The sequence below is a fragment of the Methylobacterium sp. R2-1 genome (assembly GCF_014191355.1).
Classification (GTDB): Bacteria; Pseudomonadota; Alphaproteobacteria; order Rhizobiales; family Beijerinckiaceae; genus Methylobacterium.
Genome location: NZ_JACHWM010000003.1, coordinates 279,661 through 394,328, shown reverse-complemented (window position 1 = coordinate 394,328; position 114,668 = coordinate 279,661). Strand labels below are relative to the sequence as shown.

The following is a 114,668-nucleotide window of genomic DNA, read 5'->3' as shown; positions in this document are numbered from 1 at the left end:
GCCGCCGACGCGGCCGACCTTCTCAAGATTGGTCATCCCGGCAATGCCGGAGACCACGGTGAGGAAGATCACCGGCGCGATGATCATCTTGACGAGCTTGATGAAGGCGTCGCCGAGCGGTTTCATGTCGGCGCCGAGCTTCGGGTAGAAATGCCCAAGGGTGATGCCGATGGCGACGGCGACCAGCACCTGGAAGTAGAGCGTGCGGTAGATGGGCTTAGGGGCTGACGGCGCGTGGGGCGCAGTCAGCGGGGACGGCACGGTGGCCATGGGCGTTTCTCCCTGTCTGAGCGGTGGACGGTTCGTCGGACCGGTTCACCGAAGACTCCCTCAGGAGGCTTCCGGCGCCGTCCGCTCTTGCTTTTGGCCTCGCGGCACACAGCTCTGCGGTTTGCTCATGGCTGCGTTTCGCATGGGGAATGGCAACCGGCATGCCAGTTCGAAAGTGCCGATAACTTTTTGTTAAAGCCTTGAAATGAATGATATTTCCATCCCGTCCCCCGATCGCCCCGTTTCGCCCGTTGCGGTGATCCGCACGCGAGGTTCCCGAACGTTCCGGAATTTCGCACAGGGCTTACCGGCGTGATCGTGCCCGCCTCGCCTGCCTCGAAAGATTATCGCCGCGCGCTCGTCGTGGTGGCGGGGCTGGTAGTGCTGGCGCTGGCGGGCTGGCTCGGCGGACGGGTGGCGGAGCGTTGGGCGCTCACCGACCTGCGGCGCTCCGCATTCTCTTCGCTCGGGCTGCAGGTCGCGGCGTTCCGGGCCGAGATGCAGACGCAGAGTTCGCTGCCGCTCGCGCTCGCCGCAGACCCCGAGATCGCCCGCGTCGTCGCACCCACGCCGGAACCCGGTCTCGTGACGGGCGTAAATGAACGCCTCGCGCAGATCGCCGAGGCGACCGGCGCGGCCGTGATTTACGTGATTCGCGCCGACGGCGTGACGGTCGCCGCCAGCAATGCAGGCGCGGAGAAAAGCTTCATCGGCCGCAATTACGGATTCCGACCCTATTTCAGAAATTCGATGGCGGCCGGTTCCGGCTCGCAATTCGCCCTGGGGACGGTCAGCGGCCGACCGGGCTACTATCTCGCCCGCCGGCTGCCCCAGGCGGCCGGGGTCGTCGTCGTCAAAATCGAGTTCGACGGGATCGAAGCGGCTTGGCGCACGAGCCGCGAGAGCGTGTTCGTCACCGATCCCCGCGGCATCGTCCTGGTGGCGAGCGAGCCGAGCTGGCGCTTCAAGGCCTTCCGCGCCGTCGATGAAGAGGAACGCAAGCGCATCCGCGAGGCACTCGAGTTCGGTGAGGCGCCGCTCTTGCCCCTGCCGGTACACGCCACGTCGGATGCCGGCGACGTCGTGCGGGTCGGAGGCGGCGCCAAACCCGCTTGGCCGGCACTGATGCTCGACGCGGCGATTCCCGGCACGGAATGGCATCTCCACACCCTGACCCCTGTCGCGGCCGCGGTTCAGCGCGAGCGGGCCCAAGGCCGGGTCATTGCCCTGCTGGCAACCGGCCTCGCCTGGGCCGGGCTCGCCACGCTGCTGGGCCGGCGGCGCCGGATGCGAACACGGCTGGCCGAGGCTGCGACCCGGCGCGAGGAGCTGGAAGCGCGCGTGGCCGAACGCACGCGCGCGCTCAGCGAAGCCAACGGGCAGCTTCTCGCCGAGATCGAGGAGCGCCGCCGGGCCGAAGCCGAGCGCGAGCGTCTGGGCCGCGAGCTGGCGCAGGCCGGGCGGCTGGCGGCTCTGGGGCAGTTCGCGGCCAGCATGGCCCACGAGATCAACCAGCCGCTCGCCGCGATCCGCTCCTACGCCGACAACACCGCGATCCTGGTGCGCCGCGGACGCGTCGACGACGCGGCGGAGAACGTCTCCGCCATCGGCCGGCTGACCGAGCGTATCGGAACCCTGACGCGCCAGCTCAAGGGTTTCGCCCGCCGCGCCTCGGGCCGGCGCGAGCCCGTTCGCCTCTCCGACATCGTGCGCGGCAGCCTCGAAGTGGTCTCCTGGCGCGCGGCACAGGCCGGGATCGCCCTCGACGTGCCGACCCCCGCCCCCGACCTGGCCGTGCTCGGCGACGGGCCGCGCCTGGAACAGGTCGTCGTCAACCTTCTGCAGAACGCCCTCGACGCGGTGACCGGCCGACCCGAGCCTCGGATCGCCCTGCGCATCGAAGAGACGGAGGAGCGGGTCGCCGTCGAGGTCGCCGATAACGGACCGGGCATTCCCGAGGCGGTCCAGGCGCAGGTCTTCGATCCGTTCTTCACCACGAAGTCCGAAGGGCTCGGGCTCGGTCTGGCGATCTGCCGCGGCATCGTCGAGGAATGCGGCGGAACGCTCGGCCTGCGCTCAGGCGTCGAGGGCACGACCTTCCGGATGGAGCTGACCCGCGCCGTCGCTCCGCCGGACGTGGTGAAGGATGGAAGCCCGGTCGGGAGCCTGGAGGCCACATGAGCAGCGAGCCGAACAGCCTGTCCGATCCCGGTTCTCACGACCCGTCCGAGCGGATCGTCTTCATCGACGACGAGGAGGACGTGCGGCGCGCCAACCGTCAAAGCCTGGAGCTCGACGGCTTCCGAGTGGAGACCTTCGCGGCGGCCGAGCCCGCCCTGGCGGCGATCCGGGCCGAGCCGCCGGGCGTCGTCGTCACCGACGTGCGCCTGCCGGGACTCGACGGGCGCGCCCTGTTCGAGCGGATCCGTGCCGTGGACCCGGATCTGCCGGTGATCCTCATCACCGGCCACGGCGACATCTCGATGGCGGTCGCGGCGATGCGCTCGGGCGCCTACGACTTCCTCGCCAAGCCCTATCCGGCGGAGGCGCTGATGGGCTCGGTGCGTCGCGCCCTCGACCATCGCCGGCTGGTTCTGGAGAACCGCCGGCTCAACGCCCGGCTCGACGCGGCGATCGAGGAGGATCCCGCCTTCCTCGGCATCTCGCCGGAGATCGTCGCGCTTCGCCGCCTCGTGCGCGACGTGGCCGGCGCCGATGTCGACGTGCTCGTGCTCGGCGAGACAGGCTCCGGCAAGGAGGTGGTGGCGAACGCCCTGCACCGCTGGAGCCGGCGCGCATCGAAGAACTTCGTCGCGATGAATTGCGGCGCGCTGCCGGATAGCGTGGTGGAAAGCGAGCTGTTCGGCCACGAGGCCGGCGCCTTCACCGGCGCGCTCAAGCGCCGGGTCGGGCGCATCGAGCACGCGCAAGGGGGCACGCTGTTCCTCGACGAGATCGAGAGCATGCCGCTGGCGCTGCAGGTGAAGCTGCTGCGGGTCCTGCAAGAACGGGTGGTCGAGCCGCTGGGCACCAACGAGCGACGGCCGGTCGACATGCGCGTCGTCTCGGCCACCAAGGTCGATCTCGGGCAGGAGGCCGCCGCCGGCACCTTCCGCGACGACCTCTACCACCGGCTCAACGTCGTTACGATCGCGATCCCGCCCCTGCGCGAGCGGCGTGAGGACATCCTGCTGTTGTTCCAGCACTTCCTGACCCGCGCCGCCGCCCGGTTCGGGCGCGAGGCGCCCCCAGTGACAGCGGCGATGCGGGATCACCTCCAGCGCCATTCCTGGCCCGGCAACGTGCGCGAACTCGACCACTTCGCGGAGCGCTGCGCGCTGGGTCTGACCGGGCAGGCCGTCCCGGAGGCGTCCCCGGCGACGGCACTCAGCCTGTCCGAGCAGGTCGAGCGGTTCGAGCGCGGCCTGATCCGCGAGGAGTTGATCATGGCCGGCGGCGATGTGCGGCTGGCCGCCGAGTCCCTGGGTGTGCCCCGCAAGACCCTCTACGACAAGATTGCCCGCTACGGCCTCGCGCCGACCGATTTCCGCTGATCGGCGCAAGCGGTCAGGCGACGGCCGCCTGCGGCGTGGGGCAGACGCGGTCGCGGCCGGTCCGCTTGGCCTCGTAGAGCGCGCGGTCCGCCCGCTCGATCACGTCGCGGGCGGTCTCGCCCGGTCGGTACTGCGCGACGCCGGCCGAGATCGTCACCTGGGCCACGACATCGCCGGAGCCGCGCTTGACCAGCCGCTGAGCGCGCAGCCGGCCACAGATCTCCTGCGCGAGGGCGACGCCGGCGCCGATGCCGGCTTCCCCCAGCACGATTGCGAATTCCTCGCCTCCGTAGCGCGCGGCGAGGTCGCGCTCGGCCGTCTTCTCGCAGAGCAACCGCCCGACCAGCCGCAGCACCTGATCACCGAAGCGGTGGCCATGCCGGTCGTTGAGATTCTTGAAGTGGTCGATATCGAGCAGAAGCAGGGAGAACGTGCTGCCGGCATCGGCCCGGGTCCGGGCCACCGAGTCGCGCAGGAACCCGTCGAAGGCCTTGCGATTCGCCAATCCCGTCAGGGCATCGGTCGCCGCTTCCCGCCGCGTTTCGATAAGGGTTCGGTGCAGCTTGGCAATGTGTCCGGCGGAGGTCGAGAGCTGCTCCTCGAGCAGCCGGTTGCGGCTCCGCGCCGCTTCGGTCTCGCTGATCATGGCAACGAGCGCCGTCATGAGTTCGTCGGTAGTCGGGCGTGCCGTCAGGCGGCCGAACCAATGGGTCAGTGCGTCGCCGTATCCGGCAAGCGCCTTCGAACTGCCCGCAACGCGCTCCGCCAGGACGCCGGCCACGTCGGCCAGTTGGCCGACTCCGTCGAGCATGCGCGCCTCCGTCGAGGTTCCGGCGATGCAGGCGTCATAGAACGTGTTCGCCTGCTCCTCCGTCAGCGTGCCGCCAGGAGCGAGACAGGGAGCGAGGCGCTCCGCGAGCGGCGGGTTGCCGCCGCTGAAGTAGGTGTGCAGCAGGTCGTAATTCCGCGGGGAGGGCGTGAGCCCATACCGGGCGAGAGCCTCCCAGGCGCATTGAGCGGAGACCCGGCCGGGGTCGCGGCTCACATCCGCCTGCTGCTGCACCTGTCCCGGCATCACCACCCATACCCGGCCAACGACGTATCGACGACTCTGATACCCGGTTACTGTTAAATTTCAGTCTTCCAACTCGAAGCCCGGATTTCTTTCCGGCCAGCACTTGCTCGGAAGTCACACTCGATTGCGGACTCCGCCTGCCCAGCATCTTCATCGGCTCAAGCGACGGCCCGTTCCGCAACGAGAGCCTTGGCCTGAAGAGCCGGCAGCGGCCTGCCGAGCAGGAACCCCTGAACCTCGGTGCAGCCCTTGCGCCGGACCCGCGCCAGTTGTTCCTCCGTCTCCACGCCCTCGGCGGTGATGGCCATCCCGAGGCGCTCGCCCAAGCCCACGACGGCCCGCACCACCGCCGCCGCCTCCGGCTCGTCGATGTCGCGGATGAAGGATCGATCGATCTTGATCTTGTCGAAGGGGAACCGGCACAGGTAGCTCAGGGACGAGTAGCCGGTGCCGAAATCGTCGAGCGCGATCCGCACGCCCATGGCGCGCAGGCGATGCAGGCAGCCGATCACGGCGTCCGAGTTCTGCATCAGCACGCTCTCGGTAATCTCCAGCTCGAGCCGCCCGGCCGGCAGACCCGAGGCGGCGAGCGCGCGCACCACGCTCTGCTCGAGTCCGGTCTTCCGGAACTGCACCGCGGACACGTTGACGGCGACCCGCAAGTCGCCCGGCCATGCAGCCGCCTCACGGCAGGCCTCGTGCAGCGCCCAGGCGCCGAGCTGCGTGATGAGGCCGGTCTCTTCCGCCAGCGGAATAAAGTCACCCGGCGAGACCGGGCCGTGCACCGGATGCTCCCAGCGCAGAAGCGCCTCGAAGCCCTTCGGCGCACCGTCCGTTAGGCCGAAGATCGGCTGGTAATGCAGCGCGAACCCGCCGGAGCGGATCGACTCGCGCATGTCGATCTCCAGCAGGTTGCGGGTCGCGACGGCGAGATCCATGCCGCTCTCGTAGAACCGGAAGGTGTTGCGCCCGGAATCCTTGGCTCGATAGAGAGCGATGTCGGCGTTCTTGAACAAGGTATCGGCGCTGTCGCCGTGCCGCGGCCAGATCGCGACGCCGATGCTGACACCGACGGTGGTGGCGCGGCCGTCGAGATCGATCGGCTGGCCGACGGTCTCGATCAGCCGCCGCGCGACGGAGGCGATCCGGCGGGGCTCACCCCGACCCGGCATGATGATGGCGAACTCGTCACCGCCGAGCCGGGCCACCACGTCGCCCTCGTGCAGGACCTCGCGCAGGCGCCTCGCGACGATGCAGAGCAGGGCGTCGCCGGCCGGATGGCCGAAGGTGTCGTTCACGGCCTTGAAGCGGTCGAGGTCGCAGCACAGCACGGCCACCCGGCCCTCGTTACGCCGCGCCGACGCGATTTCGCGGCTCAGCGTCTCCTGGAACAGACGGCGGTTGGGCAAGCCCGTGAGCGCGTCGTGGCGGGCCATGTGCTCGATCAGCGCCTGTGCGCGCTTGCGCTCTGTCGCGTCCGCGACGGTGCCCTCGAACCAGATCGGCCGGCCCTCGGCGTCACACACCACCCAGGCCGTCTCTGCGACCCAGATACGCTCGCCGCCCGCGTGACGGCGGATCTCGGACACGAAGTCCTCGACGTGGCCCTCTTGGGTGAGACATTTCAGGAAGGCGGCGTGCCGGCCCGGCTCGACATACCAGTCGTGGCTGAAATCCGAGAGCGGCAGGGGAACGGGGACATCGCCGTAGCCGTGCAGGCGGTCGAGCGCCCGGTTGGCCTGGACGATGCCACCGTCTAGCCGCGCACGGTAGACCCCGATCACCGCGTTCTGGAACAGCGACTGGTAATCGGCTTCGGCCGAGCGAAGGGCCGCCTCGCCCTTCCGGCGTTCGGTCAGGTCGGTGTAGGTGCAGACGAGGCCGCCGGAGGCCATCGGCGCGAGCCGCGTCTCGAGAATCGTGCCGTTTGGGCGCGAGCACTCGTAGCTCTGGACTTCGAGCGGGAAGTCGCCCTGCTGCATCGATTCCTGAACCTCGGTGAGCGCGCCCCGGAATGCGCTGCTCTGCGCGAGATGGCGCCGCACCGCCGCGAAGGATGCCCCCTCGTGCAGAACGTCCTCCGACAGTTCGAGCAGGTCGCGGGCGCGCTGATTGTGAACCTGAACCCGCTTGTCGGGGCCGATCATTACGAGCCCCTGGTCCATCGCCTCGAGGGTGGCACGCATCGCCTCGCCGGTCTCGCGCAGGCGCTGCTCGGAGAGGGCCAGCTCGGTCACGTCGAGGCAGACGCCGAAGATCGAGACGAGCCGGCCCGCATCGTCGTGCTCTCCGACCCCATGCACCGCCACCACCCGCACCTCGCCGTCGGGACGAACGAGGCGGGAGCGATGCTCGTAGCCGCCACCCAGGGTCTGGCTGCGGCCTGCGAAGGCGTCGTCGATGGAGGCCCGGACCCGTTCGAGGTCATCCGGGTGATAGAAGCCGACATGCGTTTCGAGCGGCAGCGGCGCGAGACCGGCGTTGCGCCCGAAGATGCGGGCAATCCCGTCCGACCACGTGATGGTGTGTGTGGCGACATCGATCCGCCAATGGCCGAAGGCAGCGATGCGCTCGGCCATGGCGTGGGCTGCCTCGATCGCTCGCAGCCGCGCCTCCCACTCCGCGAGGCGCGCGTCCGCATTCCGGCGCTCGACGACCTCAGCCTCCGCCGCGCGCCGGGCCTCCTCAAGCTGGAGATGGGCCTCGGCCACGAGCGCCAATTCGTGCAGGGAGTGCAGCCGGTCGGGAGACAGATCGCTCCGCGGCACCCGGTCCATCAGGCAGAGGGTGCCGATGACACGGCCCGAAGTCGAGCCGATCGCGATCCCTGCATAGAAGCGGGCACGAGGGTCTCCGACGACGAGCGGATTCTCGACGAAACGTTCGTCCTGGATCAGGTCGGGGACGACGAGAGACTGCCCTCGCTGCCGCCGAATCGTGTGATTGCAGAAGGCGCTCTCGCGCTCGACGCCGTCATCCTCGACGCCGTAACGAGCCCGGAAACGGAAGCGGTCCTCGTCCACGAGGGCGACCATCGCCATCGGGACCGCGAAGATTTCGACGGCGGAGCGGCACAGGTCATCGAGCTGTCCCACCGGCTCGGCCTCGGAGGGCGTGTGCCGTTCAGGTGCCACGACTCCGTAGTGGGTGGCCGACACCGGACGGGTCGCTGTCATCGCTCGACTTTCCCGCAGGCGTCCGACCGAACCGCGGCGCCGTTTCGGTCGGTGAAATGCAGTGGAGCGTCTCAGCCTGAGGTTAAGAGGGGGTCACAAATTGCACGATCAACGACGGTTCGCGCTCCGGGCAGAACGGCGAAGTGAAGTTTTCCTGAGCAACATCAATGAATTACAGCGATTTAGCACGTATTTGGAAAGGAAATTTTCCTGAACTGGTGACGGTCCAGCCGAGCGGTTCAAAAGTCCCTATGCGCGAATTACCGCGCGCCGGCGCAAAGGTCGACAGAAGACCATTTGACCGACGCGAAAGCCTTAGCTCAACTGCTGTAGCTTCTCCGAAAAGTCCGAAGACTACTCGATACCGAGTTTATCCTTGAGGAGTGCATTGACGGCGGCCGGATTGGCCTTGCCGCCGGTCGCCTTCATGGTCTGGCCGACGAACCAGCCGAGCAGGGTCGGCTTGGCCTTGGCCTGCTCGACCTTGTCGGGATTGGCCGCGATGATCGCGTCCACCGCCGCCTCGATGGCACCGGTGTCGGTCACCTGCTTCAAGCCGCGGGTCTCGACGATCTCCCGCGGGTTGCCGCCCTCGGCCCAGACGATCTCGAACAGGTCCTTGGCGATCTTGCCCGAGATCACGCCCTCGCCAATGAGGTCGACGATGGTGCCGAGTTGCTCGGCGGAGACTGGCGTATCCTCGATGGTCCGGCCCTCCTTGTTGAGGCGGCCGAACAGCTCGTTGATGACCCAGTTCGCGGCAGCCTTGCCGTCGCGCCCGCGCGCCACCGCCTCGAAGTAGTCGGCCGAGGCTCGCTCGGCGACGAGCACGCCGGCATCGTAAGCGCTGAGGCCGAAATCCTTGATGAAGCGCGCCTTCTTGGCGTCCGGCAGCTCCGGCAGACCCGAAGCCAGCGCATCGACGTAGGCCTGGTCGAATTCGAGCGGCAGCAGGTCGGGATCGGGGAAGTAGCGGTAGTCGTGCGCCTCTTCCTTCGAGCGCATCGAGCGGGTCTCGCCCTTGCCCGGATCGAACAGGCGCGTCTCCTGATCGATCTTGCCGCCATCCTCCAGAATCGCGATCTGGCGCCGCGCCTCGACCTCGATCGCCTGGCCGATGAAGCGGATCGAGTTGACGTTCTTGATCTCGCAGCGCGTGCCGAGCGGCTCACCGGGGCGGCGTACCGAGACGTTCACGTCGGCGCGGAGACTCCCTTTCTCCATGTCGCCGTCGCAGGTACCGAGATAGCGCAAGATCGTGCGCAGCTTCGTCACGTAGGCCCTGGCCTCCTCCGAAGAGCGCAGATCGGGCCGGGAGACGATCTCCATCAGCGCCACGCCGGAGCGGTTGAGATCGACGAAGCTCTTGGTCGGATCCTGGTCGTGCAGGGACTTGCCGGCATCCTGTTCGAGGTGCAGCCGCTCGATGCCCACCGTGATCGACTCGCCCTCGGGCAGATCGACCAGCACCTCGCCCTCGCCGACGATCGGGTCCTTGTACTGCGAGATCTGGTAGCCCTGCGGCAAGTCCGGATAGAAGTAGTTCTTCCGGTCGAAGACGGAGCGAAGGTTGATCCGGGCCTTGAGCCCGAGACCGGTGCGCACGGCCTGGGCGACGCATTCCTCGTTGATGACCGGCAGCATGCCGGGCATGGCCGCATCGACCAACGAGACGTGGTCGTTGGGCTCGCCGCCGAAGGCGGTCGAGGCGCCGGAGAATAGCTTGGAGCGGCTTGTGACCTGGGCGTGGATCTCCATGCCGATCACGACCTCCCAGTCGTGCAGGCCGCCCTTGATAAGCTTCTTCGGATCGACGCGCTCGGTCATTCTCTTCGACTTCGGTGCCGGCACCGTCGGATCGGCGCCTTTCGAGGTTGTGTAGGGAGCCGGCGCGGGACGGGTCAAGCGGCAGAAGCGGCAGGCGGGCGTTGGGCCGCCAGCGTCACGGCGGGTCCATTCACGAAATCCGGATCATCGGCGATGATCGTCGTCTCGGTAAGACCGTGATGGGCGAGCACCCGGATCAGGTCGGGAAGCCCGATCCAGCGGGTCTTGCCCTGGTTGCCGCCCCAGAAGGTGGCCAGCCCGCGGTCGCGGTAGGTCAGCTCGTGCAGGGTGAGGTTCAGCCCCCCGTGCTCGACCGGGCGCGGCACGTGGCGGCGCAGACGGGCCTGCGGGGCGTAGTAGTGGGTCCAGAGGAACAGCCGGTCGGAGCGGGCAGCGGCGAGCCGGATCAGTTCGAGCGGATCGAACATGTGGTAGAGAATGCCGCAGGCGAAGATCAGGTCGTAGCGCGGCCCCGACGCGGCGAGATGCCGGCTGACATCGCCGAGCAGGAAGGTCGAGCGGTTGAGGCCGGCGATGTTCTTGACGATGAGCGACTTGAGGAAGGCCTCCGAGTTCGACTCCACCGCCGTGACGCTGTTCGCGCCGAGCGCTTCGAGCTGGCAGGTATGGGCGCCTTCGAGCGGCCCGAGTTCGAGGATGTCGTAGCCGTCGAAGCGCCCGTCGCGTCCCAAAATCTCCGCCGCCTGCCGCGGGCGCGGATCGGCGCGGAAGCCTGGCAGGCCGCCGCCGACCGGCAGGTCGGGAACGAGTTCGCTGAGATCGCTCGCCCAGCGTCCCTCGAACAGATCGTAGGCATTGCGGTGGGTGGGGACGTCGATGTTGAAGGTCCGCTTGATCATGCCGTCCTGCCGCTGCGCCCCGCCGCACTGCGCGTCCCGCCTCCCGACGTCAAGTCCTTGTGTCCGGAAGGCAACAGTCAGGGGCGGTCGCGCGGGGACGGGGGTCTGCAATCGCCGTCACAAGGCAGGACCGTCTTCCAAAATTCCCGTTCCAAATGACCGCCTTAGCCGTTTGCGGGAAAGTCGGCGGCAGCCGGCTTGAATTTGTAATTACTCTAATAACATAAGATAGTAATTGTGCGAATCCTGATCATGCCGTCTCAGCGAAAGGCCTGCGCAATCCGGCGCGCAAGGACTTCGGGGAAGCCGGATCGGTCGATCTATCATGCGACATCGGGTTCCTTCATCGCGTGCGGACAGCTCCGTGCGCGCTCTTCGTGTGTTCGGTCTTGCCGGCTCCGTCATGCTCGTCGGCCTCGGCCAGGCGCAGGCGCAAGCCGCGAAACCCCGCGGCGCCTCAAACACGCCGACACCAGTCGGCGCCGCGGAAGCCTCGGTGCAGCTCGAAGAACTCTCGGTCGAGGGACAGCAGCCGACCTATGGCACGACCGGCTTCGTTGCGACGCGCTCAACCGCGGGCACGAAGGGCAACGGGTCGATCCTTGAGACGCCTGCCACGGTCAGCGTCATCACCCGCGAGGAACTCGACGTGCGCGGCGTGCAGGATCTGAACACGGCGGTGGCCTATACCTCGAACGTTCAGGCGGTCGATTATCCCGGCGGCCAGGGCGGGCCGACCTTCACCCTGCGCGGCTTCAACGCGAACAACTTCGACAACGTCTACGAGGACGGCCTTCGCTACGGCTTCAACTCGTTCGACCAGAATGTCGAACCCTATGCCTACGAGCGCATAGACGTCGTGAAGGGTCCGATCTCGGTGCTCTACGGCGCCGGCCAGCCCGGCGGCATCATCAACCTCGTCTCGAAGCGGCCTTCCTTCACGCCCTTCAACGAAGTCATTCTGCAGGGCGGCAACCGCAACCGGATTCAAGCGGGCTTCGACCTGACCGGCCCGGTCGACGGCGCGCCTCAATTCGCCTACCGCATCACCGGCCTGATCCGGAACGCCGACAGCCAGGTCCGCTACACGCCGGACGACCGGACCTTCATCGCCCCCGCCGTCACGTGGCGCCCGGATGCCGACACCTCGCTCACCGTGCTCGCCAAATACGCCGAGTTCCGCGGCAGCGGCTCCGAGCAGAGCCTGCCGGTCGTCGGCAGCATCATCCCGAGCGCCCGCGGCTTCTACCCGCGCGACGTCTTCGTGGGGCAGCCGAACTTCAACACCGGCCTCCTGGAGAACAAGGAGATCGGCTACATCCTCGACCACACCTTCGCGCCCGGCTGGCTGTTCCACTCGGCCTTCCGCGCCTACGAGACGACCTCGAAGTTCGACGGTTACGGGGCGTCCGCCGCCCAGACGCCGGCCAACTTCCTGTCGGTCTCGGTCTTCCCCTACCTTCGCAACCAGTCGAGTCAGGGACTGCTCGCAGACAACCATATCGAGGGCCGGTTCGACGCCTTCGACGTCCAGCACAACGTCGTCTTCGGCATCGACTTCCAGAACTATCTCCGCCGCGACGCGCGGACCTTCCCGCTCGGCTATCCGACCGCCGCCGCCAACCGTCTGATCGACCTCTACAATCCGGTCTACAATCTGAGCATCGCCTTCCCCCTGCGGACGAACGTCGCCACCCGCGCGACGCAGCAGCAGACCGGCCTCTACTTCCAGGACCAGATGAAGTGGAACGGCTTCATCCTCACGGGGAGCGTGCGCAACGACTGGGTCGATCAGGAAGTCCGCACGACCTTCAACTTCCCCAACCTCCCGCTCCCGACCCTGAACCGGACCACGGTCGATCAGCAGAGCTTCTCGGCGCTAAGCTACCGCGTCGCCCTGGGCTACGAGTTCGACGCCGGCGTGGTGCCCTACGTATCGTACTCGACCTCCTTCAACCCGCAGATCGCGGGCCAGCGGGCCGACGGATCGGCTCTGGAGCCGCGCGAGGCCAAGCAGATCGAGGGCGGCGTCAAGTGGCAGCCGGAGGGCAGCAACACCCTCTACACCGCCTCCTATTTCGAGATCACGCAGACCAACATCCCGCTGGCCGACCCGCTCAACCCCGGCTTCTTCATCCAGACCGGCGAAGCGGTGGCGAACGGCTTCGAACTCGAGGGCAAGGCCAGCCTGTTCGAGGGGTTCAACCTGATCTTCGGCTTCGCGCATCTCGACACGAAGGTGACGAAGAACCCGTCAAACCCGGCGCTGGTCGGGAACCGGCTTCTCAACGCGCCGGCCAACACCCTCTCGCTGTTCGCCGACTATGCCTTCCCGCTCGGCTCGCCCTTCGGCGGCTTCCGCGCGGGGGCCGGCGTGCGCTACGTCGGCGCCCGGACCGACGCGACCAATGTCGACCACATTCCGGCCTACGCCCTCGTCGACGCCTCGCTCAGCTACGACCTCGCCCGGCTGAACCCGGCCTGGAACGGGGCGATCCTCTCGGTGAACGCGACCAACCTGTTCGACCAGCGCTACTTCACCTCCGGCTTCTACATCGGCTACGTCTTCGAGGGCTTCCGGCGCAGCGTCTTCGGAACGCTGACCTATCGCTGGTAGGCAGGGCCGTGACGCATCCGGCGCGCATCGTGGCGGGGACGAGGACGCGACCGCCGCCGGGTGCGGCGGCGGTTGCACCGGTCCGCTTCACCGCGTCGCGCGGGTTTCGCGTCTCGCTGTGGCTGCACCGCTGGACCGGGCTGATCGCGGCACCGTTCTTCCTGATCCTCTGCATCACCGGGACGATCCTGATCTTCCACGAGGAGATCGACGAGGGCCTCGGTTACGCGGCGCATGCGGAAGCGGCCTCGCCGGGCACGCCCGAGCGTCCGCTCTCCGAGATCGTCGCCACCGCAGTGGCCAAGACTCCGGAGCGGCGACCGCTGGCACTGGTCTTCGATGCGGACCATCCCGAGCGGGTCACCGTCAGCCTCGTGGAGCCCGGCACCCGCTCCTTCGACGGGGCCAAGCCCGTCGTGCTCGACCGATATCGCGGCACCGCGATCGAGGCGCCCGATCCGCGCTCGACACCGACCGGGATCATCCTCACCCTGCACGCCAACTGGTTCCTCGGCCTGCCGGGCGAACTCGCGGGCGGGGTCGTCGCCCTGCTCGTGGTGATCTGCCTCGTCACGGGAGTCGTGATCTACGGCCCCTTCATCAAGGGCCTCGCCTTCGGCCTGATCCGGCGCGGCCGGGGCGAGCGCCTGCGCCAGCGCGACCTGCACAACTTCCTCGGCACGGTGACGCTCGGTTGGGCGCTCCTCGTCAGCGCGACCGGCGTCACCCTCGCGCTCGGGGACATCGCCCTGAAGGTCTGGCAGGCGACCGAGTTGCAGCGCCTGGCCGTCGCTCACGGTGGACAAGGCCACGCACTCGCTACGGGACCGGGCGCTTCCCTCGACGCGGTGCGCGCCGCGGCGGAAGCGGCCAAGCCCGGCTGGCGGACGAGCCTGATGCTCTATCCCGGCAGCGCCTTCTCCACCGACCGGCATTTTACGGTGCTGCTGGTCGGCCCCGAGGGCCTTCAGAAGCGGCTTTTCGAGATCGCCCTGGTCGATGCGGCGGATGCGCGGGTGGCCGAGATCGCGACTTTGCCCTGGTACCTCGTGGTGACGCAACTCTCGCAACCGCTGCATTTCGGCGATTACGGCGGCCTGCCGCTCAAGCTGCTCTGGACGGCCTGCGCGTGGTTCACGCTCTTCGTCACCGGCAACGGCGCGTGGCTGTGGTTCGCCCGCCGTCCGCGCCGGAAGGCGGCGGGCGAGGAGCGCGGGGCAGGGCAAACGGCATGATCTGGGCGCGCCATCCCACCGGCGTCGCGCTGGCGGTGACGACCGTCACGATCGCCGGGCTCGCCGCCATGCTGGCCGAAGGGGCGGCGTGGAAGGTCGCGGGCTTCATCCTGGCCGCAGTCCCTCCGGCGGCGGGATTGGCGGCCTACCTGAGCCATCGGCGCGGCCGGTAGAACCCGACAGGCATCGAACCGGGATCCGGACCGGTCGTGTTGTCCTCAGATCACCGGCACGCCGCGACTCTTGGCCTGATCGGCCGGCTCGACATGGATCACCACCACCGCGCCCTCGATCTCTGCCTCGATCACGCCCTCCAGCCGGTCGCAGATCGCGTGGGACTCGAACACCGTCATCTCGCCCGGCACGACGAGGTGGAAGTCGATGAAGGTGGCGCTGCCGGCATGGCGAGTGCGCACGTCGTGGGCCTCCAGCGCGCCCTCGCTGTGCGTCGAGATTAGACCGCGGATGCGGCTGACCATCTCGGGCGAGGCCGCCTGATCCATCAGGCCGTTGACCGAATCGCGCACCATGGTCCAGCCCGACCAGAGGATGTTGAGGGCGACGAGGCCCGCCACGATCGGATCGAGCACCAGGGTTCCGGTGGCGAGGACGAGCCCGAGGCCGACGAGCACGCCGCCCGAGGTCACCACGTCGGCGAGGATGTGGCGGGCATCGGCCAACAGGGCGGGCGAGCGCAGCCGTCGGCCGCGCCGGAACAGCAGCAGCGCCCAGACCGCGTTGATCACGGTGGCGACGCCATTGACCGCGAGGCCGAGCGCGGGCGCATCGAGCGGTTTCGGGTCGAGGACGCCGAAATAGGCTTCGCGCAGGATCAGCAGGGCGGCGACGATGACCAGCGCGCCCTCGATCACCGCGGAGAAGTACTCGGCCTTGTGGTGGCCGTAGGGGTGATCCTCGTCGGCCGGCTGCGCGGCGACGCGCACGGCCAGGAACGCGCAGGCCGCGGCCACGACGTTGATGATGCTCTCCAGCGCGTCGGAATAGAGCGCGAGGCTGCCGGTGAGCCAGTAGGCTGTGAATTTCAGCGCGGTGACGAGCACGCCGACGGCGGCGGACGCCAGGGCGGCCTTCTCGGTTCCTGTCATGCGACTTCAGGGGCGGGGAGGGGACGTCCCGCCCTTACGATCCGCGCTTCCGGAAGGCCACGGCAAAGGTTTTAGCTCGGGCTATCGCCCTCCGAAGCCGCCTGCGCCGTCGCGGGGAGGCGGCCTCGGGCGACCTCCTTCGCGCGGGACCGCTCGGCCTTCTCGAGAGCCCGCCGCGCTTTGCGGGCATAGAGGCGGCCGATCCAGCCGAAACTCGCCCGCGCCGACAATTCGTCGAAGCGGGCCGCCTCCCGCTCCCAGTAGCGCACGAGCTGCGCGTCGAGGGTCTCGTGCAGCGGCTTCTTGCCGGCTTCAGTCATGGCGAAGACATCCTCAGGGACCGGCTGCCCGCTTCACGTGTTCGGTGCAAGTGGCGCATCGATCCCCACCACCAAGGCCTCTGCATCGCCCCGGAAGCTGCTGCCCCCATCGCCAGTTGGATGACCCGGCGTTCCGAAAGGCTCACTCGGATAGACCTTCTCGAAGCGGCGACGGGTAGCGTCCGTGTTCTCAGCCTTGAGGGTGATCCGCAGCGTCTCGGGCAGAGGCCAGCGCGGGTCGGCGGGATCGCGCGGACGTGCGGCAAACCATATCATCGTGGGCGGCTTCCTCCGTCGGATCGAAAGCTCAACGCGCGAGGAGGCGCCTCGGCTGCACCGCTCTCAGGCTGTCCCGCATTCTTTCAGGTAGCGCGCAGCTGCATCCCAGTCGGCGGCGCCAGCCGCGAACCCGACATAGCCGTCCGGGCGCACGAGATGCAGGCGCCCCGGCTCCGGATTCTTGCGCGGGACGGGCTGAACCAGGCCGGGAAACCGGCCGCCGAGTGCCGTCCCGCTTTCGGCATCCGCGGCGTAGAGGACGAAGCGCGGGTCCGCGCCCGCACCAGGCGGAGGCCCGGCCGCATCCTCCGGCCGCCAGCGCCGGCCGGCGCCCGACCCGACGGAGAGCGGGGAGGCGGGATAGCCGATCTCGATCTCGCTCATCGTCGCCGCCATCCGCCGCCGCACCGCCGGAAGGCTGAGAAGAAGCCGCAGCGCGCGGTTGCGGACGGACTGGGCGAGAGGGTTGGCCAGCGTCGCCATGGCAGTCAGCCGCCCGGCATTGCGCAGAACCATCTCGCCGACGGCGTTGCGCTCCGGGCTGTAGCTGTCGAGGAGCCTCGGGGCCGCCGTCCCACGCAGCACCAGGGCGAGCTTCCAGGCGAGGTTCACCGCATCCTGCATGCCGGTGTTCATGCCCTGTCCGCCGGCCGGGCTGTGAATATGGGCCGCATCCCCCGCCAGGAAGACCCGATCCCTTCGGTACTCGGAGACCTTGCGCTCGTGGATGCGGAAGCGGCTGAGCCAGACCGGATCGGAAACGCGGATGCCGGGCCCGGCCCGCGCGGCGACCAGAGCCTGCACCTCGGCCAGCGTCGGATCGGGCCTTACTCGCCCATCCGCGCGCCCGACCGTCGCGACCACCCGCGCCCGTCCGCCTGGGATCGGGAAGATCACGAACGGACCGTCCTGGTGGAGATAGACCGCGATCGCGTCGCCGGGCGGCGCGCCGACGCCGTCGAGGCGGATATCGGCCAGCAGCCACTCATCGCCCTGCGCCGTGCCCTGGAAGGGCAGGCCGAGGCCGTGGCGCACGGCGCTGTGGGCGCCGTCGCAGCCGATCAGGTAGGCCGTCGTGACCTGCTCCTCACGCCCGTCGGCGTGGGCGAGCCGCGCCTCCACCCCGTCGGCCGTCTGTGAGAAGGCCGTGAGTTCGACCTCACGCTCGACCGCGACCCCGAAGCCGCGCAGATGTTCGGCGAGCAGCCGCTCGGTGTCGCTCTGCGGGATCATCAGCCCGAAGGCGTAGGGGCTGGCGATATCGGAAAAATCCGGTCCGCCGAGCACCCGGCCGCCGCCGCGCAGGATCGCACCGCGAGCACGCAGTCCCGCGGCGAGGAAGGCCTCGGTGCAGCCCATCCGGTCCATCAGTTCGAGGGTACGTGACCAGACGACGAGCGCCTTGGAGGTCCGCGTCGCTTGGCGAGCGCGGTCGATCAGCCGGACGCCGACGCGATAGCGCGCGAGTTCGCAGGCGAGCGTCAGGCCGACCGGCCCGGCACCCACGATCAGGACGTCTGCCATAGACTCTGCCTCTGCCGAACCTCCGGGCCATGCTGCCCTTGGCGGCCTCCTGGATCAATCCGCCATTTGCGTCGGGCGCCCATCCGTGCTGATGGCGCGGGATGCGCGTGGACCTGTTCGATTTCGAGTTGCCGGAGGCTGCAATCGCGCTGCGGCCGGCGAGCCCGCGCGACGCGAGCCGCCTGCTCGTGGTGCGCCCCGGCGAAAACCTGGCGGATCGCGGCGTGCGCGACCTGCCCGCCCTCCTGAGCCCCGGCGACGCCCTCGTCTTCAACGACACGCGGGTGATCCCGGCCCGCCTCTCCGGCATCCGGCACCGGGCGGGCGGCTCGGGGCAGCGCTGCGAGGCAATGCTGCACCTTCGCGAGGCACCCGACCGCTGGCGCGCCTTCGCCCGCCCGGCCAAGCGCCTCGCCCCCGGCGACCGCATCCGCTTCGGCAGCGAGGGGGCGAGTGAAGTCTGCGCCCTGTCCGGACTCGACGCCACGGTGGAGGAACGGGGGGAGGGCGGCGAGATCCTGCTGCGCTTCGACCTGTCCGGGCCAGCGCTCGACGAGGCCATCGCCGGGCTCGGGGCTCTGCCGCTGCCCCCCTACATCGCGGGCAAGCGCGCCACCGACGCGCAGGACACAACCGACTATCAGACGGTCTATGCCCGCGAACCCGGCGCGGTCGCCGCCCCCACCGCCGGGCTGCACTTTTCCGAAGCACTGCTCGCCGGGATCGATGCGGCGGGGATCGAGCGGGTCCACGTGACCCTGCATGTCGGGGCCGGCACCTTCCTGCCGGTGAAGGCGGACGACACCGACGCCCACCGGATGCACGCCGAGATCGGCATCCTCGACGCCGCCACCGCCGAGCGGCTCAACGCCGTACGGGCGCGGGGCAACCGGATCGTCGCAGTCGGCACCACCGCCCTGCGGCTCCTGGAGAGCGCGGCCGGTCCTGACGGCACGATCCGCCCGTTCTCAGGGGCCACCGACATCTTCATCACGCCGGGCTACCGCTTCCGCGCGGTCGATGCGCTGGTGACGAACTTCCACCTGCCGCGCTCGACCCTGTTCATGCTGGTCTCGGCCTTCTCCGGCCTCGACACCATGCGCGGAGCCTATGCTCACGCCATCCAATCCGGCTACCGCTTCTACTCCTACGGCGACGCCAGCCTGCTGTTCCCGGAGCCCGCTCCACGTCCGGAGGGCACCCCATGAGCAGCCGGCGCCCGCCGCTCCGGGTCGACGTCGCCCGCATTGTCGATCGCTTCCTCGGCCTTATGGCGAGCGAGGGCGGCCCGAAGCTGCGCGGACTCTACCTCGTCGGCTCGGTGGCACTCGGCGATTTCCGACCGGGCCGCAGCGACATCGATTTCGTCGCCCTCCTCGACGGACCGGCGGATGAGGCAGAGACGGAAGCGCTGGCGCGGGTCCACGCCGCCCTGGCGCGGGCCGGCGGGCCGCATTTCGACGGCCTCTACCTGCCGATCGATGCCGTGCGGCACCCGCCGGAGCCCGACGCCGTCGTGCCCTTCAGCGTGGACGGGCAACTCCGGACCGGCGAGCCCTGCCGCGAGGTGAATCCGTCAATCTGGCGCTGTCTCTCACGCACGAGCCGTCCGATTCTCGGAGCGGCGCCGGCGGCGCTGAACATCGCCGACGATGACGCACGGCTGCACGCCTACTGCCGCGCCAACCTCGAAGCGCACTGGCGCCCCTGGCTCGCGCGTCACGAGACAGCGCTCGCCGGCAAGACGCCCGACGACACCTGCGACGCTGCGGCTCTCGAATGGGGCGTTCTCGGCGTGAGCCGCATCCTCTGCACCCTCGCCACCGGGCGGATCGTCTCGAAGCGCGAGGGCGGCCGCTTCGTGCTGGATCACCTGCCGGAGGCGCATCAGCCGGCGGTTTGGGACGCGCTCGACGCCCGCGACGGCGCGCTGGAGCGTGTCTCCTCAGCGGAAATGCGCGCGGGCCTCGACACCATGCGTTTCCTGATCGACGGCGCCCCGCGCTATCAGGCCGGTGCACACGCTCCCACATCCGCGGACCGATGACAGATCCCCTCGACTTCTCCTTCACGGTCTCCGCCACCGACGGGCAGGCTCGCACCGGCCATATCGCCATGCCGCGTGGACAAATCCGCACGCCGGCCTTCATGCCGGTGGGCACGGCAGCGACCGTCAAGGCAATGTACCCGGAGCAGGTGCGCGACCTCGGTGCCGATGTGGTGCTCGGCAACACCTATCACCTGATGCTGCGCCCCGGCGCCGAGCGGATGGCGCGGCTCGGTGGGCTCCACCGCTTCATGCGCTGGGACGGGCCGATTCTCACCGATTCCGGCGGCTTCCAGGTGATGTCGCTCTCCGCGCTCCGGAAGATCGACGAGGAGGGCGTGACCTTCCGCTCCCATCTCGACGGCACTGCCCATCGGATGAGCCCGGAGCGCTCCATCGAGATCCAGGGCCTGCTCGGCTCCGACATCCAGATGCAGCTCGACGAGTGCGTGCGCCTGCCGGCCGAGCGGCCAGAGATCGAGAAGGCGATGCACCTCTCGCTGCGCTGGGCCGAACGCTGCCGCGTCGCCTTCGGCGAGCAGCCGGGCAAGGCACTCTTCGGCATCGTCCAGGGCGGCGACGTGCCGGAGCTGCGGGTCGAGAGCGCGCGGGCGCTGACTGACCTCGATCTCAAGGGCTACGCCATCGGCGGACTCGCCGTCGGCGAGCCGCAAGCGGTGATGCTGGCGATGATCGAGACCGTGGAGCCGCATCTGCCTTCCACCGAGCCGCGCTACCTCATGGGCGTCGGTACTCCCGACGACCTGATGCAGTCGGTGATGCGCGGCATCGACATGTTCGATTGCGTGATGCCGACCCGCGCCGGGCGGCATGGGCTCGCTTATACCCGGCATGGCCGGATCAACCTGCGCAACGCCCGCCACGCCGAGGACACCCGGCCCCTCGACGAGGCCTCGGACTGCCCGGCGGCACGGGACTATTCCCGCGCCTATCTCCACCACCTCGTCCGCTCCGACGAGATCCTGGGGATGATGCTGCTGACCTGGAACAACCTCGCCTACTACCAAGCCCTGATGGCCGGCATGCGTGCGGCGATTTACGCCGGGCGGCTCGCGGATTTCGTGGCCGAGACCAAGGACGGCTGGGCCCGGGCGGAGGCCGCCGCGAAAGGCTGATCGGCCCGCCTCAGCGGAGGTCGGCGCGCTTCTGGGCCTTGTTGTAGCTGGTGATCGCCGCCTGACAGTTCGGCGAGAGCTTGGCCTTGTTCTGCTTGAAGCAGGTGCGCACCTCGGCGCTGTCGGGCGCGAACTCACCGCAATAGCTCAGGTAATCCCCGGTGCAGTGCTGCCGCAGGGTGTCACGGTCGGCCACCGGTGCCGCCGCCGGGCCGGCCAGAGCGGCGCTCGTGGTGATCATCAGGGCGATGGCTGTACGTGCGATCATGGGACTCTCTGCAACTCCGATAGTACGGCTCCCGCCCGCCTGCACCTTCGAGGAAGGCGCAGCGAGAGGACGACCCGGCTTGGCCGAGCCGCGGGGTGTAGAGCCTGCCGATCGGGCGAGAGTGCGGCCGGCTCGTGGCAGGCCAAGCCACTCATCCGCCACAGAGAACCGCCCGTTCCCAGGCGCGGTTCACTGATAGTCCGGCAAACGCCGCGGCTTATTCCGGCCTACGGAGAGTGCGCCAGAACCCGATAGGTACCGTCGGGATCGTCGCGCCCGCTCGCCTGTGCCGCCTTCAGGCCGGCCACGATCCGCCCTGCGATCGGCAGGCGGTAATGCAGCGGATCCCAGTAATTCGTGTCCTGCGTCGTGATCGGCGACGGGATGCGGAAATCGACCACGGTCGCCCCATGGGCAGCGCCGATCCGCGTCACCTGCGCCTTGCAGGCGGCCTCCCGCGCCGCGGCGGGCGAACCGGGCGCGCCCTGCTGCGAGACGTGGACGGGCGGGAAGACCACGAATGTCTTGGTCTCGGGCGGGGCCTGCGCCAGGAGCGCGTCGAGCCAGCCGAGCGCCGGCATCGGCGCGTCGGCGGGCGTCGGCCTGTAGCCCGGCTCGGCCTCGGCGGCGGCCTGGATCGCCTGTGCGCTGCGGATGTGCGCCTGCGCGCGGGCCGCGTCGTAGAGCTCTTCGGGCGGGGTGAAGACCGCGTAGCCGTTCTCCGCGAGCCGCGCGCGAACGAGCCCGAGCCGGTACAGCGCCCCCTCGAAGGCGGTGCCGACGCTCTGCCAGTTCACCTGCCGCAGCACATCCCACAGGGTGAGGCGTCCGTAGAGCCAAGCGGGAAAGGCGCGGAACGTCAGGCGCCGCTCGGCCGCATCCGGCTCGCACCACGTCGGATCAATGCCGAGCAGCAGCAGCCTCGGCCGCTCGTGGCGCAGGTAGAGCCGGGCCAATTCGCTCTGCTCGTAGGGCGTCGCCGCATTCATCGACAGATTGGCGAAGCGGCCCCCGAAGGCGCGGCCGAGATCCTCCGGGTCGAGCAGGCGCAGGGTCGATGTGCCGAACACCGCCGCGTCGTAGGCGCCGCTGCGCGCCACCTGCGGGTACATGAAGCGCTGGTTGCCATCCATCAGCGGCCCCTGCGCCCGCCCCGAACCGGCTCTCAACCCGTAGGGATCGAGGGCGGCGATGAGGCCGATGCAGACGGTGCCCAGGACCGCCGCCGCACTCAGGAACATCAGGACGAAGCGCTGCCATTCCGGTGGCGTACCCGCCGGGTTCTCTCTCGTCATCGAGCTTCGTATCGACTCAGCGGTTGGCACAGTGCGGAAGCCGTGTTGACCCTCCCGGCGCGACCCCCTATTGCGAGCCCCACGCCCCGAGCGCAACCGGCCCGCCCCGCGGCGCCTGCGCGAACCGGGTGCGAGCGCGTAGCTCAGTTGGTAGAGCAACGGACTTTTAATCTGTAGGTCCTGGGTTCGAGTCCCAGCGCGCTCACCACATTATCAACGACTTAGCTGAAATTCCCGAATGGCCGCGCCTCCAGGGGTAACGCGGAGGGTAACAGCAAGCAATTCCGCGGGTGCCGGGGAATTCGAGACCGGCACGCCTCGCACCCACCGAATTCGACTTCCACCCAAATGCTCCGCGAACCCCACTGCCACCCGCTGGTTGGCCCGGCTGAGGTGCCTCATGGCTGACACGACCAATCGAACCAACGATCTTGCCTTCCAGCAACATGGCGCCACGGACCCGCGAGCCTCACGCGGAACTGGCGGCGCAACTGATGGCCGGCAATGACAATCATCCTGAGGCGCCTGATCGGCCGCGCCTGACCCCACAGGGCCACAGCTCCGGCACCGTCTCTGGCGAGGACAGCACCGATCCTCACGGCGGGGCAAAGGAAGGCCAAAGCGACGCGGCTGAGGGATAGTGGCGTCGCCTCGCGCCAGCCAGTCATGCGTCCCCGATTAGCGCTCCACGATGCGGGTGAAGATGCCTTGGGCCGTGATCACAGTGTGCTGACAGAACCCGCCCGCGGCCGGCTGCATCTCGCCCGTCACCGGGTGCGGGAAGCGAAGATCCCGCTGCGCATGCATGATGCGGCGAAGGCGAAGTGTCCATGAATACCTCTCGCAGTCGTGGCGGTGCCGAGAAACTCGAGGTCAGGCGCCAGGCAGAGCGAACAAACGCGATGCCGGTTGAGCTCAATCGTCGTTCGCTCTGTCCTCATCTCAGCTTGGCCGGATAGAGAGGTCCTTTGAGCGACATCGGCTCCTTGTCGCCCAGCAGGCGCCGGGCGGATGCGATCTTCTGGAACGTTTGCCGGCTCGCACCTGCGAAGCTTGCCTCCTCTTCAAGCCGGCGGAGATCCTCAATGATGCGGCTCACGGCGGCATCGCGTCCGTGGATTCCTTCGCCAAGGAGGAGCTGCGCGAGCAAAACGGTCTCACGATCGAGGGCATCAGCGGCTTCCATCGCTCTCTCCGGTCTTGCCGTGCGTTCGCCTTTATCTGAGAGTAAAAATCGAGACTGCATACAACGCAAGTTATCAACGAAAACAGCGTGCGGTATCCTACAGATGCCGCGGATCATCAGCGATAAAGCTAAGCCTGATACAGGTTAAATTCGATGATGACCATCGAGACTCGCCTGAGCACACAAAGCAGCACGAGCATAGAGAGCTCACCGGCGCAACCGGCATCGTTGCCGATCGTTCAATCGATAACTGATCGATAAAATAAATGATGCATCTGCCTCGCTCGATAAATTCATGAAATCGACAACCCAATCACAACATAGATCATCATCTTTCGGCAAGATTGGAACGTCGGGGTAACTGATGTTGTCGCAGGCCTGCATCCCATCCGTTAGATGAGGACGTTGCCGGACAGTTCGGCACAATTGCGACCCACTTCCGGTCGCACGGGCCAGTCGAGAGACGGAGGCTCTTTCTTAGACTCGAAGAGTGATCTTCGGACGGTCGACCTGCGGCGGGCGCCAATCTTTCCTCTGTCACGCATTCGCAGATCTTCCCGGCCTGCGCGCAGGAGGATCAAACCGTGCATCGCGAAGACGGCACTTCGCCCGACCAGCGTTCCACACGGCCGGCACCGGCTATCGACTTGGGCGAAATCGACTTGGGCGAATTGGGAACGAGGCTCGATCAGACTTGATCGATGGGAGCGGGCTTGCATGCTTACGAAGCGCAAGAACTCAGAGCACAGACCTCGTGGCCACGACGCTGCACAGGGCACGGTGATCGCACCCGAAGAAGCCCCGTCCAAGCTCAACCGCCGAAGCTTCTTGGTACAATCAGGACTCGCCGCCGGCAGTCTCGGCGGCCTCGGGAGCATCCAGCTCGGCGCGGTGCGCAAGGCCAAGGCCGCCGGCTCCTCGGCCGTCGGACCTGGCACCGTGATCCGGAAGAACATATGCACCCACTGCTCGGTGGGCTGCACGGTCACGGCCGAGGTCGTCAACGGCGTCTGGGTCGGCCAGGAGCCGTCCTGGGCGAGTCCGATCAACCGGGGCACCCACTGCGCCAAGGGGGCGGCGATCCGCGAACTCGTCTCCTCCGAGCGCCGCCTGAAATACCCGATGAAGCTCGAGGGTGGGCAGTGGAAGCGGATCTCCTGGAATCAAGCAATCGATGAGGTCGGCGATCGGCTCCTGGCGATCCGGGAGAAGCACGGCGCGGATTCGGTCTACTGGCTCGGCTCGGCCAAGTACACGAACGAGGCCGCCTACCTGCTGAGGAAGTTCGGCGCGTTCTGGGGGACCAACAACACCGACCATCAGGCACGCATCTGTCACTCGACTACGGTGGCGGGCGTGGCCAACACCTGGGGCTACGGCGCCCAGACCAACTCCTACAACGATCTGCGCAATGCCAAGACGATGATCATCATCGGCGGCAACCCGGCCGAGGCGCACCCGATTTCCATGCAGCACATCCTGTCGGGCAAGGAGATCAACCGCGCCAATCTCGTCGTCATCGATCCGCGCTTCACCCGCACGGCGGCCCATGCCACCGAGTATGTGCGCATCCGCTCCGGCACCGACATCCCGATCGCGTGGGGGATGCTGTGGCACATCTTCCAGAATGGCTGGGAGGACAAGGAGTTCATCGCCCAGCGCGTCTACGGCATGGACGAGGTGCGCAAGGAAGTCGCCAAATGGACGCCCGACGAGGTCGAGCGCGTCTCCGGTGTGCCGGGCGGCCAGTTACGGCGCGTTGCCGAGATGCTGGCGAAGGCGAAACCGGCCACCCTGATCTGGTGCATGGGCAACACCCAGCACACGGTCGGTACGGCCAACGTCCGGGCACTGTGCATCCTGTGCTTGGCCACCGGCAATGTCGGCAAGCCGGGGACGGGTGCCAACATCTTCCGCGGCCACACCAACGTGCAGGGCGCGACGGATCTCGGCCTCGATGTGACGTCGCTGCCGCTCTATTACGGCCTCGTCGAGGGCGGCTGGCGCCACTGGGCTCGCGTCTGGGAGGTTGAGTACGAGTGGCTGCAATCGCGCTTCGATGAAGTGCCGGCGGCGGCCGGCCGCAAGGCCCGTACCCGCAAGGAGAACATGGAGGCGCCCGGCATCACCTCGACCCGCTGGTTCGATGCCGTGAACCTGCCGCCGGAACAGATCGACCAGCGCAGTCCGATCCGGGCCATGATGATCTCGGGCCATGGCGGCAACACCGTCACGCGGCTGCCCGAGGCGTTGGAGGGCCTGAACAAGCTGGAGCTGATGGTCGTCGCGGACCCGCATCCGACCACCTTCGCCGCCTTGGACGGGCGCAAGGACGGGACCTATCTCCTGCCGATCTGCACCTCGCTGGAGATGGACGGCTCCCGCACGGCCTCGAACCGCTCGCTGCAATGGGGCGAGCAAATCGTGAAGCCAGCCTTCGAGTCGAAGAACGACTACGAGTTCCTCTACCTCCTGGCCAAGAAGCTCGGCTTCGCCGAGAGCCTGTTCAAGAACATCACGGTTGAGAACAACGTCCCTCTGGCCGAGGACATCCTTCGGGAGATCAACCGCGGCGGCTGGTCCACGGGCTATTGCGGCCAGTCGCCGGAGCGGCTGAAGGCGCATATGCGCAACCAGCATAAGTTCGACCTCGTGACGCTGCGCGCGCCCAAGGACGATCCGGAGGTCGGCGGCGACTATTACGGTCTGCCCTGGCCTTGCTGGGGCAAGCCGGAGCTTCGCCATCCGGGCTCGGCGCTCCTCTACAACACGGCGATACACGTGAAGGATGGCGGCGGCACCTTCCGCGCTCGGTTCGGCACCGAGCGCAACGGCGAAACCCTGCTCGCCGAGAACTCCTACACCAAGGGTTCTGACCTGACCGACGGCTACCCTGAGTTCACCATGGCAGTGTTGAAGAAACTCGGCTGGGAAAAGGACCTGACGCCGGAGGAGCGCGCCATTATCCAGACGATCGGCGGCGACAAGGTCGATACCGTGAATTGGGCGACCGACCTGTCGGGCGGCATCCAGCGCGTCTGCCTCGACCACGGCGTCATGCATTATGGCAACGCCAAGGCGCGGGCGAATGCCTGGAACCTGCCGGATCCGGTGCCGGTGCACCGTGAGCCGATCTACTCGCCGCGGCCCGAGCTCGTGGCGAAGTACCCGACGAGGCCAGACGAGAGGCAGTTCCGGATGCCGAATATCGGCTTCTCGGTGCAGCGATCCGCGGTCGAGCGGAACGTCGCGCGGGACTTTCCGATCATCCTGACCTCCGGCCGTCTCGTCGAGTACGAGGGCGGCGGCGAGGAGACCCGCTCGAACCCGTGGCTCGCCGAACTGCAGCAGGACATGTTCGTCGAGATCAACACGGGCGACGCCGCCGCACGCGGCATCGCGGACGGTCAGTGGGTCTGGGTGCTGGGGGCGGAGAACAGCTCGAAGACCAAGGTGAAGGCGCTGGTGACCGACCGCGTCGGCCGGGGCGTGGCGTTCATGCCGTTCCACTTCTCCGGCTGGTACCAGGGGAAGGACATGCGCGACTTCTACCCGCAGGGTGCCGACCCAATCGTGCTCGGCGAGAGCGTGAACACCGTGACCACCTACGGCTTCGATCCCGTCACGGGGATGCAGGAGCCGAAGGCGACGCTCTGTCAGATCCGCGCCGCCTGACGCGAAGGGGCCAGCGCGACAGGCGGTCAGAGCGTGGCGGGACGCCGCCTCAGGAGGGCGAGCTGAGCGGCGGTGCCGGCTGCCGGCCGATACCCTGCTCGCGCAGTGCTGCGACGGTGAAGCCGATCAGGCCGAGGCAGTCGCAGGTCAGGCCGCATGCGGAGCCGACCATCACGTTGTGGCTTGCCCAGCCGAGAGCCGATCCAATCAGCAAAAGCCGCATGGTCTGGGGCGAGGATTGCAGCCGCGCCGTCGTGGACACCAGCGTGGCGACACCGGCGAAGATCGACGGCAGGCCGTTCCAGGTCGTCACGGTCAGCACGACGGCCAGCAGGAAGGTAGCGGCGAAGACGAGGTCGAGCCATGCCGGGCGGCCGCGGGCCTCGACGAAACGCACGGCGAGAAGGCATTGCAGAACCCCGATCAGGTTCATCGCCATGCCGGTTGGCGAGCCGAGACGGAGGAAGTGAAGGGCGAAGCAGAGGCTGCAAGCGGCCGAACTCAGCAGGATCAGGTGCCGGCGTGGCATGAGCCCCGTGTTGAAGCCGAAGCCGAGGCCGAGCAGGCCGAACAGGTCGAGACTGGCCGCAGCCGCGCGCAGGAACGCCGGCCAGGCTTCGAGGAAGGGCATGGATCGAGAGGTCCGCGGCTGGGGTGACAGACGCAAGCCTCGTCGATCGGGGTGGCGCGAGTGGGGAGATTTGCGGGCAGGTGGCGGCGTTGCGAAGGCGCCGGGATGGCAGCGCCGCTGACGCTTCGAGGTGGAGCGGGGTGTTTGACGATAGGCATCGATCCGCGGCGCCGTGGGGAGGGGCTCCCTCCCGCCTGGAGGTGCGGCGATTGTTCCTGGCAGACAGGCCTGCCTTCAGGCCGCCAGTGGTTCGGTGAAGGCCAAGGGCACGAGCCGTTCCAACTCACGCATGTCGCCGAAGACCGCCTCCGCCCCGGCGGCCCGGAGCCGGTCGCCGAGCTCGGGCGGGCAGTGGCTGCCGCCGGTGAAGCCGAAGGTGCGAATGCCCGCGGCGCGGGCCGCCGTGACGCCCGGAACGCTGTCCTCGATGACGAGGCAGTCGGGGATGGCGGCCCGCATCCACCCGGCCGCGTATAGAAAAACGTCCGAGGCCGGCTTCCCGCGGATGACTGACGCGGCGCTTATGATGTTCTCGCCGAAATGCACCTCCAGCCCGGTCATGGCGAGCCCAAGTCGTAGTTTCGGCGGCGCGCTGCTCGACGCGACACAGAACGGCACGCGCAGGCGCCGCAGGACCTCCGCCACATTCGCGACGGCTTGCAGCTCGGTCGCGTAGCATTCCGCGGTGCGGGTCCGTGTTCGGGGCAGGAAGCTCTCAGGAAGCGGGCCACCGTAATCGCGTTCGAGCTCCGCCATCATCTCCCGCTCCGGCCGCCCGGCGAAGCGCAGGATCACGTCTTGGACGGAGAGCGGGAGGCCAAGAGCCGTGAGTTCCTCGCTAACGAGGCGGCAGACCAGAATCTCGCTGTCGATCAGCACGCCGTCGCAGTCGAAGATCAGGGTCGGGTTCGCGGACGCTTGAATATGATCAACTGACAAGAGGATCACCTGAATTGGCTGGTCTGGTTGCGGCTGGAGGCTTGCGTCAAATCGCGCTGGCGTCCGCTTAGGGGCGGAAGGTCCCGTCCCGCAGCGAATGCTCAATCTGCTCCAGGCTCCGGCCTGCTGTTTCGGGAACGAAGCGGAGCACGAAGAGGAAGGCGAGGACGTTCATGAGCCCGTAGAGCGCCATGGTAGCGCCGGTGCCGAGGCTGTGAACGAGGGTCAGGGCCGAGGCGGTTACGACGAGGTTGGAGCCCCAGACCATCGTGGCCTGCGCGCTGGTTCCGGCAGCCCGCACCGAGAGCGGATACATCTCGGAGCCTGTGAGCCAGCCGACGACCTGGATTCCGCCTGCATTGAAGAACATGTAGGCGAGCAGGCACAGGAGGACGGGCCAAGCGCGCTCGCCCCCGGCCAGTTCGAAGAAGAGCAGGCCGCCCAGGACGAACAGGCTCACCGCGGCGCCGGGGAGCATCCAAAGGGAGAGGGAGCGGCGGCCGACGCGGTCCACCACTACGAGGCCGACCGCCGTCATCACGGCGTAGACGAGGCCGAGCCAAAGCGTCGAGCGCAGCGCCGTGGCGTGATCGATGCCGACGCCCGTCAGAAGCGTTGGGGCGTAGTAGACCATCATTTCGATGCCGGTGATCTGCGTGAAGGCGGCGACGCCGAGCGCGGCCACGACCGCCGGGTGCAGCCAGGATTGCCCCAGGCCGCGCCAGCCCCGCACGGGGGCCGACCGTTCGGCCTCGACGACGCGCTCGATCTCGCCGATCTCGGCATCGATGTCGGCCCCCTCGGGCCGGACGCGGGCGAGTTGCCGCCGCGCCGCATCGGTCCGGTCGCGACCGACAAGCCAGCGCGGACTTTCCGGCAGGAAGGCCGTGGCAGCGCAGAGAAGGGTGGCCGGGAGAATGGCGGCACCGATCATCCAGCGCCATGACCACGCGTCGCGGAACTCCGAGGCGATGAGATTGGCCGAGAGGATGCCGAGCCCAATCGCCACGTTGAACATCGTCACGCAGCGTCCGCGATGCGCCGCCGGAGCCAGCTCCGCGACGTAGACGGGAACGGCCTGCGAGGAGGCCCCGACCGCGAGCCCCAGGATCACGCGGGCGCCGATGAGAAGCCACGCATTCGGGGCGAGGCTCGAGGCCAGAGCCCCGAGAACATAGACCACGGCGAGCGCCGTCACCGTCCACCGCCGGCCGATCCGCTCGGTGAGCCAGCCGCCGGCCAAGGCCCCGCCGATCGCGCCGACGAGGATCGAGGCGGCGGTCATCTCCTGCATGCGGTGGTCGAGGCCGAATTCTTCGCGGATCGACAGGAGCGCACCCGAGATGATGCCGGTGTCGTAGCCGTAGAGAAAGCCGGCGATCGCCCCCACGCCGACGACGAAGACGAGATAGGCCGTGAAGCCGCCGGCCGCGCGGCTCGGCGGCCTCGCCCGCGCTCGACCCCCCGGCACCCTGAGATCTCCGGGGTGCCGGAGTGCGTCACTGTGCGCAGGCATCGATGAAGGTTCCCGATTCCACGAGATGCAGCAGGCTCAGGAGGCCGCGGCTTATGGCGGGCGGCAGCACGCCCTTCTCTGCCTCGTAGGCGCCGAGCGGTCCGTTGATGCGGTCGGCGAAGCGGCGGCTGAACGCCTCGATGGTGCTGGCATCACCCGCGGGCGGCGCTTGGAAGCGGGCCAGAATGCGGGTGATCGGATCCTCGGTCGAGAAGAAGCGCTGGAGGATCGCCGTGGCGGCGCCCGCGAGATAGTCGTCGATCTCTACGTCGCGCACGAAGGCGGCGTAGGTGGGATCGCGTCGCAGCAGCAGGGCGACGCCCTCGCGCATCTCGTCCATCACCGCGATCGCGTGTCGGCGCTGCTCTGGCGAGGCGCCGATGAACTCGTTGAGCTTCATTCCGCGGTCGCCGCCGCTCGCCTGGAACGCCCTCAAGGCGATCAGCCAGTGCGTCCCGTTCAGAAGCCAGCCCTTGATCTGTTTCTCCACCTCAAGATGGCGGCTAAATCCGACCTCCGTGCCGGCACAGAGGTCGCGTAGGATCTCGACTTCCGGGCTCAGCGCGAGCTTGAGCGAGGCGTAGGGCTCCGTGCGCACCGTGACGGTCGGATAGGCGTCCGACCGATCCTCCTCCAGTTCGACGCACATTCGATCGACCAGGGCCGCCACCGGCGACACCTGCCTACGAGTCGCGGACGTGACGCGATCGGCGAATTCGGGAGCCTGCAGAACATGCTGGGCTGAAACGGTGTTCTCGCAAGCGATCAGGAAGATCGGGCCGACCGGATCCCCGGCCTCCCGAAGTTCGGAGAGCGCGTTCAGCGACGCGATTACGGGCGGATAGTTCTCCTGCTTAAGGACGGATGCGGTGACGACGACGCCCCGTTGCCTTGCCGCGGAACCCTCCACGATCCGCCGTGTCAGGGCCTCGACCTCGTCTTCGTCGTAGGTGTGGAATGCCGTGTACCGGATCGGCTGAGTGCCCGACGCTGTGCCATCCAGGATTTGCAGCCCGTAACGCCGCTCAGGATGGTCACGCAGGAGTTCGTTGCGCCGGCTCGCTCCGAGAGCCGGGCTGCCGGTCGCGTTCGCCGCAGGTACGGCTCGATTGAGAATGATGCTCTCGGTGCCGGATGACTGAAACAAGGGGACGACGAGACCAAGGCCGAGACGGCCGGCGCCAAAATGGATGTGGAGCATCGCAACCAATTCGATGATGGAGGAGCAATCCATCAGGGCAGGCCCGCGACGCGAGCCTGCCCTGATGGGTCGTCAGGATACTTTGGAGAGTGAACGGGCCTGCGCCGTCCCGAGCCCGTTGGCCTCTGCGACACGAAACGCCGCGGGGATGTTATAAAAGATAACGCTCATCAGGAAAGACAACCTTGCTTTATCCTGCTGCGTTGATTTAACCTGAGACATGATTTGCTGCTTCTATGCTGCGGGATCTATCGTCCTAACCTGATCCAAACATCGAAGTTTCTGTGCGATACCGAACGAATTATCGAAAATGCCCGTCCGCGGATCGGCAGCGTGTGAGAGAGCCGCTTGCACGCAAAGGCAGGTCTCTCCAACTTGGGTCCGCCGCTCGGGACTATCCGTGTTCCACGGATGACGGCGGCATTCATCTCAGTCGGTGAATGATGTTGCGGCGATCCCGGCAAACGGGCTGCGCTTCGATCGCCTCAGACCAAATCCGGCTGATCCCTTCTGGATGGCAGATTTGGGCTTCGCTCAAGCGCCGCGCGGGCTGAGCGATACGGTCCCCGCTTTGATCAAGCGGAGACCGTATCATCCGTTCGATGTCATCGGCCGCGGGAATCCGTCTTGTCATTGCTGAGGGCGAGTTCGGCGAGGCCGAGGCCGACGAGCAGAGCCCTGTCCCGCATGAGCTCACGGCGCATCAGGATGCCGGCTCCGACGAAGGTCAGGCCGCTCAGCGCGTCGAGCGCCAGGTGCGTGCGCATCGAGAGGCGGGGCACGAGACCGCCCTCGTGACGCGTCACCAAAGTGTAGGCCAAGTGCCAGGGCGGACCGACCTCCATGATCCGCCACGTACCGGGGCCGCGCCCGGGCGCTTGGCCGAGCAGAGCGATGGTGGCTAGGATCACGTAGTCGCTGAATGCGTGCAGCCGGGTGCCGATCATTCGCCTGTCTTGCTGTCGGAACCACAGGACCAGCCGCTTCGGGGACGCCCGGTCCGGGCAGCCTGAATCAGAGAACGGCACCCTTGTTCGCGATCAATGACGATCCGGCGTCGCCCCTGGATCGCTGTTCGGTAGGGTGGATCGGCGGACCTTCTCCGGTTCCCTGAGAGGTTTACGTGGAGAAGGAGCCGAAGCCCTCGAAATCCTTGGGTGGCGGAACGACTCGACCGCGCGGCAGCATCCGCTTCGTATCGGTCCGGGCCGGCGGCTCTGCCACCGGGGGCGCTCCGCGTCCATCGTCACGGGCGCAGACGGGGGCTGGCCCTGCTCGTTCTAGCACTGGCGGGCAAGCACAGCGGTCAGGATCATGTTCGTATTGCATAGGTGTGACCCGTGAATGCGCTGAATTTGTGCGGATTGACCGGAGAAGTCCGGGTGATCGCGCGAGTTCCAGCTCCCTGTTTCACGAAACGCTTTCGTGTTGTGCCAAACAGTCATCGGTTAGATAACGTCGCCGATCGCGAGCCTCCGGCAGTGCGCGAGTACGGCACAACAGAATATTGTTTGATGACGCACCGGAACCAGTGCGCTGGTGGCGTTGCTATTCCGGCATGAACGTCATCGCGTTTCGTTCATCGCACCCACGCCGGAGCCGCTCGGGCTATCTCGATCACCATAGGTGTGCGGCCGCATCGTCGAAGCTTGGCGTGATCGTGCCTCGATCTTCTAGAGCATCGTCTCTTTCCGAAAGCCGGTGGCCACCTTTCGGGACGATGCTCTAAATCGCAAACGCGCGCCAGTTTTATCTCGGGATCCTCAAGACACCACGCGCTCATTCCGTGTCGGTCAAAGGGTCCTGATCATGGAAAAGAACCCAAAATAAGCAGGAGATACAATGACACAACCGCAGCCCCCGCGCATCCGCACAAACCGCTTCGGTATGATTGGCGCCGCACTGCTGGCCTTGGCCCTGATCGGCTTTACTCTCTACTTCGTCAGCATCCCGAGCCGGACCCTTCCGGAGGAGCCGCAGAGCACGACGCGCCCATGACCGCCGGCTCGACGATATCGATCGATATCCGATTGGCCCCGTGAACAAGCGAAGATGATGATCGGACGAATTGCGGGCTGCCCTGCGCTTAGGGCTGAAGCAGCCGCCAAAGCTGCAATTGCTCGCATCAGGCCGCGTCCATCACACTCTCGTCGGACAACCCTTCTGCCTGTAGACGCCACATCTCCTCGAAGAGGCCACCCGCCTGCCGTAGCTGCCTCACCGTCCCGTCCTCGACGATGCGCCCGTCGCTGACGACGAGAATGCGGTCGAAGGCGGTGAGCGTCGACAGGCGATGCGCCACCGCGATCACCGTGCGCTCGCGCATCAGACGAACGATGGCCGCCTGGATCGCCATCTCGGTCTCGGTGTCGAGCGCCGAGGTCGCCTCGTCGAGGAGCAGGATCGGGGCCTGCTTGAGGAGCGCGCGGGCGATGCCGATCCGCTGGCGCTGGCCGCCCGAGAGCCGCGTGCCGCGCTCGCCGACGATGGTGTCGTAGCCCTCCGGCAGATGGCGCACGAAGCCGTCGCAGGCGGCGGCGCGCGCCACCGCGAACACCGTCTCGTCGTCTGCCTCGGGCCGTGCGAAGCGGATATTGTCCATCACCGAGCGGTGCAGCAGCCCGATCTCCTGCGACACCACCGCGAGCGCGTCGCGCAGCGAATCCTGGCGCACGCCGGCGATCGGCTGTCCGTCGATGCGGATCTCGCCGCGATCGACGTCGTAGAGGCGCTGGAGCAGGTGCACCAGCGTCGACTTGCCCGCGCCCGAAGGCCCGACGATGCCGACCTTCTGGCCGGCCGGGATCGACAGCGTGACGCTGTCGAGCGCCGGGTGCCCCGGCCGGTAGCCGAAGGATACATCCCGCAATTCGATCTGCCCGCCCCGCGGTACAAGGGCCGGTGCGCCGGATACGTCCCGCACGGTACAGGGCTTGGCGATCACCGAGAGCGTCTCCTCGATGAAGCCGAATTGCTGCGCGACGTCGACCAGGGAGAGCGCCATGTCCTTCGAGGAGTGGAGGATGCGCAGCGTCAGGCTCGCCACCACGACGACGCTGCCGGCACTGGCGCTGCCGCGGCCCCACAGCACCAGCGTCCAGGCGAGGATGCCTGCGGCGAGTACCCACAGCGCGATGTCATGGATAAGCCGGGCCTTCTCCAGGTAAAGCCAGCTCCGGCGCTGCGCCGCCGCCTCGATGCGGAAGCCCGCACCGAGGCGGTCACGCTCGCGGACGCGGGCGGAGAACGCCTTCACGGTCCACATGTTGGCGATGGTGTCGACGAGGTCGCCCGCAATCACCGCCGCCTGACCCGAATAGGCCCGGTGGATCGGCCGGCCGCGCACGCCGAAGCCGATCAGTCCGGCGGTGACGGTCAGGATCATGGCTACGAGCGCCAGGGTGAGGAGCCCGTCGACGCTGCCGAAGATGATCACCGCCCCGGCGACATCGACGATGGGCGGGACGATGCGCCAGACGAAGGTGTTGACGAGCGCCCCGAAATTGCCGGCGGTGGCGGTGATGCGCTGGCCGAGCGAGCCGGCGAGATTCTCGGCAAAATAGTGCATCGACTGACGTTCGAGGTGCTCGAACAGTTCGATGCGCAGATCGACGCCGACGCCGACGGTCGTGCGGCAAGCAAGCCACCCGGTGAGGCGCGCCAGGGCCGCCTCCAGGGCGATAAGGACGAGGAACAGGCCGAGGGCGAACAGGACGGCGCCATTGAGCGAGGGCGGTCCGGCGATGGCATCGACGAGGAGCTTCAGGCCGTATTGCTGGCCGACACCGCAGGCGGCCGAGGTGACGACGAGCAGGAGCAGCGCGGCGAAGTGGCCGCGCCAAGCCAGCATGTGGTGCAGGATGAAGCGTCCGCCACTGGCGAGATGCGAGGGCTCCTCCGCAGATCCCGGGGCCTCCGCACTCGGGGTCGCGTCCCGGTCAGGCTGCGCCACGGGCATCCTCCTCGTCGATGCGGGCGAACCGCGCCTGCTGCTCGCGGAGTTCGGCAGCCAGGGGCTCGTCGAGCCGGCGGGTGCCGTCCTGGTCGGGGGCGGAAAACAGGCCAACGGCGCAGGGGCGCTCGTTCTCCCAGCCCGGATAGTCGAGGATGGGATAGAGGCAGATGCCGAGGATCGGCACGCCCTGCGTCTGCGCCGCCCGCACCTCGGCGCAGACGTAGTGCAGCCACGCCGCCTTGGCGGTCCCCTCCGCGCCGGTCTCGGCCACGAGGAGCGGGCGGCCGTAGCGAGCATGGGCCTCCGCCAGCATAGAGCGGAACGGGCGGTAGGCGTGGTGGCCGAGCGGGATCGTGCCGCCGCCATGGACCCACTGGTTGTCGGGATAGAAGTTGAGGCCGATGAGATCGAGCGCCGATGGATGGCCGACGAGTTCCGCCGCCCGTCGCCCGCCAATCATGTCAAGCGCCTCGTACTGAACCTCGCGATAGGCGGCGGCCCCCTCGGGAGCGGCGCCGTCGGCGACATGGATCGCCGGCTCGGCATGGAGGAAGCGGGCCTCGGGATCGACCGCGCGGACGGCCCTGATCGCGGCGAGGGCGGCGCGCACGAGTTGGCGCTTCAGGACCGGCCCCTGCCCGCAGGCCAGGGGTCCGATTCGGCCGACCTCGCCGCCGGCCCAGGCCCAGTAAGAGATTTCGTTGACCGGGCACAGGAAGGGCGGCGCGCCAGAGACTTCGCGGATGCGCCTCGCCGCTTCCGCCGCGAAGGCGGCGAAGCGGGTGATGAAGTCCTCCGACCAGATGTCGAGATCGTCGGGCCAGCCGTAATGGCACAGGTCCCAGATCACCTGTATTCCGGCTTCCCGCGCCGCCCGCAGCATCGGCAGGGCGCTCGACCAGTCGTAGCGGCCCGGCTGCGTTTCGATCCGGTGCCAGCGCAACCCGTCGCGGGCGGCGGCGAGGCCGTGGCGACTCAAAGCGCGGTAATCGAGCAGCGCGTGGCGGTCATGGCCCGTGGCCGCGAGGACATCGAGGCGCCGCCCGTCCGAGCGGCGATGGGTGGAGCACTCGAAGCCGCCCAGGAACAGGCCTCGGATCGGAGCATCGGTCATCGGCACGGGTCTGATCATTCGGCGGCGAGCTCGGCCGGTGCGGGCGGGCGGCGCGGCGCGGTGATGAAGCGGGTGATGGCGCAATCGAGCGGCGGCATCAGGCCTCCGCGCTCGCTCGCGAGGGCGGTGTTGCGCCGATCCACCAGGCGCAGCACGGTCAGGACGGGATCGGGCAGGCCGGCCGCCGCCGCCAGCCGCCGCGCGAACTCTTCCCAGGTCACCGCCTCCGGGTGGGTGAGGTGCCAGATCCCCGTCTCGCCATCGACGAGGAGGTCGAGCGCGGCGTGGGCGAAGTCGGGCAGATAGGCAGGCGAGACGATCTCCCGGCCGACGCACAGCCGACCTCCGGCACCGTCCGGAGACGCGAGAAGCCGTCCGGCCGCGTCGTCCCCCTCGGGCAAGCCGAACACCGCGCTCGTGCGCACGATGAGGGCTAACGGGTGGGCACCGAGGATGCGGGCCTCGCGCTCGGCCTCGCTCGCACCGTAGAGGCCGCTAGGCCGGACTGGGTCGCTCTCGCAAGCAGGCCGCTCCTCACGCCCGTCGAAGACGAGATCCGAGGAGAAGGCGAGGAGCGGCAGGCCGGCCCGCGCGCAGAGCCGCGCCACCGCCTCGCCCATCCGGATGTCGGCCCGGAACGAGCCGCCGGGAAAGCGCTTGGCGGTTGCGGCCCGCGGCAGGCTCGTAGCATCGATCACTGCCCAGGGCCGCGCCTGCACCAGAGCCTCTGGAAGAGCGCTCGCCTCGATCTGGAGCGTCGCCATGCCCCGTCCCTCGCACAGGCCCGCGATCACCCCGCCGTAGGCGCCCGCTCCCTCAAGGACGATGACCGACGCATCCAGCGCAGGGCGCGGGGCGGGCTCCGTCGGCTCGGGGAGGTAGGCCCGCTCGGGGCGGCGCCACCAGCCCGGCGAGGCCAGCACCGGATGCGACATCCGCCCGGACGCCGTCAGCTCCTGCGCCGCCCGGCCGAGGGCGGTGAGGCGCGGCCGCGGCGCCCGGATGTCGTAGGCGCCAGGTTCGTAATGGCCGTCACGGCGCAGCAGCAGAGAGTTCCAATCGACCGCGCCGAACAGCGACCACAGGGTGACGGCCTGCACGGGCACACCGGCTTGGTTCAGCGCCCCAGCCGCCTCCCAGACCTCGGCGAACCAGCGCAGCTGCTCGTCGCGGGTGCAGCCGTGGTGGACCTCGGTGACGGCAAGCGGCCTTCCGTAGCGCTCCCAAACCTCCGCGAGGCGGGCCCGCGGTCCGGTCAGCCCAGTGAGATGGGGGATCCGCACGGCTTCCGCGTCCGCATAGCGCCGCCGCCCGTTCCCGCCGCGAAGCCAGGGCGGATAGGTCTTGCTCTTCTGGTCGAGGTAGCGTTCGCTCGTGAGGTAATGGTTGACGCCGATCAGGTCGGGAGCGGCCTCGTCGCGGAGCGCGTCGAGAATGCGGCTGTCGATGCCGTGTGCGAGGAGACGCACGAACCAGGGGTGGCTTCGGTCCACCCGTCCGCACAGGAGATCGAGGCTGAGCCAGCGCCGTCCGTTCTCGTACTCGGCCTGCTCGGCCAAGAGCGGCGTGCTGAAGGTTCTGCCGATATCCTCGGTCTGGATCAGGCGGGCATCCGGCCGGACGGTGCGGATCGCCCGCATCGCCTCCTGGGTCGCGCGGCACTGGTTGACCACCATGCGCAGGAAGCTCGCCTCGTCGCGATGGTGCGGAAACCAATGGCCGTAGAGGCCCGAGAAGCGCGCCGTGGTCAGCGGCTCGTTCACCGGAGTGAAATCCCGGATCTGCGGGCAGCGCTCCGCGACCCGCCGGGCATGGCGGGCAAGGAGGTCCGGATAGGCAGGATCGAGCAGGCTGGTGTAGCGCGGGCCGCTGCCGTGATGGGTCAGCCCTGCGATTGGCCGGATGCCGAGACGGTCAAGGCGCGCCAGGCGGGCGTCGTGCCAGGACCAGTCGCAGGTGTCGGGATCGTCGGGCGCGATGCTCTCCCACAGGATCGGGAAACGCAGCGTCCGGATGCCGAGACGTGCGACGGCGTCGAGATCCTCCGGCCGGTCCCGATGTCCCGTTTCCGCCACCTGATCGCGAAAGCGGTCACGGATGCGGACGACGCTGCATTCGATACCGCCCCACAATTCCAGCATTGCCTCGACTCTTCGCCCCTCACAGGCAGGTTGGTCACGTCGTAATTCCCGGCGGGCTCGCGCGTTCCCATCGCACGAGCTAACATCAAGTAATCACGATCCGATCGTATGCATATATTCATAAACCAGTAACGAACATATGTTTTGAAAATCTAAAACCTATGTATATCTTGGATGAAATTGGGAAAATTTTTTCCTCACATTTAGAACATTGCTTCTATGCTCGGGTTCTCCATCCGTCTTGATCGCATCAGGTGGAGGCCGAGGGTGGAAGAGTCGCGCATCGTCACAGGCTTCGCCAATGCGGACCGCTCGCTTCCTGACCGCGGCAGCGGAAATCTCATCGAGGCCGCTTTTACTGAGTTGAAACCCACGGACGGCCCTCGACCATTGCTGATCTGCTTCTCCCATCTGCGATGGGGCTTCGTCTGGCAGCGTCCGCAGCACCTGATGAGCCGCGCCGCACGGTATTTCGACGTAATCTTCGTGGAGGAGCCGGCCGGTGAGGTTGCCGGGACCGATCATCTGCGCCTCCAGTCGGTCGCGCCCGGCGTCACGGTCGCCGTTCCGGTTCTCGCGCAGGCGCAGTCCTACGTCGCCAACCGTGCCCAGGCCCGGTTGATCCCGGCGCTTCTTCGCGATCGCCCGAACGCGGCGCGGATCTTCTGGTACTACACGCCGGCCGCGGTCAGCCTGTCGGGAGACCTGCCGCGCGATCTGACCGTCTACGACAACATGGATGAGCTGTCGGCTTTCCGCGGCGCGTCACCGGACCTGATCGTCCAGGAGGCGGACCTGATCGGTCAGGCCGACCTTGTCTTCACCGGCGGGCGCAGCCTCTACGAGGCCAAGCGCGGGACGCACGCCAACATCCACTGCTTTCCCTCCTCGGTGGATGCCGAACATTTCCGCGCGGCTCGACTGAGCGACCGCTCCGATCCGCCGGATCAGGCGGTGATCCCGCGGCCGCGCCTCGGATTCTTCGGCGTCATCGACGAGCGTCTCGACCGCGATCTTCTGGCTGCCGTCGCCGATCTGCGGCCGGACTGGCACTTCGTGATGATCGGCCCGGTGGTGAAGATCGATCCAGCCAGCCTGCCGCAGCGGCCGAACATCCACTGGCTCGGGCCGAAGACCTACGCCGAACTGCCGGACTACCTGCGCCACTGGGATCTCGGCCTGATGCCCTTCGCCTTGAACGAGGCGACACGGTTCATCAGCCCAACCAAGACCCCCGAATTCCTGGCCGCCGGGCTGCGGGTCGTCTCCACGCCCATCGTCGACGTGCTGCGGGACTACGGAGAGGCAGGCTTGGTCGCTGTCGCCGAGACGCCGGAAGCCGTCGTCCTCTCCGCCGAGGCGCTTCTATTCCAGCCAAAGGACGCTTGGCTCGAAGCGGTCGACCAGCGCCTTGCGACTCATTCCTGGGACCGGACCTGGGCCGCGATGCAGGCGCTCATGTCGGAGGCCCAGCGCCGCAGCGGAGCCTTGGCGGCTCCCCTCCTGCAACCGGCCACCACAGCGGTCTGAGCCTCATCCCTGCAACCCCGGAGGTCGGGATCCATGTACGATTGGCTGCTCGTCGGCGCCGGATTTGCTGGCAGCGTGCTTGCGGAGCGGCTGGCGAGCCAGCGCGGTGAACGCGTCCTCGTTATCGACCGGCGCCACCATGTCGGCGGCAACGCGTACGATAGGCTCGATGAGGCGGGTATCCTCATCCATCAGTACGGGCCGCACATCTTCCACACCAACGCCGACAGTGTCGTCGACTACCTGTCGCAGTTCACGGCGTGGCGGCCCTACGAGCACCGGGTTCTGGCGATGGTGGACGGAATGCTGGTGCCGATCCCAATCAATCTCGACACGATCAACCGCCTCTACGGCCTTTCCCTTACCTCGGACGAACTCCCAGCATGGTTCGCCGCCCGCGCCAAACCGGTCGCGGAGATCCGGACCTCCGAGGACGTCGTCGTCTCAGCCATCGGCCGGGAACTCTACGAAAAGTTCTTTCGCGGCTACACGCGCAAGCAATGGGGACTCGACCCTTCCGAACTCGACCGGCAGGTAACGGCACGGGTGCCCACCCGCACGAACCGCGACGATCGCTACTTCACCGACAGGTTCCAGGCCATGCCGGCCCAGGGCTACACGCGGATGTTCGAGCGAATGCTGGCGCATCCCAACATCAGCGTGATGACCAACGCTGAATTCCGCAGCCTGCGCGAGTTCATCCCCCACCGGCGGCTGATCTATACCGGCGCCATCGACGAGTATTTCGATTTCCGCTTCGGCCGGCTGCCCTACCGCTCCTTGCGTTTCGTGCACACGACGCTCGACACTCACCAGCACCAACCGGTGGCGGTGGTGAACTATCCGCAGAGCGAGGCCTATACCCGCATCACCGAGTACAAGTACCTGACCGGCCAGGAGCACCCGCGGACTTCTTTGACCTACGAATATCCGAGCGCCGAGGGCGATCCCTACTACCCCGTGCCGAGGCCCGAGAACCAAACCCTGTTCAAACGCTACGAGCGGCTTGCCCAGGCACAGCCTGATGTCTGGTTCGTCGGCCGGCTCGCCACCTACCGTTACTACAACATGGACCAGATCGTCGGACAGGCACTTGCGACGTACCGGCGGATCGACGCCCAACTCGGCCGCCTCTCCGCCGGTCCTCAGCACGCGGTGCGCCCGCTCCACACCATGCCGCAGCCATCCGTGCCGTCATGAAGTGGACTGAGCTAGGTGACCGTCGTCCAAGGCATACAAGTTATTAAAATAAGGGGGTTCTGCTCCGTTACATTTGGAAGGGGCTGGCTTTAAATGAGTCGGCGACTTGGATCGTCTTGCATTGTGATAAGGTGGCCGCAGGGACGGCCGGATCCCCCGAAATAAGGAAGCTTTCATTCACTGGCTGCATGCGTTTTGAGTGCGCATGAGAGCTGCCGAGACTTTTTCGCGAACGCGACGGAGACGTCCCCTTCATGACCTGAAGCGGACTTTCAGATGTGTGATGCCGAAGGTCCGGAAGGGGTCAGGAGTTCGCATGCCGCTTGGTCGGCTTTGCCCGGTATATGATACGGGCGCAGATTGCAGATGATCGGACTGCACTCGAATTTTTTTTCGCTCGCCCGCGCAGAAAAGACGCCCCACGCGGTCCCCTCCAAGTTTTGCCCTCCGTTAAAGCTAGCCCCCACCCCCCATGTGAGCCAAGGGGCATAGCAACGCCTCTCTGCACACTTGATAATAACAATACTGATCCCACCAAGTCTAAAAATTATATTTTGATAGGCAATGTTTTGTTGCTCATATCCCAGACGGCGATAGGATTGTGCGCAGGAGGAGTGATGGCCAGAATTTATGTTGATCCATCTATCCGCAGTTGCGCTCAGTCCCTCCTCATGGAGGCTATCGAGGACGTGAACCGTCGGGTTTCGTGCGGGGATAGTTTCTGGATTGCCCGCACCCGCGTGCTGGAGATGCATGCCGACGAATGGGTTAGGCTTTACGGGAAGGAGGCCGCCGATCAGGCCGTGCGTGGCTTGCACATGCTGGCGCCGGGCGAGGTGCTAGACTGCGAAACTCAGCGCAAGCAGCGGGCCCGTAGCGCCGCCCTCACCGGTGCCCATCTCGCCGCCTACGACCCTGGCCGTAACACGTGGCTTAACAGAGCGTGGCTTTCGGTTTTCGGGGTGAGGCTCTATTGATCGGGTTTCGCCTTGCCGTCCTGGTGGCTCTGGCAGCCTCACCAGGGCCGCGCCGGCTTCTTCGGGCTCTGCCGCTAAGGTGGATAGCTGGCGGGCTCTGGCGCTCTGTGGTGTCTCGAAATCAGGACCGGTGCGACCGTGCCTGCTGGCCCTTCTCCGCCGCCGAGCACGGGACATGGCGCGGCTACGATCACCGGGCAGGCACGCCGCGCTCGGGGAACTTACTCGATCCTGGAAATAGCCTCGACGAAACCTAATCATTATCCTCGGAAGCGGCTGGGACGGCTTCCGAACGCCCGTAGCGCAAGCCGGGTCCGACAAGGCATCTCTCGCAGTAGGGCCATCCGTCGTCCGCCATAACGATTGCCTGCTCTTCACAGACCGAGCAGATACCTAAGCCTTCCTCTTGGTACGAAGGATCCTCCTGGGAATGATCTAGGGAAGGTATACAGGGAATCCCTGGGCCACCGCCCACCCCGGGGTTAGGCCGCCGCCCACCCCTGGGTTGGTTCGTGGCCCACCTCTGGGTTGGTCCGCCGCCCAGGTCTGGATCCGAGCAATTCGGTCTAAAACCGTTCTCCTCTCTGCGTTCGGAAAGTGCCCGCTGCCGGGCGTAGAGTTTCATGACCGCTTCATCCGGCGGCTTGTATGGAAAGCGGTAGAGCGTCGCCTTCTTGCCGCTGCCCGGCTCATAGGTAAGCCACTCATGTCTCGCGAGCGCCTTCCGGTGCGAATTGCAGACTGAGCTATCCCCGCACCTCGGTACCTCGGCACCCATGCGTTCATCGCTGACGCGTGCCGTCCAGGTTTTTTTTGTCGAGGTGTTTGAGCAGGCGCGAGAAAAACCGAAACTCGCCCGGCTTGAGGCGTTCGTCGGTGCTGGCCACCTCCAGCAATTCGAATTTCAGGTGTGTCAGCCGTGCTTCCTCCTCTGCACGCACCGTTCGCGCGCGCGGATCAGGCGGCTTGTTCATCGGTCTGGTACTCTGCCGCACCCTCACGAGGCGCGGAGCTACAGGGCGACCCGTCGTGGCGGGCGAGAGCTTCGAGGGCTGCCACGGCACCCGAAAGGTGCCGCAGTGCTTCACGGGCCTGCGGGAGGCTTAGCACCGCCTCCTGCGTCCGGCCGCGGGCGTCGTGAAGCCGGAGCTCCACAATCCTCTCGGAGTCGCGGTGGAAAGCGCCCACGGTGAGTTTCCCGCGAGCGAGCCTCGTCAGGCCGCCTTTGTAGGCCCGGCCGCGTGGGTCGTTCATGTGGTGACCTCACGCGGGGGCCCGGCGCGCCCTTTCGCGAAGCTGAGGCGGAATTCTTCCATTGCGCCAGCGATCCAGTAGCGGATCCAGGTTGGGGACGGATCGGGGGTGCCAAGATGAATTTCCCCCCACGCTTCACCGGATAGGCAATGCGGGTCGGTGAGCGCCCACGCGACGTCCCGTAGATCGTCGGGCCGGCGGGCAATCTCCTCGATGTCCAGCTCGGCCAGCGTCAAGAGAGTTGGGAAACTCGCCTCCGTAGCCCAATCGGCACCAGCGAACATGGCCTCGCACCGCATAGCTTGCCCTGGAAGCTTCCGTCGCACAGCATCTTCGCGAGATCACCGGCAAGGATGGCCGCCGCCTCGACCTCGGCGCCAGTCACATCGTCGAGCACCGGCTTGGCCAGACCGATCAAAATCCAGCCGAGATCGCTGATCATCTCTGCCGTGGTCTCTCCTGAAGGACTGCCGCACGGTTTCTCCGTCCATCCGTAAGTTCGGCAGCGCCTTAGCGTGAGCGGTGCGTGCGGCGTCGATGGATGCGGTGATGCAGGGCACGGGATAGTGCGGGGTATCGACCCAGGGGCCGCTCAGCGGATAGCGCCAGACCTTGCCGACGGTGCTCTCCCAGAGGTCCCCGTCCAGATCGCGGTTCGGCAGATCAGCCTTCCGCACCCGCTCCAGCAGCCCCTTCAGCGTCTCTACATCAGCCATCAGCTTGCCCCTCCCTTGGCGTGGCCGCACGGGCGAGCGTGGTGAGGGCGGCTCTCTTCGGTGCTGCCTTAGCCGGCGGATCCTTGATCACCTTCCAGTTCCCGCAGGCCGGCGCCGTCGCGAGATCGTCGATGCCCTTCCCGCCGGTCCAGTGCCGCTCCATCAGCCCGCACCTCCGGTAAACCTTGGCGAGCCGCATCCGCACCAAGCGGTTGCTGGTGCTGCAGGTTTCGCCCGTCGGACTGATGCCGGGCATCGCGGTGTTGCCCTTCCCCTGGGTGCCGCTACACAGCCGACAGTGCTCGCTCGGCGTCAGGACGTGTTGAAGGTTGAACAGACCCGTCCGTCATGCCGTCCCATCTCTGTCAGAGATGTCTGAGGTGTGCGGACAGAGTTCGCATTCCGTTTCTGACATGTTCGCGATGCATCCCTCATCTTTTGAAAGGGGCTCGCCTGGACTGGAACAATCTTCTCCACCTGGAAGGGCTCCGCTGAGGCGGCCAGGTCGCGCGTGGGGATTCGTACGGTATCGGGCAGGAACAGCCGCCTTCTGAAACCGATCGTTGCTGGCTGAATTAGTCCCATTGGGCAGCGGAATATTTCCAGCCGCCCGGCGGAGTACGACGCCATGACGATCCAGCCACAACAACAGACAACTGACGTGCCCGAAAAGAGCCTTCGGCCCTGGGACAATATAGACCTGTCCAGAATCGTCGGTAGAGTTCCGGTAGACCGCAGGGCTGTCGATGCTGCTCGCCTCCGCAAGGACCGGATTACGGCACAGGCCCAGAAGCTTGCCCAGCGTTAGGTCTCCCGCAAAGCAGTCGACGATGAGGGGACGCTCCCGCCTCTTCGAAGTGGGGGGTTCATGCGGCGAGTTCCGAATGCACGTGCCGCGCAACCCTGCGCTGGCGGCTGAGTTGGCCAAGCAGAGGTGACGCATGACCGACACGACCAATCGAACCGACGATCTCGCCGTGATCCAGTACGGGGCAACTGACCCACGAGCCGTTCCACTCCCGAGCGATCGGCACGCACCGGCCGTTGAGCAGGCGGCCGAGGCTCAGAAGCTCTCGGACGGAGCTCTCGAGCCGGAAAAGGACGACGCAGCCGAAGGATGATGCTCGGCCCTCCGCGAAGCGGTCGACGACGAGCCCGCTTCACGCTGCCTCTCCATTGCGGGAGGATGTGAGGGCGGCGAAAGCGCGGGCGATGAGGCCTTGGGCCGCGGGGCTCCGCGAGTCGGCCGCCGAGGCTGTGAGTGCTGGCTGGTTGCTTTTCTCGTCGGCCACGAAGCGCCGGACCTGCGCCAGTGCGTGTGCCGTCTGAGCGAGGAGCGCCGACTCCCACTCCTTCTCGCCGAGGTCTTCCTCGACAGCTGGGAAGCTGTGCGGCGCGACGCGGTGCTCGTCCGCGCCGGCCGGGGCGAACTGCTGCTGCTGCATCCGCTCGCCCTGGCGGCCGGCCAGCGCGCGGCGCGCGGAGAGCGCCAACAGCCCGGCGAGAGCTTGTCCCAATCAGTGGCGGTGAGATCAGCAGGGTTCAGCATGACGGGCGCTCTCCAGCGAACGTGCGCATGCCAACCAGCTCGCGCAGTGCTGCCTGCTCGCTCGCCTGCAGGCTGTGGAAGCCTTCGAGGAAGCGTCGTTCCTCGGCGGGCAGGTAGACCGGGCCCGGCTCGAACAGCCGCGCCGGATTGAGATCCAGCGCCTCGGCGATGCGTTCGCGCCGCGTGAACGGGATCGGGCTCGCGACCCCGCTCCATTCGCTGGGGCTCCCCGCAACCTCGCCCGGCGGCATGCGGTTGGCGTTCCGGTCTCTCAATCAGCGATGCGTCTGTGGTTGGCTGGATCACAAGGGCTGCTTGCGTGCTGTGCGGCGACCGTAAATGTCCGCAACCGGTGCGATCCTGACGTTCGTCATCCAGCTTACGGACAGCAGTTTTTCGCTCTTTGCAGACTCTTGGAAGGCCTTCTTCCCGGCAACTTGGCGGAAGAAGATCTTTGACCGGAACGGGTGGACTCGCGTCAGTCTGCTTTCGAGCGGCAGCGCAGCAAAGCGGATGTAGCCGTCAAGCCCGCTCGCGCCTCTGAAAAGCCCTTCGATATGACAAGAACGAAAGGGTGCTGACGAAAGCCGAGCGCACCTTCGATCTGAATCGTGGTTCCTTATCGATGAGCGTGCGTTCGCTCAGAGGGCGAGGGGCTGGTATGCCAGATTACGACCAGATGATGAAGCGGCAGCAGGTGCTGGCCGACTTCGGCGAGTTCACCCTGCGTAGCGAGGACCTCGACGAGGTGCTCACCGAAGCCTGCAGGCTCGTCGGAGAGGCACTCGGCACAGGCCGTGCCAAGGTCTTGGAGATCCAGGAGAACGGGCAGTCCTTGTTCGTGCGGGCGGGCGTCGGCTGGGATCCCGAGGTGGTCGGGCATCTACGCCTGCCTATGCACGAGCAATCTTCCGAGACCTTCGCGATCAACCAGGGCAAGCCTGTCGTCACGCGAGACATCAGCCAGGAGGAGCGCTTCGAGATTCCCGAGTTCATGAAGAAGGCTGGTGTAGTCGCACTGGTCAACGTGCCAGTCCGTATGCCCGGCGGTGAAGCCTACGGTCTGCTGCAGGTAGACGCGACAGAGCCACGCGACTTCGGTGACGAGGACATCACCTTCCTGCGCACCTACGCTACCATCCTGCGGCCGGTGATCGATCGCCTGCAGAAGGTGGGCACACTGCGTTCCACCGAGGAGCGCTTCCGGCTCGTGGTCGAGAATGCGCGTGACTACGCGATCCTCACCACCGATCCACAGGACCGGATTACGGACTGGTACCCTGGTGCGGAAGCTGTGTTCGGCTGGACGGTTGAGGAGGCTATCGGACAGCCCGCGGCTATCCTGTTCACGCCAGAAGACCGAGCGGCAGGCGAGGACGCAAAGGAAACCGAAGCCGCTTATCGAGAGGGCTCGGCTCCAAACGTACGCTGGCATGTGCGCAATGACGGCTCACGTGTGTTCATCGAGGGAATGACCAACGCGCTGCGCGCCGCCGACGGCTCATTACGCGGCTTCCTCAAGATCGGTCAGGACGTCACCGAGCGGCGCAAGATCGACGAGGCACTGCGCGACAGTGAGGCACGGTTTCGGGCTCTAGCCAGCCTTGTTCCGGTTCTGCTGTGGCGCTCAGATGCGACCGGGATGCACATCTCCTCGAACCAACCCTGGCTCGACTACACCGGTCAGAGCCTGGAACAGTCGCAGAGCGGCGGCTGGCTTGACGCCATCCATCCCGACGATGGGGCTATAACCCGCGAGGCTTTCCGTACGGGTCATGCCGAGGGAAGACCGGTGGACGTGCAGCACCGTATCCGTGGCAGGGACGGCTCATATCGTTGGTTCCTAGTTCGGCAGACGCCGATCACCGACTCCCAAGGCCAACTCGTCGAGTGGTTCGGTGCAGCTATGGACATCGACGACTTGCGCAGCTCGCAGGCAAGGCAGGAGGTGCTGGTCAAGGAGTTGCAACACCGCTCGCGTAATCTCCTCAGTGTGGTCACCGCCCTTGTGAACCGAACCATCGCCCGGGGTTCACCGGTCGAGAGCTTCACTACACGGCTGAAGGCGCTCAGCCGTGCCCAGGCGCTGCTGAGTCAGTCTGGCAATGACACCGTCGATGTTGGCGCCTTGGTAAGCGCTGAACTTGCCGCCTATGCGGACAGTACGACTACGCGCATCACTATCTCGGGTCCTAAGGTGCAGCTGTCCTCAGAGCAGGTGCAGAACTTCGCGCTCGCTCTGCACGAGTTGACCACGAACGCTGTCAAGTACGGCGCTTTGAAGAGCGATGCGGGGCAGCTGTCCGTCACTTGGAAGCGGCTCCAGAGCGTCGACGGTGAGAACCGGGTCGCTTTGAGCTGGATCGAGACCGGTGTGGATGTGCAGCCAGACAAGGTGACACGGCGCGGCTATGGCCGCGAGCTGATCGAACGGGCGCTCACCTACGCACTGCAGGCCCGGACCGAGTACGAGCTGGCCGCGGGTGGAGTGCGTTGCCGGATCGAGATGCCTCTCGCCTAACCTGCCACGATGTATGTGTGAGTTGGGATGGTAGGCCCGGAAGCCTTGCAGTACGGATCAAGACCACAGGGCCCAGCAGCCGATCGCGCTCGCTAACGATGGCTTCCACCCGATGTGGACGTTCATCGCAAGAGCATCTGATTCCTGCTGCCGAACCTTGTCTGACACGGGGACTTGTCCGCTTTCGGCAACCGGACTGCCGACACGCTGATTCAGTGCGAGCATGCCCGAGGGGCCAAGTTGCTCTCAGCCGCCCTCGATCCGCGCGAGATGAGCTTTGTGCTGGCCCTGAAGGTCCTCGAAGGTGTGTAGCAGTGCCTCAGCTTCTTCGGTGGGCAGTTCGGATAGCTTTAGGCGAGCAATGAGAGCCCGTTGTTTGGCGAGGTGCTCCTCGCCTTCCCGGACATGCCGATGAACCATCTCGAGGTCGGTTTCGTCGACGCTCATTTTGGAAGCATAACATAGGTTGACGGCCTACGTTAGCAGGTGTGCCAGTCATTGGAACGGGGTCGCCCACCAGTGACCCTTGCGGTGGATGCCGGGATTAGATGTTGGTCACCAAGGGCGTCCTAGGAGAGGCCGATGCCACGGTTCTTCTTCCACTTACGTAGCCACAACGGATGGGAGCAGGATGATACCGGACTTGATCTGGACGGGGTGGAAAGTGCCTACCTCGAAGCCTATGCGGCTGTTCCAGCTATAAGTGCTGATCTGCTGCGAGAGAAAGCGAACCCATACCGGCACACCTTCGAGATCATGGATGCGAGCGGCAATCTCTTGCTGGAAGTGCCATTCTCGGAGGTCCTGGAAGAGGGAAAGCAGCCATCTCCGCCGGACCAGCGTCGGCGCTGGCATAAAGCGCAGGCTGAGATGGAACGGACGGCCTGCCTGATTGCCGATGTACAGGCGGAGCAGGCCGCATTGCAGGCCACGCTTGCGGACACGAGGCGCCTCCTAGCCGAGGCGCGGAAGGCAAGCGGGCGATTCTGAAAGGACTGCCACTCGCGATCAACGTGACGACTGCTCATTACCTTTAGCGGACGCCACCTGTAGCGACGACGATCCGGTTCAGCCTACCTTGTGAGCATTCACCCGCGCTCCATCGTCATTGGATGACAAGGATCGTATTGCTGATACCGCTCGTTCGCATTTCGCTCCTCACAGGCAAACCCAAGTCGCACGTGCGAGCCATCGCGGATGGAATTCACCAAGCGCTGATGGAAACTTATGGCGTGCCGCCAGGGGACCGTTTTCAAATCATCAGTCAGCATGATCCTGACGATCTGATCTTCGATGCCGATTATCTTGGAATCCATCGAACCGAGGACATCGTTCTGATCCACATTGTCGCCGGGAACTGGCGTGATACGGCCACCAAGAAGCTGCTCTACGAAGCGATCGCCGATCGGCTCGTCGAGAAGCCCGGCCTGAGACGAGAGGATGTGCAGGTCATCCTTTCGTCGAACGAGCGGGACGAATGGTCGTTCGGTAATGGCCGCGCATCCTACGTCTAGGACGCACGAACACCATAGGATACGGCTATCGAGTCCGTGATTGGCCGTCAGGGTCGACAGCATCCGCGTGTCCGTTTCCTGCCCCAAATGGCCGTCCGCACCATGAAGCGAACTCGGCTTCGCTGCTATGCTACAATTACCAGACCTCAACACGCACTGAGACTGTTTATAGAACGGCAAGGATCTATCGCGACGTCTACTTTCGATTGGTTACGCCCAGTGTTCTTTGGGCGTCCCACGAACGAAGCGGAATAGCTCGGTGGTGACGAGTGAATGGACGTGAGGCCACCATAGGCCCTGCCGCTTCTCGCGATTGGAGAGATGCGCCCCGAGCGGATGGCCCGCTGCGGGGCAATTCATTGAGCAGCCGAAGAGGCCAAGCCCTCCCTCATCGCTGCGGCCACCGAAATCGAACTCAGCCGGACGGCGGGCTCAGGATCAACTTACCCCGAAAGACTTCCTTCTGATTGTTGATGCTGGCGCATCCGTACTCCTGCTCGCCCGCCGCCAGCGTTCTTAGCTTCAATACACCCTTGCCGTTCTGCTTGACCGTGTAGCCGTCCCCGCTGGCGGCATGTGCGAGATCGCCATCATGGTGCAGAACTTGATCGTTCTTGAACTGGTTCGGTGACGTGAGCATCACCGGCGAGTCGGACTGACTGACGATGTTGATCGTCACGTTCGAGTTCGCTGGAAGGCGGAGTTCAGTGGGAGAGCAGACGGCCTTCCCATCCTGCTTGGTGATCTTCAACTCCACAGGCGGTGTCGACGCACTATCGGGTGGGTTATCGGGCTTGCCCTGAGCAGCCGCTGCGTGGGCGAACAGGATCGTCATCAAGCCCAGTCCTAGCGGGGCATACCGCAGCATCATCGATCTCCGTGGTGAGGTTGGCAGATGCCAGAGCAAGGTGATCCTGCGCTGCTAAGTTCCCTCCAGCAGGCGAGGGATTGCCTCCCGGCGGTTGGCCGCGAGTTGGGCCAGCCATGGAGCCGCTGCCACACGGCGGCCCCTGCCTGGGGTGTAGAGTGCCGATCCGAGTTTCCAACGGACGGGGGACACCGGGAGCCCCAAAACGATACGGGCGGTCGCGGCCCCCAGCTTTCCTAGCGCAAGGGTCCGAAAATCCAGCGGCCGGGTCGCGGCCCAGCTCGGTTGGGGATAGGACTGGCCTGCCTCGCCGCTCTCTCGCTGCTTCTCGGAACCCTGGATACGCGCACGGCCCGCCCAGCACCGAAAGGTATCAAATCCCGAACTGCTCACCCCCGAGCACAAGGCATGGCGCCAAGAGGTGCTGAAGCGCGCCGGATGGAAGTTTCAGGCCCTGGGCTGCGCGGCCCATGGCAGACGCGGTAGGATCCGGCTCTACGCCGACCACATCAGCGAGCACAGGGACGGCGGCGCACCGTTAGACCCGATCAGGCAAGCCACGCCCGGCACGGGCCGGACGGGCTTGTAGCCGAAGGAAGCAGCCTCAGTTTCCGCCGCCGTTCCCGCTGCCACCACCTCCGCTACCTTGCGGTACAGCACGGGATGGCTGGTTAGCGTTTCCAGCCGCGGCAGAGTTCGACTGATAGGTGTCGGCACCCGTAGCTCCACGGGGGATGATCACATCGACGACGCCACCTGTGTTGTTCTGGCCCCCGACGAGTGCGCCAGTGGTTTCAGGATAGTCGGTAGAGATTTGGGGGGGCGAGGTAGGAAGGGCCGTTTGCGCCATGCATGGCGAGGCAAACGCCACGGCCCCGGCCAGGGCGAGGCTGAGCTTGATCATCGCAATTCCTTTTAGGGAGAGTTGCATGATCAACCATAGACAGCCGGCAAATATCCAAAAACATTCGCACATTGTGCCGCAGTGCATCATTAGACGCTTTCTTCGGCCTGGCACCGACACGTGGGTGGCCTATAGGGACGAGGAGCAGGCCCTGCTCCTGGAGCACGTGCCCCACCACTACACCAAGCGCTGCAACGACTGCGGCCGTACCGGCACCCGCCTCTACTGCGATCACATCGCGGAGCTGCAGGATGGCGGCGCTGGGCTGGACGAGAGCAACATCCGCCTCCGGTCCGGATCGTGCCACACGCGGAAGACGGCGGATGCAAGGGCAGGGCGGTTCGGTCTGCGGTGAGACGATCCCTTCAGTCAGACAGGCTGAGGCCATGCCTGCTCAGGGTGGAATGCGGAAGTCGGATTGCCACCCAGAGCCGGACGTTACACGTCACCCGTAGGCTAGCGGCGCAGCCGATTGATCGCATTGCGCAGCGTGCGCGCGAGCTGATCGACAGAGTAGGGCTTGTCCAGAAGATCGAAGCCATCGGTCCCCTTCTCCGCCAGAACGTGGCTGTAGCCGGAGGTCAGGACGACAGGTAGATCCGGATAGAGGCGCTGGATCTCACGGGCGAGATCGACGCCGTTCATCCCGGGCATCATCACGTCCGTGAACACCACGTCAAATCGACCTGCACCCGTTGTCAGCTCCGCCAGCGCTTCCTGAGCATTGGCGGCCCAGGCCGTGGCGAAGCCAAGCTCAGCCAGTGTCTGCGTCGCGAAGGTCCCGACCTCCACGTTATCCTCGACTACGAGCACGCAGGTGCCAGAGCCACTCGACGGAGGCTCCGCCTCACCACGATCCGGCATCTGCACTTCGCCCCCGACGCGAGGGAGGTAAAGCGTGAAGGTGGTGCCGTGCCCGACCTCGCTCGCCACCACAACCTCGCCGTGAGACTGCTTGGCGAAGCCGAACACTTGGCTCAAGCCCAGGCCGGTGCCTTGCCCCACGCCCTTGGTGGTGAAGAACGGCTCGAAGATCCGCTCCAACGAATCCTTCGGGATGCCGCTTCCGGTGTCGCTGATCGAGACCGCCACAAACGGCCCTCGAACCGCAGGATGCGTGCGCACAGGCGGCATCTGCTCGACCGCCTCAACGCGGATGGTGACCTGCCCCGCGCCCTCCATCGCATCGCGGGCGTTGACCGCCATGTTCACCAGCGCCGTGTCGAACTGGTTGGGATCGGCGTTCACGTAACAGGTTTTCTCCGGCAGTTCGGTCACGATCCGAACCTGTGAGCCGGTCAGGGTAGCGAGCACCTCGGAGAGCGCTCGTACGCTATCGCAGGCCGCGAACACCTTGGGCTTGAGTGCTTGCCGCCGCGCGAAGGCGAGAAGCTGGCCCGTCAGCTTGGCGGCGCGGTCCACGGTATCGGAGATCGCCTCGACGTAGCGCGCGCGGCGCTCCTCGGACAGGCCCGACCGCTTGAGGAGGTCGGTGGACGACTTGATGACGGTCAGGAGGTTGTTGAAGTCGTGCGCCACGCCGCCGGTGAGCTGACCGATCACCTCCAGCTTCTGCGACTGCCGTAGCACGTCCTGTGCATCCTGGAGTTCAGCCTCCGCCCTGAGACGCGCACTGATGTCACGAGCTTGGTGGAAGGCACCGAAGACGCGCCCCGTCACGTCGCGCAGGGGCGCGTAGGTGATCTCCCAGCACGGTTGCTGGTACTCGGCCCGGCCGAACACCGCTTCAACCGTGTACGCTTCGCCTGCCAGCGCGCGCGCCATGTTGGCACGCATCGCGGCGGCCTGCTCCGGGATGAACAGGTCGGGAAACACGTCCCCGATCTTGGTGTAGAAGCCATTGACCCGGAAGAATTCGTCGTTGTGGGCCTTGTTGAAGGCGATCAGCCGGTACTCCGTGTCGAAGACGCAGATCGGCTCCGCATCGGACTGAATGATGTTCTCGTAGAGGTCACGCTCGGCAGTGCGTGAGGCGAGGCGCTGGTTCGCGTCAAGGTGGAAGCCGATCAGGTCGGCAAACATCTTGAACATACCCACGATTGCCGGCGTGTTCAGCTTGGCGGGTTTGGGATCGATGGCGCAGAGCGTGCCGAAGAACGTGCCATCGGGCAGCACGATCGGCATCGAGATGTAGCTCTGGAAGCCGTACCGCGCCGGCGTGTGATGCGCGCAGAAGGCAGGGTCCTCGGCGACGTGGTCGATGACAACGGCGGTACTGCTTTGCCGGATCTCGTGGCAGATGGTCGTCTCGATGGGCAGTTCGCCGCCCGGCTTGAGGCCGAAGGCGATGTCGTCCTTGATGGCGCAGGCGACCCAGCGCTCCTCGGTCACACGAACGACGGCCGCAAAGCCCATGCCGGTGGTGCGGCAGACCACATCGAGGATGGTCGGCACTGCGGCGATGCTCTCGACTGCGACGATGTTGTTGAGGAACTCCTGCGGGAGCGTTGAGGCGGATCGTGGGGCGGTCATTTAGCTCAGCGACCCTGACGATGATCCAGGCCGGCGCTCTTGCGGACCGTCGACCGCGCTGGGGCAGTCAGCGCGCAGTCACGCTCGATTAGAAGGCGCAGACCCGCACACACCACCTCACTGGCATTTGAGTAGTGGCCGGAGGCCACCTGAGCGTGGATGAAAACATCCAGTTCGGCCGTAAGGGAGACGTTGCGGGTCGGCGTGTTCGACATGCAGGCGGTGTCTCACGCCCCGAAAGCACCGTCAAAGGCTGCCAACCGCGTCCGACTTCTTGAGAGCGGGTGCGGCGAACAGCCGACGAGGGTCGGATGCAGCCCCATAGCTTGGTCGCACTTCAGCCTTGGACCCGGGGGCGGTTCCAAATTCTATCGCGCCACGGGGCCGACATCGCACAGAGTCCCATTCGTAGATCTGCTGCGCGCGGCGAAAACGTGCCTTGATAAGGCAACGAGGGAGGTCGAATTGAGCGACCAAGCCGTGGACGACATGCCGTTCATCGATGAGTACCGCGGCGTCGCATCCACGATGTCCAACCGACCGAGCGGGTCGAGCATATCGTAAAGCCGGCGATCGACCCGGTGTTCGCCCTCGATGGCAGCCAGGCGCTACTAGCCTACGCCCGCGACCCGCCGCCTCGGCCGGAGGATCGGCTGCTCGCATGGAGGCCATCTGGCAATTGGCGACCGAGAGCCGCGAGGTGCGCCCCGAGGTGCATCCGGACAAGGCACTTGTCGCCACCGGCTCGCTCTACAGTCTTCATTGGGCAGATCCGGACGGCTACGGCTCATTACTGGAGCCTGGGCCGGTTCTCCTGGCGAGCACCGCCCCCGGCGCGATCCAGCCTCTCAGGCGGCCCTGGAGGAGGTGCAGACTGCGTGGCAGGCACAGGACAGGCAGCGCCGGCTAGCTGACGTGTGAGACGCAGAGCGTAATGCCGTTGCACTGCAATATTAATTTTACGCTAGCGCGATTGAAACCAGATCCATTCGGCTTCGTTCGAAAGGCAAGAGACCCACATGGATTAAACGTACACCTGGGGCGCAGGATTGCTCGCTTCCAGGCAGGGAGAAGCTATGCGTCGAGCCGACCATGCCTTTCATCTCAGCAGTTACGAGCCTGTCCGCACTACCATCCACGGCGTTGCCCACGGCTTAGCCGATGCCTATGCCGGCCTTGCCGACGTCGAGTTGCCCGACGAACTTGCTTCGCTCGTACTCCTGCTTCATCAGCGCGACGCTGTCAGCCAAAAGCAGCAGCCCATTCGATCAGCATCGTCCCTGCCGACGAAGCTCGTTGTTGTGGTTGAGGATGACCCTACGGTTCGAGAGCTTGCCGTAGCGATGCTGGAGGAGACTGCTCTCGACGTTCTGGCCTGCACGTGTGCGGAAGAGGCGATCGCGATCATGCGTCAACACGCAGACGACGTCGCTATGCTGTTCACTGACGTTCAGTTGGCGGGCGGGCTGAACGGCATCGAGCTCGCGAGCCTCGCCGACAACTCTTGGCCGAACGTCCACCTCGTCGTCACGTCCGGCGGCATGGGCCATCGCGTCGCCGAGCTTCCTGAACGAGCCGTCTTTCTGGACAAGCCCTGGCGCGCGCTCGATGTCCTCGTGCAGGTCGAGCGGGCGGTCCGGCAGTGAAGGGCGCCAAGCAGCAGCTGACCTGACCGGCCGAGGGAGGCTCGACACCCGCACTGTCAAGCGTCCGGCGCATACTCGGGAAGATTGGAAGGCCAGTCAGGAGTTCACATGCGGATTGTTCGGCTGTGCGCCAAGAGCAGACCTTGAGTGAGCGAGTGCTGAACCGCCCTCGGACCCGAAACAGACCTCCGAGCCATCGCGGGTCGAAGCTCCGAGTGAGGAGGCTGCTGATCATGTCGCTAGACCGCCATGCCTGATGGCAACGATGAGTCCCGGTGTCATGCGATCTTGGAAAGGTGCATCTCCTTGCGGAAGCTCTTGTCGAAGGCGCCGACCGGCACGAACCTGCGCAGCAAGCTGACCTTGCGCGCCTTTGATCCCGCGGTGTAGCGGCGCCTGGGCGTTGCCGCGGTGGCTGCCGTTACGACAACCTTCGCCACCACCTCGGGGGCGTCGGCGCTCTTCATGACCTCGCCCAGGAAGCGGTCCCGACCGGTGCGATCCGCCGCGTAGATGTCTAGGGGGACGTCGGGTTGCACGAGGTTCTGGTCGAAGCTGGTGCGGGTGAAGGCGGGCTCGACGAGCACAATCCGGATGCCCTGCCCGCGGACCTCGTGATCGAGCGATTCCGAGTAGCCCTCGACCGCGTGCTTGCTCGCACCGTAAAGCGCCATAAACGGCGCAGGGATCAAGCCCATGACCGAGCTGATGTTGACGATGCGGCCGGATCTCTGGGAGCGCATGATGGGCAGGACGGCGCGCGTCGTGCGGATCAGGCCGAACAGGTTGACGTCGAACATCGACTGAGCCTGCCCGATCGAGGATTCCTCGGCCGCGCCGCTGATGCCGAAGCCCGCATTGTTGACCAGAAGGTCGATGCGGCCCGTCTCACCGAAGACCGTCTCGATCATGGCGGCGACCGAAGCGTCGTCGGTGACGTCGCAGGCGAGCATCGTGATCGCACCGGAGGCGGCCGGCTTCCGGCTCGTTCCGTAGACGCGGTAGCCGGCGGCCCGAAGAGCCTTGGTGGTCTCCAGGCCGATCCCGGACGACGCTCCGGTCACGATGGCGGTCTTGGTGGACGTCTGGCTCATGATGGCCTCCTCAGAGCGGCCTCCCAAGGGATCTCCCGTGCGACCGCATCGGAGTTTTAAATTATAATGATAATTTATATTGGCAAGTTAGCGCGGTCTCCGGCCCGGCGGTCGGGTGCGGTGACGCACCGCTGTGCCGGTGGGAGCGGGCGTCACAAACGCTGGCGGTGCCGGCTCAGTCGGAAACATCCGTCCCGTAGCGAAGGTGAGGGCGTTGACGAGGCCCATGGTCGCGAAGCCGGCGGCGAGGGCGACGAATATCCCCGTGAGGCCAAGCCCGAGCACTGAGGCGATCCCGGCGCCGCCGAGCGCCACGCTCATCCGGAGCAGGCTGGCGGCGAGCGGCCAGCCGACGCGGCCGGCCCCTTGGGCGGCGAAGTAGAGGGCCAGCCCGAAGCCGAAGAAGCCGTAGAACGGGCCGACGAGTCGCAGGTACGCCGCGCCTGTCGCCAGCATCGCCGGGTCGTCCCCGAACAGAGTTAGCCACCCGGCCGGATATAGGGCGGCGCCAAGCCCGATGGCCTCCGTCAGGAGGCCGGCGACGACGGCGCCGGTCAGCGCGGCGCAACGGGCGCGAGCGTGGTGGCCGGCGCCGAGCGCCGTGCCGACGAGTGCGGCGATCGGCGAGCCGAGGCCGAACACGAGGGGGACTAGGAGGTATTCGAGGCGCGCCGCCGTCCCGTACCCGGCGACCGCCGCCGACCCCGCCGTTCCGACGAATGCGGTCGCGGCGATGACCGTGACGTTCGAGGTCATGCTGGCGATGCCTGAGAGCAGGCCGATGCGCAGGATCTCGCGCGAGGGAGCCCATTCCAGCCGAGGTAGGCGGCGCCTCGGGCGCAGCACGCCGCGGCCGGACCAGAGATAGGCGGCGAACACCGCCGAGCCCGCCGCGTAATAAGCGGCGAACGCGACGCCGCCGCCCACGACCCCGAGGCGGGGAAACGGCCCCCAGCCGAAGATCAGCGCGGGAGAGAGCGGGATCAGCACGACGGCGCCGACGCAGGTGACGAGGGCCGGGAGCGCCATGTTGCCGGTGCCGCGGATCACCGCCGACAACGCATTGAACAGCCAGATCAGGATCGCCCCGCCGAAGACGACGTTCGCGTAAGCCGTCGCGGTCTCCAGCGAGCCGCCGGTTCCGCCCATCGCCGCATAGAGGGAGGGTCCGAGCGGCAGGGCGAGGAGGCTAGTCGTAACGCCGAGGCTCAAGGCCAAAGCCGCCGCATGCCATGCCAACAGCTCCGCCTCCGCCTGCCGTCCGGCGCCGAGCCTGCGCGAGACCGCCGACTGAATGCCGCCGCCCACGCCGCCCGCGGAGAGCATCTGGACCAGCATTACCACTGGGAAGACCAGGGCCATGCCGGCGAGGGCGTCGGTGCCGAGGCCCGCGACGAAGTAGGTCTCGATCAGGCCGACCGAGGTCTGGACCACCATCACCGCCATGTTGAGTACGGCCATCCGGGCCAAAGTCGGCAGGATGGGCGCTTCCAGCAGGCGGCGCGTGAGCCTGTCCATGGCGGAGCCCTCATGATGTCTGTGAGGTGGGCGTCCCGGTTCAGGCCGCCTCGATAGCCAGCGCGATGCCCTGGCCGCCGCCGATGCAGAGAGTGACCAGCCCGCGCCGGAGGCCGTCGCGGCGCATGGAATGGAGCAGGCGGGTCGTCAGGACCGCGCCGGTCGCGCCGATCGGGTGGCCGTGCGCGATGGCCCCGCCTTCGACGTTGACGATGTCCTCGGGAAGGCCGAGCGTCTTCGCGACGGCGAGCGGCACCACCGCGAACGCCTCGTTGATCTCGACCTTGTCGAGGTCACCCAGCGACCAGCCAGCCCGCTCCAGAGCCTGCCGAACCGCCGGAACGGGCCCGAGCCCGAACAGGCCCGGCTCGCAGGCGCCGACGCCGTAGGCGACGAGGCGGCCGAAGGCGTCAAGACCGTTGGTCTCGGCGAAGTTCCGCTCGGCTACGACCATCGCGGCCGCGCCCAAATTGAGGCCCGGCGCGTTGCCGGCCGTAATCGTCCCGTCCTTGCGGAAGGCTGGCTTCAGCCGCGCCAGCGTCTCGATGCTCGTCTCGGGACGCGGCGCCTCGTCCCGCGCGAAGGTCTCGACGGACTTGCGGCCCTTGAACTCAACCGGCGCGATCTCGGCATCGAATGCGCCCGCACTCTGCGCCTTCGCGAACCGCTCCTGTGAACGAGCCGCCCAGGCGTCCTGCGCCTCCCGGCCGATCCCGGACTTGAGTGCCACGTCCTCGGTGTGCCAGCCGGAATGCTCGCCCGAGAAGGCATCGACGAGGCCGTCGTTGAGCATGCTGTCGAGGATCCGGGCGTGACCCATCCGATGGCCCCAGCGCCCGCCCTCCATCAGGTACGGCGCCCGGTCCATGTTCTCCATGCCCCCCGCGACTGCGACGTCGTGATGGCCGAGCCGGATCTCGTCGGCCGCCGTCGCGATGGCTTGCGCCCCCGAGCCGCAGACGCGGTTGACGGTCAGCGCCGGCACGTTGACGGGCACGCCGCCGTTCACCGAAGCCTGCCGGGCCGGGTTCATGCGGTTGCCGGCCTGCACGACGTTGCCCATCGTCACGCTGCCGAGCCGGCCTTCGTCGAGGCCGGCACGGCGCAAGGTCTCCCTGATCACTACCGCGCCAAGCTCGGTCGCAGCGACGTCCTTGAGGCTGCCGCCATAGGCCCCGATCGCCGTGCGGACAGGGTGGCAGAGAACGATCTGGCGTGACGTCATGGGCTGGCCTCGAATCGGTCGGTGGGTAGGCTGCAGCGTCGAGCTCGGTCAGTCGGCGGCGGGGGACGAACGCCCGTCCGGCAGATTGAACAGGAGGCAGGTGGTGCTCGCGGTCGCCAGCAGGCGACCAGACGCATCGCTGAGGCGGGCTTCGGCCACCGCTTGCTGACGACCGGCGTGGACGACCTCGCCGACGGCCGTCAGCAAGCCGGATCGTTCGGTCGCCGCGCGCAGAAAATTCACCTTGAACTCGAGCGTCGTGTAGCCGCGTCCGAGCGGTAGGGTGGAATGCACGGCGCATCCCATGACGCTGTCGAGGAGCGTGGCGAGGGCGCCGCCGTGGACGGAGCCCAACGGATTGAAGAGGTGCTCAGCAGCCGGCATGCGCATGGTCGCCGAGCCGGAATCGACTGACACGAACTCGATCCCGAGCAGCAGGATCGCGGGCGGCGCCGGGATGTCCCTCGCGATGAGCGAACGCAGGAAATCGAGTCCCGTGAGGTTTCGTCCCGCCTCGGCGGTGGAACGCGGATCGTCCCATTGGACGATCCGCGTGCGTGAAGGCGCCGGCCCGCGCGAGAGCGCTTCGTCAGCCATCCGTGTACCTTGTCGGGAGCACTCCGAAGGTCGGGTCCGGAGGACCCACGATCGGCCGGGGATCGGCAGCGCTGATAGCAGTGGCTGCCGGTACGATGGTGTTCGTAATCTATTTAGATGCCGATCGCAATCTAAAAATGGCAGCGGAGGTGGGGCATCCGGAGTGATCGGCCCTCGATGCGGGCGCCCGCCATGAGGCCCTGCTCGTCCGGAATCGTCGAGCGGCGCGGATGCATCGAGATGATGCCTATCGATCGGGGTCGTGTGACGGAGGGCGCGCCGTCCTCGGATTCCCTACGGAGCGACCGAGGAATGCGCCGCCTGGATCAGTTCATCCGCCAGCGTCTCGTCGTTGACGGCCCGGGCCAGGACGACCGCCCCGACGAGCGTCGAGAGCGTCGCGAGCGAGCGTTGCCGACGCCGCTCCCGGGACGCCCTCGGCGTCAGGTTGGCGAGGATCGCAGCCAGGGCCTCGACGCCGCGGGTGAAGCGGCTCCGAACCGGGCTGTCGGAGGGTTCGCGCGAGACGTCGTTCGCCAGGGCCGCGAGCGGGCACCCCTTTCCGGGCGCACGGACGTGTCCGAGGGACAGGTAGTTCTCGAGGATGGTATCGATGTCCCCGCGCCGCTCCTCGGCGATCGCGGCGTCGAACGCCTCGGCCGCCAGGGCCTCCTTGTTGGCGAACTGGCCGTAGAAGCCGCCATGGGTCAGGCCAGCGGAGGCCATGATGTCCGCCACGCCGACGCCGTGGAGACCGCGCTCGCGGAACAGGGCCGCGGCGACTTCGACGACGCGCTGGCGGTTGAGCCGGGCCTGCTCCTGCGAAACTCTCGGCATCATCTGATCCCTTTTGTCCAGCACCTCATATAGATGCAAGACGTCATCTATAGAAGGCCCATCCCCGATACTCTCGGTGAACGACAAACGACCGGCCTGCGCGAGGTGAGCGGAAGCGCAGACCGGCCGGCGCATCCCAGACCCGACCGGGCCTGCGATCTCTGTGGCCCGCCACCGGGCTTGAACGGCGTTGCCTCAGGACTCGACCGGATGCGGCAGCGGGCCGGCGCCGGTCGGGACGGTCCCCTGGCGCGGCTCGCGCGCCACGCGGAACCAGAGGGCGTAGAGCGCGGGCAGGAACAGCAGCGTCAGCAGCGTGCCGACGCCGACGCCGCCGATCAGCACGTAGGCGAGCGCCCCCCCAGAACACCGAGTGGGTGAGCGGGATGAAGGCCAGCATCGCGGCGGCCGCCGTCAGGATGACGGGCCGGGCCCGCCGCACCGTCGACTCGACGAGGGCCTCGTAATCCGACAGGCCCGCCGCCCGGTCGTGGTGGATCTGGTCCACGAGGATCAGAGTGTTGCGCATCAGGATGCCCGACAGGGCGATCAGGCCGAGGATCGCGTTGAAGCCGAAGGGCTGTTGGAAGATCAACAGCGTCGGCACCGCACCGACGAGGCCGAGCGGGGCGGTGGCGAACACCATGAACATGGTCGTGAACGAGCGCACCTGCAGCATGATGACCGTCAGCGTTACGATCAGCATCAGCGGGAACACGGCCACCAGGGCGGTCATCGCCTTGGCGCTCTCCTCCACCGCACCGGCCGAGTCGATGCGGTAGCCCGGCGGAAGCTTCGCCTTGATCGGATCGAGCAGCGGGGCGACCTGCGCGTGGATGTCCGGCGGCTGCTTGCCGTCGAGCACGTCGCCTTGCACCCGGATGTAGGTCTCGCGGTTGTAACGCTTGAGCACCGCGTCCTCGCTGCGGCTCTCCAGCCGCGCGACCTGCGACAGCGGCACCTGACGCCCGTCCTTCGTGGCCAGCGTCAGGTCGCCGATATCGCCGAGCGAGCGCCGCTCGGGGCCGGGGCTGCGCAGGAGCACGTCCACCGAGCGCAGGTTCTCGCGCACCTGGGTCGCGGGCGTGCCGTTGAGGTAGCTCTGCAGCTGCTGGCCGGCCTCCTTCGGCGTCAGGCCGATCAGGCGCAGGCGCTCCTGGTCGAGGGCGAGATGCAGGCTCGGGGTCTTGTTGCCCCAGTCGAGGTGGATCATGCGCATGTTGGGGTTCGTGGCCATGGCCTCGGCCACCTCGGCAGCGATGCCTCGGATGACGTCGAGATCCGGCCCGACCACGCGGAAGGCGACCGGGAAGCGGACCGGCGGCCCGAACACGATCTGGAGCACACGAACCCGCGCCTCGGGGAAGCGACCCCCGTCGACGAGCCCGCGCACCTTGGCCCGGAGCGCGTCGCGGGCATGGGCGTCGGCGGTCTGCACCACGATCTGCGCGAAGGCGGGGTCTGGCAGTTCAGGATCGAAGGAGAGCACGAAGCGCGGCATGCCTTGGCCGATGTAGCTCGTGATCTCGAGCGCCTCCGGCAGTTCGCGAACGGCCGCCTCGACCCGCTTCACCGTGGCCTCGGTGGCCGCGAAGGCGGAGCCCGCCGGCAGCGTCACCTCGACGATGAGTTCGGGGCGCTCCGAGTTGGGGAAGAACTGCTTCTCCACCTTGCCCATGCCGACCACAGCTGCGGCGAACAGGACGAGCGTAATGCTGGCAGCAATCCACTTGTGGTCGACGGACATCCGCACGATGCGGCGGAGGCGCTGGTAGTTCCTCGTAGCGTAGATCGCGTCGTGCCCGCCTTCCACGCGCTTGATGTTCGGCAGCAGTTTGACGCCGAGATAGGGGGTGAAGGTCACCGCCACGATCCACGAGACGATCAGCGAGAAGGCCACCACCCAGAAGATATTGCCGGCGTACTCCCCGGCTGTCGAGGCCGCGAAGCCCACGGGCAGGAAGCCCGCGATGGTGACGATCGTACCGGTCAGCATCGGAGCGGCGGTGGCGCTCCAGGCATAGGTCGCCGCGGCGATCCGGTCGGCGCCCTCTTCCATGCGCACCACCATCATCTCGATGGCGATGATGGCATCGTCCACGAGGAGGCCGAGCGAGATGATCAGCGCACCCAGCGTGATGCGGTCGAAGTCGCGGCCCATGAGCATCATCACCACGAACACCGCCGACAGGGTGAGTGGCACGGCCAAAGCCACCACGATGCCGACGCGGAACCCGAGAGCGGCCAGAGACACGAGGATCACCACGCCAAGCGCGGTGAAGAATTTCACCATGAACTCTTGGATGGCCTCGTCGATGACCTTGGCCTGATCCGTAATCTTGCTGAACGTGATGCCAGTGGGCAGTTCGTGGTGGATCGCGATCTCCTCGGCGTTCAGCGCCCCGCCGAGGGTGAGGCCGTTGAAGCCGGGCTTCATCACGACGCCGAGCATCAGGGCCGGCTCGCCGCCGTTGCGGATCTCGAAAGTCTTCGGGTCCTCGTAGCCGCGCTTCACCTCGGCGATGTCACCAAGCTTCGAGCTGCGCTCGCCTGCCGCCACGGGCAGGTTACGGATCGCGTCGAGCCCGTCGATGGCGCCGTCGAGACGCAGGTGCACGCGGGGACCGTCCGCCTCGACGAAGCCCGCGGGCGTCACGTCGTTCTGGTTCGCGAGCGAGGCCAGGAGTTGCTGGCCGGTGATCCCGAGGGTCGCGAGGCGCTGGTATGAGATCTCGACGAAGATCTTTTGGGCCTGCTCGCCGAGGATGTTGATCTTCTCGACGCCGGGCACCCGCAGCAGGCGTTGGCGCAGATCCTCCGCCCGCATCACGAGGTGGCGGTGCGGTTGGCCCCTGGCCTGGAGGGCGTAGAGCGCGAAGTAGACGTCCGAGAACTCGTCGTTGAACAGCGGCCCGAGCACGCCGCGCGGCAGGCTGGAGGCCTGATCGGAGAGCTTCTTGCGTGTCTGGTAGAACTCCCCCTGGACCTTGGCCGGGGGCATATTGTCCTTGAAGAACACCTTCATCAGCATCAGGCCGGGCCGGACCGTGGTCTCGACGCGGTCGTAGTAGACGAGTTCCTGCAGCCGCTTCTCCAGCGGGTCGGCGACCTGCCGCTGCATCTCGTCGGTGGTGGCACCCGGCCACACGGCCGAGACCGCCATCACCTTCACGGTGAAGGTCGGGTCCTCGGCGCGCCCGAGCCGCTCGAAGGCGAAGATGCCCGCCCCGATGACGGCGATCAACAGGAAGAGCGTGACCGCCCGCTCGCGTACGGCCAGCGCCGAGAGGTTGAAGGCGGAAGGGCTCATCGAGCCACACCCGTCATGCTCGGAGCCGCCTGTCGCACGCGCTGCCCCGCCTTGAGGAGGTGGGCGCCGAGCGCGACGATTCGGTCGCCCGGTCTCAGGCCGGAGGCGACCTCGGCGCTCTCCTCGGACAGGCGGGCGACGGCGACCGGCTGCGCGTCGACCGTGTTGGTCGCCGCATCGAGCCTCCACACGGCCGAGCCGGCGCCCGCGTCGAACAGCGCGCCGAGCGGCACCGAGACAGAGGCCGGGCGGCTGGCCTCGTTGGGTTTCAGCCGGAGCGTCACCGTGGCCCCGAGCGGCGCGTCCTCGCCACCACCGGACAGGATGTAGCGCGCCCGGTAGGTGCGCGTGGCCGGGTCGGCGGTGGCGGACAGCTCCCGCAGCCGCGCCGGGTAGGTGGTCTCGCCCTCGGCGTAGAGCGTGGCGGAGGCCTGACCGGTCGCAAGGCGGCGGCTCGCCTCGGGCAGGAAGATCTCCGCCTCGCGCGCACCGTCGCGTGCCAGCCGCACGACGGTCTGGCCGGCGGCGACCACTTGGCCGGGCTCGGAGGGCACCTCCATCACCACACCGTCGGCATCGGCTTGAAGCTCGGAATAGCCGGCCTGGTTCGCGATCTGGCTCGCCTGCGCCTCGGCGGAGGCGAACTGGGCGATGGCCGCGTCGGCGGCCGCCTTGTTCTGGTCGTAGGTCTGGCGCGAGGTCCACCCCTCGCCGACGAGCTTGCGGCTGCGCTCCTCGTCGGCTCTTGCCTTGATCATCTGCGCTCGCGCCGCCTCGACCGAGGCCCGCGCCGCGTTCAGCGCAAGGGTGAAGTCGGTCCGGTCGAGCCGCATCAGAGGCTGCCCGCGGCGGACGTGGTCACCCGGATCGACGAGACGCTCGAAGATCTTGCCGCCGACGCGGAAACCGAGATTGCTCTCGGTGCGGGCCCGGATCACGCCGGTGTAGCGCGCGATCCCGCCGACCGCCGGCGCGACTTCGACGGTCTGGACCAACGGGGGCTCGGGCGCCACCGCCGTCTCGCCTGGCGAGCACCCGGCCAGGGAGAGCCCCGCGAGCCCGAGCATCCATCGCGCCTTCATCGCCTGCCTCCACGCCGTGCATCGCGCGTTTTTCATGATTGTCGTCATTTATTCGCGCCGCTGCTCAGCGTCAATAGGGGGATTGGCTCCTGGGGGGCCCGCTGAGGTAATCGAAGGCGTCTGATCTTTGACCCGTTGAGGCACGGATCCGAAAGTCGGCTTAGCCGGGTGCACTCGTTGCCGATTGGCCACCTATCCGGACCTTCGTCGGCAGTCGTTCCGAAGTCTGCTTTGGATCAGAAGCCTGCCTGTGCGTGGTCTCGCGCTGCTCGCTTCCAACGATCGAATTTTTATTCCGATCAAGCACTCTCACTAGTGCTATGAGACGGTACGCTGTCGATAAGTTTCTGCAATGCTGTATTGCTTGGCCTCTGCGTCTCATCAACCAACACGAACAGAGCCTCACCTGTCACTCGGGTTTGGGGCGGCGGGTTACTATGAAGCTGACCCTGTGCGTCAACGTAGCCAATCGGTGTTCCGAAATTGGCTGCAAGCACTGCTGGAACGATGCCGAGCCAGGGCACATCCCGCAACTGCACGTCAAAGCGCAGGCACTCGTCGCCTTCGCTGGAGAATAGACGCTCGATAATCCACTCTGTCCCCGGTGCAACGATGGCACGGACAATCATCTCAGGGTAGCCTCGCAGGGGCCGCACGATGGCCGAGGCACCCGCTCGTTTCAGTCGCTTCCGGTTCAGGTCATCCACGCATTCCGCGACAATGCGCGCATCGATGCCACGCTCTCGCAGACGATGGATGATGTCGAAGGTGCGGCTGTCCGAGAGGCGGTCGCCTTCCTGTTCGGCCAGGATGACGAGCACGCGCGCGTGGTCGACGCCAGCAGCCTCAAGAGCCGCTGGATCGTCGAAACGACCTTTCAACTGAACGATGAGTGGATCGTCCTCAAGGTCCGGCGGCAAGCCGTCGGGGAAAGCCTCTGTCAGGATTAAAGATGGCACGCCGATGAAATTCTCATGCGAGCGGTGAAGCTGATTGAGAAGACGGCGCAAGTAGTCACCGGGTTCATCGGCGGGCGCGTTCACGAAGACGATATGATCGCGCATGTTCCACCTCCATTCGCCACGTCGTTTGCGCTCGCGTCGCAGGATTCTGAACTCGAAGAAGGCGCCACCTGCCTGGGTCAGCAGGAAGATGCCGGATAGGTAGATCAGGACGATAGTTGAGGCACGACCTGCTGTGGTCTTGGCGGAGAAGTCCCCGTAGCCTGTCGTCGTGATGGTAGTGAAGGTCAGCCAGATCGCCTCGCCGAGGTCGAGACGTTCGAACGCCACCATTGAGACGACATGCAAGCCGATGAGAAGCAGGAGGCCGACGAGAGCAAAGCGGATGCGATTGCGTAGGTCGCGTACAACGCTACGACGGAAGTGTAGAGGTCGAGCGCGTGGCAGCCTGGAACGCACCATGTGGACCACTACCCTGAGCAAACCGAGTTTCTGCTGTCGTCTGGCGTGGCGTAGCCTCCGTCAAGCTCGGACGTGCATTCAGATTGGTGACTGACGAGCGGTAGAGTGGGTCTATCCGTAGGCCGCGCATCTTCAAGCTCGTCGGCGTGGGCAGGCAGCTGAGCACCACTCGTGGACCAGGATGCGCCACCTTCGGACATTCGATCAGAGTCGCCGGATTAGCCGCTCGTCACCTGACAGCTGCCATAGGGGCGGGAGGGACAGGCCTGGTGACCAGGACTTGCTGGCAAGCGGTACGCCCCCTTGCCGGAGGTCCAGCAGCATCTTCTCGATGCCATGACACTTCCTACAAGGAGCCCTGCGCCCCTCAACAGAGGGATGGGGCGGTCGGAGCGGAGGACGGCGATGCGCCGCGCGGGTGAGTCTCGGTCTACACGGCTGGGCGATCCTGTCCGCCTAGGCTTCCGCTAGGACATGCATCAACGGAAACGGCAGGAGAGCGACCACGTGGAATGGCGCAATCCAATGGCGCGCTCAGGCGCTCCTCAAGCGTTCTTGGCCTGAGACCTCTCCGATGCACGATCAATGGCTCTGATCACCTCCATGGGCGCAAGGTGGTGGATCATGTGCCCCATGCCAGGAACGGCGATGAACTCGCTGTCCGCCAATTCGCGGTGGAGCCGCTCCGACTGACGACCGACATCAGCGATCTGATCGTCCGCGCCTGTGATAATCACCGCCGGTAGCCTCAGCTCGCGATAGTGCCCCTGAAGCTCGACGGTTACGGGCGTCATCAGGGCCGCGTCCTCGGCAGCCGCACGCAACTGCGAGGGGCGGAGCATCAGCGCTATCGGGAACATCCTGTCGAAACGCTCAGGCACCTGCGCTGGCGCGAACATGGATTTGATCAGGCCTGGCAGGATCAGACGTGAGACGACTGGTGAAACGGTATAGCGCATCACGTCCCCGACCACAGGGATGGCGGGTGGCGAGAACAGGAAGACGTCGGCGCGCAGCGTCGGGTAATAGTAACCGGAGGCCAGCACGAGGTTGCGCACGAGTTGCGGCGCCTGCAGCGCGAGGGCGACCGCGACGAGGCTACCCCATGAATGCCCGAGCACGACAGCCTGCGCCACGCCGAGTCGCTCCAGCGCGGCTTGGAAGAGCGTGGCGTGGGCGCGCGGTGTCCATAGCGCGCGTGGGCGCTCACTGTAGCCGTAGCCCGGCCGGTCGATGACGATCACCCGGTAGCGATTGGCAAGCTCGTCGACGATGCCGCTAACCAGGAAGTCCTGGATCATCGTGCCGTTGCCGTGGATGAGCACCAGGGGCTCGCCTTGCCCACGCTCGATGTAGTGCAGGCGGACCCCGTTCACGGTCATGAAGCGACCAATAGGTGGGTAGCGTCGCTCCGCCTCAGCCGCCTGAGCCGCCGAGTAGAGCGCCGCGGCCCCCAAAACGGCTGCCGATCCGATCACTGCGGGAGCTAACCAGTTCCGGCTGTTACGGTCGGATCTCACGTTGTGAGCGCTGTCGTTGTGCATGCGTCCTCGCTTGACCACGGGGGAAGCCGAGGGCTCGCAGCTTGTTCCGCAGTCGGCGTTGAAGGCTGCCAGTACCTCAACTGCGTGTCCGCTTTTCGGGCGAAGCGGACATTCAAAGCCTTGAGGCGGAAGGTCAGCAAAAGGTCACGGAGACGCCGGCCTACCCGCTGTGATTGGGCAGGAGGGAGGTGTATCGAGCGGGCAAACTGGCGCCTCTCGGTAGATCAGGACCAGGGGCGGCTTCTCGCCATTCTGAAACGCGTCCCGTCGCTCCTCCTCAGCGTAGGCCCAGCTCCATTCGTCGTCGTGCTCTCCGTCGAGGACAACGCCGGCCCGACAACCCCAGCCGTGCTTTCGCGCGATCTGAGCCTGCTCGTAGGTAACGGTGAAGTAGCCGAATTCATGAAGCTCATGGTCACGGCAGAGGATCTTGCCACCCGGCGTGAGGATGTCGCCGGGCTTAGCGGTGTCTGGAATCTCAAACGACATTGGCTGGCTCCTCTCGCTTCGTAGGTGTGGCACGTCCATACCGTAAGGCTTTGGAAGCGTTCAGGATCCGTCGCGGGCCGGTAAAACGGTGAGGATCGGCTCGGCGTGTCATGATTGAGCCTCAGCCTGGAAGTCGCTTCGGCCGGATGACGTCAAGCCATAGGCACCGCCTTGCACTAGCTGGGACGTTCTTCGTAGAGAACGGGCCGCTTCGTTGGCGCGACTGACGCTCTCAAGAACGCCAACACAATGTGCAAGGTCGAGACCTGTGGGTGGCGTAAGCGTCTCAGAGCCGATTCAAGCACTACAGGGCCGAATAGGCACCGTGGGCACCGACATGTCCGAACATGCTGATGTCATGGCCGCCGCTGCCAAATCCGCTTCCTACTTTGGAGCGGCCATCCGGACCGGCAAGGCAGAAGGTCTGCAAGGGGTCAGGAGTTCGAACACAGTTCGAACAGCGGCACGCCACTTCCAGACCTTCGCTTCATGCCGGGATGCTGACTTTCGGCGACGCACCCGGCCCGTTCATTCTGATCTGCTGACCAACTGCTCCGGTGCCGACATCGGCGACCGGCATCTGATGAGGGATCTTGATCAGAAGCCGCTATCGAAACATCCGCCTATCGGATGTGCGAGACAGTCACTTTTTCAGCGGCACGCCCTTCGTCGTGAAACGCTGCCCGCCGCCCGTGCGGTGCACGGGTCGCGGCTGGCCTCGCCCCTTGCCCGCCGCGCCTAAGCCTGTTCCCGGCGGCTGCGAGAGTGGCACGAGCTGGTCCGGCCTCGGTCCAATTAGATCCGCGCGGCCCATCTCTCGCAGCGCCTCACGAAGTAGGGGCCAGTTCTCGGGGTCGTGGTAGCGCAAGAACGCCTTGTGCAGCCGGCGCTGCCGCAGCCCCTTGATCGCCTCGACGGGTTCGCTGCTGCCCCGCCGCACGCCCCGCAACGGATTGATCTCGGTATGATACATCGCCGTGGCGGTCGCCATGGGCGAGGGCAGGAAGGTCTGGACCTGATCGGCGCGATAGTCGTTCTTCTTGAGCCAGAGCGCGAGGTGCATCATGTCCTCGTCAGTCGTGCCCGGATGCGCGGCGATGAAATACGGGATCAGGTAGTATTTCTTGCCGGCCTGCTTGGCGGCGGCGTCGAACATTTCCTTGAAGCGGTCGTAGGTGCCGATCCCCGGCTTCATCATCTTGTCGAGCGGGCCGCGCTCGGTGTGCTCGGGCGCGATCTTCAGACGGCCGCCGACGTGATGGGTCACGAGTTCCTTGACGTATTCGGGGCTTCTGACCGCGAGGTCGTAGCGCACGCCGGAGGCGACCATCACCTTCTTGACGCCCTTCACCTCGCGGACCTTGCGATAAAGCCGGATCAGGTCATCGTGCGAGGTGTTCAGGTTCGGACAGATGTCCGGGAAGACGCATGACGGCAGCCGGCACGCCGCCTCGATCTTCGGGTCCTTACAGGCCATCCGGTACATGTTCGCGGTCGGCCCGCCGACATCCGAGATCACGCCCGTGAACCCCGGCGTCTTGTCGCGGATCCGCTCGATCTCGCGCAGGATCGAGCCCTCCGAGCGGTTCTGGATGACGCGGCCCTCGTGCTCGGTGATGGAGCAGAAGGTGCAGCCGCCGAAGCAGCCGCGCATGATCGTCACCGAAAACTTGATCATGTCCCAGGCGGGGATCTTCGCGTCACCGTAGGACGGATGGGGGGCGCGCGCGTAAGGCAGGTCATAGACCGCATCCATCTCGTCGCTGGTCAGCGGGATCGGCGGCGGGTTCAGCCACAGGTCGCGGTCGCCGTGGCGCTGGACGAGCGGGCGCGCGTTGCCGGGGTTGGCCTCCCGGTGCAGCACGCGCGAGGCGCGGGCATAGGCCTCCTTGTCGTCCTTGACCTCGTCATAGGCGGGGAGCCGGATCACGGTTTCGCCAGGCCGGCGGGCGGCGGCCTCGTCCGCAGAATCGAGATCGTCGGCGGGCAGCTCGGTGTAATGCTCGGGCACGCGGCGGAACAGGGCGACGCCCCGGACAGAGTCGAGCTCGTGCGGCGCCTCACCGGCCGCGAGGCGGTTCGCCACCTCGACCACGGCTCGCTCAGCATTGCCGTAGAGGAGCAGGTCCGCCTTCGCGTCCGCCAGGATCGAGCGACGTACCTTGTCGGACCAGTAATCGTAGTGGGCGATGCGACGCAGGGACGCCTCGATGCCGCCGAGCACGATCGGCACGTCCTTGTAGGCTTCGCGGCAGCGCTGGGTGTAGACGATGGTGCAGCGGTCCGGGCGTCGGCCGCCTTCGCCGTCGGCCGTGTAGGCGTCGTCATGGCGCAGCCGGCGGTCCGCCGTGTAGCGGTTCACCATCGAATCGAGATTGCCACCGGTTACGCCGAAGAACAGGGTCGGCTTGCCCAGGGCCTTGAACGGTTCCGCCGAATGCCAGTCGGGCTGCGCGATGATGCCGACCCGGAACCCCTGCGCTTCGAGCAGCCGGCCGATGATGGCCATGCCGAAGCTCGGATGATCCACGTAGGCATCACCCGTCACCAGCACGATGTCGCAGGCGTCCCAGTTGAGCGCGGCCATCTCGGCGCGGCTCATCGGCAGGAACGGCGCCGCGTTTCTGGCAGGCGGCGGTTTGCAGGCCAATGGTGCGCTGGTCAAGGGAGCCAGGGGGCGTTCGGCGGAAGCTCGGAGTTCCATGGGGTCAGTGCATAGGCCGCCATGAGCGCGAGCTCAACGGATGGCAAGGAGCTGCGACTGTAACGAAACGGCCGACCGCGTCTTCCCGCCTGAGCCCGAGGCGGAACTTGGGCGTGGGTCGGGAAGCCGACATTCTGTTGTGCGCCCATCTCGGCCGCCGGGCGGCGTTCGCCCGCATCGTTGAAGAGAACATCGGTTGAGGACAGATCATTGGTCCCAATTGCGCCGCTTGCGGACCTCCGACCTCGCGGGCCTGATAGTCCGATCATCACGTAGAAGCGGACCATCAGGCGGCTGGACCATTTCCATAGACGTTGAGAACTCAGCCTAGGGAAGACGAGGGTGATCTCATAGGGCTAGAATAGCACGCGAAGGACGGTCAGGCCGCGCAGCCCGCCCGATGGCGTGCGCCAGCGGATCGACTGCCCCTCGGACAAGCCGATGAGGGCGGCCCCGACCGGCGAGAGGACCGAGACGGCGTGAGCCTCCGCATCCTCCTCGCCAGGGTAGACGAGCGTCACACACCCGATTTGGTCGGTGACGTCGTCCCGGTACGCAACTCGCGCGTGCATGGTCACCGCGCGCCGCGGCATCGCCTCCGGCGCGACCACAGTGGCGCGGTCGAGCTCCTCCGCCAGCCAAGCCGCGACGGCCGCCCGCGGGTGGGGCGGCCGAGCCGCGACCACCACCTCGCGCAGCGACCGCAAGTCCGTCGTCGGGATGATCAGCGGCGGGCGTTCTTCGAGGCTGGCGGGCACGGACATCGGAATCTCGACATGGGAGGACGGTTGGGGCGCGGCGGGCGCGCATTCGGTTCAGGCGAAAGCCGGCTCGCGGACACCGAGCACGGTCAGGCGCTTTCCCGCGCCGGTGCGGGTGGCCCAGTCGATGGACTGCCCCGCGCTCAGGCCGAGCAGGGCCGCGCCGACCGGCGTCAGCACCGAGATCCTGCCCTGGCTGATATCGGCCTCGCCCGGGTAGACGAGGGTCACCCCCTGGACCTTGCCGGTCGTATCGTCCCGGAACTCGACCTCGCAGCCCATCCGGACGAACCCGACGGCGGCCTTCCCGGCTCGCACGACCTGCGCCCGGTCGAGCTCGTCCGCCAGGTAGGCGGCTACCTCCGGCATGCGGTCTATGGCGGCCGATGCCAGGCCGGTCAGACGCGCGTGGTCCTCCGCCGTCACCTTGATCTTCGGCAGGCTCCTGCCGCCGGCGGCCCTTCTCGTCATATCCATCTCGAAGATCCTCGTTCAGGCCGCGCGTGGGCCGGGGTCGTCATCATCGCCAGCTTGAGCAGGCGGTTGGTTTAGCTGGGCCGGAGCAGAGGTATGACCTTCCGGTCGCCTCCGCCGTCAGTGGGTAGTTCCAGAGCGGGGGCCGGCGCGGGCGTGTCGTCTGTCATGGGTGCCTTCTGTGTGCACTTGGGCCACGACGCCGGCGTCTTGGATTCTTGGCCGCGCGAACGCAGGACTTGGCGACGTCGAGCGCCGCTGGCCTGCGTCTCATGGTTCTGGAATGAGTGTCGTCGTGCCTCTCGGCCGACCTTCGGGCGCTTTGCGAAAGCTGTCCCGAGGACCCCGAGCTGGATGGGCGGATACGCGCCGTCGGCTCGGGGCTACTTGCCCGCGATCAGGTTACCTGCCCGGAGCAGGCCACGGTTGAGGGTCGCGATGAACGGCATGATGGGCTGAGCATTGGCCAAGCAGCCGCAGTTGTCAAACTCGCCCGCCGGCTCCCGACGCCGTCTTCCAGCCCGGCTTGACACCGCGCGGCGTGGTCCCGAAGTTAGGAGTATCATGTCGAACCGACTCCAGAGCATCCGCCTCCTGGCGCGCTCGGGCAGCCTGCAAGCAGGCTCGTAGCCCTGGCGCTCCGCCGGCCGGCCTTTCGTAGGCCGCGACTGAGGCCAGGGACGATCTCCAGCAACCCTTCCGTCCGTTCGCGCGGCGCCCTCCCGGACGCCGCCGGGCCGTCTGCGCGCGCCGTTCGCGCGGCACCGGCCATGCTGTGAGGTGCCAGGATGCACGCGATCCATGAACTCCCGTCCATCACCGTCACGACCCGCGATTTCGAACGGTTCGTGGCCTTCGGGCTCGACGCCTACCTGCGCGGCGACAGCCACGCCGACTTCCTGCCGTCGGAGCTGAAGCGGGCGACCCTGTGCCAGCCCTGCGCGCTGCCGGGTGAGGTCGTCTCGGTCAACTGACGGGTGCTCTATCGGCTCGATGACGAGCCGGCCGTACGGGGCCAACTCCTCGTGCATCCCCTCCACCTCACCGACCTGCCCGATGAACTCTCGATCGCGAGCCCGCTCGGGACGGCGCTGCTCGGGCTGAACGTGGGAGGCCGGAAGCCCTTCCGCGACGACAGTGCCGGCACCCGGCAGCTGGTGACGGTCGAAGGCATCGGCTGGCGCCTCGTCGACGAGCCGGTGCCCGGCCGTGGCGCACTCGCTCCGCGCAGGGTCTAGCCACGAAGGCCTCGGTTCCGTGCCGGCTCGGCACGGCTCCCATCCAACAGGAGCATATCATGACACATCTGAACCCGGGGCGGCCCGCACCGGGAGGAACCGTGCACGTCGTCGGCGCCGGCCTCGCCGGGCTGGCGGCGGCCGTCGGTCTCGCGGACGCGGGCCGCCGGGTGGTCCTGCATGAGGCCGCGCGCCAGGCCGGCGGCCGATGCCGCTCGTACCACGACGCCCGCCTCGACCTCACCATCGACAACGGCAACCATCTCCTGCTGTCGGGCAACCGCGCGGCCCTGGCCTTCCTCGACCGCGTCGGCGGCCGCGCCGCCCTGACGGAGACGGAACCGGAGTTCCCCTTCGTCGACCTCACCACGGGCGAGCGCTGGACGCTACGGCCGAATCGCGGGCGCCTGCCCTGGTGGATACTCGACCCGCGCCGCCGGGTGCCGGATACCCGGGCGATCGACCACGTCGCGATCCTACGCCTGCTGCGTGCCCCGCCCGGAGCCACGGTTGGCAGCGTCCTGAGCTGCGAGGGCCCGCTCTACGAGCGGCTTTGGAAGCCCGTGCTGCTGGCCGCGCTCAACATCGATCCGCCGCGCGCCGATGCCGGCCTCGCCGCTGAGGTGCTTCGCCGGACGCTCGTCGCGGGCGGCGATGCTTGCCGGCCGCTCGTCGCGACGGCGGGCCTTTCGGCCGCCTATGTCGATCCGACGTTGGCCTACTTGATCGCCCGGGGCTGCGAGATCCGCCTCGGCCATCGCCTGCAGCGCGCCGTCGTTGACGGCCGGCGGATCGCCGCATTGGCGTTCGGCACGGAGGCGGCGCTGCTCGGCCCGGACGATGCCGTGGTCCTGGCCGTGCCGCCCTGGGTCGCCGCCGGCCTCCTGCCGGGTTTGGCGGTGCCGATGGAGAGCGTCGGCATCTCGAACGTCCATTTCCGCATGTGTCCCCCGCCGGGGCTGCCTCTCGTCACCGGTCTCGCTAACGGGCTGTCGGACTGGCTGTTCACCTACCCGGACCGCCTGTCCGTGACCGTCAGTGGCACGGACCTCGCCGAACTCGAACGCCCGGCGCTCGCCTCCCGGGTTTGGAGGGAGGTCGCCAGCGTGATCGGTTCCGAAGCCGTTCCGGCGGAGCCGCCACCCTGGCAGGTCGTGCGGGAACGACGGGCGACCTTCGCGGCGACGCCCTGGAGTCGGGGCCGCCGGCCCGGTCCGCAGACCGGGCTCGCGAACCTGTTCCTCGCCGGGGACTGGACCGAGACGGGCTTGCCGGCCTGCATCGAGGGAGCGGTCCTCTCCGGGACGAACGCCGCCCGCGCCGTGGTCGAAGCCGCCGCGGCCACGACCGGACCATATGCCGACCGGGCCTCCGGACCCGGAGTCGGCGGCCTCGCCCGCATGCGCCTGGCCACGGGCTGACACCAACACGAACAGGAGGGAATCCTTGCGTATCCTCGTCGCCACAGACTTCTCGCCCCGCTCGCACCGAGCCGTGCGGCGCGCCGGCATCCTGGCGGGACAGAGCGAAGGCGACGTCATCCTGATGCATGTCGTGGACGGCGCGGGTGCGCACCAAGCCGCGCGGGACATTCGCGAGGCGCAACGCATGATCGCCGAGCAAGTCGCGGTCGTGCCGGAATTCTTCCGCGTCGAATGCCGGTCGCTCGTCGTCGCGGGACGCCTGTCCGACGCAGTGCTCGACGCTGCGACGGCGCGCCAGGCCGACATGATCGTGATCGGCTCAGGCCACGGGACGGACGCGCGAGGCCCCGGCCGGACGGTCCGTGGCCTGATCCGTGCCGCCCCGTGCCCGATCCTCGTGGTCAATCGGTCCGTCGTGGGCCCCTACACCAAGGTTACGGTCCCGATCGATCTCTCGGACGCATCGGCGCGGGCATTGCGCAGCATCGCGTCGCTCGGTCTAGCAGATCACGTCCGCGTCACGGTCGTCCACGCCTTCGAGGCCTTGGGCAAGCCAAAGCTGACCGGGTTCGGCGTGTCGCGCGAGCAGATCGACGGCTACGTCGAGAGTTGGCGCTCCCTGTACGCGGAGGAGGTCGATGCCTTCCTCGAAGTCCACGGCCCTGCGGCAAGGGACTGGCCGACGCGGGTGGAGGAGGGACGCCCGGAAGAGGTCATCGCCGGCCTGGCCGCGCGTACGTCTTCCGAACTCCTCGTCATGGGCACGCATGCCCGCACCGGAATCAGGAGGGCCCTTCTGGGTAGCGTCACCGAGGCCGTCCTCGCCACCGGCGGCGCGGACGTGCTGGTGGTCCCGCCACTTCGGTCCGGCATCGGACCCGACCTGGAACCGTTCGCACGTACCCCTCCGTCCGCACTGGGCGTCTGGTTCTCAGCGCCGTGACCGCATGAGCGGCCACGCCTGGTCCGTTCCCGGGACTGCGCCTGCGCGATGCGAGCGCGTGCGATTGGCTGATCCAGTCGCAGCGCGTTTCGCTCCACGAACGCCAAGACATCCACCGGCAGGGAGGGGCCGATGAGGATGATTGCCGCGCGTCTCGTGGCCATCGCCGTCATGTCGCTGGTGCTGGCCGTGGCGCACCGGCTTGAGCAGCTGGGGTCGGACCCCGTGATCGAGGGCTGCCTCGTCGCAGCGGCGGCCGCGACCGCTGTGGTGGCCCTCGCTCACTGGTAAGCGCGCTCACCAGGAGGGGTACGGCGCGACCGACGAAGTCACGTCCAGCTGTCCATGGATCGTGCCCGGCTTGAATGGATGTCAACTAATAGATAGTTTGCTATTCATTGCACGGGTCCGAGGGATGTACCCGACCCCTGTCCATAGGGAAGCGGTCGGATGGCAGCGGAGGGCCTGAGCCAACTTTGGCTAACCTATACCCACTCGCTCCTGCTCTCCGGCCGCCAGTGGAGGCGGCTCGCCAACGCCACCACGGAGACGCACGGTCTCTCCGAGGCGAAGGCGTTGCCGCTGGTGCTGATCGGACGCCTGGGCGGTGAACCGCGTCAGAACGCCTTGGCGGAGGCGGTCGGGATCGAGGGGCCGTCGCTCGTGCGCCTCCTGGACCAGCTCGAAGCAGCCGGCCTCGTCATGCGCAAGGAGGACCCGACCGACCGTCGAGCCAAGGTCCTGAGCCTCACCAACACCGGACGCTCCGTAGTCGCGCGGATCGAGGCAGATCTCGACCGATTGCGGAAGACGGTGTTCTCGAAGGTGAGCGCGTCCGACCTGGAGGCGAGCCTGCGGGTGTTCCAGGCCATCCAGGTCCATTTGGGCAGTTCGTCCGAGCTCGGTGTGTCCCAGTACAGGATCGCGCACGGCGAGGCCGCGGAATGACCCTGCCGGGCTGGCGCAACTGGGCCTTCTCGCTCAAGACCTTCGCGGCGGCCATGCTGGCCCTGTTCCTGGCGTTCTGGATCGACCTGCCGAACCCCTACTGGGCGCTCGGCACCGTCTACATCACCAGCCAAGTGCTCGCCGGCGCCACGCGCTCGAAGGCGCTGTACCGGGTGCTCGGAACCCTGCTCGGGGCCGTGGTCACAGTGGCCCTCGTGCCGAACCTCGTGAACGCCCCGGAGCTTCTCACCCTGGCCATCGCGCTCTGGGTGGCGACGTGCTTGTACTTCTCGCTGCTCGACCGCACCCCGCGCAGCTACCTGATGATGCTCGGCGGTTACACGGCGGCGCTGATCGGCTTCCCGGCCGTCGGCGACCCCGGAACGATGTTCGACACCGCCGTGGCCCGGGCCGAGGAGATCACCCTCGGCATTCTCTGCGCCAGCCTCGTGAACACGGTCGTGCTGCCACAGTCCGTGGCGCCCGTGATCACCGCTCGGCTCGACCTCTGGCTGCGCGACGCCCGGGGCTGGGTCATCGACGTCGTCGGCCGCGGCCGCACGGCGAGGGACACGCAGGCGACGCGATTGAAGCTGGCCTCGGACGCCGTCGCCTTCGACGCGCTGGCGACGCCGTTGCGCTACGACATGACCGGTGCGGAACGCTCGGCCGAGGCGATGGCGACGCTCCGTCAGCACATGCTGATGTTCCTGCCCATCGCCTCCGCGGTCTCTGACCGCATCGAGACGCTCGAGCGGGCGGGTGCCCTGCCTCAGCGCCTCCGCATTCTTCTCGACGACATGGCCGCATGGCTCGCCTCCGGATCCACGGAGCAGGCCGAGGCGGATCGCCTGAAAGCCGCCGCCCACGCCCTCGAACCTGGACTCGGCGAGCGGCCGTCCTGGGATGCCCTCGTGCTGGCGAGCCTCCTGGCGCGCCTTCGCGACTTCATCGACCTGCGCCAGGACGCCCGCATCCTGCAGCGGCACATCGCGGACGGCACCCCGGTCACCGAGGACCTGACCTTCCGCTACACCGCCGCGGCGCGCACGATTCGCCACCGTGACCATGGCATGGCCCTGCTGTCGGCGGTGGGCGTGTTCCTGACCATCCTGGTCACCTGCGCGATCTGGATCGCGACCGGATGGCCGCACGGCTCGGCCGCCCCGATGATGGCAGCGGTCGGCTGCAGCTTCTTCGCCGCGCAGGACGACCCGGCGCCGTTCATCGTCAGCTTCGCCAACTCGGCCATCCTCGGCGCCCTCGGCGCCGGCGCCTATTTGTTCGCGGTCCTGCCGCTGGCCACCACCTTCGAGATGCTGGTCCTGGCGCTGGCCCCGGCCCTCCTGACCTGCGGGGTCTTCATGGCGCAACCGAAGACGGCGCCACTGGCGATGGGCGCAGCGGTCAACGGCTCGGCCATGATCGCCCTCCAGGGCAGCTATACGGGCGACTTCGCCGCCTTCGCCAACGCCGCTGTCGCCGTCATCGTCGGGATGTGGGTGGCCGCCATCGTCACGCGCCTCGTCCGCTCGGTCGGCGCCGGCTGGTCGGCACGGCGCCTGCGGGCCATCAACCGCCGCAGCCTCGCCCGCGCGGCTGAGCGCCAGGGGGCGCAGAACGGTCTCGAACTCGCGGCCCTGATGCTCGACCGGGTCGGCCTGATCGCGCCGCGACTGGCCGCCCTGCCGTCCGACGACGCGGAGTGGACCGCCGATCTCCTCGCCGAGGTCCGCGTCGGCATCAACATCGTGGAATTGCGGCGCGACCGCCGGCAACTCTCGAAACCGGCCCGGGAGGCCGTCGAGACGCTTCTCGCCGCGCTGTCGCGGCACTTCGGGGCCGAGGCGGAGAAGCCTGCCCTCGATCTGCTCGACACCATCGACGGTGCGCTCGACGCGGTCTCCCTCGATGCACGACAGGCACCCGGGCGTGCCGCGCTGATGGGTCTCGTCGGCATCCGGCGCGGCCTCTTCCCTGAAGCGCCGCCCTACCGACCGGCCCTGCCCTCGACGACGCATCCGGAGCTCGCGGCATGATGGGCGAACTCGACCTCTACGGCGTCTTCGTGCCGAGTCTGGCGGCCTGGATGCTGCTCGCCTTCGCCATCAGCCTGCCCCTTCGGCGCGCTCTGGCCTGGGCCGGGTTCTACCGCCTGGTCTGGCATCGGCCGCTGTTCGATCTCGCCCTCTACGTCGTGCTGCTGGGCGCCGTCGTCTCGGTCGCGGTCCCTCTCACCTCCTGATCCGCCGGCTTGTCCGGCCGCCCTGCCACGCTCCAGCACAGACCTCCGGTACACTCTATGCCTCGGCTCCTCGCCCTCTCGTTCCGCCTCCTCGTCACTTTCGGAATGGTCGCCGTCGCCATCGTCGTCGGGCTGGCCCTGTGGGACTACTACATGGAGGCCCCCTGGACCCGCGACGGGCGGGTGCGGGCCGACGTGGTGCAGGTTGCTCCCGACGTCTCCGGCCTCGTCACCGAGGTGCTGATCGCGGACAACCAAGTGGTGAAGCAAGGCGACGTCCTCTTCCGCATCGACCCCGACCGCTTCGCTCTGGCCCTGCGTCAGGCCGAGGCGGTGGTCGAGGGCAAGAAGGCAACGGCCGTGCAGGCCGCGGCGGACTACGCCCGTTACCTGAAGCTCAGCGACGCCGCGGCGTCCCAGCAGAGGGTCGAGGCGGCGCAGGCGGCGGACCTTGAGGCCAAGGCCGCCTATGGCCAGGCGGCGGCCGACCGCGATCTCGCCAAGCTCAACCTCGACCGCTCCGCCGTGAAGGCCTCGGTCAACGGTCGCATCACCAACATGGGCCTGCGGCCCGGCACCTACGTCTCGACCGGCCGCGGCGTGATGGCCCTCATCGACAGCGACACCTTGCGGGTGGAGGGCTATTTCGAGGAGACCAAGCTGCCGCGCATCCATGTGGGCGATAAGGCCAGCATCCGCCTGATGGGCGAGAAGGATACGCTGACCGGCCACGTGGAGAGTTTCGCGGGCGGCATCGAGGACCGCGAGCGGACGGCGGGCTCGAATCTGCTCGCCAGCGTCAACCCGACCTTCGCCTGGGTCCGGCTCGCACAGCGCATCCCGGTTCGGATCAAGCTCGATGGCGTTCCCGACCAGACGCGGCTGGTCGCGGGCCGCACCGCCACGGTCGCGGTCGAACCCGACGGCGAGACCCCGCATTTCAACCTGTTCGGTGCTTGGCGGGGAGCCCCGGCCCCCACCGCCCGGGATGCGCTCACCCGTTGAGGACCGGCTGGAGCCCACCTTTCGAACACGCGAAAAGACAGCGACGCAGATCATGACGACAGCGGTCTCTGCTCAGTCTCGTGACGGGTGGGACCGCGTCCTCGCGAGACGCCGTACCGGGTCGAAGCTGTGACCCTCGTGGTGCGCGAACTCGATGTCCTCACGTGCTACTATCGGGACGTCATCGGGCTCGGCGTCGTCTCGGCGGCCGACGATGCCGTGCGGTTGGGTGCGATCGACGCGGGCCTGCTCGGGTTCGATGTCATAGGCCGCCATCCCGGTGCCCTGTTCCTGGGAGCGGGAGGCTAACATCACCAGCTCGCCGTCAACGTCTGGTACAGCCGTGACGCCGCGGTTCGCACAAAGGGGGCGACGGGTCTCGCGGAGGTCGGGCTGCCCGCCGACCGTAGGACGTTCGCTGCAATGCGGGTCCGATTCCGGGATGCGGGCGTGTCCCTCATCGAGGACGGGGACATGCTGGTCGTGCGCGATCCGTGAGGAGCACAGCTGCGTCTGAAGCTCAAGCCGGCGCGTTGCAAGTCCGGGGAAGAGCCGGGGCAGACGCTCCGGCTCCGGCCTCGTCAGCGTGCCTTCACATCCGAAGCCTGGGGCGCCAGCCAATGACCGGCAGCCGCAAGCATCGTCTCCACGCCGGTCCGAAGGGTTGGCGTCAGGACCGGGGCGAACTCCGGCGAGTGGTTCGAGGGAAGCGTGTCCAGGGTTCCGGCCTTCTCAGCCTCCGCGTAGCGCTTCGGATCGGTCCCGCCGACGAACCAGAACACCGAGGGCACGTCCCAGGCGCGGGCGAAGACGGTGAAGTCCTCGCTGGCGGCCGCGTTGCCGGCGGGCTGCACCCGGTCCGCACCCAGGCGTTGCTTCAGCGCCTCGGTCACCTTGGCCGTCGCGTCCTCGTCGTTCACCGTCAGCGGGAAACGTCCGAGCATCGTCAGGCGGGGCGGCTTCGGAGCGCCTGAGATCGAGGCCTCCCCTTCGACAACCCGCTTGATCGACGAGAGCACCTTGTCCCGCACCCCATCGTCGTAGGTCCGGACATTGAGCTGAAGCTCGGCTTGGTCCGGAATGATGTTGGCGCTGGAGCCGGCCTGAATCGACCCGACGGAAACCACGGCGCTGTCGGTCATGGAGACCTCGCGCGAGACGATGGTCTGCAGCCGCATCACCGTCGCGGCGGCCATCACCACCGGATCGATGGTCGATTCCGGGCCGGAGCCGTGTCCGCCGCGGCCGTACAACGTCACCTTGAGGCTATCGCTTTGGGAGAGCACGGGGCCGCTGGCGAGGCGCACCTGGCCGGCCGGGAACGGCAGCACGTGCTGGCCGAGCGTGACGACCGGCTTCGGGAAGCGCTTGACCATGCCGTCGTCGACCATGGCTTTGGCACCCTCGCCGATCTCCTCGCCCGGCTGGAACACGGCCATGACGGTGCCGCGCCAATTGTCCTTGTTCGCGGCTAGGATCTGGGTCGCACCCATCAGCCAGGTCACGTGCAGGTCGTGTCCGCAGGAATGCGCGATGGCCGTCTCCCGACCAGATGCGGGATCGGTCCCCTTCTTCGTGCTGGCATAGGGGAGGCCGGTGTTCTCCTTCATCGGGAGGGCGTCCATGTCGGCGCGCAGGAGCACGGTCGGGCCGTCGCCGTTGCGCAGGATGCCGACCACGCCGGTGCCGCCCACGCCCTTGGTGACCTCGAAACCCTGCTCCTTGAGCCATTTCGCGGCGATGCCGGCCGTGCGCTTCTCCTGCATCGAGAGTTCGGGGTTGGCGTGGATGTCCTCGTAGATGCCCTTCAGGGTTGCCAGCTGTTCCTCGGTCGGGCCGGGCAACCCCTTGGCGTCGGCTTGGGCGAACGCGGGACCTGACAGGGTCGCAAGGGACTGGAAGGCCGCCAGTGCGAGCCCGCAACGATGTCTGCCAATGACCATCTTGGCTTTCCCTTATGGTTGGACCGCGTGGGCGGCCCTTCGTTGAAGACTGTCGTTTCTGGGCGCCTCGAAGTCGGCGAGCCGCGACGGATCGGCCGACATCAATGATAGGGGATGCCGGCGCGAGGGCGATATCGCGGAAGCGTCAAGCCGAAGCGGAGCGATGCGGCCCGCACGAGCAGGGCGACGGCGAAGCCGAAGCCCAACGCGAACTCGCGCTGGGCATCGAGGAGGGTCAGGATCGCGAAGGCCGCTGCGCCGGCTCCCGCGGCCGAGGCATAGATGTCGCGACTGAGGATGACCGGGCTCTCGCCTCCGAGCAGATCTCGGATCACGCCCCCGAAGGTGGCCGTGACCACACCCATGACGATGACGACGAGGGGACTCGCGCCGGCCTGCAGGGCCTTCTCCGCCCCGGCCACGGCGAACAGGGCCAGACCCAGGGCGTCGAGCCACAGCAGGTACCGGTAGCGGGACTGCGGGATGTGGGCGGTGAAGAACACCAACCCGGCGACAAGCAGGCAGGTCAGCAAGTAGGCCGGCTGGACCGTCCAGAACACCGGCAGCCCGAGCAACAGGTCCCGCAGCGTGCCGCCGCCGATGCCGGTCGCCGTGCCGAGGACCGCGAAGCCGACGAAGTCCATCTCCTTGCGGGAGGCCGCGAGGGCGCCCGTGACCGTGAAGACGATCACGCCGATCCAGTCCAGGGTTGCGGTAGCTGTCTCGAACATGTTGTTTCGTCTCGGGTATCGGTCGCGCTCGACGTCGCGGGAACGGCAGTGCTCCGGCTCGTCTCAACGTCTCACCTGAAGAGCAGGACTTGATTGTCCGAGCGCGGGCGCTCGTCCCACTCGCGCTGCACCATGACGTCGGGCTGAGAGGTCTTCACGATTACGATCGTGCCAAGCGGGACGCGGCCGTACAGGTCGAGGATGTCCTCGTTCAGCAGCCGGATGCAGCCGGAGGAATCGGTGCCGCCGACCGTCCAGGGCTCGTTGGTGCCGTGGATGCGGTAGAGCGTGTCCCGCTCGCCCTGGTAGAGGTAGAGGGCGCGGCACCCGAGCGGGTTGTTGACCCCCGGTTCGACGTAGCGAGGGATGTCGGGCCGGCGCTTCAGCATGGCCGCGGTCGGCCGCCAGCCCGGCCACTTCGCCTTGCGCTTGATCAATGCGATGCCCGACCACGTGAAGCCGGCCCGGCCCACGCCGATGCCGTAGCGGATCGCGGTCCGGTCCTCGCGCACCAGGAAGAGGAAGCGCTGGTGCGTGTCGATGACGACCGTGCCCTCACGCTCCGGCCCATCATAGTCCACGAGCTGTCGGCGGAACTCCGGCGGGACGAGGGCGAGGTCGACCTTCGGGATGTTGAATGGCTCGTCCGGAATCTCGCCGACGTACCAGGCATCGCGGGTCGGCGGTGCTTCGACGGGCTGCGGCACCGTCGATGGCTCCGGCTCACTGTCCCAGAAGAATGCCTGCGCCCGTGCCGGGGCGAGCACGGCGCCAGCGAGGAGGAAAGATCGGCGGGTGGCCAACATCGGATGACATCCAGGATGGGGGGCGGAGGCGCCGGCTCGCGCAGGACCGGACACGCCGCATGGTCGATGCCGTGCACGCGTCGTCGCCGCGGCCTACGGCGTGAGCCGGCCGGTGCGGATGGGAAGGGTGTGTCGAGCGCGAAAGCTCGGCGTGTCGGGCTATGGGGACGTCATCGCGCAGGCCTCCAAGGTTGCTCCGCACGCGTCATGCGTGCGAGCCCCCTCTGTCATCGGCCTGAGAGCTTCGACGCGGCCTCGGGAGAGGCCACGACTTACACCATCGGCGGGAGCTGCCGCTCCGCTTTCCAGAGTGTTGAATGACGGGCGGTCCGGGTGCCTGAGAGTTTCCGGGGCGGTTGCTCCTTCGGCGGCCGGTCCAAGCCGGCTCTCTCCCGCGCGTCGATGTCTCGTCCCTTCTAGCCCCGAGCGACGCGACAAGCCAGACAATTCGTTAGCTTGCGATCTAAAATGTGCGCCTGGACACGCCAGCGGACTGGACGAAGGCCAGGAAGTGCCCAGTTTGCAGGCCGCACGACCTCGTCGGTGCGGATAGACTTTGGTCCCGACGCCATTCGCGTTGAGGGGATCGACCCCGAGGCAGTCCATGGGCGACGCGGTGGCTGTCGGTTCAGGGCAAGGCGTTCGCGGCGGAGGGGTGGACGCGCCCCACCTAGAGAAGGGCGCGAGCACGCTCCTATCGGTAACGCAGGGTGAGGCTATCCGCGCGGACAGGCTTCGCTCTGCCCGTTGCGGGCAACGTCATCCCGCCCATTGCAGACGTGACGGCCCGACCCGGGCGGGTCCCAGGCGTCGGGACACTGACCGTGCTTTCCTATGCTCCCTCGGCCTCGAAGGGTCACACGAACTCCACCTCGTTCCTGTCGTAGAGGACGGGCCCGACATGACGAGGCCGATCAGGTGGCGCAGGACGGCAGGCTCGGGGATGTTCAGGGTCTTACCGTCGGCGAGGAGGCCGATCTCGTCACCCCAGCGCATGTACGACGATGTAGGACTGGAGGTGGACCGTCCGGTGGCGAAGTAAGCCGGCCGGTCATGCAGGTGTCGCTGATGAGGCCGTACCTGCTGATGTCGTGGCCGCCGCCGATAGGTCCGCCTCTTCTTCCACACCGGACATCCGAGACGGCAGGGGCGAAGGTCCGCTTGGGGCAGGAGCTTGCGTTCAGCTAGTCGAACGCTTGAGGTTGACTGGTGTGGCCAATCGGCTCACCCAGCACGCCGCTGGAGCGATCAATGACGCGTACTACCTCGGAGTCGTAGTACTATTTCGATCCTACCCTTTTGGTGTCAGCCCTGCTCCCTTGCGGCCGTTCTTCCTTGCCGCAGGCTGTGCCATGCTCAACCCCTGCGCGCTGAATACTGAGACATCCCAGGCCCTTGAAGCCACCGGATGGGCGCGCGGAGGTAAAAGCGAGTTGAGGCGTAGTCGAGGAGGATCACTCGTGAGCGACCATAAGGACGGCTACGTACAAGCCTTACGTGATCTGAAAGCGTGGCATGGAAGGCAGCTCTTGCGCCGACATTCCAGTCCGGCATGGGCGGCTTCACACCAAGATGCGATTGAGTTGATTGATAATCTTTTGATCGCAAAGAACGCTCCGATCGCCGCGGTCGAGGAACTTGCGTCCGCGGTGCCACTTCAGAGCAGGTCTGGTGCCAAGCATTAAATCTCAGCGCACTGCACTGCCGACCGGCCCGATCAAAAGTCTCCGCTGATGATCCAATGAAGGGTTGACCAGCCACGGCGAGCCCAAACAAAGAAGCCGCGCTTTTTGGAATTCATCCCCTGTTTGGTGGCCTTTTGCTTTCGCCATGGCTTTTGGATGCACGTTGTTCCTCGGCCGCCAGCGCCGAAGGCCACCGTCAGCTGAGAGCGAGCCACTTCGAGCCCAGATCTTGATCTTGCAGGTCTTTTCTCTGCTTTTAGACTTGCCTTACGGGTCTCTGATCTGAATCGCGTAGTGCGAATTGCCTAGCGAAGGCACATACATGGACTCGTGCCGATGCGCGTCTTCTTCGACATGCGGTGGCCCATGGGATTAGAGTCCGAAGTAACTAGGCTTGACCTCGCAAGCGCTGAGATAGCGTATATCGAAGCCTACAAAGCCGTTCCAGGGCTGTAGGTGTGACCCGGAATGCGAATTAGAGGCCAATTGGCGTGCTAAGTGGTTGATCTTCAAGGAAAAGGGGCGGGCCCCTTTTGGATATTGATCACACCGAGAGCCGCTCGGGCATCGAAAGCCTGCCCCGGCATTGCACGCCGTATTGCGCAACACTCGATCCGAGAACGCCATTGCGCGGCTTCTCCCAAGGGCGAGATGTTCGTGGAGCTATTCTCTCGCGGAAGCAGATGAGTTCAGCGCCCCGGCTTGAAACGCAGGATGCGTCCCTGATCTTCGTCGGTCAGGAGGTAAAGGAGACCGTCCGGTCCTTGGACAACCTGCCGGATGCGCTCGCCCATTGGAATGCGCTCCTCACTGGTGACCCGCGACGCGACGAGGGTCAGGCGAATGACAGCCTGTGAAGTCAGTCCAGCTAGAAACAGGTTCCCACGCCAACTCGGAATGGAGCCGCCCGTGTAGAACGCTATTCCTGAGAATGAGATCGAGGGTGACCAGTGGTACGCGGCATCGTCAAGGTCGGTCCGTGTCGATGGCTTTGGGATTGCGCTCCCATCCATGTGCTCACCCCAACTGACCACAGGCCAGCCATAGTTGCGCCCTGGCTCAATGATGTTGATCTCGTCCCCACCGGTGGGCCCGAACTCGCCTTCCCAGAGAGCACCGGTTGTTGGCTGGACCGCGAGGCCTTGGATGTTGCGGTGACCGTAGGACCAGATCTGGGGCCGAGCGCCCTTATGGTTCGCGAACGGATTGTCGGGGGGCACCGAGCCATCCGGGTTGATGCGGATGAGCTTGCCGACGTCGGTCGAGAGGTCCTGGGCAAGGCCCGGGTTGAACCGGTCGCCGGTTGAGATGAAGAGCTTGCCGTCTGGCGTGAAAAGAAGGCGAGAGCCAAAGTGGCCAGCGTCACTGCTACCCACCGGTTGCTGCCGAAAAATGACTTGGAAGTCCTCCAACGCGGTTTGGTCTGAGTTGAGCCTTCCACGCCCAGCGGCTGTAGCCGCGCCGCTCTCGCGCGGTTCGCCGTAGGTTAAATAGATAAAGCGGTTTTCTGAGAAATTGGGATCTGCCGCCACGTCTAGAAGCCCACCTTCGCCGGTATGGACGGGCGGAGTTCCGCGGAGCGGGGGCGAAACTTGTCCGCCTGCTGAGACGATGTGCAGGCGGCCAGCACGCTCGGTGACCAGCATGCCTCCATCCGGCAGAAAGGCTAGACCCCAGGGATGGTCGAGGTTGCATGCAACGGTCTCTACGACGATCTCGCCCTTCTCAGTGCGGAGGCGCTCGGGTGGTCGCGCCTCGGCTGGGTGCAAAGCCATTGTGAGCACGGCCGCGGTCGCAACGAGAATACGGATCACAGCGCTTCCCCAGACAAAGCCTCACCCTGCAACCAGGAAAAGCTCGCTCGGGATCAAGGAGCAACAAGAGTGAGGCTTTGGAGATCGCGGACCGGCTGCCGAGATGGGAAGGGGGAGCCTTGCTTGTTAGGCGGCCTGCGAGGGCTTGGTTGTCCGGATGGTCAGAGCACCGTCTACCACACGACGTCGCTCAGCCAGGGAGCGAAGGGCGCCAACCATTGCATCGGTCTGCTGATCGAGATCGTCGTCACTCCTCCACTCGGAGCCGCGATGCCATGCCAGGAAGAGAGCTGCGCAAAAACCGGTAGAGCTACCGACGAGCGGTCCGGCTATGAGAGCCAGAGGTAGGCTGGCCGAGGCCGTGACGAATATCGTCAGAATGCCAGCCGTAGTGCCCGCGAACATGATCAGGAACATCGACGCCCTCGCGGCCGCTGCGCCTCGGCTGTGCGGCTTGCGTAAGAGTGCCGGCAAGAGGAGTTAAGAGGTGGTTATCGCGGAGCTGATGATCTCCGGCGCGCAGCTCGCCTTTTGGGAACTGCGCCAGTCGTAAGACCTTTGTGCGTCATCTTTAGAGGCGACACCTCAGCCTCCTCCGCTAGGCGCGCGCTGGCCTCGGAGGCGCGCCAGTACAGGAGTGCTTGCGGCCAGGAGCCCAAGACACGCCGGGGAACTTGGGGCAATGCCTCGTAACGCCTCGAACAGACGCAAACATTGAGGAGGCTGAAAGGTTGAACCCGGCAGGGAGGAAAATGGCCTCTCCTTGAGGAGGCACTCACGTCGAGATCTTCGAGACCCTGCTGGGACTGCTCGCGGCCTGCGTCGTCCTCGCCTTGGTCGCGCGCCGGCTAGACGTTTCCCTCGCGGTCGTCCTCGGCGGCATGGCGCTCACCCTGATCCCAGAGTTGTCGGCCGACAGTGCTGGGGGCGCCATCTCCTGGCGGGACGGCCGGCGGCAAAACGTGCCGAGCGGCCCAAACGCCTTCTTCGACCGCGCCAACTATCCGGCCCTGTTCACGTGAGCGGAAGCCGCTCGCAGCAGATGACCGCTGACCGGGTACTGTGTGGGCAGCAAAGCCATGCGGAGGTAGGTATCGAGCACCTACCTCCGAGTAGTTCAGCGACCTTACTTCTGAGGCATCAGGCTCTGCGCCTGCTTGAGCGCTTCCCGGCAGCCTTGGTCACCCTTCGCGTTCAGATCCACAGCACGCTGCAGAGCCATCTTGGCCTGCGAGACCTTGTCCTCGGAGGAGCGCTCCGGAGAAGCCTTCGCATCCCCGCCTTGTGCCGCTGCTGCAGCCGCGGTCGGGCGGTTCTCTGACTGCCGACGCACATCTTCAGGCGAGGTCGCAACGCGCCCGGCCGCAACGCCATCCGCTTGGCCCGTTCCTGTCGCAGCGCCAACAGGTCCCGACACACCGCCCACTGTACCTGGAGTGCCGCCGCTTTCACGGGAGGCACCACCCTGCTGCGCGCGATCCGTGTCCCGGGTGCCGACCGGCTTAGCCGTGCTGCCCGTGGTGCTGCCTGTCGTGGCGTTTTGACCTGCTGTATCGTTGGGACCCTTTTGCTGACCGTAATCCGGCTCCGAGACCGGGGCGCCTAGGCCGACCCGTGTACCGAGTTCCCGCGTCAGCTTCGCAATGTCATCCGAGCAGGGACCGCCCTCCTGCGCGGAAGCTGGGGGGGCAAAACCAAAGGTGGTAAGAGCGATAGCTCCGCAAAGTAGGTGCAGTCGGGACATTGATTTCCTCCAGCGCTTCTCGATGGCTCTTGCTCAACCTCGCAAGTCGGCGCAGGTTCAGTTGCGCAGATCCAGCAAAGGCCATTCTGAGGAAAATTGGCCTTCTCCTAGGTTAAGCTTTCGTGCCTTGTGATAAACGTGGGCTTTCAGCCTCAAACTACTGACAAGATTGCTTTCCTGCGCTGCTGCCGCGGGACGGCCTATGACAAGGTCGAGCGGAACTGCCGGTGGCTCGCTGCCCTGGCGCAGGCTGAACTCTTCGGTCGGGCGCTGCCGGCGGCGGATTCGGCCCTGGTAGCGGACATCCGCCCCCGCACCGAGACAATGGCGACACGCCCCACCCGCGCGGAATGGCGCGAGATCCCGGCGCCCGTGGGCGGCGCTCTGGCGCTGATGGGTAAAGTCGCAGGCGCCGAGACCCATTGCGGCGTCTACCTCGCGCAGGACGGAGGTCTGATCCTGCAGACCGACGAGCGGCACGGCGTCCTGCTCGACCCGCCGCTCGAACTCGCCACAGCGCGCCGATGGCGGCTGACGTACCTGATCCCCTCTTGAGGAGAGTGACGATCAAACCATTCGGCTATCTGCCGCGGGGGCTGCATCGCAGTCCCAATCGCGATGATTGAATGTGTTAGTCGCGTGAGCGGAAGCTCCGACGTGTGCCGATGCGGTTGTATTCGGCCGGGGTGGTGCTCGCGGCGGCATCGCTGGTAGGTGCCTGCTTAGGCGCGGGTAGCTTGCCGATTTTCAATATCGTGAGCCCGACGAAGTGGCCGCGCCGCCAAGCCTGCTGGACGTTGAAAATTAAGTCTCGGCCAACCACCCTGATGTTGAATGTATGAGGTATCGTCACCTCAGACGGCAAGGCCACTTTCATTCCCAAACAAGAAACGTCCTTGATTGAGCAGGGTATTTCCTGTCCATCTGCCAAGCGTATAATTGATATCCAATCTACATCGGTCCGCTCGAAGGCACGATTTGTGATCTCGGACATGATCGACACGCAGTGATGTTTAGAACACCTAGATATAACGATCTTAATATTTAGTTAATGTCTAAATTCTGAGCTTTTTGCGTCGAGAAGTGCAGCACACATTCACTTGGTATGTTAAGATACAGTCAGCGTTCTCATTGGCGGGGTCGGCTTCTCCGATGGCGAACGGGCTGGGTAAGCTGCACAAGGCTCCCCGGCCCGAATCCTTCCTCATCGCCTGTCTGCAAGTTTAGGCACGTTGCAGCTTAATCCTGCCCTTGCTGCTGCTCTAGGATCATGCTTTCGAGCGTCTCAAGTGCTTCGCGAAGCGCTGCCTTCGCAGCGCCGATTCCGACCTGCCTCAGGTCAGCTTCGGTTTGATCGCCCGGCGCCCCGATTGGCACCTGTATTCTCACTTCGGTGTGCCGTAATTTTCCTGCCACGTAATCGTCACTGGTTTTGAAGAGAACGACCGCGGCACTGTCTCGCAGCAAATCCAACGTCAGCGTATCCAAGGTCATCATCGCCATCGAATTCTCCATCGGCAAGTTTCCTTACTTCGATGGTGAACGGGCCGTGTGATGAGCACAAGTCTCCTCATCCCGCATAAATCTCGTCATCGAGGCTCAATGACCCTCGTCGCCACCGCGAACGTCGCCAGGCCGACCCGCGGCGAGCCCGTGCGGCGGCCTGATCGGCGCCGTCGCCGGCTCCACGATCGTCGCCCGGCACCAGCCGCCGCCCGGCCGGAAGTCCATCGTCTCGGTTCACCGCCGCGGCGAGACCTTCCTGCGCCCGACGGATGCGGCCGTGCGCCTGTGCGCGGACTGGCGCCGTCCCTTGATCGGGCCCGACGACACCGTTCTGATCACGGTGGTGCCGCTCTGCGGCAAGGGAATGTCGATGGGACGCAGATCGAGTTCCTGTACGGTCAGCCCTCGACCATCGCGCCGGGCGACGTGGTCTCCTCGCCATCGGTCGGCGGGCAGGAGATGCCGCGGCCGGGCGGCAATCCCGAGTGGACGCCGTGGTTCCGGCTGATCCCACAAGGCGTCACCGCCGACGTGGCGCCGATGTCGTGGGCCTACCCGGCGCTCTACCTGGGTGTCCTCGCTGGATCGTTAGGCTCCGATGGTGGGCGGTGTCATCTTTCAGGGGCAGGAGCTCGGTGCGGTCGCCACGAAGAAGCGGGGCAACTCGTCCCGGCAGGGCCATGTCGGCTTCATCGTCGGCGCCAGTGCGAGCCAGATCCTCCTGCTCGGCGGCAACCAGGGCGATGCCTGGTCGGTCGCAGCCTTCCCGCGCAAGGAGTTCACGTCCTTCCGCTGGCCGCCCGACATGCCGCTGCCGGCGCCGCACACGCTGCCGACGACGATCGCCGGGGCGCGCTCGGGTATGAGCGAGGCATGAGCACAACGGGGCAGCTGCAGGAAATTGTCGACCGCTGGCCAGACGAAGTCAGCGCAGCGGTCTCACACGCTGGTCAGACAAAATCGACTCGGCGGTCATGCCTCATGCCTCGCATTCGCTCAGCGCTCAAGCTTTTCCCGACGCGCCTGACGAATTTTTGATCCCGAGCCGGCCGAACCCACCGCGCATCCCCCCTATCAGGACCATCATCATGACCCGCGTGCTTCTGCTCGCGGCGCTGGCGCTCGCCTGCGTCGCGTCTCCGGCCCTCGCCGCCGAGGTCGCCCCCGTCAGAGAGACGGCGGTGATCCTGCCTTACGGCCAGTGGATCACGGCCATAGCGCAGACCGCGGCCGAGATGCTGATCCCGGTCATCGTCGCCGTGAGTGCCGCCGCCGCGGCCCTCCTGGTCCCTCTCACCGGCTTCCTGAAGACCTTCTTCGATTACCGCATCGAGGCACAGAAGGCGGAGGCGCTGAAGCCGGCATTCGCCCGGGATGTGGCACAGGGTGCCGGCGGGGTCCTATGCGACAGCATGGCGGTTGCTGACCTTACCTCAGCGATCGAGGGGCTGACTTTGGCGATCCGGGCGGATACGGCCTCGGAGGAGGCGGAGCATGCCAGCCAGTTTGCTCAGGTGCTCCAGCGTCTCACCGACGTGCTGAACCACCACGATGACACCCATAGACACCCGCCGCGAGGAGGGCGACGATGCCCCCCTGCATCGCCACTCTTGGATTATGAGGGGTCCGCTCGGGGTGGGAAGCGGCGGTTCATCAGTTTGGTGCTGAACAGGAGGATCCCGCCACAACCGGACTTTCTGTTTTGGTTGAGCCAGGGTCCGCTTCTGCCGCAAGAGATAGCCTTCGCACTGTCCGGAGGCGCCGCAGCAACGCTGCTCAGAACAGCCTCGTCTGAACCGAGCCCCCCGACCATCCTCACCGCGGCCGCCCCTCACGGCTCTGTAAGCGGACGAAGATTATAGCCCGGCGGCTTCGCCCGCTCGATCGCCGCAGCCGCTCGCATCACATCGAACTCGCCGAGAGTGCGGCCCACGATCTGGAGGCCGACAGGCATTCCATCCGAGGCAATTCCCGCGCAGACAGAGACTGCGGGCTGGCCCGTGAGGTTGAAAGGATAGGTGTAGAAGGCCCACGAGACGAGGCTGCGATCTTCCAGCCCCTCCGGGATGTTCCTGCCTGCTTCCAAGGACGAGATCGGCAGTGTCGGTGACACGAGGACATCGTAGCCGGTGAAGAAGTTGACCATCCGGTCCCGCAGCGCGTAGCGCGCGAAGACGGTCTCGTAGTAGGTGCGCATCTCCTGAGCGAGAGCGGCGTCGAGCACATCGGCGACAGCGGGGTCCAGCAGATCGCGGCGGCTTTCGAGAACGCCGCGCAGGCGAGTGCCGATGCCGGCGTAGAACTCGGCAGTCCAGAGAGCGGCTGGATCGGACTCGAAGACGGTCTCGACCTCTTCCACGATCGCGCCCTGGTCTGCCAGCGCCATCGCAGCGGCACGAGCAATGGCGGCGACCTCCGGGTTGGGCCGCGCGTAGCCGAGTGTCGCGCTCCAAGCGACCCGCAGCCCGGCGATGGAAGCCTTTACCGCGCCCAAGAGGTCTGGAACCGGCCCGGCCACTGCGAAGGGATCGCGCGGATCGTGGCCTGCGATTGCCGCTGTCAGCAAAGCGGCATCGGCTACGTTGCGAGCAAGCGAGCCGACATGTGCCAGCGTTGGCGTTGCCGAGGTCGGCCAGACTGGGACCCGCCCGAATTGCGCCTTGAGCCCGACGAGACCCGTCAGCGCTGCGGGAATGCGCAGGGAGCCGCCACCGTCGGTGCCGAGTGCGAAGGGCGTGATCCCGGCTGCCACCGAGGCGGCCGCGCCGGCGCTCGATCCGCCCGGTGTCTTCGCCAGATCCCAGGGATGGCGGGTGATGCCAGTGAGCGGCGAGTCGCCGACGGGCTTCGCTCCGAACTCGCTCGTGGTGGTCTTCCCGATGATGATGGCGCCGGCGGCACGCAGGCGCTCGACGGCGGGCGCGTCGGCGGCGGCGATGTTGCCGGCCGTGGCCCGCGAGCCGGAAGCGTAGGGTTGGCCGCCCACCGCGATTAGATCCTTCACCGAGACAGGCAGGCCGTGGAGCAGCCCGAGAGGTGAACCGCGCATCACAGCCTCCTCGGCCCGGCGCGCCGCGCTGCGGGCCTCCTCCGGCGTCAGGTGGCAGAAGGCATTCAAGGAGGCTTGGCTCGCCTCGGCACGCGCGAGGGCGCGCTCCGTCAGCTCTACCGGCGAAATCGCGCGAGCCGCGATCAGGCGGCGCAGCTCAAGCGCGCTCATGAAGTCGAAGTCGCTCGTCATCGCTCCACTCTCTGCAAGGGAGGCGCGGCGCCCGAGGGGGCGCCGCCATGGCGTCATTCGTTGACGAGGGCGAAAGCGCGGACCGGCGAGCCGGAGCCGCCCTTGAACTTCAGCGGCACGCCGAAGAACTGCACCTCGCCCTTGCCCAGAAGCTCCTCCAGGTTCACCAGCCATTCCCAATGGCTGATGCCAAGTTCACGGCAGAGGCGGTGCTGGGCGAAGATGTTATCGCTCGGCTTATCGGTGGAGGGCCCCTCGACGCCGTGCATCTTCGAGCCGCGCTCGTGCAGCCACTTAGTGGCCTCCACGGTCAGCAGCGGGTTCTTCCACACCGAGTCGAGGCTCGGATAGTTGCGCGCGTGGAAGCCAGTGCAGAGCAGGACGATGTGCCCGTCGACCTTGACGCCGCTCTTGGCTTCCGCCTCCTCCATGTCGGCAACGGTGATGTCGCCCAGGTCGGGGATGTGCCGCAGGTCGAAGCAGACCGCTTTGCCCATGAACAGCTCCAGCGGCATCTCGTCGACGGGCTGGCCGTTCGGATCGACGTGTCGGAAGGCGTCTACATGGGTGCCGACGTGGTCGAGCATCGCGATGAAGTTCGTCTGGAAGGTCATCGCATCGCCCGGCACGCCGAGATTGAGGGCGGCCGAACTCTCGTGACTGAGATGCGTGGTGATCACCGGCCGCTGGAAGAGCTTGTGGGCCGGCATGTTGTCCTCGATCAGGAGGCTCAAATCGACGACGCGCTGGGGCATGGCGGGTCCTTTTCGGGCGTGACGGATCGTTCACGGCACCTTCCGGTGCCGTGCCGTTTCGGGTTCGGCGGGATGCCGCGCTCAGGCGGCTTTCTTCTTGCCGAGAAAGGTCTCCATGACCTCCGGATCGCGGGCGATGAGCCCGCTCGGGCCGTCCCGCACCGTGCGCCCCTGCGCCACCACGTAGGCATGGTCGGCGATGGCGAGCGCGTAGGATGCGAGCTGCTCGACGAGAAGAATGGTGAGGCCTTGGCCGTTGAGGTCGCGCAAGACGCCAATGAGTTGCTCGACGACGCGGGGCGCGAGGCCGAGCGAGAGTTCGTCGATCACGAGGAGGTCGGGTTCGGCCATCAGACCGCGGGCGATGGCGAGCATCTGCTGCTCGCCGCCCGACATGCTGCCGGCAGGCTGGCGCAGCCGCTCGCGTAAGCGCGGGAAGAGCGCGAGCGCCCGCTCCAGCGTCCGCTTCGCCTGAGCGGTCTTGAGGCCGCCATGGGTGTAGGCACCCAGTATCAGATTGTCCTCGACGGTTTGGTCGGGGAAGATCAGGCGTCCCTCGGGCACCATCGCGAGACCGCGGGCGACCTTGGCATGGGCGGGCAGCCGCGTGACCTCCTCGCCCTTGAACAGGACGCGACCGCCGCTCGGTCGTACGAGGCCGGTGATCCCGCGCATCAGCGATGTCTTGCCGGCACCGTTGTTGCCGATCACGGCGACCAGCTGGCCGCGCTGCACGGACAGGTTCGCACCGTGGAGCGCCGTTGCCGCGCCGTAGTGGACTTCGAGGTTTTCGACCGAGAGAAGTGGCGTATCGGTCATCAGGCGGCCTCCTCGTTGAGGATGGCGGACGGGCCGCCGAAATAGGCCTCGATCACCCGCGGATCGGCTTGCACCGTCTCCGGACGGTCGCTCGCGATGACCTGGCCGTAATCGAGCACCGTCACGGTGTCGGCAACCGCCATGATCAGGTCGACGTGATGCTCGATGAGCAGCACCGAGACGCCGAGTCCAGCGATCTTCCGGATCATGGCCTCCAGCTCGTCGATCTCCTGCGTGGTGAGCCCGGCGGCGGGCTCGTCGAGAAGCAGCAGACGCGGACGCGTGGCGAGCGCCCGGGCAATCTCCAGGCGGCGCTGATGGCCGAAGGGCAGGAAGCGAGCCTGCTCATTGGCCGCATCACTGAGCCCGACGAAATCGAGCAGGCCGATTGCGGCGGCGCGGCAGGCGGCCTCCTCGCGGCGGAAGCGGGGCGTGCGCAGGATCGCCCCGGGCAAGCCGTATCCGTGGTAGGCGAAGCCACCCACCATGACATTCTCCAGAACCGTCATCTGTCCGAACAGCTCGGTGTTCTGGAAGGTGCGGGCGAGACCGAGCCGCGCAATGCCGTGAACCTTGATGCCGGCGAGATCGGTCCCGTCGAGGTGCACGCCACCCTCGCTCGGGCGGTAGAAGCCCGAGATCGTGTTCACGAAGGTCGACTTGCCGGCTCCGTTCGGACCGATCAGAGCGTGGATCTCGCCTGGGGCGACCCGAACGCTCGCAGCGCTCAGCGCCGTGAGGCCGCCGAAGCGAACGGTGAGGCTGTGGGTCTCCAGGCTGGCAGGCTTGCGGCCCACCAGAAGCTCGGCGGCGGGCATGCCTTGGCTCGGGTCGACCCCACGTGGGCCGGGGCGCAGACGGGCGTAGAGTTGGCCCAGCGTGCCCAAGATGCCGCCGGGCAAGCCGAACATCACCGCGAGGAGCAGGGCGCCGTAGGCGAATTTCTGCCACTCGGCGAAGCGCTGCAGCACCTCCGGCAGATAGGTCAGGATGATGGCGCCGACGACCGGTCCGAAGGTCGAGGCCGCTCCTCCCAGGATCACCATCAGCAGGAATCGGACGGAATCCGAGAAGGTGAAAATGTCGGGCGAGATATAGGCGTTGAGGAAGGCGTAGAAGCTGCCCGCGATCCCAGCCGTCATGGCCGCGACCGCGAAGGCGAGCGTGCGGATCCCCGTCGCGCCGATGCCGAGGCTGCGCGCGGCCGTCTCGCTCTGGGCGACAGCCAGCATCGCGCGGCCGTAGCCCGAGTGCTTCAGGTTGTGCGTCGCCAGCGTGGCGAGAAAGAGGGTGATGGCGAGCACGGCGTAGAAGGCGTAGCCCGAGAGCGGATATCCGAAGAGGTTCGGGCCGGGGATGCCGCTGAGCCCAGTCGTGCCGCCGGTGAGGCTCTGCCACTCGATGGCAGCGTTCTCGACAATGAGGCCGAAGGCGATCGTCACTACCGCGAGATAGACGCCTCGCACCCGCACGCTCGGATAGGCGAGCGCCGCGCCGAAAAGGCCGGCCACCACCGCCGCACCGATGCTTGCGAGGACGAGGTCGAGGTTGAACCGGATCGCCAGGATAGCGCCGGTATAGGCGCCGAGCGCGAACAGTCCGGCTTGGCCGAGGGAGACGAGGCCGGTGAGGCCCACCAGGACGTTCAGGCCGACCGCGATCACTCCGTAGATCAGGAAAAGCATGAACAAGCGCAGTTCGTACTCGTTGCCGGAGGTGAGCGGCACGACAACGAGGATGGCCGCGAGCAGCGCGAAGCCGAGGGCGTAGAGGGCCTTCATACCTTGAAGATCTCCCGGCGGCCGAACAGACCCTGAGGGAAGGCGACGAGGACGAGGATCATCGCACTGAAGCCGACGATCTCCCGCGCCGCGGTCGAAACGTAGCCCTCGACGAACTTCTCCATGACGCCGAAGGCGAGGCCGGCCAGGACGACTCCGGGGCCACTGGTGATTCCGCCGATGATGGCGACAGCAAAGCCCTTGAGCCCGAGGAGGACGCCCATGCTGGCGGAAGCCTGGATCACGGGGGCGACGAGCACGCCTGCCCCTGCGCCGAACAGGGCCGCGAGGCCGAAAGAAAACATCACGATCCGGTTGACGTTGATGCCCATCAGGGCGGCCGCTTGGCGGTTGTGCGCTACCGCCTGCATCGCTCGCCCAACGAGCGTGTGTCGTTGCATCGCGTGGAGCCCCGCCATCGCCAGCAGTGCGACAGCCGGGATGACGAGTTCCTGCGGATAGACGCCCGCTCCGAGGATCGAGATCGCCCCTGCGACGCCGGGCGAGGGTAATGGCCGCGAGAAGCCGCCGAACTGCATCGTGGCAAGGGATTCGGCCATGATGCCAACTGCGATCGTGGTCAGCATCCAGCCGATCGAGGCGTTGGTGCCGATGAACGGCCGCACCGCGAAACGCTCCAACACAACGCCGAACAAGGCCCCGGCCAGGATTGCGAGGAGGCAGGCGAGCGGCAGCGGCAAGCCGGCATCGATGCCCATCACAGCGAGGACTGCGCCGATCATCAGCGTGTCGCCGTGGGCGAAGTTCACGGCCTTGGCGGCCGACCACATGATGTGGAAGCCGAGTGCAACGAGGGCGTAGATGCCCCCGATTGCGAGGCCGGACAGCGTATATTGCAGGGCGGTCGTCATGGCTGCCGCGAGAGTTCCCTGTGTGAAGCGGATAGGCGTCCAGCGGAGTTGGGGCGGCCCGGCGGTCGGGATCCGAACGAACCGCCCCGTCCCCTCCGTCCGAAGACGGAGGGGACGGGTCTGCCGTCAGTTCGTTCTGCCGTAGGGGGTCTGCGCAATCGGCAGGAGCTTGCCGTCGGACCAGACCGTCAGCTTGTATTCGCTCGGCAGGATTGCGTCCTGGCGTTCCGGGTCAGAGGAATCGAAGGCCGGATCGTATTTCGCTACCAAGCCGTCGTATCTGACTTGATAAAGCGCTTCGCGGACCTTCTTCCAATCGTAGGCACCGGCCTTCTCGATGGCCTGGGCCACGATGTAAACGGCGTCGTAAGTGTTGGCGACGCCGGAGCCCATCTTGATCTGCGACGGATCCTTCAGGCCGTACTTCGTCTGGATCTTCTGCCAGAGCGCTTGGCCTTTATGGTCGAGGTTGCCCATGAAGCTGTAGGTTTGCACGACCTCGACGCCATTGGCGAGCGGGCCGGCGAGTTCGCCGAGATTGCCGGCGATGCCCCAGGCGCCGATGATGGTGGGCTTGTAGCCGACCTTGTCCATCGAGCGGACGAGCTGATTGCCCTCGCGGTCGAGGGCCCAGAACAGGGCAACGTCGGCACCGGAATCCCGCGCGCGGATCGCCTGCGCGGTCATGTCCTGGTCGTTCCAGTTGAAGGTCTCCGTGGCGACCAATTCTTTCCCAGACTTTGCGATTGCCGCCTTCACGTCCGGCACGGCACCGTTGCCCCACCCTGTATTCTCATAAAAGAAAGCGATCTTTCCGTTCTTCGAGACCTTCGCGGCCTGCTCGACGAGGAAGCGGGCGACCCATTTGTCCTTGGCCGATACCCGGAACATGTAGTTCGGATTACGGCCGTTCTCGATTGCCTGTGTGTTGGCCGCGAGGACGCCGACGAACGGAATGCCGATGGCATGGACCGGCTCGACCTGAGCCACCGAAACGGTGGAGTGGTAACCACCGAGGATGACGATACACTTGTCGGCAAGCGCGACGCGCCGGGTGTTGTCGACCCCGCGCGGCGGCGCTCCGGCGTCGTCATACTGGACGAAGCGCAATGGCTTGCCGAGAACCCCCCCCTTCGCATTGATCTCCTCGATGGCGATCTCAGCGCCCATTCTGATGGCTTGGCCGGTGAATGCCGCAGGACCAGTGATTGCGGCAGAGTTGCCGATGCAGGGCTCCTGCTGGGCAAGTACCGAGCTAGGGATCGTGAAAGCCAGTGGCGCAGCCAGGAATACGCGGCGCAAATACTTGGGCGCAACCATGCGTTAGGCTCCCATTTCCTGATGATGCTCGGGTGCAGCCCCGATGCTCGAGCGATGACCGTCAGGCTACGCAACGAATACAACAGGCATCAAAGACAAATTTCCGATGCGAGCCATTGGAAATACCTATGAGGCTAGTTCATAGGCGCAGCCCAACGAGATGCCCTGGTGCCAAGCGTTTGCCTCAAAAGCGAAAATCTGCATGCCGTGCACATAGCTTGCGCAGATTGCTCGATGTTAGAGCGGTTTGACATAGGCGCAGAGTTCCGCGGATGCTCACGAAGGCCTTCGATCGGATTGCCATGGATCTTCGTCAGCTTCGGTACTTCACGCAGATTGCGGAGAGCGGGAATGTCTCTCGGGCCGCTGAGGTGCTGCGAATCGCGCAGCCCTCGCTGAGCCAGCAGATGCGCAACCTTGAGGACGAACTCGGTGTCGAGCTGCTGTTCCGGCACGCCCGCGGGGTCACGCCCACGGAGCTCGGGCTTAAGTTCTACGAACACGCGCGGCGTATCCTGCAGGAGGTCGAGCGAGCCAAGGAGGTCATGCGCTCACAGGCAACGAGCCCGAGCGGACGGATCTCGGTTGGATTACCGACTTCAGCCTGCCGGGGCCTGTCTCTGCCACTCCACCGGGCCATGGCGGCGGCGCTTCCCAACATCAGCCTGCACATTGTCGAGGCGATGAGCGGTACGTTGGACGAGTGGATCCAGTCCGGACGCTTGGACGTCGCGCTGCTCTACGACCACAAAGCGTTCGAACACGTGGCTTGGACCGAGATGATGGTCGAGGACCTGATGTTCATCGTCCCCACCTCTCATCCGCTGGCCGCGCGGCGCGAGATCGAGTTCGGCCAGGTCTTTCAGCAACCGCTTCCAGTAGTGCTTCCCGGCCGCCCGAACGTGCTGCGCGCCGTGATCGAGCAACTCGCGGCACGCCACGACATCACACCGGTCGCAACGGACTGCGAGAGTCTGCCGGCGATCGCGGAGCTCGTGCGCGCTCAGGCCTTCGCGGCCATCATGCCGCATTTCGCCTTGGCTGCGGAGATCGAGCGCGGCGAGATGGTCGCCATACCGATCATCGATCCGACACCATCCTGGCGGCTCTCCGTTGTAGTGTCTCAGCGAACTCTGAATACCCGTGGCAGCGAGGCCGTTGCTGAAGTTCTGGCAGGAGTGATCGGAGATCTCGTCCAACGCTCCGTCTGGCGCGCTCGCCTCAAGCCCACGGAGCGCCCCGCCCCCGTGCGCGCTCGTGCTTGAAATGCGGCCAAACCATCTTCAGTGCGAGCAAAGATCCACCTGTGCAGTGTTGTATGCTTCGACCAACGGCTGCGCTCTGCAATGATGACCTGCGGGTGCGGCAAAGTTCAGCGTTCTTTGTGAAGCCAGAGTCATCCTGATGTCCGCTGCACTACATCGAGCGGCCCTTCGTCATCAGCCGCACGTGACCGCTTAGAGTCAGCAGTTCGCCCGCCGGTTTGGCAGCAACGCCCTACTTCCAGACCTCCGCCGAAGCTGCTGGAATGGCCGCTCATCTCCCAATAGATGCTATCGGTACGGAATTGTTGCCCGGCTGAATAAAAGACCTTTCTACAATGCCACGACCAACACCGTCATGGGCATTGATTGCGCGCCTCGGTACCCTGAGTCGTTGGTCGCGAATCGGAAGGGTAGCGAGCGTCATCAGGACCGTCGCGGGCAGGTTCCCGGATGCTCGCGCTCGCGCTTGTGCGGACGTGGGTCAGCAGGCGTCAGGAGCCTCAGGCTAGGGTCCCGAGCACGGTCATGATCCCCACGCAGCCGATGGTCGACGCGGCAAAGCCGAGGAAAGCGATCAGTAGAGAAGGCATCGTGACTTCGGTCCGGCTCGAAACATCGTCCTGCGGATGCATCTATTCGTCTCCAGGATCAGGGATGCGCCCCCAACGCAGTGTCAAGCGGAACGGTTCCGCAAGTGGACCGACAGGGGCTCAGGCTAGCCGCACCTGACATGGCGACTGCGTTGTTGCTAATGCCGGCACTCAGGCGGCGGGTATCGTCTGGTCTGCCATTCGCGGATGCAGGTTCGCTTCGACCTAGGTCGATCGGCTCAGGAGCGCGGTAACCACCGCCCGGTCGAAGTAGGCAGCGGCCTCGATCAGGCGCTGGCGGCCGAGTTCGGGCGACTAGGCCTGTTTGTTGGGGCGCTCAGTCGTGAGCATGTCGAAGAGATCCGCTGCCGGCCAAGATCCGGCCGGACAGCGGGATGGCCTCACCAGCGATCCAATACGGGTAGCCGGCCCCCATCCCGGCGCTCGTTATCACTTGCTGCAAGTCCGGTGGCGAAGCGCATGATGGGCGAGTGGAATGGCTCAAGCCGAGGGGCCTTCGACATAGACCGTCGCAGCCGATTGCTGGCCGTCCGCGAAGTGCCACCATGGCAAGGCTCGGGCCCCGCCTCGATGAAGGTCGGCTAGTGCGCGGGCCGCCCGGCGGAGGAGCAAGGACCGTCCCCCGAAACTAAACGACTCTCATTCGCGGGTGGGAACGGCGCATCGCGGCGTTCCGCGAGGCAGTCGCAGCCGCAAGAAAGGCGGCAGGATCCATCGGTCTGCCGTAACGATAGCCTTGGCCCTCGTCACAGCCGTGCGAGGTGAGGAAGGTCTCCTGGGCCCCCGTTTCGATGCCTTCGGCGATGACTTCGAGGCCAAGGCTACGAGCAAGTGTCAGGACGGCTTCCACGATGGCAGCGTCGTGGCTGCCGGGCGCCAACTTCATGACGAAGCTGCGATCGATCTTCAGGCGGGTCACGGGGAAGTCTCTGAGCGCCGTCAACGAGGCGAAACCCGTTCCGAAGTCGTCGAAGGCAATCCCCACACCGCGCTTCTGCAACTCCCGCAACGGCGTAAGCATGGCCGACTGCTGTCGCAGCGCGATGTTTTCCGTCAGTTCAATCTCAAGCGCTTCCGCAGGCAAGCCGGCGGAGCGGAGTGCATCCTCGACGATCTCGACGAGGTCGCCAGCCACCAACTGCTCGGCGAAGAGGTTCACGCCTAGGCGCAACTCGAACCCGGCCTTGCGCCAGGATGCGGCCTGCCGGCAGGCCTCGCCGATGATCCACGCTCCTACCATGCGAGCGTGTCTGCTTGCCTCGAGCGTTTCCAGGAACGCTGCGGGCGTCAGCAATCCCCGTTCGGGATGCCGCCAGCGGATGAGGGTTTCCGCTCCAACGAGCATGCCATCCGCGAGGCGAACCTGCGGCTGGTAGTGGAGTTCGAACTCGCCACGCAGAGCCGCTCGTTCGACCTCATCCTCTAAGAGACGCCGGGCCTCATACTCCTCCCGGTCACGTGCCGTGAACGTCCGCACCAGCCCACCCCCAGCGGCCTTCGCTGCGTAGAGAGCTAGGTCGGCGTTGGCGAGGAGCCTTTCGGGACTTGTCTGTTCACCATCGGTGGAGACGACGACGCCTGCACTCGCGACGATCGGCAGCACATGCCCTCTGACCAGGAAGGGCCGCTCACCTAGGCTTCCCAGCATCCGCCGGGCGGTGATCCCGGCGCTTACGCCCACCGCCCCTCCGGCGAGCAACGCCACGAACTCGTCTCCACCAAGCCGAGCGAGCGTTCCGTCAGTGCCAAGGGCCTGCGCCAAGCGCGTCGCCGCCTCGCGCAGCAACTCATCGCCCGCGCCGTGGCCGAAGGTGTCGTTGACGTGCTTGAAGCCATCCAGATCCAGCAGAACTACGGCGAGTGGCTCACCGCTCTGCAAGGCACTGGCCGTCATCTCCCAGAAGCCCCTGCGGTTCGGCAGGTCTGTCAGCGCGTCCTGATAGGCAAGGCGGCGGAGCTCCTCCTGCGCTCGAACCTGCTCGGTCACGTTCCTGGTGAAGGTAACGATGCCGCCGTTCGAAGAGGGGAAGACATTGGCTTCGAGGTGACCGCCGACGGTCTCGTTATGGAAGGTGACCTTTGCGGGAGCACGTTCGTTCATGACCCTCCGGAAGGTCTCCCAGACGGGACCGCCGACCAACTCCGGGAACGCTTCCCACAGATGCTTGCCGACCAGCTCCCGGCCCTCTAGGCATACGCGGGCGCGCCCGTTGATGAAGGTGACATACCAGGTCTTGTCGATGGCCCAGACGCTGTCGGTCGTGCTCTCTAGGGCATCGCGAAGCCGCTTCTTCCGCTTGGCAACCGCCTCAGCCATGTCGTCGAAGGCCCGCCCGAGTTGCGCGATCTCAGACACGGCCTCGACTGCGCCGGCGCAGGCTTGGCCATCGCCCCTACGCCAACCCTCCACCACGTCGATCAGGCGGGCGAGCGGTCTCCGAATGAACCTGACGGCAAACCACCACGTCCCGAGCAGGGCCGCCGCCAACGCGGCCGCTGAGACACTCAGCACCCACGATCCCCGCCTGTGAGCGCCGGCAGAGGCCTGTTCGTAGTCGATGCCAACGGCCACGACGAATGGCGCTCCGGGTTGCGCGGCTATCGGTACGACTCCGACGAACTCGCGTCGGCCGCTCGTCCAAGTCATGTCCAGAAGTGCCGGCTCCGGCGCTACGATCGCTTTCCGGAGATTGGGCGCAAGGGGCTCGCCGACCCGTTCTCCGGACGGGAGGTCAACGAGCACGCGACCGTCGGGATCAACCAGGGTCAGCGTCGAACCCGGGGTCGAAGCGATGCTGCCGAGGTCGGCAGCAAGCCGCTCCAGATCCAGGCCGGCAGAAAGCACGCCGAGAAGCGTGCCGTCCTCGCCGTACATCGGCAGCGTAAAATGGAGTGTCCGGCGTCCGGTGATGCGGCCCACCACGTAGCCGCCGATTGCGAATGATCGCGTCTCTACCGCCCGACGGAATCCGGGGCGGACGGACACATCCGTGCCCGGTTGCGCGCTGCTGCACCAGATGCGGCCCTCAGGCCCAGCGACCCCGAGGACGGTATAGATCCCGAACTCGTCGACGAGTTGGCGCAGCATGGGGCCGCACCGGGCCTCGTCATGGTCGCGGATGGCAGGCACAGCGGAGAGCGCGAGCAGCAACTGCCTTGCCCCGTCCACCATCCGCTTCTGCCCGGCCGCGGCGAGCTGGGCTTCGCGCTGGACCTTCGAGCCGGCTTCCGAGAGTTCATCCTGTCGCGCTCCCGCCGCATGCCAAATCGCCAGGAGTGATGACGGAAGAACGCCGAGCATCGCCAGCAGCAGAAGGCGGATAAGAAGACTCACTGAAGATGAACTCCCTCGCCCGGACGGGCCCGTTGTTGGACCCGTGGCCCAATCTCAAGGAAGCCGCTCGCGCTCAGTTCCTGGGCGTTCTCAACTTGAGCAGGGGAGCTTAATACGATGCCAATGAATTGCTGGGACTTTGATGCAAAAACTTGATTTGGAAATGGGATTTAAGTGGGATCCGGTAGAAGCGTAAGTTCGACTGCGATCGGCTGGAGCCGGACGCGCTTCCCTTCCGGTAGCCGACGATGGAGAAGGCTGCTTGTGCGAACGAGGATTCGGCTGAGGGTGTGAATCGGCGGCCAAAGCAGGTCCAGACAACATTCCTATCTGAATGCTTTGAACGCTTCCTGTTTTAGGAGCGATCGTCGGGTCCGATTGGACGCCGATCGGTGTGCGAACGGTGCCCACCTCGACCACAAAACAATTTGTCAGACAAAGTGTTAAGCGAGCAGCAAGGCTTGTCCCGCTTCCGGCGCCGGCTCACACCGAGTCCGCCTCCTTCTTCTAAGCAGACATCCGACCCGGCTAGGCGGAAGGTCCGGAAGGGTTCAGCAGCGGCGGTAGGCCGAACACACTCGGAAGGTCCGAGTGGGGTCGTAAGCGGCCCCTCAGTGGCTCGCGGGTCTGGGCGAAACTCTTGAGTTTCGACCGATGGCACGCACAAAAAAGGCCCGGCAGTCGGCGCAGCCTGATCGCGGCAGGACGTCGCGCAGCTTAGGTGCGCTTGCTCATATTGCCGCCGCTCATGCCCTCGCAGCAGCAGCCGCCCGTCTTGCCCTTTCGGGCGTGTTTCATCGCCATTCCGCTTTTGCCGCACATCATCGCGCCCTTGCCCTTGCTGCCACCGCAGCAGCTCATGGCTAGGGCAGGGGCGGCGCTCAGCAGGAGCAAAGCCGTTGCGCTCGCAATCAGGGTCTTCATGAATCGATTCCCTCCGCAGGATGCGCCTCGGTTATGGGCCTTCACATAGCGGGAAGGTCAACTGCTCGCCTACCGCATCACAAAACCGATGTCGGCCGCCGCGGCCTTGAGCCGATCTGGCTCTCGTTCCTCCCTCACGGACTCTTCGTCCAACGGCTGGAACTCACCCCGCCCGGCTCAGCCGCGGCGGGGCTTTTCGTGGAAGCAGACCGCCTCAGAGGTGGTGCGGGCGCCCTGCGTCGAGCGCAGATTGGATCCGCTGCGTTAGAGGCAAATGTCGACGCGCTGTGCTCACAGCTACGACCTGATGCCGCTGACAGTCGGTCCGACTACCGTCTGCTTTCAAGCCGCCGCTCGACCCAGCTTTGCGCCTCATCGAGGTCGGCGAAGATAGGCGAGTCCGTATGCTCGACGGGGCCGAAGCCCGCCTCCAGAAACCACATCCCGGCCCTGTCTCCGTGAATCTCCGAGAGCCGAACCAGAACTGCCACCAGAAACTCGCCCGAGAACACAAGAAGGCTCTCTGTGTCTGAGCTGCCTGTTGCGACTTGAACAGGCTGCAAGCGAAGGGTCATGCAGCCGCGCGGCGCTCCAGGTTCAGGTACGTTGGATCGAACTGAGCAATTCGCACAAGTTCTTCCCAGGCTTCGATGACCAGCGTCTGAGAGCGCAGCGTGATCAGGGCTCGGCCACGCATGTCCCGCAACACACGATTGACGTGCACGCTCGTGAGACCAAGAGCGTCACCAAGATCGAGCTGTGCGATCGGCAACCGACAGCGGTAGTTCTCGGCCAGCCCCACCGCTTGCAGCGTCAGGTACAGCTCACAGAAGAGATGCGCCATGTGCTCGAAGGCCGAGCGCCGACCCAGGCCGACCATCCACTCCCGGAAGATCGCCGCATCGATCAGGGTCTCGCGCCAGAAGAGAGTACCAAGGTCGGGATGCCGGAGTGTCAGTTCGTGCAGGCTCTCGTGCGGGATGAGGGCCACGGTCGCCTTCGTCATGGTAGCGAGGCTGTGATCCATGGTGTGGATGTGCAGGCTCTGCAGATCCGGCACATCGCCAGGGATGTGGAACGAAAAGATCTGTCGCCGACCGTCACCGAGTAGCTTGTAGCGGCAGGCCCAGCCGTCGAGGATGAGGCAACAGTGCCCGGGCTTGTCGCCATCGCGCACGATGTCCTGTCTGGCGGCAAGGGTATGCGTTCTCAACGGCAGGCGCTCGATGGCCTGACGCTGCTCGTCCGAGAGGGAGGCGATGCTCTCCAGCTTGCGGATGAGCATGGCCATGGCGTGCGGATTAGGGGCTAAAGGCATGTCGCTTCGCCTTGCGTTGCAGGCGGAAGCGCTCGCCTCTCCCAGCCACCAGCACCTGTGTCGGAACCGCTGATGATGGGTATAAACATAGACCGATGTTGTTGAACGTCTCTAGGGAAGGTTGATTTTAGGGGGCGACTGCCCGCTTTAGTCGGATACCGTACGGTGACGAGCGGGAGCGGTGCAGGAGCGTTCTCTGCCTGAACATCGATCCTCCGCTCCTCATTCGTAACGGACGCGGCCCTACATCGACGGTTGGCGGCGGTCGGGCGAGCTCGGGCTCGGCGGCTCAACGCCGAGCTGATGGTCCAGTCGTAAACCGGACTGAGCCTGAACACGGCCGGCCGGGGGCCGTTGTCCTGACTTCGGCACTTCCCCCCTAGACCCACTCCACCCGGTTCGCCGGTGCGGGGTTTTTTGTCTTTGCCCTACATAAATCAAAGACATGTGCTCGACACCTGTCATCAAGGTTCCTGTCCGTCTGTTCCAACCGGATACCCTTCACCCCGCCCGGCTCAGCCGCGGCGGGGTTACTTTTTAGCACCTATACCGTTCGGAGATACGGTCGGAAATCACACCGACCCTGAGCTGATGATCTATGTAGTATGTCGGCCCAAAACCGAATGATACCGGCCAGGTCTAGCCATCAAGGGAGCTTAGCCTTGGCAGGCCATCAAATATTGCTAGACACACGAGTCCTCATCATAGAGGATGAGTATTTTATAATGGAAGAAGCTAGGCGCGCGGTCGAAGATGCCGGCGGGATCGTTGTAGGCGCCCATGCCGGCCTCGATGACGAGATGTTTGACGGCCCTGCGATCAGCTCAGATGTTGCCATACTCGACATAAACGTCCGCGGGCAGATGAGCTACCCACTCGCTCATCTTTTGCTTGGTCGTGGTGTGCCGTTTATATTTGCTACCGGCTATGACTTCGAAAACATACCGAGCGAATTTGCTGCAGTCCCCAAAATTCAGAAGCCCTTCGACGCTCAGGAGCTTGTAAAAGCCATAGCCGACGCCTGCGCGAGGTCGCCGGCGGTCAGATGAGGCCTGAGTGCTCCCTTGGCTTCTGATCGATTCCGTCCCGATTCACTTCAGCGCTGCATCGAGCGCGACCTCGCTCCCACTGGCACCAACCTCCCGCACTGCTTCGAGGAACCGGTGGCGCTGCTCCTCAGGCATCACCGGCTTCGCGCTAAACTCGTTCAACATCATCAGCCCCGCCCAGCCCAACCGCGGCGGCGATTTTTCGTGTGCAGAGTTCGGTCAGGCTCCGCACGCGCGGTCGGAGATCACCACCGAGCTGACCACGACGTTTGCGCGTGAGACGCCGAAGGAGATGGTGCGCGCGCCGTGCTTGGAGCCTCAACCCCACGAACCGTGACGCGACTCATGTTGCACTTCGCTGTTTCAAAGCCTGATGGCCAGCGAAAATCATCTGCCTTGTTGGATAGTCGATCTGCACTACATTTCCGCCGATTTTACATCTATATTTCGAAACGGAGGCAAACCAATGCCCCATCTTATCATGCTTGCTCTACATGAGGGGCACGAATGCTGCATGATGTCTTCATATATGTCTGGCGATAGCCTCATGAATCGCACATAACTTCAGTGGAATGCCAATCCTGCGAACGTGATGCAAGCAAAAGCTGCACGCAGATGGTCAGGTGCAGGCACATTATCTAATTCAGACTTGAAATTCCAAAAAACGATGAACTGACATGCTTTTTGCACTTAAAACTTCGCTGGAGGTGCGCGCCGAACTCCTCGCAACAGCGCCTATCATGGTCGGCGCCATTGTCGCGACCCGGCCCGACCCCTGCCCGGCTATCGAGCAGACGCGCCCCTTTGTCGGCGATTGCTGGCGGACGGGTGGGCTTGATCTCGGCGGGTCAGTGCCGAGCTAGAGCGCGACAATGCCCGACGGTTTCAGGTCCGATGCCGGTCGTTCGGGAGCTGAAAGGAACGACATATCGCGTCGCGCGTCTCATCCTGAAACACACAGTGAGGAAGCGACGATGTCGGTTTTTCAAATTCGTCAGGGTGGGACGGGCGCAATTCTCTGGACCGGCGCGGCTGCCAACGAGATCCAGGCCATGGACGCGATGGCCCATGATGCCGGCTACTATGACCACTCCGATCTTCCAGAGAACATGCGCAGAGGCCTGAAGGTCGAAGCGCTATCGTTCGGCACCGCCCAGGAACAGGCGTCTGCCGGCAGAACGCGGGGCGGCCGAAGCGGTCAGTTCGTGATGGGCACCGCAATCAACGATCGCAACCTTGGTCGTGCAGCAGGCTAGAGCGGGATCCGATCAGATTGGGTCATACGCATCGTAGCCTGCGGCTGCCAGATCGTTGCGGCACTCACCTGGCGTGAAGCGCCTGAAAGCACGCTTGATGGCGTCCCAGACGTCAGTGACGGTGCGAGCTGCCTTAGCGCGCAGGATGGCCTTGAGCTTGGCGAAGGCGAGTTCGATCGGGTTGAAGTCGGGCAAGTAGGCCGGCAGGTAGAGCAGCCGCGCACCCGCCGCCTCGATGCGCTCGCGGATGCCGCTGACCTTGTGAGCGTGCAGATCGTCGAGCACCGACCGTGTCGCCGCGCCTTAGTGCCGGCACCAGGGTCTCTTCGACATAGGCGCGGAAGCGGGCCCCGGTCATCAGCCCGTCGAGGAGCGCGGTGGCCGTCAGGCAGCTGGAGCGCAGGGCGGCCGTGACGGTGATGGTTTTCCAATGCCCGAACGGCACGGCCACCCGGCAGTGCTCACCGCGTGGCGCACGCCCATAGCGCCGGATCATCTTCGTGGTCGTGGCGGTCTCGTCGATGAACACGAGCCGGTCCGGATCGAGATCGAGCTGGCCCTCGAACCAGGACAGGCGGGCCGCCTTCACGTCCTCCCGATCCTGCTCCGCCGCATGACCCGTGTTTTTTGCGCGTGATGCCGTGGCGCCTGAAGAAGCGGGACAGGCTGCTCACCCCAATCCGCAGGCCGCGCTCGGCCAGTTGGGGATGCACCTCGCGCAGGAACAACCCGGGCTGCGCCTCGTCGATCTGTCGGATCAGGTCTGCCAGCGAAAGACGGGTAGGCCCGTCCCGTTCGAGATTACTGAACCGACGCGCGAGACAGTCGTGGCTTGGCTGGTTGTGCGTAGCTTGGAAGCAGGTGACCGGCTGTTCCCGAGCTGCAGCCGACGTGGAGAGCACCTCACGACGTGATTACAGCTGGTTGATCGACCGTTGGGGCACCTTGATCGGTTTGCACCCGTCAGCCTTCGGCACGCACAGTTTGCGGCGTACGAAGGTTGCGCTGGTCTGCCAACACACCGGCAGTATTCGAGTCTGCCAGCTGCTGCTCGGCCATACCAAGCTGGAGAACACGTCCGTGATCTGGGCATCGAAGTCGATGACGCGCCGATCATCTCGGAGTAGACCGAGATTTAAGATGGGCGCCACGGCCGAATTGGCCGCGGCCTGTCGCTATGAACGTCTGCCCTCTAAGGGAGCCGAATGACTCCTTCCGGACCTCGGCCAGCGCCGCCTCAAGGGTCCGCATTCCGCGCTTGAGCAGTCATGATGTGAGCGACCACGAGCCCGCATTATTGTGGACGAGGAAGAGGGAGAACTTGGCGCCCGCGCTTATCGATACGCGTTCCGGCTCTCAACCCTGCCTCCTATCAGGGAGGGGTGCCCACCGCGAGTGAAGACACCCCAAAGCGGGATCGATAGTCTTGCGGCGTGCTCGCCATGAGGCGCAGGAAGCTCCTGCGCATTGTCTCCTCGGACCCGAACCCGCAGCGCTGGGCGATACGCTTCACGGGTTGCCGGCTTTCCGCAAGCAACTGCCGCGCGGCCTCAACCCTCAGACGCTCGACGGCTCGGGCCGGCGTCAGTCCGGTCTCTTCTCGATAGTACCGGCTGAAGCTGCGCTCGCTCATACCCGCTTCTGCGGCCAGGCTCGGAAGCGACAGGTTTGCGCCGATATTCGCCTGCATCCAACGGTGCAGCGAGCCGAAGCGGTCCCCCGCCGTCTGAAGCGACAGGGCCGCGCTGAACTGCGCTTGACCTCCCGGGCGCTTCAGGAAGACGACGAGGTAGCGCGCCACCGCCAGGGCCGTTTCGCGGCCGAGATCCTCCTCGACGAGCGCCAGTGCCAAGTCGATGCCCGCGGTCACGCCGGCCGAGGTCCAGACCGGACCGTCACGCAGGAAGATCGGGTCTGCCTCCACGCGCACGGCTGGAAAGCGCCGGGCGAAAGCGTCGCAATACGACCAGTGGGTCACGGCCCGGCGGCCGTCCAAGATCCCCGAGGCGGCCAGGATGAACGCGCCTGTGCAGACGGAGGCAACGCGCCGCGCCCGACCGGCGCGTTCGCGCAACCACGAGATCAGGTCGGGATCCGCGGCGGCCGCATCGACGCCTGGCCCTCCAGCGACGACCAGCGTATCGACCTCGGCCGGCGTCGACGGGAGCGGATCGGTGGCGAGCGCGAGGCCCGCGGAGGACGCGACGGGGCCACCCTCCTTCGCGGCGACGCAGAGCCGGTAGGGCGGGACGCCGCCTCCCCTGGCGATGTGCTCGTTGGCCGATGCGAAAACCTGAAGCGGCCCAGTGACGTCGAGGATCTGCACGCCGGGGAAGGCGAGCACCTCGACGGATCGAACGGATGTTGGCGGAAAACGAGGGCTCTTTGGCATTTGTGCCAAAGTCTGGCGCGTTACGCTGCGCCTGTCCACCGGAGGTACCGATGATCCCGCCCGACACTCACCTGGAAATCGGCTCGCTGCTCTTCGAGGGCATCGACCAGATCGACCTGACCGGCCCGTTCGAGGTGCTGTCCCGAATCCCGAATTCGACATACCGCATCTACGGTAGGACGGCCGAGCCTGTTCGGGATGTCCGCGGCCTGAGGCTGACGCCGGACGCCCTCATCGGCGACGCTCCGCAACTCGATGTGCTGCACGTGCCCGGTGGGTTCGGGCAGGAAGACCTGATGGAGGACGAGGCCGTCCTTGGTTGGCTCCGCCACCAAGCCGCCGGCGCGAGGAGCGTCTTCTCCGTTTGCACCGGCGCCCTGCTCTGCGGCGGCGCCGGACTCCTGAAGGGCCGCCGGGCCACCACCCATTGGGCATCGTTTGATTTGCTGCGCTATTTCGGCGCGACCCCCGTCGATGAGCGGGTCGTCGTCGATGGAGGATGGGTATTCGCAGCGGGCGTCACGGCCGGGATCGACGGAGCCCTGCGCCTCGCGGCGGAATTGCGGGGCGAGGACGTGGCGAAGGCCATCCAGCTCTACATGGCCTACGCGCCCGAGCCGCCCTTCGAAAGCGGCACGCCGGAGCAGGCGCCGCCGGACGTTCTCGAACAGACACGCGCCTCGGTGGCGGACATCACAAACCGCCGTGCGGCGACCGCGCGTCGCTTCGCCGCCAAGCTCGGCGTGCAGATCAAAACTTGACGCGCCTTTCGACGAACCGGTTCCCATTTTGTCTGAATGCGCTCTGGAACCCGGCTGCACTCTCGCTTGGACGGCGCACTCGAAACGAAGCAGGACGGGACGCGGTCATCCCGTCCCGTCCTGCTCGAAGCCGATTGAGGATCAGCGCCCGGTGTAAGCCGCCCCCGAGGCACCGAACATGATCCGCCGCCGCATCTCTCGGAAGCTGCCTTCCGCGCCGTCCTCCTGGGTCACGAGCGAGACGGCGATGGCGACGAGGAAGGACAGGGGCATGCTGATGAGCGCAGGGTTCTTCATCGGGACGAACCACCACGCCTGGGACACCTCGGCGATGTTCCGGCCCAGTACGTCGACTTGGACCGTGGGGGAGAGGCAAATCAGCAGCAGCGAGGAGACGGTCCCGACCAGGATGCTGGCCACCGCCGCCGGGGTCGTGAAGCGCTTCCAAGTGATGGACAGCAGCAGGGCGGGGAAGTTAGCGGCCGCGGCCACGGCGAAGGCCAGTCCGGCCATGAAGGCGACGTTCTGACCCTCGAACACGATCCCGAGGAAGACCGCCAGGACGGCGATGGCGACCGTCGCGATCCGGGCGACGGTGAGTTGCTCGCGCTCCGGCGCGTGGCCGTCGCGGACTACGTTGACCCAGAGGTCGTGACAAACCGTGGCAACCCCGGAGAGGGTCAGCCCGGCGACGACCGCGAGCATCGTCGCGAAGGCGACCGCGCAGATGAACCCGAAGAACCCGTTGCCGCCGACCGTGAGGGCGAGGAGCGGGGCCGCCATGTTGCCGCCGCCACCGGCCTTGATCACGGCCTCGGGCCCGACGAGGACCATGGCTCCGAAGCCGATCACGAAGACGAGCAGGTGGAACGAGCCGATGATGCCGGTCGCGTACAGGATCGACATCCGGGCCTCCTTGACGTCTGGGACCGTGAAGGCGCGCATCAGGATGTGCGGCAGCGCCGCCGTCCCGAACATCAGCCCCACTCCCAGCGAGATCGCGTCCCACCCGCTGCCAGCGACCTTGGAGCCGGGCTGGAGCACGCGCTCGCCGTACTTGTCGGCGGCCGCCGCGAAGAGGCGCAGCGGGTTCATGTCGAAATGGGCGAGCACGAGGAGCGCCAGGACGAGTCCACCGACGGAGAGAAGCACGGCCTTGATGACCTGGACCCAGGTGGTCGCCAGCATGCCACCGAAGATCACGTAGGTGAGCATGGCCGTCCCGACCACGATGACCGAAGCCGTGTAGGGCATGCCGAAGAGGAGTTTGATCAGCGAGCCCGTGGCGACCATCTGGGCGATGAGGTACAGCAGGATCACGGTCAGCGTGCCGATGGCAGCGGCCATGCGCACGGGCCGTTGCCGCAGGCGGTAGGCGACGACGTCCGCGAAGGTGAACTTGCCCAGGTTGCGCAGCGGTTCGACGATCAGGAACGAGATGATCGGCCAGCCAACCAGGAAGCCGATGGAGTAGATCAGCCCGTCGAAGCCGTTCGACGTGATGATGCCGGCGATGCCCAGGAGGGCGGCTGCGCTGAGGAAGTCACCCGCCAGCGCCCAGCCGTTCTGCCAAGCCGTGATCTGGCCTCCTGCGGCAAAGAACTGTTCCGTGGTGCGCGTCCGCCGTGCGGCCCAGTAGGTGATGCCGAGCGTCAGCGCCATGAAGACGAAGAAGAAGGTGACGGCCAGTGGGTTGTTCGCTGCCTGCATTGTCCCCTCCTCAGTTCATGATGCGGCGGACGGCCGGGTCATAGAAGCGG

Annotated in this window: 99 protein-coding genes, 1 tRNA gene, 2 pseudogenes and 1 riboswitch (2 of these 103 only partly in view); of the genes and pseudogenes, 37 read left to right on the top strand and 65 right to left on the bottom strand. The window is 66.2% G+C overall.

What is annotated here, in order from left to right:
* A protein-coding gene (locus FHU13_RS06665; RefSeq protein WP_183435071.1) for a dicarboxylate/amino acid:cation symporter crosses the window boundary here: on the bottom strand, positions 1–270 show its beginning. 1,074 nt of this gene lie to the left of the window's left edge; only the first 270 of its 1,344 coding nucleotides appear in the window; it begins with the start codon at positions 268–270; the stop codon falls past the left edge of the window.
* Between the two features lie 312 nt (positions 271–582).
* Here FHU13_RS06665 and FHU13_RS06660 point away from each other — a divergent pair, with 312 nt between their 5' ends.
* Both FHU13_RS06660 and FHU13_RS06655 read left to right on the top strand, forming a co-directional pair.
* Positions 583–2,451, top strand: coding sequence for an ATP-binding protein (locus tag FHU13_RS06660; protein WP_183435070.1), 1,869 nt, complete (start codon positions 583–585; stop codon positions 2,449–2,451).
* A complete protein-coding gene (locus tag FHU13_RS06655; protein ID WP_183435069.1) occupies positions 2,448–3,824 on the top strand; it encodes a sigma-54 dependent transcriptional regulator in 1,377 nt (458 codons plus the stop codon). The genes FHU13_RS06660 and FHU13_RS06655 overlap by 4 nt, the downstream gene beginning before the upstream one ends.
* Before the next feature lie 13 nt (positions 3,825–3,837).
* Here the strand turns inward: FHU13_RS06655 and FHU13_RS06650 are convergent, their stop codons facing one another.
* The 4 genes from FHU13_RS06650 to FHU13_RS06635 form a co-directional block, all read right to left on the bottom strand.
* Complete coding sequence (locus tag FHU13_RS06650) at positions 3,838–4,899, bottom strand: GGDEF domain-containing protein (protein ID WP_183435068.1); 1,062 nt, start codon at positions 4,897–4,899, stop codon at positions 3,838–3,840.
* A 158-nt stretch (positions 4,900–5,057) separates the two neighbouring features.
* Complete coding sequence (locus FHU13_RS06645; protein ID WP_183435067.1) at positions 5,058–8,075, bottom strand: EAL domain-containing protein; 3,018 nt, start codon at positions 8,073–8,075, stop codon at positions 5,058–5,060.
* Positions 8,076–8,429: 354 nt separating this feature from the next.
* The gene (gatB, locus tag FHU13_RS06640) at positions 8,430–9,902 is read right to left on the bottom strand and encodes an Asp-tRNA(Asn)/Glu-tRNA(Gln) amidotransferase subunit GatB (RefSeq protein ID WP_183435066.1); all 1,473 of its coding nucleotides are present in this window, start codon (positions 9,900–9,902) and stop codon (positions 8,430–8,432) included.
* Between the two features lie 74 nt (positions 9,903–9,976).
* A complete protein-coding gene (locus FHU13_RS06635) occupies positions 9,977–10,762 on the bottom strand; it encodes a bifunctional 2-polyprenyl-6-hydroxyphenol methylase/3-demethylubiquinol 3-O-methyltransferase UbiG (RefSeq protein WP_183435065.1) in 786 nt (261 codons plus the stop codon).
* Between the two features lie 364 nt (positions 10,763–11,126).
* Between FHU13_RS06635 and FHU13_RS06630 the strand changes: the two genes are divergently transcribed.
* From FHU13_RS06630 to FHU13_RS06620, 3 genes are read left to right on the top strand one after another with little or no spacing between them, the layout of a single operon-like run.
* Positions 11,127–13,379 carry a TonB-dependent siderophore receptor gene (locus tag FHU13_RS06630; RefSeq protein WP_312889561.1) on the top strand — a complete coding sequence of 751 codons (2,253 nt, stop codon included), beginning with the start codon at positions 11,127–11,129 and terminating at the stop codon, positions 13,377–13,379.
* 8 nt (positions 13,380–13,387) lie between these two features.
* Positions 13,388–14,614: a PepSY-associated TM helix domain-containing protein gene (locus tag FHU13_RS06625; protein ID WP_312889560.1), complete on the top strand. Its 1,227-nt coding sequence runs from the start codon at positions 13,388–13,390 to the stop codon at positions 14,612–14,614.
* Complete coding sequence (locus FHU13_RS06620; RefSeq protein ID WP_183435064.1) at positions 14,611–14,787, top strand: hypothetical protein; 177 nt, start codon at positions 14,611–14,613, stop codon at positions 14,785–14,787. Before FHU13_RS06625 ends, FHU13_RS06620 begins: the two co-directional genes overlap by 4 nt.
* Before the next feature lie 45 nt (positions 14,788–14,832).
* Here the strand turns inward: FHU13_RS06620 and FHU13_RS06615 are convergent, their stop codons facing one another.
* The 4 genes from FHU13_RS06615 to FHU13_RS06600 form a co-directional block, all read right to left on the bottom strand.
* Entirely contained in the window at positions 14,833–15,720 is an 888-nt protein-coding gene (locus tag FHU13_RS06615; protein ID WP_183435063.1) for a cation diffusion facilitator family transporter, read from the bottom strand.
* Positions 15,721–15,791: 71 nt separating this feature from the next.
* The gene (locus tag FHU13_RS06610; RefSeq protein ID WP_183435062.1) at positions 15,792–16,040 is read right to left on the bottom strand and encodes a hypothetical protein; all 249 of its coding nucleotides are present in this window, start codon (positions 16,038–16,040) and stop codon (positions 15,792–15,794) included.
* Positions 16,041–16,073: 33 nt separating this feature from the next.
* Positions 16,074–16,316: a hypothetical protein gene (locus FHU13_RS06605; RefSeq protein ID WP_183435061.1), complete on the bottom strand. Its 243-nt coding sequence runs from the start codon at positions 16,314–16,316 to the stop codon at positions 16,074–16,076.
* Positions 16,317–16,382: 66 nt separating this feature from the next.
* A complete protein-coding gene (locus FHU13_RS06600) occupies positions 16,383–17,843 on the bottom strand; it encodes an FAD-dependent monooxygenase (protein ID WP_183435060.1) in 1,461 nt (486 codons plus the stop codon).
* A 101-nt stretch (positions 17,844–17,944) separates the two neighbouring features.
* Here FHU13_RS06600 and queA point away from each other — a divergent pair, with 101 nt between their 5' ends.
* Genes queA through tgt form a run of 3 tightly spaced genes read left to right on the top strand, consistent with a single transcriptional unit; the run spans position 17,945 to position 21,026 of the window.
* Positions 17,945–19,051, top strand: coding sequence for a tRNA preQ1(34) S-adenosylmethionine ribosyltransferase-isomerase QueA (queA, locus tag FHU13_RS06595; protein WP_183435059.1), 1,107 nt, complete (start codon positions 17,945–17,947; stop codon positions 19,049–19,051).
* Positions 19,048–19,890 carry an aminoglycoside adenylyltransferase domain-containing protein gene (locus FHU13_RS06590; protein ID WP_183435058.1) on the top strand — a complete coding sequence of 281 codons (843 nt, stop codon included), beginning with the start codon at positions 19,048–19,050 and terminating at the stop codon, positions 19,888–19,890. Before queA ends, FHU13_RS06590 begins: the two co-directional genes overlap by 4 nt.
* Positions 19,887–21,026, top strand: a complete 1,140-nt coding sequence (gene tgt / locus FHU13_RS06585; RefSeq protein WP_183435057.1) for a tRNA guanosine(34) transglycosylase Tgt — start codon at positions 19,887–19,889, stop codon at positions 21,024–21,026. Before FHU13_RS06590 ends, tgt begins: the two co-directional genes overlap by 4 nt.
* 10 nt (positions 21,027–21,036) lie before the next feature.
* Here the strand turns inward: tgt and FHU13_RS06580 are convergent, their stop codons facing one another.
* Together FHU13_RS06580 and FHU13_RS06575 are read right to left on the bottom strand one after the other, a co-directional pair.
* On the bottom strand, positions 21,037–21,294 hold the full coding sequence (locus FHU13_RS06580; RefSeq protein WP_183435056.1) for a hypothetical protein: 258 nt from the start codon (positions 21,292–21,294) through the stop codon (positions 21,037–21,039).
* A 227-nt stretch (positions 21,295–21,521) separates the two neighbouring features.
* The gene (locus FHU13_RS06575; RefSeq protein ID WP_183435055.1) at positions 21,522–22,589 is read right to left on the bottom strand and encodes a hypothetical protein; all 1,068 of its coding nucleotides are present in this window, start codon (positions 22,587–22,589) and stop codon (positions 21,522–21,524) included.
* Between the two features lie 132 nt (positions 22,590–22,721).
* Between FHU13_RS06575 and FHU13_RS06570 the strand changes: the two genes are divergently transcribed.
* Positions 22,722–22,797: transfer RNA gene (locus FHU13_RS06570), tRNA-Lys, on the top strand.
* A gap of 729 nt (positions 22,798–23,526) precedes the next feature.
* Here the strand turns inward: FHU13_RS06570 and FHU13_RS06565 are convergent.
* A complete protein-coding gene (locus tag FHU13_RS06565) occupies positions 23,527–23,892 on the bottom strand; it encodes a hypothetical protein (protein WP_210287473.1) in 366 nt (121 codons plus the stop codon).
* 600 nt (positions 23,893–24,492) lie between these two features.
* Between FHU13_RS06565 and FHU13_RS06560 the strand changes: the two genes are divergently transcribed.
* Positions 24,493–27,450 (top strand): formate dehydrogenase subunit alpha, encoded by a 2,958-nt coding sequence (locus FHU13_RS06560; RefSeq protein WP_246714513.1) that lies wholly within the window; start codon positions 24,493–24,495, stop codon positions 27,448–27,450.
* Positions 27,451–27,499: 49 nt separating this feature from the next.
* On the opposite strand, the gene FHU13_RS06555 is transcribed toward FHU13_RS06560, so the two are convergent.
* The 5 genes from FHU13_RS06555 to FHU13_RS06535 all read right to left on the bottom strand — a co-directional run bounded on the left by FHU13_RS06555 (position 27,500) and on the right by FHU13_RS06535 (position 32,684).
* Positions 27,500–28,081: a YgjV family protein gene (locus tag FHU13_RS06555; protein ID WP_183435053.1), complete on the bottom strand. Its 582-nt coding sequence runs from the start codon at positions 28,079–28,081 to the stop codon at positions 27,500–27,502.
* 234 nt (positions 28,082–28,315) lie between these two features.
* Positions 28,316–29,020, bottom strand: coding sequence for an HAD family phosphatase (locus tag FHU13_RS06550; protein ID WP_210287472.1), 705 nt, complete (start codon positions 29,018–29,020; stop codon positions 28,316–28,318).
* 67 nt (positions 29,021–29,087) lie between these two features.
* Positions 29,088–30,491, bottom strand: coding sequence for a sugar porter family MFS transporter (locus FHU13_RS06545; RefSeq protein WP_210287471.1), 1,404 nt, complete (start codon positions 30,489–30,491; stop codon positions 29,088–29,090).
* A gap of 28 nt (positions 30,492–30,519) precedes the next feature.
* On the bottom strand, positions 30,520–31,737 hold the full coding sequence (locus FHU13_RS06540) for a hypothetical protein (RefSeq protein WP_183435051.1): 1,218 nt from the start codon (positions 31,735–31,737) through the stop codon (positions 30,520–30,522).
* Positions 31,738–32,342: 605 nt separating this feature from the next.
* Positions 32,343–32,684 carry a hypothetical protein gene (locus FHU13_RS06535; RefSeq protein ID WP_183435050.1) on the bottom strand — a complete coding sequence of 114 codons (342 nt, stop codon included), beginning with the start codon at positions 32,682–32,684 and terminating at the stop codon, positions 32,343–32,345.
* Between the two features lie 895 nt (positions 32,685–33,579).
* Between FHU13_RS06535 and FHU13_RS06530 the strand changes: the two genes are divergently transcribed.
* On the top strand, positions 33,580–33,735 hold the full coding sequence (locus FHU13_RS06530) for a hypothetical protein (RefSeq protein ID WP_183435049.1): 156 nt from the start codon (positions 33,580–33,582) through the stop codon (positions 33,733–33,735).
* Between the two features lie 127 nt (positions 33,736–33,862).
* Here FHU13_RS06530 and FHU13_RS06525 read toward each other — a convergent pair whose 3' ends face one another.
* The 3 genes from FHU13_RS06525 to FHU13_RS06515 are packed head-to-tail and all read right to left on the bottom strand — an operon-like array spanning position 33,863 to position 38,947.
* Positions 33,863–35,695: an ABC transporter ATP-binding protein gene (locus tag FHU13_RS06525; RefSeq protein WP_183435048.1), complete on the bottom strand. Its 1,833-nt coding sequence runs from the start codon at positions 35,693–35,695 to the stop codon at positions 33,863–33,865.
* The gene (locus FHU13_RS06520; protein ID WP_183435047.1) at positions 35,676–36,806 is read right to left on the bottom strand and encodes a beta-glucosidase; all 1,131 of its coding nucleotides are present in this window, start codon (positions 36,804–36,806) and stop codon (positions 35,676–35,678) included. Before FHU13_RS06520 ends, FHU13_RS06525 begins: the two co-directional genes overlap by 20 nt.
* Positions 36,807–36,820: 14 nt before the next feature.
* Entirely contained in the window at positions 36,821–38,947 is a 2,127-nt protein-coding gene (locus tag FHU13_RS06515) for a family 1 glycosylhydrolase (RefSeq protein WP_183435046.1), read from the bottom strand.
* 267 nt (positions 38,948–39,214) lie between these two features.
* Here FHU13_RS06515 and FHU13_RS06510 point away from each other — a divergent pair, with 267 nt between their 5' ends.
* From FHU13_RS06510 to FHU13_RS06500, 3 genes are all read left to right on the top strand, one after another.
* Entirely contained in the window at positions 39,215–40,477 is a 1,263-nt protein-coding gene (locus tag FHU13_RS06510; protein WP_312889558.1) for a glycosyltransferase family 1 protein, read from the top strand.
* Positions 40,478–40,510: 33 nt separating this feature from the next.
* Positions 40,511–41,677, top strand: a complete 1,167-nt coding sequence (gene glf / locus FHU13_RS06505) for a UDP-galactopyranose mutase (RefSeq protein WP_183435044.1) — start codon at positions 40,511–40,513, stop codon at positions 41,675–41,677.
* A gap of 617 nt (positions 41,678–42,294) precedes the next feature.
* Positions 42,295–42,654, top strand: a complete 360-nt coding sequence (locus FHU13_RS06500) for a hypothetical protein (protein WP_183435043.1) — start codon at positions 42,295–42,297, stop codon at positions 42,652–42,654.
* Positions 42,655–43,436: 782 nt separating this feature from the next.
* Here the strand turns inward: FHU13_RS06500 and FHU13_RS06495 are convergent.
* The 4 genes from FHU13_RS06495 to FHU13_RS27590 form a co-directional block, all read right to left on the bottom strand.
* Entirely contained in the window at positions 43,437–43,628 is a 192-nt protein-coding gene (locus FHU13_RS06495) for a hypothetical protein (protein ID WP_183435042.1), read from the bottom strand.
* Between the two features lie 276 nt (positions 43,629–43,904).
* Entirely contained in the window at positions 43,905–44,144 is a 240-nt protein-coding gene (locus FHU13_RS06490; protein ID WP_183435041.1) for a hypothetical protein, read from the bottom strand.
* Positions 44,141–44,350 (bottom strand): hypothetical protein, encoded by a 210-nt coding sequence (locus FHU13_RS06485; protein ID WP_183435040.1) that lies wholly within the window; start codon positions 44,348–44,350, stop codon positions 44,141–44,143. The genes FHU13_RS06490 and FHU13_RS06485 overlap by 4 nt, the downstream gene beginning before the upstream one ends.
* A gap of 266 nt (positions 44,351–44,616) precedes the next feature.
* Positions 44,617–44,880 (bottom strand): hypothetical protein, encoded by a 264-nt coding sequence (locus tag FHU13_RS27590; protein ID WP_246714512.1) that lies wholly within the window; start codon positions 44,878–44,880, stop codon positions 44,617–44,619.
* Between the two features lie 685 nt (positions 44,881–45,565).
* Here FHU13_RS27590 and FHU13_RS06475 point away from each other — a divergent pair.
* Positions 45,566–45,745: a hypothetical protein gene (locus tag FHU13_RS06475; protein WP_183435039.1), complete on the top strand. Its 180-nt coding sequence runs from the start codon at positions 45,566–45,568 to the stop codon at positions 45,743–45,745.
* A gap of 39 nt (positions 45,746–45,784) precedes the next feature.
* On the opposite strand, the gene FHU13_RS06470 is transcribed toward FHU13_RS06475, so the two are convergent.
* Both FHU13_RS06470 and FHU13_RS06465 read right to left on the bottom strand, forming a co-directional pair.
* Entirely contained in the window at positions 45,785–46,141 is a 357-nt protein-coding gene (locus tag FHU13_RS06470; protein WP_246714511.1) for a hypothetical protein, read from the bottom strand.
* A 25-nt stretch (positions 46,142–46,166) separates the two neighbouring features.
* Positions 46,167–46,424, bottom strand: coding sequence for a hypothetical protein (locus FHU13_RS06465; protein ID WP_246714510.1), 258 nt, complete (start codon positions 46,422–46,424; stop codon positions 46,167–46,169).
* Positions 46,425–46,747: 323 nt separating this feature from the next.
* On the opposite strand from FHU13_RS06465, the gene FHU13_RS06460 reads away from it, so the two are divergent.
* Positions 46,748–48,694, top strand: a complete 1,947-nt coding sequence (locus FHU13_RS06460) for a PAS domain S-box protein (protein ID WP_312889557.1) — start codon at positions 46,748–46,750, stop codon at positions 48,692–48,694.
* A 246-nt stretch (positions 48,695–48,940) separates the two neighbouring features.
* Here FHU13_RS06460 and FHU13_RS06455 read toward each other — a convergent pair whose 3' ends face one another.
* Positions 48,941–49,141, bottom strand: coding sequence for a hypothetical protein (locus FHU13_RS06455; RefSeq protein WP_183435038.1), 201 nt, complete (start codon positions 49,139–49,141; stop codon positions 48,941–48,943).
* A 135-nt stretch (positions 49,142–49,276) separates the two neighbouring features.
* Here FHU13_RS06455 and FHU13_RS06450 point away from each other — a divergent pair, with 135 nt between their 5' ends.
* The gene (locus FHU13_RS06450) at positions 49,277–49,684 is read left to right on the top strand and encodes a DUF6894 family protein (RefSeq protein ID WP_183435037.1); all 408 of its coding nucleotides are present in this window, start codon (positions 49,277–49,279) and stop codon (positions 49,682–49,684) included.
* A 137-nt stretch (positions 49,685–49,821) separates the two neighbouring features.
* Positions 49,822–50,208: a tautomerase family protein gene (locus FHU13_RS06445; RefSeq protein WP_246714509.1), complete on the top strand. Its 387-nt coding sequence runs from the start codon at positions 49,822–49,824 to the stop codon at positions 50,206–50,208.
* 415 nt (positions 50,209–50,623) lie between these two features.
* Here FHU13_RS06445 and FHU13_RS06440 read toward each other — a convergent pair whose 3' ends face one another.
* A complete protein-coding gene (locus tag FHU13_RS06440) occupies positions 50,624–51,043 on the bottom strand; it encodes an anaerobic typically selenocysteine-containing protein (RefSeq protein WP_312889556.1) in 420 nt (139 codons plus the stop codon).
* 528 nt (positions 51,044–51,571) lie between these two features.
* Positions 51,572–51,793, bottom strand: coding sequence for a hypothetical protein (locus FHU13_RS28525; RefSeq protein ID WP_183435035.1), 222 nt, complete (start codon positions 51,791–51,793; stop codon positions 51,572–51,574).
* Between the two features lie 311 nt (positions 51,794–52,104).
* Between FHU13_RS28525 and FHU13_RS06430 the strand changes: the two genes are divergently transcribed.
* Positions 52,105–52,335: an HNH endonuclease gene (locus tag FHU13_RS06430; RefSeq protein ID WP_312889554.1), complete on the top strand. Its 231-nt coding sequence runs from the start codon at positions 52,105–52,107 to the stop codon at positions 52,333–52,335.
* A 101-nt stretch (positions 52,336–52,436) separates the two neighbouring features.
* Here the strand turns inward: FHU13_RS06430 and FHU13_RS06425 are convergent, their stop codons facing one another.
* Both FHU13_RS06425 and FHU13_RS06420 read right to left on the bottom strand, forming a co-directional pair.
* Positions 52,437–54,473, bottom strand: a complete 2,037-nt coding sequence (locus FHU13_RS06425) for an ATP-binding protein (protein ID WP_183435033.1) — start codon at positions 54,471–54,473, stop codon at positions 52,437–52,439.
* A gap of 5 nt (positions 54,474–54,478) precedes the next feature.
* Positions 54,479–54,688 carry a type II toxin-antitoxin system ParD family antitoxin gene (locus tag FHU13_RS06420; protein ID WP_183435032.1) on the bottom strand — a complete coding sequence of 70 codons (210 nt, stop codon included), beginning with the start codon at positions 54,686–54,688 and terminating at the stop codon, positions 54,479–54,481.
* Between the two features lie 861 nt (positions 54,689–55,549).
* Between FHU13_RS06420 and FHU13_RS06415 the strand changes: the two genes are divergently transcribed.
* On the top strand, positions 55,550–56,119 hold the full coding sequence (locus FHU13_RS06415; RefSeq protein ID WP_183435031.1) for a response regulator: 570 nt from the start codon (positions 55,550–55,552) through the stop codon (positions 56,117–56,119).
* Between the two features lie 278 nt (positions 56,120–56,397).
* On the opposite strand, the gene FHU13_RS06410 is transcribed toward FHU13_RS06415, so the two are convergent.
* The 13 genes and pseudogenes from FHU13_RS06410 to rnk (FHU13_RS06350) form a co-directional block, all read right to left on the bottom strand.
* Complete coding sequence (locus FHU13_RS06410; RefSeq protein WP_183435030.1) at positions 56,398–57,213, bottom strand: oxidoreductase; 816 nt, start codon at positions 57,211–57,213, stop codon at positions 56,398–56,400.
* A gap of 87 nt (positions 57,214–57,300) precedes the next feature.
* On the bottom strand, positions 57,301–58,731 hold the full coding sequence (locus tag FHU13_RS06405; RefSeq protein ID WP_183435029.1) for an MATE family efflux transporter: 1,431 nt from the start codon (positions 58,729–58,731) through the stop codon (positions 57,301–57,303).
* Between the two features lie 40 nt (positions 58,732–58,771).
* A complete protein-coding gene (locus FHU13_RS06400) occupies positions 58,772–59,956 on the bottom strand; it encodes an acetyl-CoA C-acyltransferase (RefSeq protein WP_183435028.1) in 1,185 nt (394 codons plus the stop codon).
* Positions 59,957–60,004: 48 nt separating this feature from the next.
* Positions 60,005–60,553, bottom strand: coding sequence for a PaaI family thioesterase (locus FHU13_RS06395; RefSeq protein WP_183435027.1), 549 nt, complete (start codon positions 60,551–60,553; stop codon positions 60,005–60,007).
* A 294-nt stretch (positions 60,554–60,847) separates the two neighbouring features.
* Positions 60,848–61,390, bottom strand: coding sequence for a TetR/AcrR family transcriptional regulator (locus tag FHU13_RS06390; RefSeq protein ID WP_183435026.1), 543 nt, complete (start codon positions 61,388–61,390; stop codon positions 60,848–60,850).
* A 195-nt stretch (positions 61,391–61,585) separates the two neighbouring features.
* Positions 61,586–64,700: pseudogene (locus FHU13_RS06385) on the bottom strand (efflux RND transporter permease subunit).
* Complete coding sequence (locus FHU13_RS06380; RefSeq protein WP_183435025.1) at positions 64,697–65,782, bottom strand: efflux RND transporter periplasmic adaptor subunit; 1,086 nt, start codon at positions 65,780–65,782, stop codon at positions 64,697–64,699. The pseudogene FHU13_RS06385 and the gene FHU13_RS06380 overlap by 4 nt, the downstream one beginning before the upstream one ends.
* A 299-nt stretch (positions 65,783–66,081) precedes the next feature.
* Positions 66,082–67,206 (bottom strand): ion channel, encoded by a 1,125-nt coding sequence (locus FHU13_RS06375; RefSeq protein WP_183435024.1) that lies wholly within the window; start codon positions 67,204–67,206, stop codon positions 66,082–66,084.
* Between the two features lie 545 nt (positions 67,207–67,751).
* A complete protein-coding gene (locus tag FHU13_RS06370) occupies positions 67,752–68,750 on the bottom strand; it encodes an alpha/beta fold hydrolase (RefSeq protein ID WP_183435023.1) in 999 nt (332 codons plus the stop codon).
* 144 nt (positions 68,751–68,894) lie between these two features.
* Entirely contained in the window at positions 68,895–69,239 is a 345-nt protein-coding gene (locus FHU13_RS06365) for a hypothetical protein (protein ID WP_183435022.1), read from the bottom strand.
* 643 nt (positions 69,240–69,882) lie between these two features.
* Complete coding sequence (locus FHU13_RS06360; protein ID WP_183435021.1) at positions 69,883–71,943, bottom strand: YgiQ family radical SAM protein; 2,061 nt, start codon at positions 71,941–71,943, stop codon at positions 69,883–69,885.
* Positions 71,944–72,299: 356 nt separating this feature from the next.
* Positions 72,300–72,707 (bottom strand): nucleoside diphosphate kinase regulator, encoded by a 408-nt coding sequence (gene rnk, locus FHU13_RS06355; RefSeq protein ID WP_183435020.1) that lies wholly within the window; start codon positions 72,705–72,707, stop codon positions 72,300–72,302.
* 51 nt (positions 72,708–72,758) lie between these two features.
* Positions 72,759–73,181, bottom strand: a complete 423-nt coding sequence (gene rnk / locus FHU13_RS06350; protein ID WP_409518480.1) for a nucleoside diphosphate kinase regulator — start codon at positions 73,179–73,181, stop codon at positions 72,759–72,761.
* A gap of 785 nt (positions 73,182–73,966) precedes the next feature.
* Here rnk (FHU13_RS06350) and FHU13_RS27585 point away from each other — a divergent pair.
* The 10 genes from FHU13_RS27585 (at position 73,967) to FHU13_RS27575 (ending at position 81,290) form a co-directional block, all read left to right on the top strand.
* Positions 73,967–74,152 carry a hypothetical protein gene (locus tag FHU13_RS27585; RefSeq protein ID WP_246714507.1) on the top strand — a complete coding sequence of 62 codons (186 nt, stop codon included), beginning with the start codon at positions 73,967–73,969 and terminating at the stop codon, positions 74,150–74,152.
* Between the two features lie 3 nt (positions 74,153–74,155).
* The gene (locus FHU13_RS27580) at positions 74,156–74,416 is read left to right on the top strand and encodes a hypothetical protein (RefSeq protein WP_246714506.1); all 261 of its coding nucleotides are present in this window, start codon (positions 74,156–74,158) and stop codon (positions 74,414–74,416) included.
* A gap of 59 nt (positions 74,417–74,475) precedes the next feature.
* The gene (hpnE, locus tag FHU13_RS06340) at positions 74,476–75,837 is read left to right on the top strand and encodes a hydroxysqualene dehydroxylase HpnE (RefSeq protein WP_183435019.1); all 1,362 of its coding nucleotides are present in this window, start codon (positions 74,476–74,478) and stop codon (positions 75,835–75,837) included.
* A gap of 25 nt (positions 75,838–75,862) precedes the next feature.
* A complete protein-coding gene (locus FHU13_RS06335; protein ID WP_183435018.1) occupies positions 75,863–76,783 on the top strand; it encodes a universal stress protein in 921 nt (306 codons plus the stop codon).
* Between the two features lie 132 nt (positions 76,784–76,915).
* Positions 76,916–77,074, top strand: coding sequence for a hypothetical protein (locus FHU13_RS06330; protein WP_183435017.1), 159 nt, complete (start codon positions 76,916–76,918; stop codon positions 77,072–77,074).
* Positions 77,075–77,233: 159 nt separating this feature from the next.
* The gene (locus FHU13_RS06325; protein WP_183435016.1) at positions 77,234–77,731 is read left to right on the top strand and encodes a MarR family winged helix-turn-helix transcriptional regulator; all 498 of its coding nucleotides are present in this window, start codon (positions 77,234–77,236) and stop codon (positions 77,729–77,731) included.
* Positions 77,728–79,770 (top strand): FUSC family protein, encoded by a 2,043-nt coding sequence (locus FHU13_RS06320; RefSeq protein WP_183435015.1) that lies wholly within the window; start codon positions 77,728–77,730, stop codon positions 79,768–79,770. Before FHU13_RS06325 ends, FHU13_RS06320 begins: the two co-directional genes overlap by 4 nt.
* Positions 79,767–79,976: a DUF1656 domain-containing protein gene (locus tag FHU13_RS06315; RefSeq protein WP_183435014.1), complete on the top strand. Its 210-nt coding sequence runs from the start codon at positions 79,767–79,769 to the stop codon at positions 79,974–79,976. The genes FHU13_RS06320 and FHU13_RS06315 overlap by 4 nt, the downstream gene beginning before the upstream one ends.
* A gap of 57 nt (positions 79,977–80,033) precedes the next feature.
* Positions 80,034–80,981, top strand: a complete 948-nt coding sequence (locus FHU13_RS06310; RefSeq protein ID WP_183435013.1) for an HlyD family secretion protein — start codon at positions 80,034–80,036, stop codon at positions 80,979–80,981.
* Positions 80,982–81,068: 87 nt separating this feature from the next.
* Positions 81,069–81,290: a hypothetical protein gene (locus FHU13_RS27575; protein WP_246714505.1), complete on the top strand. Its 222-nt coding sequence runs from the start codon at positions 81,069–81,071 to the stop codon at positions 81,288–81,290.
* Positions 81,291–81,562: 272 nt separating this feature from the next.
* On the opposite strand, the gene FHU13_RS06300 is transcribed toward FHU13_RS27575, so the two are convergent.
* The 5 genes from FHU13_RS06300 to FHU13_RS06280 form a co-directional block, all read right to left on the bottom strand.
* Positions 81,563–82,924 (bottom strand): amidohydrolase, encoded by a 1,362-nt coding sequence (locus FHU13_RS06300; protein ID WP_246714504.1) that lies wholly within the window; start codon positions 82,922–82,924, stop codon positions 81,563–81,565.
* Between the two features lie 101 nt (positions 82,925–83,025).
* The gene (locus FHU13_RS06295) at positions 83,026–83,655 is read right to left on the bottom strand and encodes a trimeric intracellular cation channel family protein (RefSeq protein WP_183435012.1); all 630 of its coding nucleotides are present in this window, start codon (positions 83,653–83,655) and stop codon (positions 83,026–83,028) included.
* Positions 83,656–83,726: 71 nt separating this feature from the next.
* Positions 83,727–84,461 carry a L,D-transpeptidase gene (locus FHU13_RS06290; RefSeq protein WP_183435011.1) on the bottom strand — a complete coding sequence of 245 codons (735 nt, stop codon included), beginning with the start codon at positions 84,459–84,461 and terminating at the stop codon, positions 83,727–83,729.
* Between the two features lie 315 nt (positions 84,462–84,776).
* Positions 84,777–84,866, bottom strand: a riboswitch (glycine riboswitch).
* 1,969 nt (positions 84,867–86,835) lie between these two features.
* The gene (locus FHU13_RS06285) at positions 86,836–87,960 is read right to left on the bottom strand and encodes a PQQ-dependent sugar dehydrogenase (RefSeq protein ID WP_183435010.1); all 1,125 of its coding nucleotides are present in this window, start codon (positions 87,958–87,960) and stop codon (positions 86,836–86,838) included.
* Between the two features lie 126 nt (positions 87,961–88,086).
* Positions 88,087–88,377, bottom strand: a complete 291-nt coding sequence (locus FHU13_RS06280; protein WP_183435009.1) for a hypothetical protein — start codon at positions 88,375–88,377, stop codon at positions 88,087–88,089.
* Positions 88,378–90,028: 1,651 nt separating this feature from the next.
* Between FHU13_RS06280 and FHU13_RS27570 the strand changes: the two genes are divergently transcribed.
* Positions 90,029–90,259 (top strand): hypothetical protein, encoded by a 231-nt coding sequence (locus FHU13_RS27570; protein ID WP_246714503.1) that lies wholly within the window; start codon positions 90,029–90,031, stop codon positions 90,257–90,259.
* 76 nt (positions 90,260–90,335) lie between these two features.
* On the opposite strand, the gene FHU13_RS06270 is transcribed toward FHU13_RS27570, so the two are convergent.
* Both FHU13_RS06270 and FHU13_RS06265 read right to left on the bottom strand, forming a co-directional pair.
* The gene (locus tag FHU13_RS06270) at positions 90,336–90,698 is read right to left on the bottom strand and encodes a PilZ domain-containing protein (RefSeq protein ID WP_183435007.1); all 363 of its coding nucleotides are present in this window, start codon (positions 90,696–90,698) and stop codon (positions 90,336–90,338) included.
* Between the two features lie 245 nt (positions 90,699–90,943).
* Positions 90,944–91,207 (bottom strand): hypothetical protein, encoded by a 264-nt coding sequence (locus FHU13_RS06265; protein ID WP_183435006.1) that lies wholly within the window; start codon positions 91,205–91,207, stop codon positions 90,944–90,946.
* A gap of 601 nt (positions 91,208–91,808) precedes the next feature.
* Here FHU13_RS06265 and FHU13_RS06260 point away from each other — a divergent pair.
* Positions 91,809–92,087, top strand: a complete 279-nt coding sequence (locus FHU13_RS06260; protein WP_246714502.1) for a hypothetical protein — start codon at positions 91,809–91,811, stop codon at positions 92,085–92,087.
* Between the two features lie 211 nt (positions 92,088–92,298).
* Positions 92,299–93,072, top strand: coding sequence for a hypothetical protein (locus tag FHU13_RS27565; protein ID WP_246714501.1), 774 nt, complete (start codon positions 92,299–92,301; stop codon positions 93,070–93,072).
* Here FHU13_RS27565 and FHU13_RS06250 read toward each other — a convergent pair.
* The 6 genes from FHU13_RS06250 to FHU13_RS06225 form a co-directional block, all read right to left on the bottom strand.
* Positions 93,042–94,451: an amidase family protein gene (locus tag FHU13_RS06250; protein WP_183435005.1), complete on the bottom strand. Its 1,410-nt coding sequence runs from the start codon at positions 94,449–94,451 to the stop codon at positions 93,042–93,044. The two genes, FHU13_RS27565 and FHU13_RS06250, sit on opposite strands and share 31 nt — an antisense overlap.
* 53 nt (positions 94,452–94,504) lie before the next feature.
* Positions 94,505–95,206, bottom strand: coding sequence for a cyclase family protein (locus tag FHU13_RS06245; RefSeq protein ID WP_183435004.1), 702 nt, complete (start codon positions 95,204–95,206; stop codon positions 94,505–94,507).
* A gap of 81 nt (positions 95,207–95,287) precedes the next feature.
* Positions 95,288–96,025: an ABC transporter ATP-binding protein gene (locus FHU13_RS06240; RefSeq protein WP_183435003.1), complete on the bottom strand. Its 738-nt coding sequence runs from the start codon at positions 96,023–96,025 to the stop codon at positions 95,288–95,290.
* Positions 96,025–97,806 carry an ABC transporter permease subunit gene (locus FHU13_RS06235; protein ID WP_183435002.1) on the bottom strand — a complete coding sequence of 594 codons (1,782 nt, stop codon included), beginning with the start codon at positions 97,804–97,806 and terminating at the stop codon, positions 96,025–96,027. The genes FHU13_RS06240 and FHU13_RS06235 overlap by 1 nt, the downstream gene beginning before the upstream one ends.
* On the bottom strand, positions 97,803–98,678 hold the full coding sequence (locus FHU13_RS06230) for a branched-chain amino acid ABC transporter permease (protein ID WP_183435001.1): 876 nt from the start codon (positions 98,676–98,678) through the stop codon (positions 97,803–97,805). The genes FHU13_RS06235 and FHU13_RS06230 overlap by 4 nt, the downstream gene beginning before the upstream one ends.
* A gap of 126 nt (positions 98,679–98,804) precedes the next feature.
* The gene (locus tag FHU13_RS06225; RefSeq protein WP_183435000.1) at positions 98,805–99,998 is read right to left on the bottom strand and encodes an ABC transporter substrate-binding protein; all 1,194 of its coding nucleotides are present in this window, start codon (positions 99,996–99,998) and stop codon (positions 98,805–98,807) included.
* 302 nt (positions 99,999–100,300) lie between these two features.
* On the opposite strand from FHU13_RS06225, the gene FHU13_RS06220 reads away from it, so the two are divergent.
* Complete coding sequence (locus tag FHU13_RS06220) at positions 100,301–101,263, top strand: LysR family transcriptional regulator (RefSeq protein ID WP_183435115.1); 963 nt, start codon at positions 100,301–100,303, stop codon at positions 101,261–101,263.
* Positions 101,264–101,763: 500 nt separating this feature from the next.
* Here FHU13_RS06220 and FHU13_RS28190 read toward each other — a convergent pair whose 3' ends face one another.
* From FHU13_RS28190 to FHU13_RS06205, 4 genes are all read right to left on the bottom strand, one after another.
* Positions 101,764–101,895, bottom strand: a complete 132-nt coding sequence (locus tag FHU13_RS28190) for a hypothetical protein (protein ID WP_281411590.1) — start codon at positions 101,893–101,895, stop codon at positions 101,764–101,766.
* A gap of 607 nt (positions 101,896–102,502) precedes the next feature.
* Positions 102,503–105,208 (bottom strand): EAL domain-containing protein, encoded by a 2,706-nt coding sequence (locus FHU13_RS06215; RefSeq protein WP_183434999.1) that lies wholly within the window; start codon positions 105,206–105,208, stop codon positions 102,503–102,505.
* 717 nt (positions 105,209–105,925) lie between these two features.
* Positions 105,926–106,132, bottom strand: coding sequence for a hypothetical protein (locus FHU13_RS06210; protein WP_183434998.1), 207 nt, complete (start codon positions 106,130–106,132; stop codon positions 105,926–105,928).
* Between the two features lie 571 nt (positions 106,133–106,703).
* A complete protein-coding gene (locus tag FHU13_RS06205; RefSeq protein ID WP_183434997.1) occupies positions 106,704–107,450 on the bottom strand; it encodes a Crp/Fnr family transcriptional regulator in 747 nt (248 codons plus the stop codon).
* 662 nt (positions 107,451–108,112) lie between these two features.
* Between FHU13_RS06205 and FHU13_RS06200 the strand changes: the two genes are divergently transcribed.
* Entirely contained in the window at positions 108,113–108,499 is a 387-nt protein-coding gene (locus FHU13_RS06200; protein ID WP_183434996.1) for a response regulator, read from the top strand.
* Positions 108,500–109,473: 974 nt separating this feature from the next.
* A complete protein-coding gene (locus tag FHU13_RS06195; RefSeq protein WP_183434995.1) occupies positions 109,474–109,755 on the top strand; it encodes a hypothetical protein in 282 nt (93 codons plus the stop codon).
* A gap of 12 nt (positions 109,756–109,767) precedes the next feature.
* Here FHU13_RS06195 and FHU13_RS06190 read toward each other — a convergent pair.
* A pseudogene (locus FHU13_RS06190) lies at positions 109,768–110,522 on the bottom strand (IS630 family transposase); the annotation flags it as partial.
* Positions 110,523–111,127: 605 nt separating this feature from the next.
* Entirely contained in the window at positions 111,128–112,147 is a 1,020-nt protein-coding gene (locus FHU13_RS06185) for a GlxA family transcriptional regulator (RefSeq protein ID WP_183434994.1), read from the bottom strand.
* A gap of 50 nt (positions 112,148–112,197) precedes the next feature.
* Here FHU13_RS06185 and FHU13_RS06180 point away from each other — a divergent pair, with 50 nt between their 5' ends.
* Positions 112,198–112,908, top strand: coding sequence for a DJ-1/PfpI family protein (locus tag FHU13_RS06180; RefSeq protein ID WP_183434993.1), 711 nt, complete (start codon positions 112,198–112,200; stop codon positions 112,906–112,908).
* A 141-nt stretch (positions 112,909–113,049) separates the two neighbouring features.
* Here the strand turns inward: FHU13_RS06180 and FHU13_RS06175 are convergent, their stop codons facing one another.
* Positions 113,050–114,618, bottom strand: coding sequence for a sodium:solute symporter family transporter (locus FHU13_RS06175; RefSeq protein WP_183434992.1), 1,569 nt, complete (start codon positions 114,616–114,618; stop codon positions 113,050–113,052).
* 10 nt (positions 114,619–114,628) lie between these two features.
* On the bottom strand, positions 114,629–114,668 hold the final stretch of the coding sequence (locus FHU13_RS06170; protein WP_183434991.1) for a DUF485 domain-containing protein. 257 nt of this gene lie beyond the right edge of the window; the window shows 40 of its 297 coding nt (coding positions 258–297); the start codon falls outside the window, past its right edge — the gene reads right to left on this strand; the stop codon is at positions 114,629–114,631.

Bases quoted from the DNA above. Each gene is read 5' to 3' on its own strand.
- FHU13_RS06225 (WP_183435000.1), bottom strand. From the start codon at position 99,998: ATGGTTGCGCCCAAGTATTTGCGCCGCGTATTCCTGGCTGCGCCACTG.
- FHU13_RS06180 (WP_183434993.1), top strand. From the start codon at position 112,198: ATGATCCCGCCCGACACTCACCTGGAAATCGGCTCGCTGCTCTTCGAG.
- FHU13_RS06620 (WP_183435064.1), top strand. From the start codon at position 14,611: ATGATCTGGGCGCGCCATCCCACCGGCGTCGCGCTGGCGGTGACGACC.
- FHU13_RS06320 (WP_183435015.1), top strand. From the start codon at position 77,728: ATGACCCTGCCGGGCTGGCGCAACTGGGCCTTCTCGCTCAAGACCTTC.
- FHU13_RS06240 (WP_183435003.1), bottom strand. From the start codon at position 96,025: ATGACCGATACGCCACTTCTCTCGGTCGAAAACCTCGAAGTCCACTAC.
- FHU13_RS06455 (WP_183435038.1), bottom strand. From the start codon at position 49,141: ATGAGCGTCGACGAAACCGACCTCGAGATGGTTCATCGGCATGTCCGG.
- FHU13_RS06590 (WP_183435058.1), top strand. From the start codon at position 19,048: ATGAGCAGCCGGCGCCCGCCGCTCCGGGTCGACGTCGCCCGCATTGTC.
- FHU13_RS06535 (WP_183435050.1), bottom strand. From the start codon at position 32,684: ATGATCGGCACCCGGCTGCACGCATTCAGCGACTACGTGATCCTAGCC.
- FHU13_RS06520 (WP_183435047.1), bottom strand. From the start codon at position 36,806: ATGACCGATGCTCCGATCCGAGGCCTGTTCCTGGGCGGCTTCGAGTGC.
- FHU13_RS06525 (WP_183435048.1), bottom strand. From the start codon at position 35,695: ATGCCCGTGGCGCAGCCTGACCGGGACGCGACCCCGAGTGCGGAGGCC.
- FHU13_RS27585 (WP_246714507.1), top strand. From the start codon at position 73,967: ATGCACGCGATCCATGAACTCCCGTCCATCACCGTCACGACCCGCGAT.
- FHU13_RS27570 (WP_246714503.1), top strand. From the start codon at position 90,029: ATGGCGACACGCCCCACCCGCGCGGAATGGCGCGAGATCCCGGCGCCC.
- FHU13_RS06405 (WP_183435029.1), bottom strand. From the start codon at position 58,731: ATGGACAGGCTCACGCGCCGCCTGCTGGAAGCGCCCATCCTGCCGACT.
- FHU13_RS06195 (WP_183434995.1), top strand. From the start codon at position 109,474: ATGTCGGTTTTTCAAATTCGTCAGGGTGGGACGGGCGCAATTCTCTGG.
- FHU13_RS06315 (WP_183435014.1), top strand. From the start codon at position 79,767: ATGATGGGCGAACTCGACCTCTACGGCGTCTTCGTGCCGAGTCTGGCG.
- FHU13_RS06495 (WP_183435042.1), bottom strand. From the start codon at position 43,628: ATGAACAAGCCGCCTGATCCGCGCGCGCGAACGGTGCGTGCAGAGGAG.
- FHU13_RS06600 (WP_183435060.1), bottom strand. From the start codon at position 17,843: ATGGCAGACGTCCTGATCGTGGGTGCCGGGCCGGTCGGCCTGACGCTC.
- FHU13_RS06645 (WP_183435067.1), bottom strand. From the start codon at position 8,075: ATGACAGCGACCCGTCCGGTGTCGGCCACCCACTACGGAGTCGTGGCA.
- FHU13_RS06390 (WP_183435026.1), bottom strand. From the start codon at position 61,390: ATGCCGAGAGTTTCGCAGGAGCAGGCCCGGCTCAACCGCCAGCGCGTC.
- FHU13_RS06185 (WP_183434994.1), bottom strand. From the start codon at position 112,147: ATGCCAAAGAGCCCTCGTTTTCCGCCAACATCCGTTCGATCCGTCGAG.
- queA (WP_183435059.1), top strand. From the start codon at position 17,945: ATGCGCGTGGACCTGTTCGATTTCGAGTTGCCGGAGGCTGCAATCGCG.
- FHU13_RS06465 (WP_246714510.1), bottom strand. From the start codon at position 46,424: ATGCCGCCGGGCGAGGTTGCGGGGAGCCCCAGCGAATGGAGCGGGGTC.
- FHU13_RS06615 (WP_183435063.1), bottom strand. From the start codon at position 15,720: ATGACAGGAACCGAGAAGGCCGCCCTGGCGTCCGCCGCCGTCGGCGTG.
- FHU13_RS06635 (WP_183435065.1), bottom strand. From the start codon at position 10,762: ATGATCAAGCGGACCTTCAACATCGACGTCCCCACCCACCGCAATGCC.
- FHU13_RS06530 (WP_183435049.1), top strand. From the start codon at position 33,580: ATGACACAACCGCAGCCCCCGCGCATCCGCACAAACCGCTTCGGTATG.
- FHU13_RS06245 (WP_183435004.1), bottom strand. From the start codon at position 95,206: ATGCCCCAGCGCGTCGTCGATTTGAGCCTCCTGATCGAGGACAACATG.
- FHU13_RS06210 (WP_183434998.1), bottom strand. From the start codon at position 106,132: ATGAAGACCCTGATTGCGAGCGCAACGGCTTTGCTCCTGCTGAGCGCC.
- FHU13_RS06500 (WP_183435043.1), top strand. From the start codon at position 42,295: ATGGCCAGAATTTATGTTGATCCATCTATCCGCAGTTGCGCTCAGTCC.
- FHU13_RS06420 (WP_183435032.1), bottom strand. From the start codon at position 54,688: ATGTCGAACACGCCGACCCGCAACGTCTCCCTTACGGCCGAACTGGAT.
- FHU13_RS06565 (WP_210287473.1), bottom strand. From the start codon at position 23,892: ATGATCCGCGGCATCTGTAGGATACCGCACGCTGTTTTCGTTGATAAC.
- glf (WP_183435044.1), top strand. From the start codon at position 40,511: ATGTACGATTGGCTGCTCGTCGGCGCCGGATTTGCTGGCAGCGTGCTT.
- FHU13_RS06235 (WP_183435002.1), bottom strand. From the start codon at position 97,806: ATGAAGGCCCTCTACGCCCTCGGCTTCGCGCTGCTCGCGGCCATCCTC.
- FHU13_RS06450 (WP_183435037.1), top strand. From the start codon at position 49,277: ATGCCACGGTTCTTCTTCCACTTACGTAGCCACAACGGATGGGAGCAG.
- FHU13_RS06650 (WP_183435068.1), bottom strand. From the start codon at position 4,899: ATGCCGGGACAGGTGCAGCAGCAGGCGGATGTGAGCCGCGACCCCGGC.
- hpnE (WP_183435019.1), top strand. From the start codon at position 74,476: ATGACACATCTGAACCCGGGGCGGCCCGCACCGGGAGGAACCGTGCAC.
- FHU13_RS06365 (WP_183435022.1), bottom strand. From the start codon at position 69,239: ATGTCGTTTGAGATTCCAGACACCGCTAAGCCCGGCGACATCCTCACG.
- FHU13_RS06260 (WP_246714502.1), top strand. From the start codon at position 91,809: ATGGTGGGCGGTGTCATCTTTCAGGGGCAGGAGCTCGGTGCGGTCGCC.
- FHU13_RS06360 (WP_183435021.1), bottom strand. From the start codon at position 71,943: ATGGAACTCCGAGCTTCCGCCGAACGCCCCCTGGCTCCCTTGACCAGC.
- FHU13_RS06310 (WP_183435013.1), top strand. From the start codon at position 80,034: ATGCCTCGGCTCCTCGCCCTCTCGTTCCGCCTCCTCGTCACTTTCGGA.
- gatB (WP_183435066.1), bottom strand. From the start codon at position 9,902: ATGACCGAGCGCGTCGATCCGAAGAAGCTTATCAAGGGCGGCCTGCAC.
- rnk (WP_183435020.1), bottom strand. From the start codon at position 72,707: ATGTCCGTGCCCGCCAGCCTCGAAGAACGCCCGCCGCTGATCATCCCG.
- FHU13_RS06250 (WP_183435005.1), bottom strand. From the start codon at position 94,451: ATGACGAGCGACTTCGACTTCATGAGCGCGCTTGAGCTGCGCCGCCTG.
- FHU13_RS06175 (WP_183434992.1), bottom strand. From the start codon at position 114,618: ATGCAGGCAGCGAACAACCCACTGGCCGTCACCTTCTTCTTCGTCTTC.
- FHU13_RS06330 (WP_183435017.1), top strand. From the start codon at position 76,916: ATGAGGATGATTGCCGCGCGTCTCGTGGCCATCGCCGTCATGTCGCTG.
- FHU13_RS06220 (WP_183435115.1), top strand. From the start codon at position 100,301: ATGGATCTTCGTCAGCTTCGGTACTTCACGCAGATTGCGGAGAGCGGG.
- FHU13_RS06610 (WP_183435062.1), bottom strand. From the start codon at position 16,040: ATGACTGAAGCCGGCAAGAAGCCGCTGCACGAGACCCTCGACGCGCAG.
- FHU13_RS06280 (WP_183435009.1), bottom strand. From the start codon at position 88,377: ATGTTCCTGATCATGTTCGCGGGCACTACGGCTGGCATTCTGACGATA.
- FHU13_RS27590 (WP_246714512.1), bottom strand. From the start codon at position 44,880: ATGCCCGGCATCAGTCCGACGGGCGAAACCTGCAGCACCAGCAACCGC.
- rnk (WP_409518480.1), bottom strand. From the start codon at position 73,181: ATGGATATGACGAGAAGGGCCGCCGGCGGCAGGAGCCTGCCGAAGATC.
- FHU13_RS06205 (WP_183434997.1), bottom strand. From the start codon at position 107,450: ATGCCTTTAGCCCCTAATCCGCACGCCATGGCCATGCTCATCCGCAAG.
- FHU13_RS06230 (WP_183435001.1), bottom strand. From the start codon at position 98,678: ATGACGACCGCCCTGCAATATACGCTGTCCGGCCTCGCAATCGGGGGC.
- FHU13_RS06325 (WP_183435016.1), top strand. From the start codon at position 77,234: ATGGCAGCGGAGGGCCTGAGCCAACTTTGGCTAACCTATACCCACTCG.
- FHU13_RS28190 (WP_281411590.1), bottom strand. From the start codon at position 101,895: ATGCATCCGCAGGACGATGTTTCGAGCCGGACCGAAGTCACGATGCCT.
- FHU13_RS06555 (WP_183435053.1), bottom strand. From the start codon at position 28,081: ATGCCCTTCCTCGAAGCCTGGCCGGCGTTCCTGCGCGCGGCTGCGGCC.
- FHU13_RS06575 (WP_183435055.1), bottom strand. From the start codon at position 22,589: ATGACGAGAGAGAACCCGGCGGGTACGCCACCGGAATGGCAGCGCTTC.
- FHU13_RS06540 (WP_183435051.1), bottom strand. From the start codon at position 31,737: ATGCTCCACATCCATTTTGGCGCCGGCCGTCTCGGCCTTGGTCTCGTC.
- FHU13_RS06560 (WP_246714513.1), top strand. From the start codon at position 24,493: ATGCTTACGAAGCGCAAGAACTCAGAGCACAGACCTCGTGGCCACGAC.
- FHU13_RS06655 (WP_183435069.1), top strand. From the start codon at position 2,448: ATGAGCAGCGAGCCGAACAGCCTGTCCGATCCCGGTTCTCACGACCCG.
- tgt (WP_183435057.1), top strand. From the start codon at position 19,887: ATGACAGATCCCCTCGACTTCTCCTTCACGGTCTCCGCCACCGACGGG.
- FHU13_RS06375 (WP_183435024.1), bottom strand. From the start codon at position 67,206: ATGGTGCGTTCCAGGCTGCCACGCGCTCGACCTCTACACTTCCGTCGT.
- FHU13_RS06485 (WP_183435040.1), bottom strand. From the start codon at position 44,350: ATGATCAGCGATCTCGGCTGGATTTTGATCGGTCTGGCCAAGCCGGTG.
- FHU13_RS06265 (WP_183435006.1), bottom strand. From the start codon at position 91,207: ATGGCGATGATGACCTTGGATACGCTGACGTTGGATTTGCTGCGAGAC.
- FHU13_RS06300 (WP_246714504.1), bottom strand. From the start codon at position 82,924: ATGGTCATTGGCAGACATCGTTGCGGGCTCGCACTGGCGGCCTTCCAG.
- FHU13_RS06295 (WP_183435012.1), bottom strand. From the start codon at position 83,655: ATGTTCGAGACAGCTACCGCAACCCTGGACTGGATCGGCGTGATCGTC.
- FHU13_RS06580 (WP_183435056.1), bottom strand. From the start codon at position 21,294: ATGATCGCACGTACAGCCATCGCCCTGATGATCACCACGAGCGCCGCT.
- FHU13_RS06400 (WP_183435028.1), bottom strand. From the start codon at position 59,956: ATGACGTCACGCCAGATCGTTCTCTGCCACCCTGTCCGCACGGCGATC.
- FHU13_RS06440 (WP_312889556.1), bottom strand. From the start codon at position 51,043: ATGACGATCCTGTTCGCCCACGCAGCGGCTGCTCAGGGCAAGCCCGAT.
- FHU13_RS06395 (WP_183435027.1), bottom strand. From the start codon at position 60,553: ATGGCTGACGAAGCGCTCTCGCGCGGGCCGGCGCCTTCACGCACGCGG.
- FHU13_RS27565 (WP_246714501.1), top strand. From the start codon at position 92,299: ATGACCCGCGTGCTTCTGCTCGCGGCGCTGGCGCTCGCCTGCGTCGCG.
- FHU13_RS06410 (WP_183435030.1), bottom strand. From the start codon at position 57,213: ATGAGCCAGACGTCCACCAAGACCGCCATCGTGACCGGAGCGTCGTCC.
- FHU13_RS06270 (WP_183435007.1), bottom strand. From the start codon at position 90,698: ATGTCCGAGATCACAAATCGTGCCTTCGAGCGGACCGATGTAGATTGG.
- FHU13_RS06415 (WP_183435031.1), top strand. From the start codon at position 55,550: ATGCGTCGAGCCGACCATGCCTTTCATCTCAGCAGTTACGAGCCTGTC.
- FHU13_RS06425 (WP_183435033.1), bottom strand. From the start codon at position 54,473: ATGACCGCCCCACGATCCGCCTCAACGCTCCCGCAGGAGTTCCTCAAC.
- FHU13_RS06290 (WP_183435011.1), bottom strand. From the start codon at position 84,461: ATGTTGGCCACCCGCCGATCTTTCCTCCTCGCTGGCGCCGTGCTCGCC.
- FHU13_RS06515 (WP_183435046.1), bottom strand. From the start codon at position 38,947: ATGCTGGAATTGTGGGGCGGTATCGAATGCAGCGTCGTCCGCATCCGT.
- FHU13_RS06370 (WP_183435023.1), bottom strand. From the start codon at position 68,750: ATGCACAACGACAGCGCTCACAACGTGAGATCCGACCGTAACAGCCGG.
- FHU13_RS06380 (WP_183435025.1), bottom strand. From the start codon at position 65,782: ATGAAGGCGCGATGGATGCTCGGGCTCGCGGGGCTCTCCCTGGCCGGG.
- FHU13_RS06605 (WP_183435061.1), bottom strand. From the start codon at position 16,316: ATGATATGGTTTGCCGCACGTCCGCGCGATCCCGCCGACCCGCGCTGG.
- FHU13_RS06475 (WP_183435039.1), top strand. From the start codon at position 45,566: ATGACCGACACGACCAATCGAACCGACGATCTCGCCGTGATCCAGTAC.